This window comes from Polaribacter huanghezhanensis (assembly GCF_030444335.1).
Lineage (GTDB): Bacteria > Bacteroidota > Bacteroidia > Flavobacteriales > Flavobacteriaceae > Polaribacter > Polaribacter huanghezhanensis.
Map to the genome: position 1 here is coordinate 2214524 of NZ_CP128595.1, position 115343 is coordinate 2329866.

A 115343-nucleotide genomic window follows, 5' to 3' on the forward strand; every position below is an offset into this window, starting at 1 on the left:
TTTTCTAATTTAGTTGAAGCATTTTTTGGTTTGTAGTTGTTATAATCAACAAAACGAATTCCGTTTACAAAACGCTCATTGGTGGCTTCTCTAAACCGCATTCCGCCACCATTTTCATGAAACGAATAGGCTAAATAATCAACTTTAAAGTTTTTTTTATCAATCCAATAGATAAAGATATCATCAAAGTCCTCTCCACCTCCATCTTCAGCAAAACTAATTTGCACTTTATAATACGGCTTTTGATTGATGCTGGTTTCTTCTAAGAGTTTCTTTTGTACAGCAGCATCATTTAGTCCGTAAGGCAATACAGAAAAGTAATGGACAGAATTTACAGAACCTGTGTATTTTACCGCCATAGAATCTAAAACCGGAATCTTATGTCCGTTGAGTTCTCTTTGAAAACCATTATTGGTAATAATGTCTGAGATCGTTCCGTCACCTTCTTTTTGTTGATTTCTGATTAAAGAAAAAAAACCATTCTTTTTTCTAAGCGCTAAATATTCTTTATCTCTAAAAGTAAATTCAATTTGTGCGTTGGCTACTTTGTCTGCACCCGTTGCTATAAAAGATTTATCAATTATTTGTTGAGCAGTGAACGAAGTGTCTTTTTGTTTACACGAAGCAAACACAATTAATACTAAGAATAAAAATTTACGCATGGGTTTTGTTTTTCTAGGTCGATAAAAATTGAACATCTTTACAATTCAAAAATACACTTATTCTTCTGAATCAAAAATGTATCTTTGTAAATATTATTTTACTCTATTTATTACGGATTCATGCAAAAAAAAATAAACATACAGAATAAAAAAGCACGTTTTGAGTACGAGTTTTTAGATACTTATACAGCTGGAATTCAGTTAACAGGAACAGAAATAAAGTCTATTAGAGAAAGTAAAGCTCGAATTACTGAGAGTTTCTGTGAATTTAATGAACGTGGCGAATTGTTTGTGATTAATATGTTTATTGAAGAATATTCGCATGGTAATTTCTACAATCACAATCCGAAAAGCGAGCGAAGACTCCTTTTAAACAAACGTGAGCTAAAAAAATTAGAAAAAGAAGTTAAGAATACAGGACTGACCATTGTTCCACTTAAATTGTTTTTAACGGATAAAGGCTGGGCAAAACTTAACATTGCGTTGGCAAAAGGTAAAAAACTGCACGACAAAAGAGAAACGCTAAAAGACAGAGATAATAAACGCGATTTAGCGCGTATAAAAAAGGACTTTTAGAAATGGTTTCCTTCTTAAAACTAATACGATATAAAAACCTTTTGATGGTTTTATTAACGATGGTTTTAACCAAATATGCCATTATCAATTCTTTTACTTCAGCTGCTTCTTATATTCAATTCATTGTATTAGCAATTAGCACTCTCTTTATTACTGCTGGCGGATACATTATTAATGATGTTTTTGATGTAGCAGCCGATAAAATAAACAAACCAACTAAAGTCTTTATAGAAACTGCTATTTCAAAAAAGAATGCGCTATTGTTTTATATAATCTTAACAGTTTTAGGATTGATTCTTGGTGTGTATGCAGCGTATGCTAATGGAAATATCATCTATTCACTTTTCTTTATAGGCACTAGTACACTACTATACTGGTATTCTAAATCGTTGAAAAGAATTGCTATTATTGGAAATATTATCACCGCATTTTTAGTGGCACTCACCATATTTATCGTGTATATTTTTAATATAGATAACACCAAAACCGCTTCCAACTTATTAGAAGCCATTGCTAATTTCTTCACTTCAATATCAACAACTAGTGTTGTTTTTGTCTATATTATCTTCGCTTTTTTTATGACACTGATTCGAGAAATTATTAAAGATATTGAAGACATGAAAGGAGATTATGTTTTAAAAATGAGAACATTACCTATTCTTATTGGAATTCGCAGAACTAAGAATGTAGTACTCTTTATTTCTTCTTTTGTATTTCTATTTTTGCTGCTACTTTTAAAAGAAGAATTGTTGCATATCAAATTGCTGCTTTGGTACACCGTTCTTTTTATCATTCTTCCTTTTGTGTGGTTTTTATATGCATTATTCACTTCAAAAACCACCAAAGATTTTCATTTGATCAGTAAAGTTATTAAGGTGATTATCTTTTTTGGAATTCTATCAATGGCACTCATCAAATTTTAATCTATGCTTAAAGAAAAACTAGCGAACCACAACATTATATTGGCTTCTAAATCACCCAGAAGACAACAATTTTTAAAAGACTTAGACCTTCCGTTTACCATTGAATTAAAAGAAGTTGAAGAAATATATCCACCCAAATTACAAGGTGCAGAAATTACTGATTATTTGGCAGATTTAAAATCGAAGCCCTTTACCAACTTAAAAGAAAATGATGTGTTAATTACTTCGGATACCATTGTTTGGTTAAACGGTAAAGCATTGGGAAAGCCAAAAGATAAAGCAGGTGCTTTTAAAATGTTAAGAGCTTTATCAGGGAAAAAACACGAGGTAATTACATCGGTAAGTATTAAAGGAACCAACTTTCAAACCATTTTTAATGATACAACTGATGTGTATTTTAAAGAGTTAACGGATGCTGAGATCAATTACTACATAGATAACTACAATCCTTATGATAAAGCTGGAGCATATGGAATTCAAGAGTGGATCGGTTTTATTGCAATAGAGAGCATGAAAGGAAGCTATTTTAATGTGGCTGGTTTGCCTGTTCAAAAGTTATATAAAGAATTGATGAAATTGTAAGCATTTGCTACAATAATATTATTATTTTTGCTACAAACACACAACAAATACATTTTAATGAAAAAATACACTTTTACCGAGAAAAAAGATACCAGATCTGGATTTGGAGATGGTTTAACAGAGTTAGGGAGAACAAATCCTAACGTAGTTGCTTTATGTGCCGATTTAATTGGTTCTTTAAAAATGAATCAGTTTATTAAAGAAAATCCAGAACGGTTTTTTCAAATCGGAATTGCAGAAGCAAATATGATGGGAATTGCAGCAGGATTAACAATCGGTGGTAAAATTCCGTTTACAGGAACATTCGCTAACTTTTCTACAGGAAGAGTGTATGATCAAATTCGTCAATCGATTGCCTATTCTGATAAAAATGTAAAGATTTGTGCTTCACACGCAGGATTAACTTTGGGAGAAGATGGCGCAACGCATCAAATCTTAGAAGATATTGGATTGATGAAAATGTTGCCAGGAATGACAGTAATTAACACCTGTGATTACAATCAAACCAAAGCCGCAACTATTGCAATTGCTAACCATGAAGGTCCAGTTTATTTACGTTTTGGAAGACCAGTTGTGCCTATTTTTATGCCCGATTATAAAGAAGAAAAATTTGTAATTGGTAAAGCAATTCAATTAACCGAAGGAACCGATGTAACGATTGTTGCAACAGGCCATTTGGTTTGGGAAGCCCTACAAGCATCAGAACAATTAGAAGCAAAAGGAATTAGTGCAGAAGTGATAAACATTCATACTATTAAACCGCTGGATGAAGAAGCTATTTTAAAATCTGTAGCGAAAACAGGTTGTATTGTTACTGCAGAAGAGCATAATAAATACGGAGGGTTGGGAGAAAGTGTTGCAAGATGTTTGGCAACCAACAATCCTACTCCGCAAGAATTTATTGCTGTAAACGATAGTTTTGGAGAGTCTGGTACACCAGCACAATTAATGGAGAAATATGGATTAACAGACACATCTATTGTTGCTGCTGTAGAAAAAGTAATCGCAAGAAAATAACAATAAGGCGTTTTTAACGTTTATGTATTTAAATAAAATTATTCATATGAAAAAAATTCTTTTAATGATGTGCTTAATCTTTGGATTAAGTCAAACAGCAAGTGCACAATTCCAATTTGGAATTAAAGGTGGTGTAAATTATAATAACAATGGAGATGTCACTTTTTCTAGTGCAGGAAGTGATGTTGTAAATGGCGCAAAATCTAAATCTGGTTTTCATGCTGGACTTTGGTTTCGTGGAAAAATACCAATAATTGGATTGTATTTAAGACCTGAAATTGTATTTACTCAAGTAAAAAGTGAATACCTTTATAAAGGTACAAATACAAATTATGATTTTAAAAAAATAGATGTTCCTGTACTTATTGGAACAAAATTTTTAGGGTTTGCTAATGCGTTTATTGGTCCATCTTTTCAATATATTATCGATGATAATTTTACGTTCTCTAATTTATCTACAAATGATTTTAATAAGTTTTCTGTAGGAATGCAAATGGGATTTGGAGTTGAGTTGGGAGCTTTAGGTGTGGATGTTCGTTGGGAAAGAGGCTTGTCTAAAACTGAAGCAATTTTTGTTGACAATTCAACAAATGTTACTGTTGACAATAGAACTAATCAAATTATATTTGGTGTCTCAATTAGGTTGTAAATAAAATATAAGTGTATAAAAAAAACTCCAGAAATTCTGGAGTTTTTTTATGCTTAAATATTTTCTCTATTTGATTTTTGGATTCAAATAATCAGGTAATGTTGGGTTACTTGGATCGCTAAAATCGTTTCTTGGATCGCCGTCTTTGTTTGCATCTTCTTTTATTGTAGGCGTACCATCATTATCATCATCTGCATCTTTATAATTAGGAATGAAATCACCATCAGAATCTACTTTTGTGGGATTAGGTTCTACCACTGCGTCAACAATTTCTAAGTAAGAAGCTAACCCATCATTATCATGGTCTGTATTTTCAACAATATCTAATAATTCAATTCTAAAAACCAAACAGGTATTTCCATAAATAGTTCCATTCCCTCTATTTCTATAACCCAAACCAGAAGGAATAAATAAAAATCCTTTTCCAGTATCTTGATATGTAATAGCTCCATTCGTTGTGATATTTTTCCCTCCTTTAAAATGAGTAAAACCAGAAGACCACCCCTTAATAACAGCATCTAAAGTTAACCAAGTAGCAACTTTTTGGGTCTCAAAAACTTCTATAACTGTAGATGTTGTTAGTTGAGAACCTTGGTATTTTGTTAAAACAGAATCCATAACGGTTGGGTTTCCTTTTACTGGATCAGGAATACCTTGTTCTGTTAAATAATAATACAACTTATAATCTACATTATCAAAAACAATATCTTGAGTTTTTAATTTTGCATCATCTATTAAAGCTGTTTTACCAGTTACAATTGGCTTTATAGAGTCTATTGACACATCGTAATAATGGCTTGTTAAATACTTTACCAATGTATCATTATCTTTTAAAGCTTGAGCTCCATGATCAAATACTGGAAGAAATGGACTGTTACTACTACAAGCATATATTAAAATAGATGCTATTGCTACTATTAATATATTTTTTATTTTTATCATCTAACTACTAAATTTAAGGGCGCAATTTACGATTTTCATACCTTTGTAAAAAGAGAATAATGAAATTTTAACTTTTTATATGAGAATTGATAAATATTTGTGGTGTATTCGAGTTTTTAAAACAAGAAATATGGCTTCGGAAGCCTGTAAAAAGGGACATGTTAAAATAGATGATGCAAATTGCAAACCCTCAAAAGAAGTATACGGAAATGAGTTACTAGGTGTTAGAAAGAACCAAATTAATTATAAAATGAAGGTTTTAGACATTCCGGATGGTAGAGTTGGCGCAAAATTGGTTGATTTATACCGTAAAGATGTTACACCAAAAGAAGAATTTGAAAAAACAGATTTACTAAAATACTCTAAAGATTATTATCGAAAAAAAGGTGCAGGAAGACCAACAAAAAAAGACAGAAGAGATATTGATGGATATTATGATGATGCTTCTACTCCATCTGAAACTTAATTTTAATATCTTTGTTTTATAAAAAAACATAATGACTGCAGAAAAAAACATCTTTTTAACTTCTCAACAGATACAGCAAAAAACAAAAAGAATTGCATATCAAATTTTTGAAAGCAATAGCAATGAAAAAGAGATTGTTTTAGCAGGAATTACTACAAACGGTTTTTTGTTTGCTAAAGAAATAGAAAAAGAACTGTCCAAAATTTCTGACATTACAATTATTATGTGTGAAGTTGTTATTGATAAAAAAAAGCCTTTAAACCCTATTCAAACATCAATTTCTAGTGCAGTTTATAAAAACAAACCGTTGGTTTTGGTAGATGATGTTTTAAATTCTGGAGCTACTTTAATTTACGGAATTAAACATTTTTTAGAAGTTCCGTTAAAACGTTTTAAAACAGCAGTATTAGTAAATAGAAATCATAAAAAATATCCTGTAAAAGCAGACTTTAAAGGAATTTCACTTTCAACAACTTTACAAGAACATGTTGTGGTAGAATTTACTAAAAATAAGGCAATTGCTTATTTAATGTAATTGCACTGCAATATCACAATAAACTTCTTCGATCGTTTTATTATCTAACACCACTTTGTAATCAGACTGCTCATAAAAGGGAGCTCTTTCAAACATGTGCTTTCCAATATATTCTAGTAATTGTTCATTATTTAAATTAGCAATTAGAGGGCGATTCTTTTTACCAAATTCTAACCTGTTTACTAAAAAAGGAATGCTTGCTTTTAAATAAATACTAAAAGCATTGCTGTTCTTTATTTGCTCCATATTTGTTCCGTAGCAAGGTGTTCCTCCTCCTAAAGCTAATACATAGTCAGATTTTGACTCAAGGATTTCTTTTAAATAATGTCCTTCTTGTTTTCTAAAATAGATTTCTCCTTTTACAGCAAACAATTGAGAGATAGAGCTCTTTTCTTTCTCTTCAATGTAGACATCCAAATCTATAAATGTTTTATTTAATTTATGCGCCAAGTACCTAGCAACTGTAGTTTTCCCACTTCCCATATACCCTAATAAAACTATTTTCATCTTCAATATTTATACAATCACAAATATCGCTAAAATTATCTAAAAATTGTTTTATTTTTTAAACAATAGGTAGTATATTTGCACTCGCTTTTAATAAAGCAAGACCTGGTAGCTCAGTTGGTAGAGCATCTCCCTTTTAAGGAGAGGGTCCTGGGTTCGAGCCCCAGCCCGGTCACAATTTTTCTCTTATTGGCTAAAGAGAATTTAAAAAAACAGGCAAAAGCCACTTGGTTAAAAAGCGAGAAGTTTATACTGAGCGTAGCCGAAGTGAGCCCCAGCCCGGTCACAAAAAAAAGTTAAGCATCGCTTAGCTTTTTTTGTTTCAATACATTGCACATATGGCGGAATTGGTAGACGCGCAGGCTTGAGGGGCTTGTGTTCGTAAGAACGTGCAGGTTCGACTCCTGTTATGTGCACAAATTACTTCTTTATTTCACAGAAAATTAACTTCTTGAAAAACTTTAATTTGTAACTTCGCAGAATGCAGAAAAAAATACTACTTATCTTGTTTATCGGAATCTCTTTTTTAGGGTTTTCACAAACAAACACAGAATTAAAAGGTCAGATTGTAAACGCTGATGGTAACAAACCTTTAAGCGCCGCTCATATTTTAAACCTAAATTCTGTTGTTGGAACCATTACCGATGAAAAAGGCTTTTTTGAAATTAGCACCAAAGCAAACGATACCATCTTGGTTTCTTATTTAGGGTTTCAATCTATCAAATTAAAAGTAACCAACGATTTACTAAAAGGAAATGAATTGATCATTTCTTTATTAGAAAAAGCAAATGAAATTAAAGAAGTTGTAATTCGGTCTACAAAATTAATTGGAGTTTTAGAAATTGATGTAAAACAAGTACCTAAAGATCGTTTTACAAGAATACATATTAATGGATTGCCACAAACCTATGAAGTAGGTAAATCTGTTTCTCAAAACTTAAATTCTCCTGTTGCTGCATTATTTAAGCCGGTAGATTTTCTTTATAATTTATTTGGTAAAAAACCGAAACAGCTTAAAAAACTTCAGAAATTAAAGAAAGAAGACAATTTGCGAAAAATGCTTAGTGGAAAATTTGACAGAGAAGTAATGATGGAATATCTGCAAATGGACAAAGAGGAGTTAAGAAAATTGTTGGTAGACTGTAATTACTCTGACTATTTTATTAAAAAAGCAAGTGATTTGCAAATGATTGAAGCGGTGCTAGATTGTTATGAAAATTACAAAGCCATTAAGAAAGGTAAAATAGAACGAGACGTTTTACCTAAAAGAAAGAACTAAAATCAAAAAGGGTTGCAAATTTAAATTTGCAACCCTTTTATCAACTATTAAAAACTAACTAATATTCTAAAACTAAAATACAGATGTAATGTATTTATAGTTGTGTTTTCTTTTACTATTCCAAGAAACTCTTTTTGAATAAAAACTACTTACTTGGTTCTCTTTTTTTTCTTCTTTTAAATTATTTGTTGTTGTCATTTTTAATGTTTTTTGAATGTTTTACTTCAATTTACTTACACCTATATGACGACAGAAAACCAGATTAGTTACACTTAACTTATCTATTTAACACATATTTAAGAAATAAAAAAAATCAGCCTTAAAAGACTGATTTTTAATTTTTTAATATACTATAATTGAAATTGACAATTCAACACAAAAGTATTGATTGCGTTATCAACTTAGCAACTATTTATTGATTTCCTAATATAATTGGCAAACCGTTTTTTCCTGAACCAATTACAATAACTTTAGTATTTGGAGATTGTGATAGCTTAATAGTTGCTTCAATTCCTTTATCCTGTAAAATTTTATCGGTAATAGATGCACTTAAAATTTTATTTGCATCTGCTTTCCCTTTTGCTTCAATAATTTGCTTCTCTGCCTCTTTTTGAGCGGTAACTAACCTAAACTCATATTCTAAAGATTCTTGCTCTTGTTTTAATTTTCGCTCAATTGCTTGTTTAATTGTTGGTGGTAACGTTACATCTCTAACCAATACTGCATTTAATTGAATGTATTGTGGTCCAAGAATTTTTTTAGTTTCTTCAAAAATTTCTGTTTGAATTGCATCTCTTTTTGTAGAATATAATTGTTCTGGCGTGTATCTTCCTACCACACTTCTAGTCGCAGAACGAATTGCAGGAATAATTACACTTTGTAGGTAATTTTCTCCTCTAGTTTGGTGAAGTAAAGCAACTGTTTTTGTTGTAGCTTGGTATAAAACTGAAGCATCTAACTGAATTTCTAATCCATTAGAAGACAAAACCGCCATCTTTTTTTCAAATAACTCTTGTTGTCTTACATTGTATTTAAATACTTTATTCCATGGCATTACAAAGTTAAACCCCTCGTCTAAAGGTGGTTGATCGGTTACAACACCGCCAATCCATTTATACAAAACACCTCTTTCTCCAGAACCAATGGTTACTGCAGATTTAGAGATTAATATAATTGCTAAAACGGCAATTACTATAAAGAAAATTCCTCCTTTTGGAAATTTAATATCTAACGGTTGATTACTCATATCTTTAATTTTTAAGTTCTTTCAAATTTACAATAAAGCTAGCTAATTACAATCTTTATAAGCACAATCTTCTGAAATTGACTCTAGTTCTAAGGTTACATGTTCTAATTGAAAATTATCGTGTAATAGTTGCTTTATGTGTTTTTTTATTTCTTTTGATTCTTGCCAACTAAATTCTTTATTCTTTAGAATTATATGAATTGTTGCAATATGATATTCTCCATCTAAGGTCCAAATATGAAAATCGTGTACATCTTCTACTCCATCTATATTTAATATGATTTGCTCCTTTATTTCATCCGAAGAAATTTTATCAGGAACACCTTGTAAAATAATTTTAAACGCATCTTTAATATTTTTGTAAACATTAAATAACACATACCCTGCAATCCCTAAAGACAAAATTGTATCTAGTAAAGGCACATTCCAAAACTGCATTACAATACTTGCAATAAGTACTGCAACCCATCCTAAAACATCTTCTATAAAATGAAGAGAAACTACACGTTCATTAATAGAAGAACCTTTTTTTAATTTTAAAACTGCAGCTCCATTTACAATAATTCCTAAAATAGCAAACCACATCATTCCTGTTGCGTTAGCTTCTTCAGGGTTTTTAATTCTTGGTATCGCTTCTACAATAATAAAAATTGAACCAATTAATAACACTATAGAGTTGATGATTGCTCCTAGTAAAGAAAACCGTCCATACCCATACGAATATTTTTTATTCGCTTCTTTATTTGATAGTTTTTGGAAATACCAAGACATTCCTAAACTTAGGCTATCACCTAAATCGTGTACTGCATCTGACATAATTGCCAAACTATTTGTATAAAAACCTCCAATAATTTCAATAATTGTAAATGCAATGTTTAAGAAAAAAGCTGTTTTTATATTTTCTGTAGCATGATGATTCTCGTGATTGTGTGCCATATTTATAGTTTTCTAAGTAGACCTTAAAAATAATGAAAAGATGCAAAAAAAAATAAACTAAGAGCGATTAATAAATTAATCGCTCTTTAAAATTTTTAGTGTGCATCACCATCACTCCCTTCTGTCATTTGCAACCATTTCTCTTTTAAAAAATGAGCACCTTCGGTTACAATATGAACATTGAATTTATTTCCTTTAATCGTTTTAATTTCTGTGAAATTATTATCTGAATTTCCTGTAGTAACTTTAATTGGAATAAATTCCACATCACTTTTTGCTAAAAAAACAAATTGTTGTTCGTCAATTTCTATAATTGCATTTTCTGGAACCGCATATACTTCTTTACCTCCAACAAGTATTTGAGCATTGATAAACATTCCTGATTTTAAAATGCCTTTATCATCTTCAAAATGCCCATGAACGTTTACCGTTTTTGTTTTATTATCTACTTTTTGACTGATTAATTTAATATACCCTTGATAATTTACATCAACACCCGAAGTTTGAAAAAAGAAGTCATTTCCTTTTTTAATCTTAGTAATGTCTGCACCAAAAACATTTAATTCTGCATGCATATGATCCGTATCAATAATTTCCATCATTTCTGAATTTGTAGATAAGAATTTTCCTTGATTTAAATTAGTGCCAACAACATACCCTTCTATAGGTGTTTTTACATAAATGTATTGTTGAATACCGTTCTTTAAAACTATGTCAGCACTTAAACCAATCATTGCTAATTGAGAAGAATAACTTTCAACCAAACTTTTAGCTGATTTGTATGCTCCTTCAGCAATTTGAAAAGATTTTTTTGAGGTTATTTCACTTGCTAATAACATCTTTTTTCTATCGTAATCAGCTTTTGCAACTGCACTTTTATTAACAGCATTTAAAAAATCATATTGTAATTTAATAAAATTTGGATGCTTTAAAGTTGCAACTATTTGTCCTTTTTTTACTTTATCTCCAGGCAATAAATTTGTTTTAAATACAAACGCCTCCATGGGTGCGTAAATAGTAACCTTACTTTGCGGCGGCACCTCAATGGTTCCAGTAACAGTCACTCTATCTCTAATATTCATTTTTTGTATGTCTCCAACTTTAATTTTTGTTGTTGCCAATTGTACTTTCGTTAAATGAATTCTGTTTTTATTCTGTTGTTCTTGTACAACTTTTATATCTAATTTCGTTTCAGATTTTGGATTACAACTGATGATTGCAACAGCTAATAATAAGTATATATATTTTTTCATTGTTATTCTTTTGTATAAAATTCGTAAGCAATTACTGTTTGATTGTAATTGTTAATCAGTGATAAATAATTTTGCATTACTTGAAAATAAGCACTAAAACTTTGGCTATATTGATACGCATCAATTTCTCCAGATTGATATGCGATCTTTAGTTTGTTTAGAAATGTTGTAGCTATATTTTTAGTTTTTTCTACATTTTCTAGTTCCTCTTTTAAATATGTAACCTGTGTTCTTAAACTTTCAAAATTATTATGCAACGCTACTATTTTTGAAGTGTTTTCAAAAGCAACTTCTTCTTTAATGATTTGTTGCTTTTTAATTACAGCTCTTTTTGACCAAATTGAAATCGGAATATTTAATCCTATATTAAAGCCTGTAAAACCAGAAGTATTTCCTGTTTTTATGTTTACTAACCCAGCTGTTAATCCAGGAAAATAAAAAGATTTTGCCACCTCTATTTTTTTCTGAGCAACTTGATTGCTTTTATTAATTACTGATTTAAAAGAAGTAGAAATTACATTATCTTCTAGTGATACTTCTTTTCTTTTAGGCAATTTTGATATAGGCACAATACCATAATTAATTTGTAATAGTTCTTTTAACTCATTCTCAATGTTCAAAAATTGTTTATATATTTTACTTTTTTGAGATTGAACACCTAAAGATTCTAAAGCCGTTAAATCATTTTCTAAGCCCCCTATTTCACCAGATTTATATAACTTATTTGCTATATCACTTACCTGCTTTCTATTTAATTGTTCTTCTTCTAATAAAGAAATGAGTGCATATAAATAATGCCATTTTTGATATAAAATTTTGGCATTTCTTATCGTTTCTTTTAATGAAATCTTATTAGATGCTTTTGCAAAATCTCTTTTTACTTTAGCTAATTTTCTATTTTGAAGATGAGATAAAACAGATCCAAAATTTTGATGTACAGACCATTCTTTTTCTGAGACTCCATTTGCAACTCCAACATCTTGAAATTTAATTACCAAAGGAGCTAAATCAATTGATTCAGCAATACCAAATTCACTTTTAAGAATAGTTAAATTCGACTTTTTTAAAGTTACAGAACTTTTAATTGCCAAGTTAACCACTTCTTTTTCTGATAATTTTTTACTTGACTCCTGAGAATACATCAGAGTAGAACAAAATAGAAGCACAATAATAGTTGCTGTTTTAGAAATCATTATTTTTTTAGTTTTAATCGTTTCAAATATAGAATACAAAACAGGTAAAATTAACAAAGTTAAAAGCGTGGCAGAAACCAACCCTCCAATAACAACTGTTGCTAAAGGCTTTTGAACTTCTGCTCCTGCTGATCCTGAAAGAGCCATTGGTAAAAACCCTAAAGAAGCCACTAAAGCAGTTAATATCACTGGACGTAATCTTACAGAAGTTCCTCTTTTAATAATTTCTACACGATCTGTAACTCCCTCTTTTTTTAATCGATTAAATTCTGCGATTAATACAATTCCGTTTAAAACAGCCACACCAAACAAAGCAATAAAACCAATTCCCGCTGAAATCGAAAATGGCATATCTCTTAACCATAACGCAAAAATTCCACCAATTGCGGACATCGGAATCGCTGTAAAAATTAAGACACTTTGTTTTATTGATTTAAAGGTAATGTACAATAATAAAAAAATCAGCAATAATGCTACAGGGACAGCAATAGATAATCTAGTTCTTGCTTCTTCTAAATTCTTAAAAGTACCTCCATACGTAATATAATAACCAGCATCAAATTGAATATTTGCATCAACTTTTTGTTTCAATTCAGTTACAATACTAGCAACATCTCTACCTCTAACATTAAACCCTACCGTTATTCTACGTTTTGCATCATCTCTTTGAATTTGATTCGGTCCTGTTTTAAAACTTACGTCAGCGACATTTGTAAGCGGAATTTGTATTCCGTTTGGAGTTGTAATGTACAGATTACGTATGTCTTCTATACTTTCTCTGTTCTTGTTTGCCAATCTTACCACTAAATCAAACCGTTTTTCTCCTTCATAAACAGAACCAGCAATTTGACCAGCAAATGCAGCGTTTATGGTGGTGTTAACTGCTGAAACATTTAAACCATAAAATGCCAATTGACTACGCTTATAATCAATTACAATTTGTTTTAATCCCGTCATTTTCTCAACATACAAATCTTCTGCGCCATCAATATTAGGTATCAAAGTAGCTATTAGATTTCCATATTGTACTAGTTTATCTAGATCCTCTCCATAAACTTTCAAGACAACGTCTTGCCTTGCGCCTGTCATTAATTCATTAAAACGCATTTGAATGGGTTGTTGAAACCCAAAAGTTACACCAACCATCGTTTCATCTAATAGCTGTTGCATTTTTTCTGCTAATTGATCTTTAGTGTCTGCTTTTACCCATTGATCACTCTCTTTTAATATGATCATTAAATCGGCCGCTTCTATAGGCATTGGGTCTGTTGGTATTTCTGAAGAACCTATTTTTCCTACAATTTCTTTTATTTCGTTTGGGAACTCTTTTAAAAGAATTTTTGATGCTTTGTTTACAGACTCTATTGTATGAGAAAGAGAACTACCTGTTGAAACACGTGTTTCAACGGCAAAATCTCCTTCATCTAAAGACGGAATAAATTCAGAACCCATTGTTGAAAATGTAAACAAACTAAATCCAAAAATAATTAAAGAACCTATAATTACTTTTTTCTTGTTTACCAACACATAATCTAAAGCAGGAGAATATATATTCTGAATGGCGTCAATTATCTTATCAGAAATCGTCTTTTTATGTTTCATTTTTTTATTTAAAAACAATGCGCTCATCATTGGGACATAGGTTAAAGACAAAATAAAAGCTCCTAAAATTGCAAAACTTACTGCAATTGCCATTGGTCTAAACATCTTCCCTTCAACACCTACTAAAGCAAGTATTGGTAAATACACTATTAAAATGATAATTTCTCCGAAAGCTGCACTAGTTCTAATTTTTGATGCAGAAGTATATACTTCTTTATCCATTTGTTTTTGACTAAGCTTTATTCCAGATTTTTTTAATCCGAGATAATGCAAAGTTGCTTCTACAATAATTACAGAACCATCTACGATAATCCCAAAATCTATTGCTCCTAAGCTCATTAAATTTCCAGAAACACCAAATAGATTCATTAAACTTATTGCAAATAACATTGCCAACGGAATCACTGAAGCTACAATTAATCCTGCCCTTAAATTACCTAAGAACAATACCAATATAAAAATTACTATTAAAGCACCTTCTATTAAGTTTTTTGAAACTGTATGTATTGCTTTATCTACCAACTTTGTTCTGTCTAAAAAAGGCTTTATTATTACGCCTTTTGGTAAATTTTTTTCTATTTGTGCAATACGTTCTTTTACTTTTTGAATTACTTTAGAAGAATTTGCCCCTTTTAACATCATTACAATAGCTCCTACTACTTCTCTTTCCCCATTTCGAGTCATCGCCCCATAACGCACCGCACTTCCAAATTGAACAACACCAATATCTTTTATTAAAATTGGAGTTCCATTTAATGTGTTTTTTACAACAATGTTTTTTATATCATCTAACTTTTGTATCAATCCTTGACTACGAATAAAATAGGCTTTTGGGTTTTTATCAATATAAGCCCCACCAGTATTTTGATTGTTTTTTGTCAAAGCTTCAAATACCTCATTAATACTAACATTTAATGATTGTAATTTATCGGGTTCAATTGCTACTTCATATTGTTTTAAAAATCCCCCAAAGCTACTTACATCTGCAACACCTTCAATTCCTAATAATTGACGGTGTACTATCCAATCTTGAATTGAACGAAGTTCCATAGTAGAAAACTGACTTTCAAAACCTTTGTCTGCATATATTGTATATTGATAAATCTCCCCTAATCCTGAAGTTAAAGGAGCCATTGTTGGTGTTCCTACACCAGCTGGAATTTGATTTTTAGCTTCTACAAGGCGCTCGTTTATTTGTTGTCTTGCCCAATAAATATCTACGTTATCTTTAAAAACGATGGTAACAACACTTAATCCAAACCTAGAAAAAGAACGAACTTCTTCTATATTAGGAATACTTGCCATTGTCAATTCTATTGGAAATGTAACTAAACGTTCTATATCTTGCGCAGATTGTGATGGTGCTGATGTAATAATTTGCACCTGATTATTGGTGATATCTGGTACTGCGTCTATTGGTAGTTGTTGAACGGAGTATATTCCCCAACCAATTAATCCAACGATAAACACACCAATAATCAATTTATTTTTAATTGAAAATTTTATAATGCTATCTAACATTTTAATTTGTTTTTACGTGATACAATAATTATATGGCTCAAATGAAGCCATCATAATTCTCCCGATTTTTTAAAAAAATCAGGTTAACTTATTTCTGTTGTAACAAATTAAACTTGTGGAGGCTCTAGAAGTGTTTCTAAATAATTAGAGACTAAAGATTTTTGGTAATAATGATTTGGTTTTTTTACTTGTGTAATTCCTTTTAAATTACAACACGCATTAAAAGGCGTAATTATTGCACTAGAAAAACCTAATGAAGTACAATGATGATGGTGTTTTGAATTTTTATTATCTTCTGTATCATTTTTATGATGCTGAACTTCATGAGAATCTCCTAAAACATCTGCATGGTGATTTTCTACAGTATCAGTAAATATAACTGCATCTAAATGTGCTTGTACCGGTGGCACAAACATTAATAAAATTAATAAGAAGATACTTAATTCTTTCAATGCTTCATTCTATTTAAGAATACAAAAATAGTACTATTTTAAAGAAAATATTACTTATTTAATCTATTTTTTACATATTCTATTTTTGTTTTTCCGTGATTTAAAGGTTTGCCTTTTTCGTCTAAAGAAACCATTACAATTTTATCTATTTCAATAATAACTTTGTGCGTCAATTTATTTCTAACTGAACATTTTAAAGTGATGGATGAATTCCCAAATGCCAACACTTCAATACCAATTTCTATAATATCTCCTTGTTTTGCCGAACTTACAAAATCAATTTCTGACATAAATTTAGTTACCGTTCTTGGAATTTCTAATTGAATGATGGCATAAATTCCTAATTCTTCATCAATCCACTGTAATAAACGACCGCCAAACAACGTTCCGTTTGGATTTAAATCTTCTGGTTTTATCCATTTTCTAGTATGAAATCTCATAAATTATTCTTTTTTAAATGCTGTACAAATCTCGAGCTATTCCTTTGATAAAACTAATCTTTGCAATTGCTTTTATAAATTTTATAATAAGTATTTACAATGCTATTGTTCTATATCAATTGCTTCAAAACCTATTAATACTTCAGCTTCAAAATTTGCAGTGATTTGAATCGGATTGCAACACACTTCGCAATCTTCTACATAGGTTTGTTGCGTTATGCTGCTGTCTAAAAGCATTGAAATGTTTTCCCAACAATACGGACATTGAAAAAAATGTTCTATCATATCAATTAAATTTTACCAATGTATTTTCTGATAAACCATTCAACCGTAAAAAACAAAATACTCAACGCTAAAATCAATTTCCAGTCGATCAATTGTTGATGTATAATTGTACTTTTTTGAGTGGTTACATACCGTTTATCTGCAATTAAATCATTGATTATTTGCTGATTATTTCTAGGAAAATAACTTTTTCCTTCCGTATTATTTGCCAACAGTTTTAATTCCTTTTGATTGGCGCTCGTAAACTGTTCTTCAATTTGATACGTTGTAATTTTAAACTGTCCTGTTTTACGAACTGGTTGATTTTCCACCGTAACTTCAAAACGATAATCTCCAGAAGGCAACTCGTTTAAAACTGCTTCAAAGGAATTGTTTAACAAAGAAAAAGGAACATTTTGAGAAACGTTTGTTACAGTATTTGTGAGTTTTAGATTCAGTTTTGCTCTTGCATCAAACTGATAATTTTTATCCACATAAAAAGCATTTATTGCAATTGGAGTATTTGCTGGATGCAACGCATCATACTTTAAAGACAAGCGTTCTCGCTTTTTTGTCGATGCCAAATACTGAACCATATTTGCCAAAAATTTATCAAAATCTTGAAAAGAACCAGAGTTGATAAAACTTGCTGCTCTCCATTTCCAAATTCCTTCGCCAAACAACACCGCACTTTTTTGCGAATCATTTTCAAAAGTTGCCAATAAGGGCGTTTGTGTTTGAAAGCCTGCAATATTTTGAAACAATAAGGCATCAAATTTTGATGTCATATTAATGCTTCCAAAAGCATTATTTAAAGGCGGAAAAGATTCAAAACCAATTTCTTTTTGTCCGAACGTTAAAAATCCGTTGTTAAAAATAGCGCCAAATTCTTCTGACTGGTTGATCGCATTTTTATAGTAATTCGATTGCATTTCGTTCAAGAAATTCCAATTGGTATTTTCTCCCGTAATCACAAAATAATTTGCTTTTTCTTTTTCAATCGAATTAAAAACAGTTTCAAATTGCACTGTTGGTTGATACAACACAACCAATTGATACTCCGCTAATTTACCTTTAAAATCTTTGATGTTTTCAATCGTTACAGAACGTTGTTTGTTGGTTTCAATTGCTTTTTTAATCGCGCCAAGGTCTGGATGAATAAAAGAAGTCAGCAACAAGATTTTAGTTTGCTCATTTAAAACTTCTACAGAAAAGGTATTGGAATTGTTTTCTACATTTTCTTCGCTTTCAATCTTTGCAACAGAGGCTTTGTAATACTGAACGCCTTCTTCGGTTGATACAATGGTAGTAGAAATGGTTTCAACCGTTTTTGATGAAGAAAACGCTACGTTTTTTCTGTAAATAATTTTCCCTCTGTGTTGAATTGTAAACTGTGTTTTTACGTTTTTAATTCCATCGTATACAATTCTGGTTTCTACCGGAAAACGATTTTTTAAGTAACTGTATTTATTTACGTTTATTTGAGCAATTTTAACATCGCTTTTAGCAATTGTATCACCAATTATCAATGGAAAAATATTCTTTTTTGTGCTGATAAACGGATACGAATTTCCTGTAGTTTGGTTCCCATCTGAAATTAAAATTACTGGAGCAATCGTGTTTTTATGTAGTGCTTCTACCCTACTGATTGCTTTGTAAATATTGGTTTGATGGGCTGAAAAAGACAACGAATCTAAGACGCTAATTGCTTCTCCAAATTTAAAAAATTGTACCTCAAATTTTTTATTAATTTGTGAATTGTTCTTTATCTGGTTGACAAAATTGGTAGCTACTTTTTCGCTTTTAAAATGTTGTATGGATAAAGAATTATCAACCAAAACAGATAGCATTGGTTTTTTATTTGTTAATTCTTGTCGCGCTATTGACGGATTGATCAACAATAACAATAATAAAAAAATGCTTGTTGCTCTTAACGAAAACAAAAGATAATCTATTTTTTTTAATGCTTTTGATTTGTAAAAATACAGCAACCAAGAAAAGGCTACACTAAAAAGGATAGCAGCTAAAAGATATATGATTGTAGTTGTTTGCAAGAATAAAATTATGAAACGTAAAGCTAACAATTATCCTTTTAAAAAACTTGTTAAAAAAAGAAAACCTGCAACAATTTGTTACAGGTTTCATATTCTTTATGATACTCTCTTATTAGCTCATTCCGCCATCAACAGATAATGTTTGTCCGGTAATATAAGCACTCATATCTGAAGCTAAAAATACGCACGCATTTGCAATGTCGTCTGGGGTTCCACCACGTTTTAACGGAATGGCATCTCTCCAACCTTGCACCGTTGCTTCGTCTAATTTTCCTGTCATTTCTGTTTCAATAAAACCTGGCGCAATTACGTTAGATCTAATATTTCTAGAGCCCAATTCTAAAGCGACAGATTTAGAAAATCCAACTATTCCTGCTTTTGAAGCTGCATAATTTGCTTGTCCGGCATTTCCTTTTAAACCAACAACAGAACTCATATTGATAATTGAACCGTTACGTTGTTTCATCATCGGGCGAATTACCGCTTTGGTTAAATTGAAAACAGATTTTAAGTTTACTTCAATTACTTTATCAAAATCGGCTTCAGAAATGCGCATTAATAAATTGTCTTTTGTAATTCCTGCGTTGTTTACTAAAATATCGATGGTACCAAACTCTTTTAAAACATCAGCAGCCAATTCTTGAGCAGCATCAAAAATAGCAGCATTCGATTGGTATCCTTTTGCGTTTACACCTAATGCTTTTAGTTCGTTTTCTAATGCGTTTGCAGCATCAACTGAAGAACTGTATGTAAATGCCACATTTGCACCTTGTTGTGCAAACATCACTGCAATTCCTCTTCCAATTCCTCTTGTTGCTCCAGTAATTATGGCTGTTTTATTTTCTAGTAATTTCATTCTTTTAAATTGATTTTTCTAAATTCAAATATATAAAAAAGAAATGGAGCCAAATATCTAGTATCAAAATAAATTTTCCTTCCGTTTTTGATAATAAATACTGATTGTTCATTATTTTTACACCAATGAAAGCGAAAAAAACAAAATACCTTACTACTTGGTTGTATAGTGGTTTGGTTTTAATTGCCTTTATGGTAATTATTGGCGGCATAACTCGTTTAACGCAATCGGGTTTATCTATTGTAGAATGGAAACCTATTCATGGAGTAATTCCTCCTTTAAATGATGCTGAATGGCAAGAAGAATTTGCTAAATACCAGCAATTTCCAGAATATCAGAAGATTAATAAAGGCATGGAATTGTCTGAGTTTAAGATGATTTTCTTTTGGGAATATTTACACCGATTGTTAGGAAGGTTAATCGGATTGGTATTTATCTTTCCGTTTGTGTTTTTTTGGATGAAAAAATGGTTCAATCAGAAGCAGAAAAAACAATTGTTACTGCTCCTTTTTCTTGGCGGATTTCAAGGTTTTTTAGGATGGTTTATGGTAAAAAGTGGTTTGATTGATAGACCACATGTGAGTCATTTTAGATTGGCAATTCACTTACTCACTGCATTTGGCTTGATGTGCTATATTTATTGGTTGATAATGAGTTTTAATGCTGTACCCAAAAAAGAAAATACCAAAATACATAAATTAAGTAAATGGTTTATTGTTGTGTTGATTACACAAATTATTTACGGAGCATTTGTTGCTGGATTAAAAGCAGGCTATTTTTTAGATACTAATGACACTATTATCAAACAAATTGCTGGTTATAACTTTAGAAATACCAATGATTTCAGTTTGCTTTACAATGCGTTAGATATTCAAGCATTTCATAGAATTTTTGCTTGGGTCGTTTTTATTGTAGCACTAATTATCTATAAAAAATCTCGAAACACTAACTTAAAAGGAACTAGCACGCTTCTGCTTGGGTTGGTTTTAGTTCAAATATCTTTAGGAATCGCAACGTTGTTATTACGAGTTCATTTGCATACTGCTGTTACACATCAGTTGGTTGCAATTCTTGTATTACTTACAGGTGTTCGCCTCTTTTATCTATCAGGAAAATTAAAAGCATAAAAAAAGTCCGTAGTAAATTTACTTCGGACTTTTTTTATGTATTAAGTTTTAACTCTTATTTCAACACTTTAGCAATCATTTCTCCAATTTTTGCAGGAGATTCAACAACGTAAATTCCGTTTTCAGCTAAAATTTTCATTTTTGCTTGTGCCGTATCATCTTCTCCACCAACAATTGCACCAGCATGTCCCATTGTTCTTCCAGCAGGAGCAGTTTGTCCAGCAATGAAACCTACAACAGGTTTTCTATTTCCATCGGCTTTAATCCATTTTGCAGCATCTGCTTCTAATTGACCACCAATTTCACCAATCATTACAATTGCTTCTGTTTCATCATCATTCATTAATAATTCAACAGCTTCTTTGGTTGTTGTTCCAATAATTGGATCTCCACCAATTCCAATTGCAGTGGTAATTCCGTATCCTTGTTTCACCACTTGATCCGCTGCTTCATAGGTTAATGTTCCAGATTTAGAAACAATACCTACTCTTCCTTTTTTAAAGATAAAACCTGGCATAATACCAACTTTAGCTTCATCTGGAGTAATAACTCCTGGACAGTTTGGGCCAATTAATGTACATGCTTTATTTTCTAAATATGCTTTTACTTTTACCATATCTGCAGTAGGAATTCCTTCTGTAATACAAATAATTACTTTGATTCCTGCATCTGCAGCTTCCATAATTGCATCCGCAGCAAAAGCTGGCGGTACAAAAATAATTGAAGTATCTGCTGATGCTTTATCCACAGCATCTGCAACAGTATTAAAAACAGGTTTTCCTAAGTGCTCTTGACCACCTTTTCCTGGAGTAACTCCACCAACTACGTTTGTTCCGTAATCGATCATTTGACCAGCGTGAAAAGTTCCTTCGCTACCCGTAAAACCTTGTACTATAATTTTTGAATCTTTATTTACTAAAACGCTCATTTATTTATTGTTTAATCTAAATTTTATATCAATTAGAAACCACTTGGTTTAACACTACAAAAATAGTTCTTTGATTGTTATCAGAAAAAGATTTCTGTACTAAAATTATTTGTTTTTTTGTTCTTTTAAAAATTGTTTAATTCCAGCCATTTCTTTCAGTTTTTCTCTAGATTCTGAAATGGGAGTTCCAAAATAACTCTTTCCTCCTTCAACTGATTTTGTAACGCCTGTTTGTCCAAGAATTATTGCTCCTTTTCCAATTGTAATTCCGCTATTAGTACCAACTTGTCCCCAAATAGTAACTTCATCTTCAATAATAACGCAACCTGCAATTCCGGTTTGCGAAGCGATCAAACATTTTTTACCAATTACAGTATCGTGTCCAACATGAACTTGATTGTCAATTTTAGTTCCTTTTTTAATTGTTGTATCACCAGTAACTCCTTTATCAATTGTGCAAGATGCGCCTAAATCTACATCGTCTTCGATAACAACTCTACCACCAGAAATTAATTTATCAAAACCTGTTTCTCTATTTTTATAATAAAAAGCATCCGCGCCTAAAACGGTGTTTGCATGAATAGTTACATGGTTTCCAATAACGCAATTATCATAAATTGCAACGTTGGGGTGAATGACACAATTCTTGCCGATTTGCACATTGTTACCAATAAAAACATTCGGTTGAACTACCGTATTTTTTCCAATTATCGCCGATTCAGAAATGCTAACTTTTGATGCAATAAACGGATTAAAATATTTCGTAATTGTATTAAAATCTCGAAAAGGATCCTCAGAAATTAAGAGTGCTTTTCCTTCTGGGCAATCTACTTTTTTATTGATTAAAATTGTAGTTGCAGCAGATTTTAATGCTTTATCATAATATTTTGGATGATCTACAAAAACAATATCCCCTTTTTCTACAACGTGAATTTCATTAATTCCAAGAATTTCAAAATTTTTATCGCCCACAAAAGCAACTTTTAAAAGTGAAGCTATTTGTTGTAAAGTTTGCGGTTTATTGAATTTCATTTTTGGGGTTTGCCTGGTTTATTTAAACAAGATATATATCAAAAAGCTTAATGCTATTTTATTCCTTGATACGTTCTTGATAAGACCCTTTAGTCGTTTCTATCTTAATTTTATCTCCTTCATTGATAAATAATGGCACATTTACAGTTGCTCCCGTTTCTACAGTCGCAGGTTTTGTAGCATTGGTTGCAGTATTTCCTTTAACTCCAGGTTCTGTATGTTTTACTTCTAAAATTACACTTGCAGGCATTTCTACAGAAAGTGGCATATTATCTTCTGAGTTGATAATAATCGTAACGATCTCTCCTTCTTTCATTAACCCAGGATTATCTAACGCTGCTTCTAACAAACGAATTTGAGAATAATCTTGTTCATTCATAAAATGATAAAACTCGCCATCGTGATATAAAAACTGAAATTTATGTGTTTCTACACGAACGTCGTCTATTTTTCTTCCAGCAGGAAATGTATTATCAAGTGTTTTTCCGTTGGTGACACTTTTTAACTTTGTTCTTACAAACGCTGGTCCTTTTCCTGGTTTTACATGTAAAAATTCAATTATTTTATAAATATCATTATTGTATCTAATACACAATCCGTTTCTAATATCTGATGTTGTTGCCATTTACTTTTTTAAATTTTATATTATTTATCCTGCTGTATATCCTTTCATAATTCCTCTTTGAGAATTACGAATAAACAGCATTATTTCATCTCTTTCTGGTGTCGCCTCCATTTCAGCTTCAATAATTTCGATAGCTTGCGTGGTATTGTAATTTTTTTGATATAAGATTCTATAAATATCTTGAATTTCTTTTATTTTTGATGAAGGAAAACCTCTTCTTCTTAATCCAACAGAATTAATTCCAACGTAAGACAAAGGCTCTTTTGCTGCTTTTGTATATGGAGGAACATCTTTTCTAACCAATGAACCACCAGAAACCATTGCATGATCTCCAATTTGAATAAATTGATGTATTGCTGATAAACCGCCTAAAACTGCATATTCTCCAACAACAACATGTCCGCCCAATAAAACACCATTTACAATAATCGAGTTATTTCCAACAACACAATCATGTGCAATATGTGCCGCAGCCATAATTAAACAATTATCTCCAACAACAGTTTTTCCTCTATCATTTGTTCCTCTATTAATAGTAACACATTCTCTAATCGTAGTATTGTCTCCAATTACAGTAAGAGAATCTTCTCCTTCAAATTTTAAATCTTGCGGAATTGCAGAAATAACAGCTCCAGGAAAAATTCTACAATTTTTACCGATTCTAGCTCCTTCCATGATGGTTACATTAGATCCAATCCAAGTTCCTGAGCCAATTTCTACATCATTATTAATTGTTGTAAAAGGTTCTACAACTACATTTCTTGCAATTTTTGCTTGAGGATGTATGTATGCTAATGGTTGATTCATCTTCTTCTTATTTTTTTATTATTTGTGCCATTAACTCTGCTTCTACCACTAACTTTCCGTTTGCATACCCATAGGCTTGCATATGACAAATACCTCTTCTTATCGGCGAAATTAATTCAGCTTTAAATATTAATGTATCTCCAGGCAACACTTTTTGTTTGAACTTTACATTGTCCATTTTCATGAAATATGTCAAATAATTTTCTGGATCTGGAACCGTGCTTAACACCAAAACTCCACCACATTGCGCCATTGCTTCTACTTGCAAAACTCCTGGCATTACTGGTGCTCCAGGGAAATGTCCAACAAAGAAATTCTCATTCATTGTCACATTTTTCATTCCGATAACGTGTTTGTCAGAAAGTTCTATAATTCTATCAATCAATAAAAAAGGTGGTCTGTGCGGAAGAATATCCATTATTTGATGAATATCCATTAGTGGTGGTTGATTTAAATCAACCTGAGGAACGTTATTTCGTTTCTCCATTTTAATAATCTTAGACAGTTTTTTAGCAAATTGTGTGTTTACTAAATGCCCCGGTTTGTTTGCAATCACTTTTCCTCTAATTCGAATTCCGGTTAACGCCAAGTCTCCAATTACATCTAATAACTTATGCCTTGCTGCTTCATTTGCCCAATGCAAGTTTAAATTATCTAAAATACCGTTTGATTGTACAGCAATATCTTCTTTTTTAAACGCTTTCTTTAATCTACCCATTGTTGCTTCAGATAATTCTTTATCTACATACACAATAGCATTATTTAAATCGCCCCCTTTAATCAAATCATTTTCCAACAACATTTCAATTTCATGTAAAAAACTGAATGTTCTCGCTGCTGCAATTTCTTCTTTAAAGTCTGAAATATTTTGTAATGTGGCATTTTGAGTCCCTAAAATTTTAGTACCAAAATCTACCATAGTTGTAACTTCGTATTTATCTGAAGGCATTAAAATAATTTCGCTTCCAGTAACTTCATCTCTATAAGAAATAATGTCTTTTACAATGTATTCTTTAATTGCAGCATCTTGTTCTTGTATTCCTGCTTTTTCTAAAGCTTCTATAAAAAACTTTGAAGAACCATCCATAATTGGTGGTTCTGAAGCATCAATTTCAATTAATAAATTATCGATTCCTAAACCAACTGCAGCGGCTAATACGTGTTCTGAAGTTTGAATCTGAACACCATTTTTTTCGAGGTTTGTACCTCTTTGCGTATTTACTACATATTCTGCTTTAGCTGCAATTATTGGTTGACCTTCTAAATCGACACGCGTAAAAGCATAACCATGATCTATTGGTGCAGGTTTAAAAGTCATATTTACAGTGTTTCCCGTATGTAACCCTACACCAGAAAGACTGACTTCTCTTTTTATTGTTTGTTGTTTATTACTCATCATTATTCACTTTGAGTTTTATATTTTTTTTCTAAATTATTTATTGTTTTTACCAATTCTGGTAATTTTTTAAAATATACATACGATTTGTTAAAATCAGAAAAACCAAATGCTGGTGTACCATTAATAACTTGATTCTCTTTCACACTTTTTGTAACTCCTGATTGTGCACCAATTTTTACGTTATCTCCAATCTTAATATGTCCAGCAACACCAACTTGTCCGCCAATCATGCAATTTTTTCCTATTTTGGTAGAACCTGATACTCCTGTTTGAGCAGCAATAACGGTGTTTTCTCCCACTTCTACATTATGCGCAATCTGAATTTGATTGTCTAATTTCACTCCTTTTCTTATGATTGTAGCACCTAAAGTTGCTCTATCAATTGTGGTAGCAGAGCCAATATCAACATAATCTTCTATAATAACATTTCCGGTTTGTGGAACTTTACTATATGTACCTTCTTTATTTGGTGCAAAACCAAATCCATCAGAACCTAATATTACTCCAGAATGCAATACACAATTGTTGCCAATCTGAGTTTCAGAATATATTTTTACACCAGAAAAAAGTGTACAATTGTTTCCGATAACAACATTATCACCTACATATACATTTGGATAAATTTTTACATTTTCTCCAATCGTAACATGTTCTCCTATATACGCAAAAGCGCCAATATATTCATTAGTGCCTATTAATGCTGTTGATGAAATAAAATGAGGTTGTTCTCTACCTGTTTTATTATTTTTTACTTCATTGTAAAATTCCAATACTTTAGAAAAAGCGGCATACGCATCTTCTACTTTTATCAATGTAGTTTCTATTTCCTTTTCTGGAGTAAAACTTTTATTAACAATTGCTATTGATGCTTTTGTTGTATATAAATATGGATTGTATTTTGGATTGGACAAGAAAGTAAGACTTCCTGTTTCTCCTTCTTCAATTTTAGATAGCTTAGAGACTTCAACATTTGGGTTCCCAACGATGTCTCCTTCTAAAATTTCCGCTATTTGTTGCGCTGTAAAATTCATTATCTGCAAAAGTATGAAAATTCTTAGGATTTGGCTAATTACATTTTCTTTGGATAACACAAGTAAAACTTTTCTACCGGTTTTGTAAGTGCTTGTAAATTTAATTGATCAGAAGCCGTAGCAATATCAACAGTTTTACCATTTTTAGAGAGTATTTTTATTGGATTACTTGTGTTGTATGCTTGATTACTTACCGTTCCTTCAAAAACAAAATAATGTGCAAATTCAGGTTCAATATCAAATTTTGAAATTAATTTTTTGACTTGTTTTGCTACTTCTTCTTTTGTAAATTCTTGATCTTGAATATTGATTTTTAACAAATTACGATTCATAATCATGTTAGACAATTCGGATAAAATTGTGTCAGAATGATTTGTCCATTCTTTAATGGCAGACAACACATCGTAATCATCCAACTTAGAAAAAATGATTAAGGTTTCGTCTGTAAAATTTTCTTTGGTAATTTGATTGTATAAAAAATACTGCATTGTTTTTGTTGCTGGTAATGCAACATTTTGCGTTGCTAACTCTTTAGCGCGCTGTAAAATTTTAACCAACATGTTTTCTGCAACCAATCCTGTTTTGTGCAAATATACTTGCCAATACATCAATCGGCGCGCAATTAAAAAGTTTTCTACAGAGTAAATTCCTTTTTTTTCAATCACCAATTCGTTATCAAAAATATTCATCATGGCAATTAACCGATCAGAACTAATATTCCCTTCCGTAACACCAGTATAAAAACTATCTCTTTTTAAATAATCCAATCTATCAATGTCTAATTGACTTGATATTAATTGATTAAAAAAACCTCTTTCGTACTTTCCTTCAAAAATTTCGATTGCCAAATTTAATTTTCCGCCAAATTCTTCGTTGAGTTTTTTCATGAATTTTAACGAAATCTCTTCATGAGAAATTCCGTTTACAATACTGTTTTCTAACGCGTGCGAAAAAGCTCCGTGACCAATATCGTGCAACAAAATTGCGATGTACAACGCATTGGCTTCATCCTCAGAAATTTCTATTTCTTTAAAACGTAAAACTCTTACTGCTTTTTGCATTAAATGCATACAACCAATTGCGTGATGAAAGCGTGTGTGATTTGCGCCTGGATACACTAAATTAGAAAATCCCATTTGAGTTACACGTCTTAAACGCTGAAAGTAAGGATGTTCTATAATATCAAAAATTAAACTATTCGGAATTGTAATAAAACCGTAAATTGGGTCGTTCAATATTTTGAGTTTGTTGGTTTTTGAAGTTTTCAAGCTGTACAATTTTGTTCTGCAAATATACTATTGTTATTGATATTTAGTTGCAAGGAAATAAAATTCTAAAAAGCATTCACTTTTATTTAACAATGATATCAAAAAAAGAAGTACAAATTCAAGTATTTTAGCAATTACTTAAAACAAATCATATGAGAAAAATAGAAATTTTATGGGTTGATGATGAGATAGATTTATTAAAACCTCATATTCTATTTTTAGAAAATAAAAATTACAATGTAACCAAATGCACAAACGGCGCGGACGCAATTGATTTGGTTGATGAACAAAATTTTGATATTGTTTTTTTAGACGAAAATATGCCCGGAATTACTGGTTTAGAAACCTTGGCAGAAATCAAACAAAAGCAACAAAATATTCCTGTTGTAATGATTACAAAAAGTGAAGAAGAATATATTATGGAAGAAGCAATTGGCTCTAAAATTGCTGATTATTTGATAAAACCTGTCAATCCAAATCAGATTTTATTGAGTTTAAAAAAGAACTTAGATCATTCTAAATTAATTTCTGATAAAACCACTTCGAATTACCAACAAGAATTCAGGAAAATCTCAATGAATTTAGCGATGGTAAATTCGTACGAAGCATGGATTGATATTTATAAAAAGTTAGTGCATTGGGAATTAGAATTAGAAAATATTAACGATGCCGGAATGTTAGGCATTTTAGAAAGTCAGAAAAACGAAGCCAATTCTTTGTTTTTTAAATTCATCAAAAAAAATTACGAAGCTTTTTTAACGTCAGATGACAAACCTATTTTTTCGCATACTTTATTAAAAGAGGTGGTGTTTCCTGAATTAAAAACTTCAGAAAACGGAACCTTATTAGTAGTTATCGACAATCTGCGTTTAGATCAATTTAGAATTTTAGAACCGTACATCAATAATCATTTTAAAAAAGAAAAAGAACATTTGTTTTACAGCATTTTACCAACGGCAACACAGTATTCTAGAAATGCCATATTTTCAGGAATGATGCCATCTGAAATGGAAAAAATGTATCCAGAATTTTGGAAAAATGATACCGATGAAGGCGGAAAAAACTTGTACGAAAACGAGTTTTTATCAGCACAAATAAAACGTTTAAACCTACCAATACAACACGAATATTACAAAATTACCAATCTTAAAAACGGAAAAGAATTGGCTGACAATTACAACGCCACCAAGCAAAACGATTTAACCGTTGTTGTCTATAATTTTGTCGATATGATTTCGCATGCCAAAACAGAAATGGAAGTGATTAAAGAATTGGCTGGCGATGAAAAAGCGTACCGATCGTTAACAGAAAGTTGGTTCAGAAATTCACCTTTGTTAGAAATTATCCAGAAAGCACAAAAATTGGGACAAAAACTAATTATTACCACCGATCATGGAACAATTAATTGTAAAAATCCTACCAAAGTAATTGGCGATAAAAATGCAAGTTCTAATCTGCGTTACAAAACGGGTAGAAGTTTATCTTACAACGAAAAAGATGTCTATGCAGTTCGCAATCCGAAAGATATTTTTTTACCAACAACAGCAATGAATAGTTCGTTTATTTTTGCAAAAGAAGATTTGTTTTTAGCGTATCAGAACAACTATAATCATTATGTAAAGTATTTTAAAAACACCTACCAACATGGCGGAATCTCTTTAGAAGAAATGATTATTCCGTGTGCGGTTTATGAGGCGAAATAATTATTCTTCTTTTTATCTGATTAGAATAATTATCTAAAAAATTTCATTAACGTAGCAATGATCTATGATTTTTTTATTTTCAATCTTTACTATATAATGATCTACATAAAATTTATCCTTTTTATAAAGACTGATATAAATGTAATCAAAGCCTTTGTAATTAACTGATCTAAATATTTTCATATAGAAGTATTTAGGTTTTTTTCTTTTAGAAAAACGATAATTATTGATTTTAATTTTAACCTTATTATTTATATCTACTTTCTTAAAATCGTAAAAAAACTCTTTAAAATCTTCATCAAAACATTTTCCGAAAGAACCTGAAATATCCTTTTTAGACTCAGATAAACCATTAAAAAAAACAGATTTACTTGTAAACCCTTTATAATCTTTTGGAAATATTTTTTCCATAAAATAATCAAAAGCTAATTGCTCTTTTTCCTTTTGAGAAAAACAATTCTTAACTTGCAAAAGGAAGAAGAGTATAATTATAACATTTTTCAATTTCATATTGATTTTTTAATTGAGTTATTGTTGTTGAGTAATAAAAAAAAGACAAATGAAAAGATTAAATTATATCTCATAATTAATTTTTACCATAAAGTTAGTAATTTGTTTTTCAATGTATAATTATAAACGCACTTTTTAAGTATTTTTGTTACATGAACAAAATCTATTCAATTTCTGAGCTGAATGCACTTGCAAAAGAAATCATTGCAACATCAAAAAGTAAAACCATCCTTTTTTACGGAGAAATGGGCGCTGGAAAAACAACTTTAATCAAAGAAATTTGTAAAGAATTAGGCATTAAAGATATTGCTAGTTCTCCTACTTTCTCGTTGGTAAATGAATATCACACTGCAAATTCAGAGATTGTGTATCACTTTGATTTCTACAGAATAGAAGACGAAAACGAAGCTTATGACATCGGAATTGAAGATTATTTTTACTCCAATGCTTGGTGTTTGATTGAATGGCCGCAGAATATCGAAAATTTACTACCTTTAGAGTCTACCGAAATACATATTTCTGTTTTAGAAAATGGCTTTCGAAATATTCAATTAAAAAATAAGATATGAGCCAATATTCTCCGTTTAGCAAAGAAGAATTACTTCCACAAGAAGAAATGCTAGAAATTAAAAAGCAGAAAGGAGAATTGTTTATTGGTTTGCCAAAAGAAACGCATTTTGAAGAAAAACGCGTTTGTTTAACTCCGGATGCTGTTGCAGCGTTAACTGCACACGGACATCGAGTTGTTATAGAAACTGGCGCAGGAAATGCCGCCAACTTTAACGATAACGAATATTCTGAAGCTGGTGCAAAAATCGCTTATAACGTAGAAGAAGCTTTTGGTTGTAATATTGTCTTAAAAGTTGCTCCGCCATCACTACAAGAAATAGAATATATAAAACCACAAAGTGTTTTATTATCTGCATTGCAATTAAAAACGCAATCAAAAAAATATTTTGAAACACTTGCTAAAAAAAGAATTACCGCTTTTGCTTTTGATTATATAAAAGATGAACATGGATTTTATCCGATTGTAAAGTCGTTGAGTGAAATTGCAGGAACTGCTTCTATATTGATTGCTGCAGAATTATTGAGCAACAGCAATAACGGAAACGGATTGTTAGTCGGAAATATTGGCGGCGTTCCTCCTACTGATGTTGTTATTATTGGCGCTGGAACAGTTGGCGAATTTGCCGCACGTTCTGCTTTAGGATTAGGAGCTCGCGTAAAAGTTTTTGACAATTCTATTGCTAAATTAAGAAGATTGCAACATTGTTTAAATACACCGATTTATACATCAACCATTCAACCAAAAACCTTATCAAAAGCATTAATGCGATGCGATATTGCCATTGGTGCAATTCGCGGAAAAAATCGTTCGCCAATTATGGTGACAGAAGAAATGGTTGAGCAAATGAAAGACGGCGCTTTAATTGTTGATGTAAGTATTGATTGTGGTGGTTGTTTTGAAACATCAAAAGTAACAACGCATAGCGAACCAACTTTTGTAACACACGGAGTTACACATTATTGTGTACCTAATATTCCGTCTAGATATGCAAGAACTGCGTCGGTTTCTATCAGTAATATTTTTACGCCTTATTTGTTGAGTATTGCCGAAGAAGGCGGATTTGAAAATGCCGCTCGTTTTGATAAAAGTTTGCGAAACGGAATGTATTTTTACCACGGAATCTTAACCAGTAAAACTGTTGCTGATTGGTTTAATTTGCCTTTTAGAGATATCAACTTGTTAATTCTTTAATCCAACCTATTTTATGAACCTAAAGAAATACCTCCTTTTCTTTTTCTTTTTTAATATTTCTTTTCCATTTTTTGGACAATCAATTACGGTTGATGACACCAAAACTTCTAACGCTTTAGTGAATTTATTAATTGGAAATTCTTGTGCAGCAGTTTCTAATATTGACATTTCTTCCAATCAATCTGTTGCTTATTTTAATCAAAATGGTTCTACTTTTCCGATTTCTGAAGGAGTTTTAATAAGAAGCGGAATTGCAACGCACACACAAGGAAGCTATACTGGTACCAATTTAGACAGTCAAGTAAACACAAATTCAGATCCAGATTTACAACAAATTAGCAATCTTTCTGGCCAAAGTTCTACAATTACAGACGTTGCTTTTTTAGAGTTTGATTTTGTGCCACCATCAACCAATTTTAGTTTTAATTTTTTGTTCTCATCAAACGAATATGGCGAATGGCAATGCGGATTTAGCGATGTTTTTGCTTTCATTTTAACCGATTTAGTGACTGGAGAAAAAATCAATTTAGCCGTTGTACCAGCAACTGGAAATCCAATTTCTGTAAAAGAAATTAGAGACAATCAATACAATTCTTCGTGTAATTCTGTAAATCCACAGTTATTTGGAAATTACAATGTAACCAATCCTGCAACTTCTGTAATAAATATGCGAGGAAATACTGTTGTAATGAATGCTTCTGCAACGATTAAACCCAACAATCCGTATAAAATTAAATTGATAATTGGAGACTACAATGATTCAAAATACGATTCTGCTATTTTTATTGAAGCGGGTAGTTTTAATAATTTTTTAGATTTAGGCGATGACATTGCAATTTGTATTGGAGAAACGGTAACCTTAGATTCTAAGTTTACAGATACTGTCGATTACATTTATGAATGGAGTAAAGACAATGCTGTAATAGTTGGAGCAACGGATCCAACTTTAAATGCCAATGAAATTGGAACGTATCAATTGTTGATTACCAATAAAAACACAAATTGTGTCATTTCTGATAGCATAAAAATAACAGAATTGGTCATTAATAATCCGCCAGATTTAATTGAGTGTGATAATGGTACTGCAACTACTTTTGATTTAACCCTGAATGATATTTCTACGCTCGGTTTAGATCCAACAAAATATAGTTTACACTATTTTGCATCCTTAAATGATTTGAATAACAATATTCCGATTCCAAATAATCAATTAATAAATTATCAAAGTGCTGGAGGCATAACTATTTATGGAAGAGTTTCTAATACAAACTCAACACAATCTTGCACACAAACCATCAGTTTTCAGTTAAAAACAACTTCCGTTATTGCTACAAAACCTGCAGACTTTTCAGTTTGTAATGGTACTGCTATAGATTTGTTAACACAAATAAATACACAAATTTTAAATGGATTAAATCCCGCAAATCATACTATTTCTTATTATACAAGTTTACAAGATGCACAAAACAACACCAATGCAATTGTAAATACAAGTCAATATAATTTTCCGACCAACCTTACTTCGTTTCAAATTTGGGCAAGATTAACAGAAAATTCACCAACTTCTTGTTTTGATATTACCGATTTTACAGTTACAGTAAATCCGATTCCACAAGTATCAGATTTAGAAAATATTTTTGCTTGTAGCAGTTTTACTTTGGATGGATTATCAGCAGGGAATTATTTTACTGGACCAAATGGAACAGGAACCCAATTACATGCTGGAGATGTCATTTCTACGACCACTCAATTATATATTTATGCTGAAGAAAATGGGTGTTCTAATCAAACTCGATTTACAATTACCATTGTAGAAGAGTTTACAATGGACACAGAATATTGTGGCGAATTTGTTGTTCCAGTTTTAAAATATGGTTCTTTTTATACTGAGCTGAATGGCCCAAACGGAACGGGAGAATTAATCACTCCAGGAACTTCAATCACAACAGACCAAACCATTTATTATTATTCAATTTTTGATACGGTTCAATGTACAGATATTCCTTTTGCATTAATAATTCATCCTTTGCCATTAGTAGATGCACCAACAGACATAACAACTTGTTTATCGTACACCTTACCAAACTTAACAAATGGAAATTATTTTACAGGAACAAACGGAACAGGAACATCTTTAAATGCTGGTGATGTAATTTCATCAACACAAAAAATTTACATTTATAATGCGGATGCAAATTCCTGTACAAATGAAGCTTCTTTTACAGTAACTATTGTTGATACCAATTTATTTCAAAATACATCTGCTTGCGGAAGTTATACAATTCCGAATGAAACTATTGGCGGTTATTTTACACAAGCTGGCGGACAAGGAACAAAGTTAAATGTGGGTGATGTAATTACAAGCTCTCAAACCATTTATTTTTATGTGCCAACAAATAATGGTTGTGCAGATACCATTCCGATAGATATTACAATACACCCTTTGCCTCCAGTTGATTCTTTAAACGATTTTATTACTTGTGTAGACAATCCGATGAGCTTACCCGCATTAACAAATGGAAATTATTTTACGCAATCTGGTGGAAATGGAACACAATTACATACTGGCGATGTAATTACAACAACTCAAAAAATTTATATTTATAATTTTGATGGAAATTGTCCAAGCGAAACAAGTTTTACCGTAGAAGTTAGGCCATTGCCTCCAGTAAATAGTTTTACCGATATTTTTAGTTGTGATCCGTATACATTACCAACAATTACCAACGGTAAATACTTTACCGAATCTGGCGGAAATGGAACGCAGTTAAATGCTGGTGATATTATTTCAGCAACTCAACACATTTACATTTATAATGAATACGATGATTTAAAAGCATGTAACAAGGAAGCCTTTTATACCATTTATATTTTGGGTGTAAAAGTTGATGCACCTGCAGATGTTACTGCTTGTGATTCTTATACGCTTCCTGCATTAAAAAACGGAAATTATTATACACAAACTGGCGGGCAAGGAACACAATTAAATGCTGGTGATGCGATTACTACAACACAAACCTTATATATATATTTAGCAAATGGAAGTCGATTTTTCTGTAGTGATGAGCATCCATTTACCATTACAATTTCTACAACTCCACAATTGCCTGTGTATCCAAATATAGAAAGTTGCGGAACTTATACACTGCCTAATTTAACCTTGGCTGGAAATGTGATTAATTATTATCGACAACCCAATAAAGTTGATTTAATAAATCCATCAGAATATACAATTACCGATGTTGGCACACAAACAATTTATGTACATGCAAATGCCATTGATAATGAAAACTGTGCTGATGAAACACAATTTGATTTGACCATTTATCCTTTATTAGATTTGCATATCGATGGCGGAATTATTTGTGTTGATTCTAAAACAAAGCAAACACTTGATCCATTTTTACTACAATCTGGATTAGATCCCGCAATTTTTAGAGTGCATTGGTATTTTGACAATCAATTGGTTGGAACTGGACCCAATTATGCTGCTACAAAAGCAGGAACTTACACCGTTACCACAACAAAATTAACTCCTGATGTTGGCGCAGATTGCAATTACAATCCAACAAGCGTTGTTGTAAAAGCATCAATTCCAGAAGCAAAAGTGACCTTTTTAACGAGTTCCTTTGCTGCGCCAGCAAATATTAGAATCGATTTTATTGAAGAAGGTTTTGGAAATTATATTTACAGCCTAGATGATGGTTCGTATCAAACGAGTAATTTATTTCACGAATTGAATTACGGAACGCACACCATTTCTATAAAAGATACATCCGGAATTTGTAGTAATCCTTTTACAATTGATTTTAAGGTCATCAATCATTCATCCTTTTTTACACCAAATAATGATGGACAAAATGAAACTTGGAACATTTCTGATTTAAAAAATAATCCTGAAGCTTTGGTAAGTATTTATGATCGATTCGGAAAATTAGTGACTCAAATAAAACCAACTGGCGAAGGTTGGAACGGAAATTATAAAAACGGAACAAAAGCACCATCTTCAGATTATTGGTTTACGGTTACGTTTTTATATGAAGGAAAACCAACAACCTATTCTTCTCATTTTTCTTTAATAAGAAAAGAGTAATTCTTAGATAGATTCAGAAAATACTGCTAATTTTGCAATCGTTAAATACTGAATAATGAGTTTACCAAAACGTGTTTTATATTATTTATTAGGATTTTCTATCGGTGCAATTGTAGTGTACTTTATTTGGTCTGGAAAAGGGGTTTCTTTTGATTACGGAATGGATGCAAGAACGCTAAAACAAATACGAATTAGAGAAAAAGTATACACTCCAGAAGCACAAGCTGTTTTAACTAAGAATAACTTAGATTCTGTTGCAGTAAACACTATTCTTAAAAATGGTGATGTTAATTTTAGCGAAAGTAAACCAAGGATAAAACCATGTCCAGAATATTTAATTAGTGGAAATGGACGTTTTAAAAATATTCAACTGTATATTCAACGTTGTGATTCTATTGCGACAATTCAAAAAGTGATTATTAAGTAATTAGCCATTTTTGTATTTTTCGTGCAATCCTACATTCTTTAAAATCATCGGAATAATTTTTTCCAAACGATTTTGTTTGGTGCTTTCTTTTTTAGCTTCAGAAATATAATCGGCATATTCTCTTTTATAACTTAAAGAAAAGATTTCAAACTTCGATTTAAATTCCTTATCATTATCCAAAACATGTTGTAAAATTTCTGGAATAACCAATTCTTTTTTTGTTCTGTCAGACTTTATTTCCTTGTCTTCATCAACATTTTGCATTGCCTCTAAAACATATTTTTTAATAAGTTCAACATTCATTTCATCCAAAGAAAAAAAGCGCCATTGCAACATTGCTTTTGTTTTCCCTTCTTGCGCATTCATTAAAACTTTGTGCCTATCTTTTAACAAAGCACCTTGAAAAAACCACAAGCCACAATAATTTTTAAAAGCCGCTAACCCAACAATATTTTTATTTTTATACGCATAGGTTGGTGCTCCCCATTTTATAGTTTCTTCTAAACTTGCTAACAAAACTGCTCCTCTGAGTTTTTCCAACTCTAATTTCCAAGTTGTTTGTTTATCAAAATATGTTTCTATTGCATTCATAATTATAAGAGTATTGTTCTAGAGTTCATAAAATTACAAAAGCCTCATTTAATGAGGCTTTTGTAATCATAATTAATTTTTAATTCCAGGTAAGTTAACTGGTTTCTTTGTTTGCCAATGAAAATCTGGAGCTTTCTTTTTCTTTGGAGCTAATTCATCCAATGTGTTTGCATCATACAAAACGCCATTTTTTATTACATATTTAAGCGAGTTTGTATTTCTTAAATTATCTAACGGATTTTTATCCATAATTAAAAGATCCGCTAATTTACCTTCTTCTATACTTCCTAAATCTAAATCTAAACCTAATGCTTTTGCTCCTGAAATAGTCGCAACTTTTAAAGCATCTAAATTTTTCATTCCTCCGCTTGCCACAGACCAAAGTTCCCAATGGTACCCAAGTCCTTGTAATTGACCATGACTACCAATACCCGCTAATCCATTTGCTTCTACTAAATCTTTCATAAATTCTGCATGTTTTTGAAATACATGTTCTTCGTCCATAAACCATCCTGGTCTTCTTCTAGATTTACTTGCCAATTCTTCATATGGAGTAAAATATTGCATTTTTTTATCGTGATATGGGTTTTCTCTCGAGTAATAATAATTCTCTGCCCAAGGACCACCGTAAGAAACTAATAAGGTTGGCGTTACTGCAATTTGAGAAAATGATACACTTTTTATTACATCGTTATAAATCGGGTAAATTGGATACGAATGTTCATGTCCTGGATACCCATCTAATACTTCTGTCATATTCATTTTAAAGTCTAAAGAACCTTCTGTTGTTGGCATTAATTTTAATTCTTTAGCAGCCATTATCACCCATTGACGTTGTTGTCTATTACCAACAACATACATTTTGATGTACTTTGTATTGTAATACTGGCTGTATTGTTTTAAAACATTTTTAGCATGCTCTAAGCTTTTAATATTATACGCCCAATAACCAACTCCCGGTCCAGTACTATATACTCTTGGTCCGTGCATCATTCCTGCATCAACCATATCAGAATAGGTCAACACATCGGTTGTAGCAGTTTGTGGATCTCTCGTTGTTGTAACTCCATAGGCTAAGTTTGCAGAATAAATCCAAACTTGATTTTTATGAATCCCCCAATTTGGCCACATATGTGCATGGGTATCTACAAACCCTGGAGTAATTGTTTTTCCAGAAACATCAATTACTTGTGCACGATCTGGAATAGTAAAACTTCCTGATTTTCCTACTTTTTCAATTCGGTTATTTACAATTAAAACATCTCCATTTTCAATGACCTCAGTACCATTCATCGTAATAATTCTACCTCCTTTTAATAAAATTGTTCCTTTAGGTATTGCTTTTTTATATCCAACTTTTATTAAATATTCATCTGCTTTAAATTTTGGAGTCTCTTTTGGCTTTTTATCTTTTTCTTTGGCTTTTTTATCTGATTTTTTTTCTTTGGCTTTTTTCTTTTTCTCTGCTTCTAATTTTTTATAAAAAGCGATGCCTTTATCTAAATCGTATACAAAATGACTTGACCCTAAAGACCAATGCACTCTTTTACTATCAGAAGACCAAGCAGGAAACTCTCCTCCCATTATCGTTAATTGTTGAGCAGGAAAAGCGGCTTTATCAGCATTTGCTAGAGAAATTGATGGTGTTTTTCCTATTTTTGGAATCAGTACAGAATAAATATCATTATTTATTTTAGCCAATGCTTTTGTTCCGTCTGGTGAAATTTTTATTTCTTGGGGTTTAGAAGCTTTATTGTTTTCTCTCCAACCTTCAATTTCATTTGGTAAAATATTATGATCCTTACCAAAAATATCTGAAGAACCATAGGTTGTAATTCCGGTAAGTTTTAAATGGGCTTTTTCATCGGTTCCATCCCATCGAATAGAAATTAAGCCTTTACTTCCATGATTCATATAAATTCGATCATCAATTTTAGTAAAATGAATGGTCGACCTTCCTTTTGTTCTGTCTATTATAGTTATATCTCCTCCATTTGATGAAATCCAAGCGATTTCATTTACTGGATTTGAAGGCCCCATTGCATCTTCAAAACTTTGAGTACTTCCTTTTAAAAAAGCTATTCTATCAGAATTATAAGACCATGCAGGTTTGCTATAAAATCCAGATTCTTCGGTTAGTTTTTGAATTTTAGTTCTGCCTGAAACATTTACTTTATACAAATGCCCTTCTCCATATTTCCAAGTGGTAAAAACCAAATTTTCACTATCCGGAGACCAAGCTGGTTGCGCTTCTGTAAAATCATTTTTTGTCAAACGTTTTGGTTTTCCATTAGGAAAATCCATTACATACAACCTGTTTAATGCTGTAAACGCTAACATTTTTCCGTCTGGCGAAGGAACAGCATCTCTAATTTGAGTAACAAAAGCTTCATTGGCATCACTTATTGGATATTTAAAAGAAACCATCGGGCCTAACTCTATATCTACATCTACATTAAACGGAATTTCAGTGGCTTTGTTTGATGATAAAGAAATAGAATATATTTTTCCGCCATAAGAAGTGATTAAATTTTTACTATCTGGCGTAAAATCCATTCCTGGTAAAACACCCAATGTTGCCATTGATTCTTGATCGTCTCTTTGAATTGGATATGCCAACCATTTTTCTTCACCGCTTTTTAAATTACGAAGTATCAAACCTGTTTTATCTTCAAATCGACTTCCATACACTAACCAATTTCCATCTTTAGAAAGTGTGGGTGTAAAAGAAGAACCATATTTAGAAGTGATGGTTTCTGTAGAACCATCATTCCTGTCAAATGTCATAATCTGATATTGTGGCAACTGCGCATTGTAATTCCACGCTCCTCGTCTTGCCGAGAAATAAATCAATCTTCCGTCGGCACCAAAAGCAGGGTCAATCACTTTTAAATTAGTTGGTTCAGTAATTAATTTTGCTCCAGAACCACCCTCTTTGTGATACAAATAAGGCTTTATATTTCGTCTCCCTTTTACACCTAATATATAATCTCCGTCTGGACTCCAATCTGCAGAAAAATGCTTTTGATTGTTATCTTTAGTTAGCTGTGTTTCTTCATTTGTATTTAAATCTCGAATCCACAAGTTATCTGAACCACTTTTATCAGAAATAAAAACAATCGAATTTCCGTCTGGACTGTATCTTGGATGCACATCATACGCCATTCCTTTGGTAATTTTTGTTGCTTTTCCTCCAGAAATAGGAATTGTATAGATATCTCCCATCATATCGAACATAATTTCTTTTCCGTTGGGATGCACATCTAAAGACATCCAAGTTCCTTCTTGGGTATTGAATGATAATTTTCTTTCAGGTTCAAGCGGCAATTCTTTTGTTGCTACTTTGGTTGAATCTTTTTTCTGATCAACCTTTTCTTGTGCGACAAGTGTTGTTGCTAAAAACGTTAAAACAAGAAAGAGCTTGGTAAATAGTTTGGTTTTCATTTGGTGATTGGTTAAAGTTAAAATGGTCAATAAATATACATAAATTATTTTTTGTTCTTGTTTTAATTTAACAATCAAACATTTAAAACATTTTTTATAATTTAGAGCAAAATAATTTACAATGCACTACAAAGCCAACACAGTTGATGAATACATCAACCAATTACCAGAAGACTGTAAAGTCGTTTTAACAAAGCTAAGAAAAGTAATCAATCAAAATTTACCAAAAGGTTTTGTAGAGGAAATCAATTATAATATGCCCGGTTATGTAGTGCCGCATTCTTTATATCCAAAAGGATATCATTGTAATACAACGTTACCGTTACCTTTTTTAAACATTGCTTCTCAGAAAAATTTTGTGGTGTTGTATCATATGGGATTGTACGCAAATCCAGAAATATGCGCATGGTTTACTTCTGAATACCCAAAACATTGCAAGCGCAAATTAGATATGGGAAAAAGCTGTGTTCGTTTTAAGAAAATGGACGATATTCCGTATGAATTAATTGGCGAATTGGTGCGAAAAATGACACCGCAACAATGGATTGAAATGTATGAGTCAAAATTAAAAAATTGAAAGATTGGAAACTGATAATTGTCAACTGTTAATTGACAACTGATAACGTTCGGTGATTTTTTTAATACTTTTTATAGATTTTTGAATCCAATCAGCATACAAAGTTTCTTTTTCTTTTTCAGATAATTTCCAATCGATTTCTGATGCTCTCAATCTTGTAGTAACATCTTGTAAAATAATGGCTGCAGCAACAGAAATATTTAAACTTTCTGTAAAACCTACCATCGGAATTTTTAAAAATCCGTCTGCTTGATTCATTGTATGTTCAGAAACGCCTTCTTTTTCTACTCCAAAAACAAAAGCCGATTTTTTTGTGATGTCAAATTCGTGTAAAACACAAGAATCATTATGTGGCGTTGTTGCAATAATTTGATACCCATCACTCCGCAACGCATCCAAACAATCTTGTGTGTTTGTTGCAGATTGATTGTATTTTTTAATGTCCAACCATTTTTGTGATCCTTTAGCAACATGACGCGAAACTTTACTCGAATATTTATTCTGAATGATATGCACATCTTGTAGTCCGAAAATATCACAACTTCGAATAACCGCACTCGAATTATGTGGCTGAAAAATATCTTCTAAAACCACGGTAAAATGTCGTGTTCTATTTTCTAATACTTTACTAAATGTTTCTTTTCGTTTTTCACTTACAAAATCTTCTAGAAAGTGTAAAAACTTAGTATCAATCATATTTTAAAAATCCTTTTTACAAACATACTATAAAAATCCTGTCAGTTCGCATGAATTATATTCATAAAATGATAATGGTTTATTTGTATGTCCGTTCGAGCGGAGTCGAGAACTACTTTTTACCTCTCGACTCCGCTCGAGGAGACATTTTACTTATCATTCCTATAAGAAAGGAAAATTCAAACAAAATAATCAATGATTTTAAAAATCATATTTTAGCTTAAAATTTATGTTAGGTGAAAAATGTAGTGGTATTAACTGGCGCAGGAATTAGTGCAGAAAGCGGACTTAAAACCTTTAGAGATGCTGATGGTTTGTGGGAAGGACACGACATTATTGAAGTTGCTTCTCCGCAAGGTTTTTACAGCAATCCAGCATTGGTATTGGATTTTTACAATCAGCGCAGAAAACAATTACTTTCTGTACAACCCAACAAAGCACATTTAAATCTTAAAAAATTAGAACAAAATTTTAACGTAACTATCATCACTCAAAATGTAGATGATTTGCACGAACGAGCAAAAAGTACAAACATCATTCATTTACATGGCGAATTATTAAAAGTACGAAGTACTAAAAATCCAAATTTAATTTATAACTGGAATAACGATTTAGTTTTGGGTGATTTGTGTGAAGAAAAATCGCAATTAAGACCGCATATTGTTTGGTTTAGAGAAGAAGTTCCGTTCTTAGAAAAAGCAGCAGAAATCACTTTACAAGCAGATATTTTGGTAATTATCGGAACTTCAATGCAAGTATATCCAGCGGCAAGTTTAATCAATTATACAAAACCAAATATTCCTATTTATTTTATTGACCCAAAACCGTCAATATCAGAAAATCAATACAACAATCTTACTGTTATTAAAGATGTTGCGAGTTCTGGAACAGAAAAGTTGTTAAAATTACTTCGAGATTAACCGATTAAAGTATTCAAACAATTCGCCTTTAGCAATAGCACTTCCCTTTTCAATCAAATCAAAGATTTCTAAATTTCGTTCTGATGTGTATTTTTTTGTTCCGTTAAAATACTCAACAGCATCATCCGTTGGATTTGATAATAACCACTCAAATCCTTCTTGTTCTAAAAGATTGATGTCTTTATTTATTTTTACAAAAATTCTATGAATCTCGGTTGAATCACATTTAAACAAGTTAACGCTTTGCTTAGAAAAGTGTTCTAAATAGTTGGTCTTTGTTAACACATCGTCCCAAACTACATCAGAAAAAACATTCATTTCATCTTCTGCAACTTGTGGTTTTTCTTTTTTTAACTGATTCCATTCTTTTACATCGATACTTTGAGTTGCTAAAAAAAGTGCAAATTCTTCGTGTAAAGATTCAAATTGTTCTTTGGTAAGCTGTCTGTATTTCATTATACGTTTGAAAGTTTATTAGGTTTAGTATCTAGACTCCGTTCGATATGATATTAAAATAAAAAAACCTATCAAAGTAAATTGATAGGTTTTAAATATATTATAAAGATTGTTTACTCTGCAGCTATAACGTCAAAAGTAATATCAGCAATTACTGCTCTGTGTAATCTTACAGATGCTTCGTATTTACCTAATCTTTTCACTGATCCACCAACAACTTTGATAAACTTTCTGTCTATTTCAGTTCCTGCTTTTGCAATTGCTTCAGCAACATCTGCATTGTTTACAGAACCAAATAATTTGTCTCCAGAACCAACTTTAGATGTAATCTTAATTTCTAATCCTTTAATTGTATCTGCTATTTTAGTAGCATCTTCAATTATCTTAGCTTCTTTAAAAGCACGTTGCTTTACTGTTTCTGCTAATACTTTTTTTGCAGAAGAAGTCGCCAATATTGCATGTCCTTGTGGGATTAAAAAGTTTCTACCATAACCGTTCTTTACAGTTACAACATCATCTTTAAAACCTACATTTTCTACGTCTTGTTTTAATATTAATTCCATAATGCTTCTTCTTTTTTATTTTAACATATCTCCAACATACGGCATTAAAGCTAAATGACGAGAACGTTTGATAGCTTGTGCAACTTTACGCTGATATTTTAATGATGTTCCTGTTAAACGTCTAGGTAAAATTTTACCTTGCTCATTTACTAAATACATTAAGAAGTCTGCATCTTTATAATCGATGTACTTCATACCGTTTTTCTTAAAACGACAGTATTTAGCTTCTTTTTTAGTTTCAATGTCAAGCGGAGTTAAGTATCTTACTTCTCCCTGCTTATTTCCTTTTGCTTGTTGTTCTATAGATGACATATCTCTTATTTTTTAGCAGATTTTGCACGTGCACTTCTCTTTTCAGCCCAAGCCGCAGCATGTTTATCTAATTTAACAGTTAAATAACGCATAACGCTATCATCTCTTCTAAACTCAAGTTCGTATGAAGAAATTTCTTCTCCAGCCATTTTGAATTCTAATAAGTGGTAAAATCCACTTTTCTTTTTTTGAATTGGATACGCTAATTTTTTTAAGCCCCAATCTTCCTTTGAAATCATTTCGGCACCTTTAGAAACCAAATAGTCATTAAACTTTTGTACTGTTTCCTTTATCTGAGTATCAGATAAAACGGGATTCAAAATGAAAACAGTTTCGTAATGATTCATAAGTAATTGTTTTATAATTATTTTAAGGCTGCAAATGTAAGAATTTTTATTGAAAAATAACACACAATAAATGATTAAAAAATTGAAAGGTTTGAAAAGGCAAAAGGGAAAAGGCAAATGGTAATTGATAATTGATAATTGATAAAATTAAAGATGAACTACCAAATACTAACAACCAAACATTTTTCACTAAGTTTGTGTACATCAATTTAAAATATGCAAATCCCAGAGCTCCCTAATCTAATTCATTACGCAATTCCTGTTTTTATTGCCACCGTTATCATAGAAGTTATTTTAACTGTGAAGGTTAAAATGAAAGAATATGAATACAAAGATGCCGCTACTTCTATTGCAATGGGATTAGGAAATGTTGCCATTGGTTTGATTAGTAAAACCCTGATTTTGGCTATTTTTTATTTGGTGTATAACACCTTTCATCTTTTTGAGATTCCGTTTGTTTGGTGGTCTTGGATCTTGATTTTATTTGCTGAAGATTTAGTGTATTATTGGTTTCATAGAATTAGCCATGAAAATCGTTTTTTTTGGGCGAGTCATATTGTGCATCATTCTTCACAGAAATACAATTTAAGTACTGCTTTACGACAAACTTGGACAGGAAGTTTTACCTCTTTTATCTTTTGGATTCCGTTAGTTTTAGTTGGGTTTCATCCCGTAATGATTTTGGTGCAAATGTCGATTAGCTTGTTGTATCAATATTGGATTCACACAGAATTGATTGATAAATTACCAAAATGGGTTGAGTTTATTTTCAATACTCCGAGTCATCATAGAGTGCATCATGCTACAAATCCGCAGTATTTAGATAGAAATCATGCCGGAATTTTTATCATTTGGGATCGTATTTTTGGATCCTTTGAACCAGAAGTAGAAAAACCAGTTTATGGATTGACCACAAACATCCATACTTTTAATCCGCTTAAAGTTGCTTTTTTAGAATGGTTTGGCTTGTTTAAAGATGTATTTACTTCCAAAACATCCGTCTTTAACAAACTAAAATACTTCTTAAAACCTCCTGGCTGGAAACATGACGGAACAGGAATATTAGCTACTGACATGCGCAAAGAATGGGAAAAGAAACAGCGAAAATAAATGCCACGAATTCACGAACTCTTTTATAGAAACTAAATGTCACATCGAGCGGAGTCGAGATGCAATTATTAGTCAAACTTTTATGAGTTCTCGACTCCGCTCGAACGGACAAAAAAATTACAATTCGTGCATTCGTGGCAAAATTAATTAATTAAAATCAAAACGAACTCCCATCGAAATGTTTCTAACATCCGTATTTTTAAACAACGGATTCATATCATATTTTACATAAAAACCTGTGCTTTTATATGCTAAATACGCACTTACACCATAGTTGAAAATATTCATATTAAAGTTGTCCTTTTGCAACTCCTCTACTTTAGTTCCATTGATATCTGTATATTCAATATATTGGCGAGTTCCTAATTTGAATCCCGCAAAAGCACCAATTCCTAAGCGTACGGATTGATTGGTTCTGTCTCTTTTATGGCCATCAGAATATTCTCCATTTCTAGAAAAATCCCATTCAACGTGTACCGGAAAGTTCATTTGAACATGACGCAACCTATTTTCTGATAAGTTTTCTGGATGTACAACTAAATCGGTCATTTTACCATTTACAACATGATATTTATTGTCTTCTGCTCGTAGATTATTCCATAAAAAAGACAACCCATATTTTAAATACAATTTAGAAGCTTCTTTATCAAAACGCGTTTTCCACGTAAAACCTACTTCGTAAAAATGCGATTGCCAAAACTGATAATTTGAGGTTTCTAAAGAAGATAATTTATGATCTACCAGTACATTATTTACACCCATTGCAAATACAAACTGAGTTGTTGTACTTCTATTTCTTTTGCCTTTACTTTCCCATCTTGTTTTTCTTTCTCTCCAACGATTATTTCTTCTAGAGTAGTAATCTTCGTTGTCGTTTACACGAATTCTAAAGGTTTTGCTTCCTATGGTAAAAGTATCTTCGTCGTCATTAAAATCGGCGTCTTTTTGAGTGTCTTTAATTTTTCCGTTTGCTTTGTCTTGTACCAAGGTTTGTAGCTTTTTTTCTTCTATAGCAACTTTATCTGAAATCACTTTTGCATGAAAATCTGCAGCTTCTTTCTTTAGTTTTTGCGCTTGTTCTGATGTAATTTCTTTGTGCTCTAATTGCAGGTTTATTTTTTCTACTTTTTCTTTTAAAGCAGCTTTTTCTGTTTTGGTAATTAACTCAATTCTATCTGATATTTTTTTTACCTCGTCTTCAAAATTTTTCTCTTGAGAAAAAGCAATCGTTGTACAAAACAACACTAGCATGAATAGTATTTTTTTCATTTTATTATCTTTTTAAAGTATTCTATGTTTAATTATTTCTGTTAGCAATAGCTTCTGCTAATCCTGTTATTTTACCCTTTACAACTTGCATAAAACTCTTTTTAAAAGTTTCTTCATCAATCGTTTTTTCTACGCTTGTTAATAAAGTAGCAGCATCTATTTTTAAGTTTGTTTTATTCAATTCTTTCTGAATGTTTTTCAACACATCATTTCTATCAATATTGTGTTTTTTGTAATATTCGTTGATGTCTTTATCCGGATTTGTAACCGCATACAACAACGCATCACTATTGATTTTTATCGTACTTTTCTGAAGAAATTTCTTTGTTTCTGTCGGAATTGTAATTGTTGTTTCTGTAACTTTCGTTTCGGTTTGATCTACATATTTCAACAACGAATTGCTATCAATTATAATTCTCTTTTGTTTTTTTACATCAATCTTATTATCAGCAATTACAATCGGATTTTCTTCAATAATTTTAGCTTGTTTAATTTGAGTTTTTCTCTTTGTAACAATTGACTTTTTTGGTTGTAGCTTCCCTTCTACTTCATCCGTTTTTACAATTACAGTTTCTGTTTTAATTGTATTCTCAATGGTTGGTTTTACAAATTTTGTAGTATCAATAATGGGAGATGCAACTATAACGTTTGGCGTAATCGGTTTAACAACATCATCAGTATTCATAAAAAAAGCTACTGAAACTACTAGTAGAATTGACGCAGCGTAACCAGCATATAAAAACCAATTTTTACGTTTCTTTTCTTGCGCAAAATCTAATTGATTACTCAATCTTTCCCAAGAAGAATTTGATGGCTTAATTGTTCTCGATTTTAAAGAATCTCTAACAATTTTATCGATATTATTTGTCTCCATTTGCTGTTTTATTCATTCTAACATATTGTGCTTGCAACCATTTTCTCGCTTTAAATAACTGCGATTTTGAGGTGCTTTCAGTAATGTTTAATTCTTTGGCAATTTCGGCGTGTTTATACCCTTCAATTGCATATAAATTAAACACCATTTTATAACCTGTTGGCAATTCATCAATTAACTTCTGAATGTCTTGTAATTCTGTGGTTTCTAAACTATCTATAGCTTGTTTATGAAACACATATTCTTCATCCGATAATTGTACAGGATTCTTTTTTCGCAAATACGAAATACATGTATTTACCATAATTCTTCGAATCCATCCTTCAAAACTTCCTTCGTTTTTAAATTGAGGAAGATGTGTAAAAACTTTTAAAAATCCGGATAACATTAAATCCTCTGCATGATGCAAATCTTTTACATATTGTCTGCAAACACCCAACATTTTAGGAGAATACAACTCGAACAACTCTTGTTGTGCTTCCCTTTTTTGTTTGATGGCATCAGCAATTAACTGATTTGTTTGGTTATGCAATGGTATAATTTTCAATCCGGTTTGATGATTTTTAAACGCCTTACAAATATATAGACTACAGAAGTTCTAAAATGGTTGCTTGCGGTTATTAAAAAAAATGTTTTTTTGAATAAAACTATACTAAAGACGTTCTTAATCCTTATTTGTAACAATTAAAAAATCAATATAAAATAGTTCTCGACTCCACTCGAACTGACAACTGACAACTGTTCACTGATAATTATATCATGAGATTCCTCAATCGTGCCTCATTTCGGAATGACAACTGACAACTGTTCACTGTTCACTGTTCACTGATAATTGTTCACCAAAAAACAAATTCCAGTAAGTAGAACGTTCGATTCTGTAAAGCAAATTGTATCAATGGAATTTACTGAATAAAAATACTTTTCTTTAGCCGAAAGTTGTTCTGTAAAAAGAAGATGTAAGATTTCATATGAGTTAAAAATCAGTAAATCACACAAGATTTCTTTGTGATTCGTAAGCATTTCTGTTAACGTTGGAAAACCTAAGTTTTTATAAGCAATCAATTCCTCTAAATCCATAACGTCATCATCTTCAATTTCGGCTGCTCTAAACTCCTTAAAATAGGTTTCAATTGAAGTAATAAAAGAAGAAATCTCAATTTCTAATTGATACGTAATTTTTTCGTGGTTTTCCCATCTTTGAAACTGACCAAAATTCAAATCTGGAACTTGAAAAAGTTCTTTAGATATAGGTTTATTTTGAATTTTAATTTTCATCTTTTAAAAGATAATTGTTAACTGATTATTATATTATGAGATTCCTCAATCGTGCCTCATTTCGGAATGACAACTGATAACTGATACCTGTTCACTGATAACTGACAACTGTTCACTGTCATTTCGACGATAGGAGAAATCTCATGAAACAAGTGCTAAACATAAGATTCCTCAATCATGCCTCATTTCGGAATGACAACTGCTAACTAATAATTGATCACTGTTCACTGATCACTGTTCACTGCTAACTGTTCACTGATAACTGACAACTGTTCACTGTCATTTCGACGACAGGAGAAATCTCATGAAACAAGTACTAAACATGAGATTCCTCAATCATGCCTCATTTCGGAATGACAACTGTTCACTGTTCACTGTTCACTGATAACTGTTAACCGAATTACTGCGCATCCACATCTACAATAAACCGAATCGGTCTAAAGTCTTTTACCGATTGAAACGTATTTTTAATTTTATCTAACTGTTTCTTCGTTTCTGCTAAGTTTTGTTTTGGCGGAATCTTAATCGTTAAGTTTTTAATGTATTGATTCCGAACTCTAGAAACTACTGGTGCAGTTGGACCTAAAACATGTTCTCTAAATACATTTTGCAAGGCTTTTGCCAACCAATTAACTCCGCTGTCAACTTTGATATAATCTTTGTGTTTTAAGGTGATTTTTATCAATCTGTAATACGGCGAATACTGATATTGCCAGCGTTCTTGCAATTGTTCTTTATACATTTCTGCATAATTTGTGGTAGAAACTTGTTGCAATATTTGATGATATGGATTAAAGGTTTGTATCGCTACATTTCCTTGTTTTTTGGATCTTCCTGCGCGTCCAGAAACTTGAACCATCATATCGTAACTGCGTTCGTGCGCTCTAAAATCTGGAAAATTCAACATATTATCAGCATTTAAAATTCCGACTAATGACACGTTTTCAAAATCCAATCCTTTAGACAACATTTGCGTTCCTACTAAAACATCAATTTCTTGTGCTTCAAAAGCGCCAATTATTTTTTGATATCCGTGTTTTCCACGCGTGGTGTCTAAATCCATTCTTCCAATTTTATATGTCGGAAAAATTTCTTTCAATTCTAATTCAATTTGCTCTGTACCAAAACCTTTGGTATCTAATGTATTACTTCCACAAGCCGCACAATTGTTTGGCATGGCCCGTTGATAATTGCAATAATGACATTTTAATTCGTTTCTGTATTTGTGATATGTTAAACTCACATCACAATTTGGACATTGCGGTGCAATACCACAAGTGGTACATTCTACAACTGGCGAAAATCCACGTCGATTTTGGAATAAAATAACTTGTTCTTTATTTTCTAAAGCTTCAGTAATTAATGTGATTAAACGATCAGAAAAATGACCGTTCATTTGTTTTTTATGATGCTTTTCTTTGATGTTTATCAACTCTATTTTGGGCAATTGTACATTTCCAAATCTGCGATTTAATTCCACCAAACCATATTTTCCATTTTGCGTATTAAAATAACTTTCTAAAGACGGAGTTGCAGAACCCAATAAGATTTTCGCTTTGTGTTGATGCGCCAACACAACTGCTGTATCGCGTGCGTGATAACGTGGTGAAGGTTCAAATTGTTTATACGAAGTTTCGTGTTCTTCATCAACAATGATTAAACCTAAATTAGAAAATGGTAAAAAAACCGAAGATCGTGCGCCTAAAATAATTTGCGCTTTTTGTTTATTTTCCAACACATTATTCCACACTTCAACGCGTTCATTCATTGAATATTTTGAATGAAATACCGAAATTTGATTTCCGAAATAAGCTTCTAATCGCGTAATAATTTGAGTTGTCAAAGCAATTTCTGGCAACAAAAACAAAATCTGTTTTCCTGAGTTTAAATTGTCTTCAATCAGTTTTGTATAGACTTCTGTCTTACCAGAACTTGTAATTCCGTGCAACAAAACCACTTCTTTTTCTTCAAAAGCAGTTTTAATTTCTGACAAAGCATTTTCTTGAAATTCGTTTAGGTTTTTTAAATCGTTTGTAGCTCCTTTAAAATTGATTCTGTCAGTCTGAATTTCATACAATTCAAAAACACCTTTATCCGCCAAGGCTTTAATTATGGCTGCGGAAACTCCAATTTTTGTTTCTAACTCTTTGGCTTTTATTGGTTTTTTATCTGCGGATAATTGAAAGTATCCTAAGACCGCTTCTCGTTGTTTTTTTGCTCTGTTTAATTCTAGTAATAAATTTTGTAACGACTCATCAGAAGTATATTGCGAATGTAAACGAACATATTTTACCATTTTGGGTTTGTACTGTTCGTAAATTTCTTCTTGAATAGAAACCGCTTTTTTCTGAATCAATTCATTGATAATTGGCAATACTTTTTTCTTTCCTAAAATATCAGCAACTTGATGAATGGTTAATTGTGATTGATGTTGCAAGGCTTCAAAAATCAAAAATTCATCATCAGTCAATTCAGTTTCTTCAGTAAATGCATCGTTCTTTAAAACAATGGTTTCGCTTTCTAATAAAAATGCTGATGGCAGCGCAGCGCGATATACATCACCCAAAGAACACATATAATAACTAGCAATCCATTGCCAATTTTGCAATTGAATTTCGGTTACAATTGGTTTCTCATCCAAGATTTGCAAAATTTCAATCGCTTCATATAATGCTGGTTTATTTTCATGAATTTTTAAAACCAGCGCCGTGTACATTTTTGTGTTTCCGAAAGAAACCGCAACACGCATTCCTTTTTGCAGGAATTCAGCTTCTGCTTCCGTCACCGAATAGGTAAAGGTTTTCTGAATCGGAATTGGTAATATGACGTCTATGAAATTCGCGGTCACTTCGAGTGGTTTTACAATTGATAATGAGTAAAATTGTATCGAGAAGTCGTGTTTATAAAAGTTCTCGATACAATTCCGATAAAAAAATCGGAATCACTCGAACTGACAATCGTCAAAATTACTACAAATCAAAACTACGTAAATTTACCTACATAATAAATAGATTTCAAAAGAAGAATTTATCAAAAATAGATTCGTTTAATTTTTTTAAAAAGTGTTTATTTGTAAGATGAACCAAATTATTTCTAATTATGAACAAGAAATAGAAAGTACGGAATACAAAGTCTGTTCTTATAAAATCGATGGCATCAAAATCATTGAAAGAACTGCTTAAATTACTCCGAAAAAAATGGGTCAATTTGTAACTTGCTGGAAACGAAATTACAGAACCACACAAACATTCTGATGCGATTAACTAATGTTTACCCACAATCCGCTAGTTTTTTGATGTTGTGTATAGGTTTTTAGAGTCACGTTGTTTTCTGGTTTTGATAAAGTTGCATCATCCGTTAATAAATCGATGGCAGCATTTCTGGCAGTAACTAAAATGGATGTGTCTTTTACAATATCAGCAATTTTTAAATTCAACACACCACTTTGTTGTGTTCCCATAATATTTCCTGGTCCACGTAGTTTTAAATCAACTTCTGCAATTTTAAATCCGTCTGAAGTTTCTACCATGGTTTTTAAACGTGTTTTTGCATCCGCAGATAATTTAACATCCGATAGTAAAATACAATAACTTTGATCTGCTCCTCGCCCAACGCGTCCACGTAGTTGATGCAATTGACTCAATCCAAAACGCTCAGAACTTTCAACCACCATAACACTTGCATTTGGAACGTTTACGCCGACTTCAATTACAGTTGTTGCTACCATAATTTGCGTTTCTCCTTTTACAAAGCGTTGCATTTCGTATTCTTTATCAGCTGGTTTCATTTTTCCGTGTACAATACTAATTTGATATTGTGGCATTGGAAAATCTCTAGAAATACTTTCGTAACCGTCCATCAAATCTTTATAATCCATTGCTTCAGATTCCTGAATTAAAGGATATACAACATATACTTGTCTTCCTTTTGCAATTTCATCTTTTAAAAATTTAAAAACTGCCAATCTATTACTATCAAATCTGTGAACCGTTTTTACTTCTTTTCTTCCTGGTGGCATTTCATCAATTACAGAAATATCTAAATCACCATACACCGACATTGCCAGAGTTCTCGGAATTGGTGTTGCTGTCATTACCAAAACATGTGGCGGTAATTGGTTTTTTTTCCACATTTTAGAACGTTGTGCCACGCCAAAACGGTGTTGTTCATCAATAATGGCAATTCCTAAATTCTTAAAAATTACTTTATCTTCTAACAACGCGTGCGTCCCTATTAATATATCTAAAGTTTCGTCTTCTAATTGTTGATGGATTTCTCGGCGTTTTTTTGCTTTTACAGAACCTGTTAATAGTGCTACCTTTATAGTACTCTTTTTTAACAACTCAACGATTGCATTATAATGTTGTGTAGCTAATATTTCTGTTGGCGCCATTAAAGACGCTTGGAATCCGTTATCAATGGCCAACAACATGGTTAATAACGCAACAATTGTTTTTCCTGAGCCCACATCGCCTTGCAACAATCTGTTCATATGAATTCCCGTTGCCAAATCTTTACGGATTTCTTTCAACACACGTTTTTGCGCATTGGTTAAATCAAAGGGTAAATTGTTGTTGTAAAAATCAGTAAACTTTTCTCCGACGTTTTCAAAAACATACCCTTTTAATTTTGATTTTCTAATGATTTTCTTTCGGATGAGCTGTAATTGTATAAAAAACAACTCTTCAAACTTTAATCGATATTGTGCTTTTGCCAGGTTTTCTTGACTTTTAGGAAAATGAATATTTAACAATGCCTCTTTTTTAGACATCAAACCATATTGATGGATAAACGTTTCCGATACTGTTTCACTTATTTTTCCATCTAGCTGAATAAACAAATTTTGTATCAGTGTTCTAATTACTTTATTGCTAATGTTTTTATTCCCTAAAGTTTCGGTGGATGGATATACAGGTTGCATGGCGCTTTGTACTTTCTTTTTATGCTCAGAAAGCAATTCCATTTCTGGATGCGGCATCGAAAACGAATTGTTAAAACTGTTTAGTTTACCATAAATAACATACGGAACATTTACCTTTAAAGACTCTTTAATCCATTTTACCCCTTTAAACCACACCAATTCCATCGTTCCAGTTTCATCTATAAAAGTAGCAACTACTCTACTTCCACGTTTTTGTTGAATCGTTTTTACTTGAGTTATTTTTCCAATAATTTGCACATCTGCGCCACTATCTTGTAACTGATTGATTTTATAAAACTGTGTTTTGTCTATATATCTAAAAGGAAACAAATGCAATAAATCGCTACACGTTTTAACGTGTAACTCTCTATAAAGCAATGATGCTCTATTGGCTGTCATACCATTTATATAGCTAATTGGGTTATTTAAATTGATCAATTGTGAATGTTTTTTCCTTTAGAATAACGAAAGTACATAATTTGATTGAAATATATTTTAATAAGAAATTTGATGCTTGTAAATTTTATTTACCTTTTAAAATTATGTAGCTACCATGAATAACGGGATTTTAAATAATAAACTACATATTACTAGAAACAATATTTCGTTAAAGTTAAAAAGCACACAAAATGGCATTTATATCTCTTTTTATAGCATTAGAAAAACATAGAAAAGTAATTTTTACAGATTTCACCAAAAAGAAAAATTAATGTCATCTTTATTCTTACATTTGCAAGTCCTAAGAAACAACAATTTTTTAGTGATTAATATACTATAAATGAGACTACACAGAAATTTAACATATGCGGTAATCGATAGCTTACGCGATGTTTTTAATGAAGGAGAATATGCTGGTAAAGCAGTAGAAAAGGCATTAAAAAGAGACAAACGTTGGGGAAGCAGAGACCGTAAGTTTGTTGCAGAAACCATTTACGAAATTGTTAGATGGAAACGTTTATACGCAGAAATTGCAGAAGTAAAAGAACCTTTTGATAGACCAAATTTATGGAGGTTGTTTACCGTTTGGTGCGTTTTAAAAGGAATACCACTACCTGATTGGAATCAAATTGAAGAAACTCCAACTAGAAGAATCAAAGGAAAATTTGATGAACTTTCTAAAATAAGAAAATACAGAGAATCTATTCCAGATTGGATGGACGAAATCTGTGTAAAAGAATTAGGTGAAAAATTGTGGACCAAAGAAATGGCGGCACTTAACATACAAGCAGATGTTGTTTTAAGAGTAAATACCTTAAACATTACCAAAGAAAAACTGCAAAAAGAATTAGAACAAGAAAGTATTTTTACAGAAACACTTCCAAATCATCCAGATGCGTTAAAATTGGTAGAAAGAGCAAATGTTTTTAAAACCGATGCCTTTAAAAAAGGCTATTTCGAAGTACAAGACGCCTCTTCTCAATTAGTTGCTACCTATTTAGATGTACAACCAGGAATGAAAGTGATTGATACTTGTGCTGGCGCAGGCGGAAAAACATTGCATTTATCAGCATTAATGCAAAACAAAGGGCAAATTATTGCGATGGATATTTACGAAAGTAAATTGCGTAAATTAAAAGTAAGAGCAAAAAGAAATAAGGCACACAACATCGATTTAAAAGAAATAAACTCTACTAAAGTAATTAAGAAGTTACACAACAAAGCAGACAGAGTTTTAATTGATGCGCCGTGTTCTGGCTTAGGTGTTCTACGTAGAAATCCAGATTCTAAATGGAAATTACAACCAGAATTTATAGATAATATTAAAAAAACGCAACAAGAGGTTTTACAAAACTATTCTAAAATGGTAAAACCTGGCGGTAAGCTAGTGTATGCTACCTGTTCGGTGCTTCCATCTGAAAATCAAGATCAGGTAAAACAATTTTTAAAATCTGAAAACGGAAAAGAATTTACTTTTATTAAAGACCATAAAATTTTAGCGTCAGAATCTGGTTATGATGGATTTTATATGGCTTTGTTACAAAAAAATATGGTTTCATAATTTATTGCTAAATTTGAAACTTAATTGTTGAAAAAGAAAAACATGGAAAAAAAATTAATCTTTTTTTATTTCCTATTATTTATATCGTTCATCTCTTTTGCACAAGAGGGTTATTATAACGATGTAGATTTAACACTTACTGGAATTCAATTAAAGAATGCTTTAGCAACCAAAATTACTACTACACACACAAACAAACTGTCATATACTCCTGGAGTATGGGAGGCAAGTAAAATTACAGATGCAAATCCTAATAATAGTAGTGAAGTTATACTGATTTATGGTTGGGAAAATGGTACTGACGGAGACATTACCAATGATAGATTTAGAATTAACACATTACAAGATACTGGAAGTGGAACAGCATTTGTTTGGAATAGAGAACATGTTTTTCCAAAATCATTAGCAAATCCTTCATTGAGTACAAAAGACCCAGGTCCAGGAACAGATGCACACAATTTAAGACCAACAGATAGAGAAACCAACAGCGAAAGATCTAACAAAAAATTTGCTGTTGGTTCTGGAAATTCGGGTAATGTAACTGGTGGATGGTATCCAGGAGATGAATGGAAAGGAGATGTTGCCAGAATTATCATGTATATGTATGTACGTTATAATGGTAATGGGTCAAGTATTTCTCAAACTAATTGTTTACCAACAAATGTTGGAGTTGGTAGTAATACATCTACAGGTGATGATATGATTGATTTGTTTTTACTATGGAATGCTGAAGACCCAGTTTCTGATATTGAAAAAGTAAGAAATACATATCATGAAAACACTTCGAATCAATATGCGCAAGGAAATAGAAATCCATTTATAGATAACCCTTATTTAGCAACCAGAATTTGGGGAGGAACTCCTGCTGAAGATAGATGGAATTATTATACTTTAAGTGTAGAGAAAATTGACAATGGTTTGTTTAAATTATATCCAAACCCTTCAAACGGTTCTTACTTAAACATTGTAAATCCTTCTTCTGTTAAAATAAACAAAATAAAGATTTATACGATCAACGGAAAAGAAATAAAATCTATTTCAAATCCAACATCAACAATTAATCTAAACGGTATTTACAACGGTTTGTACGTTATCAAATTAATATCTGATAAAGGCACAAGCATACAGAAATTCATAAAAAACTAAATTTAAAAAAGAAGCGACTTTCGAGTCGCTTTTTTTTTGTTTAAAACATCGTGTATAACTCTTTAAATCAACATAATTTTTAAAGAAGAAATTCAAGGATTTGTATTAAATTTGCATTTTAAACAACATACAAACACACACTAAATGATTCATTTCTTTGGAAACCAAGACAGCAAGGTATTTGCCGTTCAAACAGCAAAAGAATTATCTGCCGAAAACACCAACAAATTAAATTGGCTTTTTGGCAATCAACCTAAAATAAACACGGCGTCTCTCGACGCTTTTTTTATTGGTCCTCGTGCCGCAATGATTACTCCTTGGAGTACCAATGCCGTTGAGATTACTCAAAATATGGGCATTGAAGGAATCATTAGAATTGAAGAGTTTATAGCTTCAACAAAAGAATTTTCTGATTTTGACCCCATGATTTCTCAAAAATTCGAAAGCTTGCATCAAGCCATTTTTACGGTTGATGTATCTCCAGAAAAAGTACTAGAGATTGACAATATTGCTGCTTATAATGCGCAAGAAGGTTTGGCATTGAATGATGAAGAAGTAGTGTATTTAGAAAGTTTAGCAAAAAAATTAAACCGAAAATTAACAGATTCTGAAGTATTCGGATTTAGTCAAGTAAATTCAGAACACTGTCGTCATAAAATATTTAACGGAACTTTTGTTATTGATGGTGATGAAAAACCTGTATCATTATTCAAAATGATTCGAAAAACTTCAGAAGCAAATCCAAATGATATTGTTTCTGCCTACAAAGACAACGTAGCTTTTGTAAAAGGTCCAAAAGTGGAACAGTTTGCGCCAAAAAGTGCAGACAAACCAGATTATTACGAAATCAAAACATACGAATCTGTCATTTCTATCAAAGCAGAAACGCATAACTTTCCAACAACTGTTGAACCGTTTAACGGAGCAGCAACAGGTTCTGGTGGAGAAATTAGAGACAGGCTTGCTGGCGGAAAAGGTTCGTTGCCTTTAGCGGGAACTGCGGTATATATGACTTCCTATTCTCGTTTAGAAAAAAATCGTCCTTGGGAACAAGCAATGACAGCACGTAAATGGTTGTATCAAACTCCGATGGATATTTTAATCAAAGCTTCTAACGGAGCGTCCGATTTTGGAAATAAATTCGGGCAACCTTTAATTACAGGTTCTGTATTAACTTTTGAACATGATGAATCTAACGATGTCATTTCGAGCTTGTCATCTCGAGCGGAGTCGAGAGACGAGAAATCTGCACGTAAACTTGGTTTCGATAAAGTAATCATGCAAGCAGGCGGAATCGGTTACGGAAAAGCAGATCAAGCATTAAAAGACGTTCCGCAAGAAGGAGATAAAATTGTCATTCTTGGTGGAGATAATTATAGAATCGGAATGGGTGGCGCAGCAGTTTCATCCGCAAATACTGGTGCTTTTGCTTCAGGAATCGAATTAAACGCCATTCAACGTTCTAATCCAGAAATGCAAAAGAGAGCGTCCAACGCTATTCGTGGAATGGTAGAAAGTGATGTAAATCCGATTGTTTCTATTCACGATCATGGTGCTGGCGGACATTTAAATTGTTTATCAGAATTGGTTGAAGAAACTGGTGGATTGATAGATTTAGATAAATTACCTGTTGGAGATCCAACGTTATCAGCAAAAGAAATTATCGGAAACGAATCTCAAGAACGCATGGGATTGGTTATCGGAAAAAAACATATTGACACGTTACAACGAATCGCAGAACGCGAGCGCTCGCCAATGTACACAGTTGGTGATGTTACCAACGATCATAAATTTACATTTAAATCTAAAACTACGGGAGAGAAACCAATGGATTTAGACTTGCATGATATGTTTGGAAGTTCTCCAAAAACCATCATGACGGATTCAACAATAGTTAGAAATTATCAAGAGCTACACTATTCTACAGAAAATTTTAAAACCTATTTAGAACAAGTGTTGCAATTAGAAGCGGTTGCTTGTAAAGATTGGTTGACCAATAAAGTAGATCGTTGTGTAGGCGGTAAAGTTGCCAAACAACAATGTGTGGGGCCGTTGCAAATTCCATTGAACAATGTTGGTGTGATGGCGTTAGATTATAAAGGAAAAGAAGGAATTGCAACTTCAATTGGCCACTCGCCTATTTCTGGATTGATTGATCCGGTTGCAGGAAGTAAAAATTCGATTGCAGAAGCATTGACAAATATTATTTGGGCGCCGCTTAAAGAAAATTTAAAATACGTTTCTTTATCTGCAAACTGGATGTGGCCTTGTAAAAATGAAGGAGAAGATGCGCGTTTGTTTAAAGCTGTAGAAGCAATATCCCAATTTGCAATCGACTTGGGAATCAATGTTCCGACAGGAAAAGATTCGTTGTCTATGAAACAGAAATATCCAAACGAAGAAGTTATTTCTCCAGGAACGGTCATTATTTCTGCTGCCGCAAATTGTATCGATATTACGAAAGTTGTAGAACCTGTATTACAACAGGATAAAGGAAGTATTTATTACATCAACTTATCTGAAGATGCTTATAAGTTAGGCGGAAGTTCTTTTGCACAAACTTTAAATAGAATCGGTACAGAAGCTCCATCAATAAAAAACAATCAAAATTTTAAAAACACTTTTAATACCATTCAAGAACTGATTAAAGCGGGTAAAGTTGTTGCCGGACATGATGTTGCTTCTGGTGGATTGATTACAACATTGTTAGAAATGTGTTTTGCTGATAACAATTTAGGCGCAGATTATGATTTGAGTTCTTTAAACGAAGTTGATGCAATCAAAGTGTTATTTGCTGAAAACTCAGGGATTGTTTTTCAAGCTACAGATACTTCGGTAGAAGCTATTTTAAAGGAAGCAAATGTTACTTATCACAAAATTGGAAACGTAACTACTTCTGGAAAAGTAAACATCAAAAATAATGCTGAATCATTTAGTTTAAATGTTTCAGAAATGAGAAAAATTTGGTACAACACTTCTTATTTACTAGATCAAAAGCAAACAGCAAACGGATTGGCGAAAGCAAGAATTGAAAACTTTGCAAATCAACCTTTACAATATACATTTCCAACTCATTTTACAGGACTTCTCGACTCCGCTCGAAGTGACAGTAAGTTGTCAGGTCGAGCGCAGTCGAGACCAAAATCAGCCATCCTTAGAGAAAAAGGATCTAACTCTGAACGTGAAATGGCAAACGCTATGTATTTAGCTGGATTTGATGTAAAAGATGTTCATATGACGGATTTGATTTCTGGTAGAGAAAACTTAGAAGACATTCAGTTTTTAGGAGCTGTTGGTGGATTCTCAAATTCTGATGTGTTGGGTTCTGCAAAAGGTTGGGCTGGCGCAATTAAATACAACGAAAAGGCACATACTGTTATCAATAATTTCTTTAAAAGAGAAGATACTTTATCGGTCGGAATTTGTAATGGTTGTCAGTTATTTATGGAATTAGAATTGATTTATCCAGAACATAATGTTCATGGAAAAATGCTACACAACAATTCTAAAAAACACGAAAGTGCGTTTACGTCTGTTAAAATTCAAGAAAATAACTCGGTGATGTTATCGAGTTTAGCAGGAAGTACTTTAGGAGTTTGGATATCTCACGGAGAAGGAAAATTTCATCTTCCAGAACCTGAAGAAAACTATAACATTGTTGCAAAATACGGATATTCAGAGTATCCATCAAATCCAAATGGATCTGATTTTAACACCGCAATGATGAGCGACAAAACAGGTCGTCATTTAGTAATGATGCCGCATATTGAGCGTTCTACTTTTCAATGGAATTGGGCACATTACCCTCAAGGAAGAAAAGACGAAGTTTCGCCTTGGTTAGAAGCATTTGTAAATGCTAAAAACTGGGTTGAGAATAGCAATCAATAAAACTTTAAAAAAAATCCCATTGAAATTCAGTTGGATTTTTTAGTTAAAACTGTAACGTTTTACTTTTTATGATGTCTTTACTACGAATATAAAAGAATCAATTATGAAAAATAATTTAAAACTAACAGGGGTTATTATCTGTTTCTTACTAACAGCAACAAGTATTGCACAAACCAGAATACATGCTTCAGATATTATGAAGGATATTAAAAGTGGTAAAGATATTACATACAAAAATGCAACAATTGTAGGTGTTTTAGATTTTACATTTATGGATGAGCAATTAGAAAAACTGCCAAAAAAAAGAAAAAGTAATTGGTGGCATAATAACAATTCTGACAATAAAGTAGAAAAACAAATTAGCAATAAAATTTCATTTGAAAACTGTACGTTTGAGGACAATGTTTTTGCATATATCCATGAAGAAGATACAAAATATACTTTTATAGCAAATTTTGATGATATCGCAATTTTTAAAAATTGTGTTTTTAAAGAAATGGCTCAATTTAAATATTCTCATTTTAAAACAAATGCAGATTTTTCTGATAGTAAATTTAATGGTGATACTACGTTTAAATATGCGAATTTTAAAAGTGATATTAGTTTCTCAAATACAATTTTTGGAGAAGCTTCAACTTTTAAATATACCGTTTTTAACAATAAAATAAGTTTTGCTAATGCTATTTTTAAAGAAACTGCGATGTTTAAATATACGAAGTTTAAAGATGGTGTTTCTTTTCATAAAACACGCTTTGAAGAAGATTTAAACATGAAATATACCAATGTAAAAGGTACATTTGATATTTCTGGAATGTACGTAGCATATGATGTTGATGCTAAATATGCTAGTATTAATGGCGAAAAATTTCGTTATCATTAAAAAACACGTATAAATACCTATTGACACGAAACAATGAACCGTTTATCTTGCAAGGGAAATTATGATCCCTGAAAAAGATATAATAGTTTAGTTTAAGTGAGATTTAGGGGCTGACTTATTCTTAAAATAGCTGGCTTTATTTTATAAAGCCAGCTTATTATAAACTTTTTTTTAATATATACAAAAAGCGTTGTCTACTTAGGTAACGCTTTTTTATTTATATTGCTACAATATTTTATACATGAGTAGCCCAAAAAGATTATTTGACTTTATTTACAACCAACAAGAAAAATTTCCTCAAGAAAAATGTTATGTCTATAAAAAAGATACTTATTGGGAATCAATATCTACGCAACAATTTTTAGAACAAGTAAATATTGCAAGTAGAGCATTGTTAAATTTAGGCATAAAACCAAATGATAAAATTGCTGTAATAAGTTCTAATAACAGACCTGAATGGCATGTTTTAGATATTGCTACATTACAAATTGGCGCACAAAATGTTCCTTTATATCCAACTTTATCAGAAAAAGATTACGAATATATCATCAATCATTCTGATGCTTTGTATTGCTTTGTTTCTGATAAAGAATTACTTAAAAAAGTAACAGCTGTAAAAGCTAAAACTCAGTTAAAAGGAGTTTTTACTTTTGATGAAATCAATGCAAAAACCAACTGGAGTTCTTTTTTAGAATTAGGAAAATCAGAAGACAATCAACCTTTGGTTGAAAAACTAAAAAAAGCTGTAAAACCAGATGATTTAGCAACAATTATTTATACTTCTGGCACAACAGGAACTCCAAAAGGCGTCATGTTATCGCACAGAAACATTGTAGAAAACACACTTGTAAGTGCAGATGCATTAGATTTAAAAGGCACTCATCATCGGGTTGTAAGTTATTTACCAATCAATCATATTTTTGAACGTTTTGCCTCGTATTATTATCATTTAATGGGATTTGAAGTTCATTTTGCAGAATCCATAGAAAAATTAGGCGATAATTTAAAAGAGATTCAGCCACATTTTATACCTGTTGTTCCAAGGTTGATAGAGAAAGTTTTTGATAAAATTGTCGCCAAAGGAAATGAGTTATCAGGAATTAAAAGAGTCTTATTTTTTTGGGCTTTAGCTTTGGCAGGAAAATACAAACCGTACCATCAAAATTCTTTATTTTATAATTTTAAATTAAAAATAGCTCGCAAACTAATTTTTAGCAAATGGCAAGCAGCTTTAGGCGGCGAATTGCACTTTATGGTTTCTGGAAGTGCACCTTTACAAGAACGTTTGATCACAATATTTACTGCAGCTGGAATTCCGATTTTTGAAGGTTATGGAATGACAGAAACTTCTCCTGGAGTTTCAATTAACGATTTAAGAAACGATGGATTTAAAGTGGGTACAGTTGGTAAAATCTTAAAAAATATTGAAGTTAAGATTGCTGATGACGGAGAAATTTTAGTCAAAGGTTCTAACATCATGTTAGGATATTACAAAAACGAAGAATTGACACACAAAACCATAATTGATGGTTATTTACACACTGGAGATATAGGAACGCTAGACAAAGATGGTTTTCTGAAAATTACAGATCGTAAAAAAGAAATGTTTAAAACTTCTGGCGGTAAATATATTGCTCCGGCTGTTTTAGAAAGTGTTTTAAAACAATCCCGTTTTATTGAGCAAGCAATGGTAATTGGAGAAAGTAAAAAAATGCCCGCAGCATTGATACAGATTAATTTTAATTTTGTAAAAGAATGGGCAAAAAGAAAGAACTACAACATCACAAATGTAGCAACAGATATAAATGTAATTTCTAGAATACAGAAAGAAATAGACAACTATAATACAAACTTTGGTCGTTGGGAACAAATTAAAAAGTTTGAAATTACCCCAGAAGAATGGACTATAGAAGACGATTTACTAACGCCAACTATGAAAATGAAACGAAAAAACATCAAAAAAAAATACAACTATTTGTTTCAAAAAATATATAATTCTTAAAATAGTAACTAGGTAAATTTCTCTTGTAAAATCGAGCTATTTTTTATACTTTGCACTACTTTCAAACAGTTACTTTATGCCATCAACAATTACACGATTATTCGATTTCCCATATTACCAGTTAGAAAAATACAAGCTAAATAAAGCATTTACTTCTTTTAAAGATAATAAATGGTATTCGATAACCACTAAAGAATATATAGACCAAGCAAATCAAATTAGTCGTGGTTTATTGCGTTTGGGAATAAAAAAAGATGATAAAATTGCTGTTATATCAACCACAAACAGAACGGAGTGGAATATTATGGATATTGGAATTCTACAATTAGGTGCTCAAAATGTCCCTATTTATCCAACCATTTGTAAAGAAGATTATGAATATGTATTGAATCATTCTGGTGCAACATATTGTTTTGTTTCAGATACCGCCGTTTTAGAAAAATTAAATCAAGTTAAAGAAAACACGCAATTAAAAGGCGTTTATACGTTTGATGACATTAAAAGTGAACATCATTGGAGCGATATTTTAGAACTTGGGAAAGACGAAAGCAATCAGCCTGAAGTTGAGGCATGCAAAAACTCAGTAAATCCAGATGATTTAGCAACCTTAATTTATACTTCTGGAACAACAGGTAAACCAAAAGGTGTGATGTTATCTCACGGAAATATTGTTTCTAATGTTTTAGCAAGCGAAAAAAGAGTTCCGTTAGTTAGTGGTAATAGTCAAGCGTTAAGTTTTTTACCTGTTTGTCATATTTTTGAAAGAATGATTTTATATCTATATCAATATTGTGGTGTAGAAATCTATTTTGCAGAATCTATTGAAAAAATGAGCGATAATTTAAAAGAAATTAAACCTCATGTAATGACTGCTGTTCCTAGATTGTATGAAAAAGTATTCGATAAAATTTATGGTCGTGGAGCAGATTTAAAAGGAATCAAACAAAAATTATTTTATTGGGCCATTGAAATTGGTTTACAATACGAACCTTATGGAGCAAATGGCTGGTGGTACGAAAGAAAATTAGGAGTAGCGCGTAAATTAATTTTTTCAAAAATAAAAGATGGTTTAGGAGGTCGATTAGATTTAATGGTTTCTGGAAGTGCAGCTTTACAACCAAGATTAACTCGGTTTTTTGCTGCCGTAGAAATGCCGATTATGGAGGGATATGGTTTGACAGAAACATCGCCTGTTATCTCTGTGAATGATCAACGAAATGGAGGTTTTAGAGTTGGAACAGTTGGTAGAATTATTGATTATGTAGAGGTTAAAATTGCTGAAGACGGAGAAATTTTAGTAAAAGGTCCCAACATTATGTTAGGTTATTACAAAGACCCAGAAAAAACTGCAGAAGTAATGACTGGTGATTATTTTCATACTGGAGATATTGGCGAAGTGTCTAAAGATGGATTTTTAAAAATTACAGATCGTAAAAAAGAAATGTTTAAAACTTCTGGCGGTAAATATGTTGCTCCAGCCTTATTAGAAGGTGTTTTAAAACAATCTCGATTTATTGAGCAAATTATGGTGGTGGGTGAAGGAGAAAAAATGCCAGCAGCTTTAATTCAACCAAATTTCGAATTTATTAAAGATTGGATTAAAAGAAAAGGACATGCAGTTGGAACTTCTAACGAAGAAATTGCAAATTCTGAAATTGTTCATAATAGAATTCAAATAGAAGTAGACAATTGCAATGCCAATTTTGGAAACTGGGAACAAATCAAAAAGTTTAAATTAACTCCGGATGAATGGTCCATAGATGGTGGACATTTAACACCAACGATGAAAATGAAACGAAAAATCATCAAAGAAATTTATAAAGATCTATACGAAGAAATTTATAGAGGTTAATTTACTCTAAGCAGAGGTTGACATAAGATCATTTATAATGAAACTAAAATTGTGGAAAATTTATAGAACTAATGTAACATCGCTTCTTTTTTCAATAATTCAGGAAACTTCTTTTTAAACCGATTTAATCTCGGTATTGAAACATTTTTCACATACGGATTGTTCGGATTCAGTTTTTCATAATTTTGATGATATGCTTCTGCTGGATAAAAGTGCTGCAACTTGGTAACTTCTGTAACAATTTTTCCGTTGTAATATGAATTGTTTAATTCTTTAATGTGCTTTTCAATAATCTCTTTTTCAGAAGCATTTGTGTAAAAAGCAATGGATCTGTATTGGGTTCCAAAATCTGGATATTGACCATTTTTTGTGGTTGGATCATGAGAACCAAAAAATACTTTTACCAATGTTTTAAAACTCACTTTTTTAGGATCATAATACACAGCAACCGACTCTGCATGCCCTGTTTTTCCTGTTCCAATTGATTGATACGTTGGATTTTTTGTAAATCCGCCAGCGTAACCAGAAACGACTTCTTCTACTCCATCAACACTTTCAAAGATTGCCTCAACACACCAAAAACATCCGCTTGCGAAATAAGCAATTTTTACTTCTTGATTTTGAAATTTGTGTATTGTTTGTTGTTCAGAAGAATTGGAAAAACTCATCAATAAGAAGAACAAAAAAGTAAAAATTACAGTGTAAAAAGGTTTTATAAATTTCATGATATCGATTTCTATTTTTCAACTTGGTCGTAAGATAAAAAGAAATCATACAATTGTTAAAAACTTTAGCAATCCAAATACAAGTTTAGTTGTAAAACACTCTCGAGTTACTTACATTTGTTTCTATAAAGAAATGATGATTTCATGGAACAATTTATAGTATCTGCACGTAAATATAGACCACAAGTTTTTGCTGATGTTGTTGGACAACAAGCAATTACTAATACGTTAGAAAATGCTATAAAAAACAATCACTTAGCACAAGCATTATTGTTTACAGGTCCGCGTGGAGTTGGAAAAACATCGTGTGCACGGATTTTAGCAAAACAAATAAATCAAGCAGGAACCATAACTACAGATGATGAAGATTTTGCTTTTAATATTTTTGAATTAGATGCTGCATCAAACAATTCCGTGGATGACATCAGAAATTTAACAGATCAAGTTCGCATTCCGCCACAAACAGGAAAGTATAAGGTTTATATTATTGATGAAGTTCACATGCTTTCTTCAAGTGCTTTTAATGCCTTCTTAAAAACATTAGAAGAACCGCCAGCACACGCAATTTTTATTTTAGCAACTACAGAAAAACATAAAATAATTCCGACGATTTTATCGCGTTGTCAAATTTTTGATTTTAAAAGAATTGGCGTTTTAGATGCAAAAAATTACTTAAAAGTGATTGCTGAAAAAGAAGGAATTACTGCGGATGATGATGCATTGCATATTATCGCTCAGAAAGCAGATGGAGCCATGAGAGATGCCTTGTCAATTTTTGATAGAGTCGTAAGTTTTTCTGGAGATAAACTAACAAGAGAAGCCGTTACGGAAAATTTAAACGTGTTAGATTACGATGTGTATTTTAACATTACAAATTTAATTTTAGAAAACAAGATTCCAGAAATTTTAGTAGCCTTTAACGAGGTATTATCAAAAGGTTTTGAAGGACATCATTTTATCAACGGCTTGGCTTCTCATTTTAGAGATTTATTAGTTGCCAAAGACAAAGCTACTATTGATTTATTAGAGGTTGGAGATGCTGCAAAAAAGAAATATTTAGAGCAGTCTACCAAAGCTAATGTACCTTTTTTAGTGGCTGCGATAAATAAAGCAAACGATTGCGATTTAAGTTATAGAGCTAGTAAAAATCAACGATTGTTGGTTGAATTAACGTTAATGCAAATTGCCTCTATCACTTTTGATGGAGAAAAAAAAAAATCAGCTAACTACATAATTCCGGCTACATTTTTCACCTCAATTTCTCCAGTTGCAAAAGCAATTACAGTTAAAAGTAAAAAAGTTATTGCTACAATTGAAGCACCTAAAACACCAATTCAGAAAGTTGTTTTACCACCAAAACCAGTTCTTAAAAATGTAACCAGAAGAACTTCTTCATTATCTTTAAAAAGTGTTCACTTAAAGAAAGAAGACAAAAAAGAAGTAATTATTGATGAGAATTTTGACAATCATCCAAAAGATGCTTTTACACAAAAAGAACTTGAAAAAGCGTGGAAATTATATCATACAAAATTAATTAAAAGCGGTCAAAAAAGCATTGCAGCCACTTTTAATGCGGACCTTCCTGTTTTAAACGAAAACTTTACAATTAGCCTAACATTACCAAATTCGTTAATGCAAAATCAAATTGAAAAAGAAAAACCAAAACTTATAAAACACCTAAGAAGTACTTTAAATAATTACGGAATTGAACTATTAATTATTGTAAATGAAACAGTTACCAAAAAATTTGCGTACACACCTCAAGAAAAATACGAGAAATTATTAGAGAAAAACCCTGTAATGGCAAAATTAAAAGATGTATTTAAATTAGACGTATAATTTGCGTAGCGTTGTTTAATTTATATCTTTAGCTGAATTAAATCAAGCCAATGCCAATAAAATCAGTACTTATCTTTTTAATCGGATTTATAATTGTTGCAATTGCGGCAAATCAAGTTGCTAAAGTTTTTCAAAAAATAAAATTTCCGCTGATTACTGGCTTAATTATTACAGGAATTATTGCGGGTTCTTCAGTGCTCAATTTTATTCCTACTGATGCCATAGATAAATTACATTTTTTAAACGAAATTGCGCTTGCTATCATTGCATTTTCTGCGGGCTCTGAATTGTATTTAAACGATTTAAGAAGCAGAATACAAAGTATAAAATGGATGACAATCGGTCAACTCATCATCACTTTTGTTGCCTCTTCAATTACCATCTATTTTGTAGCAGATTCAATTCCGTTTATGGCAGATTTATCAGCAAAATCTAAAGTTGCTATTGCTATTTTATTCGGAACTATTTTTGTGGCTCGCTCACCTTCATCAGCAATTGCAGTAATTAATGAAATGCGGGCAAATGGTCCTTTTACAAAAACGGTAATGGGCGTAACAGTTGTAAAAGATGTATTGGTTATTATTCTTTTTGCAGTTTGTTTTTCTATTGCAAAAGCATTTATAAATGAAGAAGAAATTGGTTTCTTCTTTTTAGTGATTTTGTCTTTAGAATTGCTTGCTTCATTTATCATTGGATATCTTTTAGGAAAATTATTACAAGTTCCTTTTGTTTATAAAATTCCGCATAGTTTAAAAGCCTTTTTAATTGTAGCCATAGGTTATGGAGTGTATATTTTTGCATATTATGTAAAATTAGAAACGTCTATTTATTTACATCATGAATTTGTTTTAGAGCCGCTTTTAATTTGTATTATTGGTAGTTTTACACTCACAAATTACAGCAAACACAGAATAGAATTTTCTGAGTTATTACACGAAATTAGTCCATTTATTTACATCATTTTCTTTACATTAACTGGTGCTTCTTTATCATTACAAGTTTTATATAGTGTGTTCGGAATTGCATTTGGCTTGTTCTTTTTACGATTAATTACTATGTTTTTTGGTGGATTATTTGGAGTTTATGCAGCTAAAGACAAGAAAGAATATCGGTTTATTGCTTGGATGCCTTATTTAACGCAAGCGGGTGTTGCATTGGGTTTAGCGACCATTGTTGCCAATGAATTTCCAACCTGGGGGCACGAGTTTGAAACCATCGTTATTGCCATTATTGTAATCAATCAATTGATTGGACCACCATTATTTAAATGGGCTTTAAACTTTGTAAAAGAAAGTCATACCAAAGCAAGTTTACAAAAATTTGACGGCACAAGAGATGCGGTGATCTTTGGAGTTGAGAGTCAATCTTTGGCGTTGGCAAATCAATTAGAAAAAAATAAATGGGAAACTAGAATTGTAGGATTTGATGCAACTGATTTTCATAAAGAAACAGAGTATGATTACATTCATTTAGAAGATATTTCGTTACAAAGTATTTTAACACTTCAATTAGAAAAAACAGAAGGAATTATTTTAATGTTAAGTGATGAAAAAAACTATCAACTGGCAGAAATCATTTACGAAAACATTGGCACAGCAAATGTGGTTGTTCGCTTAAATAAAAGAGAAAATTTTGATAAATTCCATAAACTAGGAGCTTTAATTATAGAACCAGCAACCGCATTGGTAAGTTTGTTAGATCATTTTGTGCGTTCTCCGAATGCTACTTCTCTCTTACTTGGCATGGACGAAGGTCAAGATTCTATGGATATTGAAATCAGAAATCAAGATATCCACGGAATGCGTTTACGTGATTTACGTTTGCCTTCAGACGTGTTGGTTTTATCGGTAAAAAGAAAAGGGCAATTGTTAGTTTCTCACGGTTATACCCGATTGCGTTTGGGTGATATTATGACCTTGGTAGGTTCTGAAACCAGCTTAGAAGAATTAAAATTTAAGTTTGATACTTAATAAATAAGATAAAAGACCGCTTTGCTTTTAGCAAAAAAGATGAATGACTAAATATATTGTTTTTATGAAAAAAATAATTACATATTGCATACTACTACTCTCTTTTGCCTGTTTCTCTCAACAAAAAAACACAAAAAAATATAGTTTGCGTAAATACGCACATGTAAAATCTTTTTACAAAGGAATGTCTAAAAAAGCTACTACATTATGCTTAGACAATAATATTCCGCCTGCAGCATTATTAGCTATTACAGGTTTAGAATCTGGTTGGGATAGCGGTTATATTGGGCAAATTACAGGAAACATTTTAAGTTTAGGAACCAGAAGAGGCGATACAGAATTGCCTGCTTTACGTTTGCCAAGGGCACTAAAAACAAAAAAGATTTTATTTGATTCTTTAGAGATTCTAAAGTATTCTAAAAAGGAATTAAAATGGGAAAATAGACCCGAAAGTTTAAAAAAAGATTACCGTCCAAAATCGATTGCTGGCACAAAATATAAATTGGGATATTTTAAACACAATCCAACAGCAAAAGCAAATGCTCATGTGGCAAATATTAAAGATTTTGTTACTGTATTTATCGGAAGAAAAAGCAGGATAAAAGCATATCGAGAAACTCGTAAAAAAATGGATGCTTTGGTTGCTAAACATGGCAAAAGCATTTTACTCAAAGAACAAACTGCTATTGATTTTATCAACGGAATTGGCGGAAAATTGAACTCGTATAATTATAGAAAAACGTGGCCTAAAAAAGTGATTTACATCATTAAAAATGCTGGATTAACATCACTTACAAAACAATTAAACAAAGGAGTTTCTTTTGATAAAAGTTGGAGCAATTAAAATTCTAATGTCTTTCCTAAATACATTAACATATTTCCTTTTTCTACATTCATTTTTTCTGAATACGAAGAAATAATATGTATCACACCATCGTTGCTTTTTACAAATACTGGAATCGAAGCAATTTCTGCATTTAACTTTCCAATTTTAGTAATATAATCTTCATTAGAAAGTATTTCTACTTCGTTAACTTTTGGATTCTCTCTTACAACTTCACTTAAATTAATAAAATCATCGGTATGAGAAAACAAGCCAATTTCAGGAGTTCCATCTGGGTTTTTCATTTCGTCTGATGAAATTAAACGAAACGCTCCTTGTTCGCCAAAATGTTTTTTATATTTTGATAAAGCATATTCATTTACAACAGAACTTCCGGTTAAAGACATTAAATAGCCAATATCATTTAGTTCTATGTTTTCCGATAAATCATCGTCATAAACACTTGCTTCAATTGCTTCTAAATGCATTGCTTCTGCTTTTTTAATATGATTTGGATTGCTATCAATCAACACTACTCTTCTATCGTTTTGCTTCAAATAAGAAGCAATTAAACGCGAAGCTGGCGAAGCACCAATAATTAAAATTCCGTCTGATGAAGTTAAAAATACACCAACAATTTTAGCAAAAACTCGTGCAGTTGTTGCGTTTAATAAAACGGTTCCGAGTACAATCATAAATACCAAAGGCGTAATGTATTCTGCGCCTTCAACTCCTTGTTTCAATAATTTACTTCCAAATAAAGATGCAATTCCTGCCGCTACAATTCCTCTTGGACCAACCCAACTGATAAATAATTTTTCATTAACTTTTAATTTCGAATTATGCGTACTTAAAAAAACTGCTAACGGTCTAATTACAAAAACGATAACTGCAAATAAAACACCCGTTTTCCAATTATACAACAGCATTAAATCTTTAATATCAATATTTGCTGCAAGCAAGATAAACAGAATAGAAACGAGTAAAAGACTTAGCGATTCTTTAAAATACAATAACTCTTTGATGTTTTTTAATTTTCCGTTTCCTAAAACCATTCCCATAACAACCACCGCTAATAAACCAGATTCGTGCGCAAAAACTTCTGACTCCACAAAAACCAATAATACGGTTGATAATGATACGACGTTTAATAAATAATGTGGAATTAATTTTTTATTGATGACGAATGCCAGCGCATGTGCAAAGGTAAATCCGAAGGATGTTCCGAATAATAATATTTTACCAAATTCCATAAAAGCAGTTTTTGTAAAACCGCTATCGCCACCAACGCTTATAAATTCAAAAACCAACACAGCAACTAAAGCTCCAATTGGATCAATTAAAATTCCTTCCCATTTTAACACGGCAGAAACATCTTTCTTTAATGGAATATTTCTTAGAATTGGTGTAATAACTGTAGGTCCTGTAACGATTATCAACCCAGAAAAAAGAAAGGAAATTTCCCAACTTAAATGAAAAAGATAATGTGCTAAAACTCCAGCTCCAAAAAAGGTGACTGCAGAGCCAATGGTAATTAATTTTGTAATTGAAGGTCCAACATTTTTAATTTCATCGCGTTTCAAGGTCAATCCGCCTTCAAAAAGGATTACACTAATTGCAAGAGAAACAAAATAATACAAACCATCTCCAGGAAATAATCCTTTTTTACCATTCCAAATAGGTTCAATCCATTTAGAACCGTCTTCGGTCAAGAATTCAGCTGCAATTGGCCCAACAAATAAACCAATTAATATTAATGGTAAAATTGCTGGAATTTTAAATTTCCACGCAACCCACTGTGCTAATATTCCTAAAATAATTATTCCTGCTAATTCTATCATAGTTCACAAATATAGAAACGGAAAGATAAAAAAAAAAGAAGTATCTCAAGACAATCTACCATTAAATAATCATTAGTTTTGTAATTCAATATTTCAACAATTTATGTTAGGATTACAGTTTGAAACCGAAACTTCTTGGGCAGAAATAGCCAAAGATAATTTACAGCAAATATTAACAGATCATGCATTCTTAGAACAAAAAGCGGCTTCAAATGCAGTTTCTTTGATTATCAATTATTCTGAGGAAACAAAATTGGTACAAGCAATGAGCAAAATTGCCATTGAAGAAATGGAGCATTTTAAAATGGTACACGATTTTATGGTAAAACGTGGAATGGTTTTAGGACGAGAACAAAAAAACGATTATGCTATTCAACTGATGAAATTCTTCAAAAAAACGGGTGACAGAAAAGAAGCATTAATTCAGCGTTTATTAATTGCTGCGTTGATTGAAGCGAGAAGTTGCGAACGATTTAAAGTGTTTTCTGAAAATATGGAAGACAAAGAGTTATCAAAATTCTATAAAGATTTAATGATTTCTGAAGCCAATCATTATACTGTGTTTTTAGGTTTTGCTCGCGAATATGAAGAAAGAAAAACTGTTGACAAACTATGGTGTTCTTTATTAAAGTTTGAAGCAGAAATGATGAGAAATCGTGGAACAGAAGCGAAAGTTCATGGGTAAAATCCCATCTTAATCTTCCCAAAGGGAAGAAATTTTCACTCTTGAATTTGAAACTAATAAAAATAAATGTTTAGTAAAGAAGAAGCTGCACAACTTAGAAAAGACTTTTGGATTGCTTTCGGAAAATCATTTCCTAGAAAATGGATCAAATACAATACACAAATTAAAGGTTTTTCTTTTAAGTTTGTTGCAGAACGCAAACAAGCAATGGTTGTGTTGGATATTGAACATCCTTATGAAATACAGAACGAATTGTTGTTTGAGCAACTCCATTCTTTAAAATCAATTTTAACTGAACAATATCTTTCTGAAGTGATTTTTGATAAGCAATACGAATTAGATTCTGGTAAAATTATTCATCGTGTTTATGTAAAATATCCAAATAAATTTAGCATTTACAATAAAAATTCTTGGCAAGAATGTTTTGAATTTTTTGTCAAAAGCATGGAACAGTTTGAGTTGTTCTTTTACGAATACGAAGAGTATATCAAACAAGCGATATAATATACATCTTTAGTTTTGTCATTCCTGCGGAAGCAGGAATCTAAACGACACAAAATAAAAGCTCCGAAACTTTCAATAAAACAAATTCTTCATAAATAAGCTTGCGTTAAGGATTGCAGTGGAAATCCTTTTTATGTCAGTTTGAGTATCACGCCAAAGCATGATGTATCGAGAACAAATAAAAAGATTGCAATGAAAAGCCTGACCTTACGTAGCTTTTGCGAAGTAAGGGAACGCCCAGCTTTTTATTATTATTTTATAAACTGAATGCTAAAAGGATAATTTGGCGCTTCGTTATTGTTTGCTCTGATGGCATTTATAACTGGAAAAATCAAGTAGAAAATTCCGATAATAATAAATCCAACAATTCCTAATCCTAAAAATAAAATTAAAGGAATACAGATTAAAATGTAAATAAACATTGAAATTCTAAAGTTTAAAATTGCTTTTCCGTGTGTATCCATTCCGTAAACTTCATCTTTCTTTACAATCCATAAAATTAATGGAACAATAAATCCACCAATCCTAGAAACAAAATCTAATAACTGGCTTAAATGTGTTAATACGAGTAATTGTTTGTTTTCTTTCATCTTGATAAATTTTAGTAGTTGATCTATTAATAAGACTACAAAAATTGTGTTTTGTTACAAAATTTGAGTTTTTCAAACTAATTTAACTACGTATATTTGTGCCATGATTCAAAACGATACTATTATTGCGTTGGCCACTCCATCTGGAGTTGGAGCTATTTCTGTGATTCGTCTTTCTGGCGAAAAATCGATTGAAATTGTGGATGCTTTTTTTCAATCTGTAAAAAAAGGAAAAATATTAGGCAATCAGAAATCGCACAGCATTCATTTAGGTCATATTATAAGTAATGACGTACTCTTAGATGAAGTATTAGTTTCCGTTTTTAAGAATCCAAATTCGTATACTGGCGAAAATATCATCGAAATTTCGTGTCACGGTTCTGTGTTTATTCAGCAAGAAATTATACAATTGTTTTTGAAAAATGGTTGTAGAATGGCAGATAATGGCGAGTTTACCATGCGTGCTTTCTTAAATGGAAAAATGGATTTATCGCAAGCAGAAGCTGTGGCGGATGTAATTGCTTCAAATTCGGCTGCAAGTCATCAAATGGCGATTCAGCAAATGCGTGGCGGAATTACCAATGAATTGAAAGAATTACGTACGCAATTGTTAGATTTTGCTGCTTTGATAGAATTAGAACTCGATTTTTCTGGTGAAGATGTTGAGTTTGCTGATAGAACAAAGTTTAAGGAATTGGTTGCACAAATTACTTCGGTCTTAAAACGTTTGATTGATTCGTTTGCTTTTGGAAACGCCATGAAAAACGGAATTCCAGTTGCCATTATTGGCGAGCCAAACGTTGGGAAATCAACCTTGTTAAACACACTTTTAAACGAAGAAAAAGCCATTGTTTCTGAAATTGCAGGAACCACTCGTGATGCTATAGAAGATGAACTCATTATTAATGGTGTTGCATTTCGCTTTATTGATACTGCCGGAATTAGAGAAACGGAAGATATTGTAGAAAGTATCGGAATTAAGAAAGCCTACGAAAAAGCAGAAAATGCGCAGTTGATTATCTTTATTATAGATCCGAGAGAAGAAAAAAGAAAAAAGAGAAAAGAAGAAATTTTATTGATTCAAAATCGCTTTCCAAATAAACGATTACTTGTTGTTGCCAATAAAATAGACTTAATCTCTTCTGAAGAAGCTGCTGTTTTAAAAAATGAGATTGAAAATTTAATTCCATTATCCGCAAAAAATAAAACAGGAATTGACATCTTAACCAACGAATTGACTTCATTAGTAAATACTGGCGCTTTAAGTAATAACGAAACCATTGTTTCTAATTCACGTCATTTTGAAGCTTTAAATAATGCTTTAGTAGCCATTACTTCTGTACAACAAGGTATTGATTTAGAAATTTCTACCGATTTATTTTCTATTGATATCCGTGAATGTTTGCGTCATCTTGGGAACATTACTGGAGAATATGATGTTGACAAGGACATTTTAGGACATATCTTTTCTAATTTTTGTATCGGAAAATAAAACAAAAGGTCTTTAATTATTAAATTTAAGAAAATTGCCTATTGCCACACAGGGTATTAGTAACCATCTTTGTAGTGTAGCATTTCAATACAAATAAATCCTACTGATTTACCCCCTAAACATTATATATAAAAAGCTAAACCGCCCCCGAGTTTAGCTTTTTTTTATGCGATATGTTTTTTTAGATTTAGAACACCTTTATTATCAACAACAAAAAACAATTATAAAAATTAAGAAAATTGCTTATCGATACATTCAGTAATATTAACTATTATTGTAGTGTACTAATTTACACAAACTAATTATTCACATAAACTCCCCCGTTATGAGAAAAATATTATTTGGTTGTTGCCTTATACTTACAATCTTTAGTTATGGTCAAAACAATATCGAAATATCTCTACAACAAGATTTAAGACTATTCTTAGTTGGAGATCAAAAAGGAAATGCTCCTTTAACCACAAACATTTTATCTAAAATTGAAGTTCCTATTTACAAGCTTCAAAAAAGCCACTTAGCAACTTATATATCTCTAGAGTATGCCGACCTCATCGGAAAAAACTTCAAAAGATATGCTATAGGTGCTGGATATGTTGTTAAAAGCTTTTATAGAAAAATTGGTGCTGGTATCTATTTAGATTATGGAAAAATTTACAGACAAGAAGAAAGTTTTTCTAGCTTTAGCCTAAGTGGAGAACTTAATTTTAGAATAAACGATAAACTAAAATTTATTTGTACACAACAACTTACAAAAAGAAAAGATTTAAAAGTTTTATACAACTCTAAAAATGAATATGTTATAAGCGGTTTTATAGGTCTAAAATATGGTCTATAAATCAAAATCAGTTCTTATTTTTATAAAAATTAAGAAGATTGCTTACAGGGTCTTTCTACAACATTAACTATTTTTGTAGTGTACTAAATGCAAATAAAAAAAATACACATATCCCTAGTGTTATATAAAAAAGCTAAACTGCCCCCAGGTTTAGCTTTTTTTTATGCGAAATATTTAGAGAAATTTATAATTTTTTTAGCCAGAAGAAAAAGCTTTTTAGTTTAGTGTTTTAAGAGTATCTATTAGATTGTCAAAGTCTTTAGACTTATCAAAAAAAGCAAAAGCACCATAACTAAAACAAATTTGTTTTAGTTCTATACACGTAGTAAAAACATGAACTTTTATTGTAATCTATTTTTCTTTAAGCCATTTTAATAGCTCTATACAATTTCCATCTGGTAAACTCAAATCAAGTACAACTAATTTAAATTTAATTGTATTAAAAGTTAAAATTGCTTCTTGTAAAAATTCGGTTAAAAAACGTCTTTTATGCCACTAACTTCTTAACTGCATTAACAATTTTTTTCCTATAAAAAGGTTGTTCTCTACAATTAGTAAGTTGTTTAGTTCTGATTCCATCTGATTTTTAATTATAGGGGAGAAAATAAATAAACTGAATCATGAAGATAGGTTATTTTTATAGAGTTTCATATTACTGAAACAGCTATTCTAAAAGGAAAGAAAAAAAAGATATAAGTTAAATGAGAATGATCTTTTAGTTTACAATGTAGTTAACCCTTCTTGAATAGCATATTTTGTTAATTCAGAAATGGTATATACATCTATCTTTTTCATTATATTATTTCTATGAACATCAATAGTTTTTGAACTTAAAAACAAGATTTCTCCTATTTCTTTAGAAGAATTACCTTCTGCAATTAATTGTAAGACCTCTTTCTCTCTAAAGCTCAATTGTTTTTTCTCTAGATTTTCACTTTTATTTAGCGAAGCAATAATTTCTTGATTGATATCCTTTGACAAGTATTTTCTATTTTGCATTACTGTAATAATGGCTGCAATTAATTCTTCTGAATCTCCATCTTTTAACAAATATCCTAAAGCACCTGCTTTAAACATGCTTTGAATAAACTGTCTACCGGAGTGCATAGAGGCACCTATTATTTTTATATCTGGATGGTTCTTATGAATTTGACTCGCAGCTTCTATACCATTTAAACCAGCCATTGCTACATCCATAATAACAACATTTGGCAGCAGTTTTGAACATTTTTGTATAGCTTCCCTACCGTTAGAAGCTTCTCCAATTACATGCATATTAGCTTTTTGCTCTATAATATTCCTCAAACCATCTCGAAGTAATTTATGATCGTCAACTAATAATATTTTAATTTCTTCCATAGCTTGTTATTTAGATAAAGTAACAATAATTTTAGCAGTCGTTCCTGCATTTATTTCTAATAATATAGAAAACTCTTCTTAGATATAGTTAAGAGAATTAACCTCCTTTTATCTATTTTTTTTTAATACTGTAGAACGTAATATACAAAAAAAAAAAACAACATCCACAATATCCAATATTTGCAATAGGTATAATCATTTTTTTGTATTTTTGCAATAACTAAACCAACTTAAAAGTTTATTTTGCAATATAAAATAGCGTGTAACTATTTTTAAAAAATGAAAATTTTATGAAACTAAGAATTAGTACTAAAACACTATTAACTACATTTCTGACCCTAATAGTGCTTTTTTTTAGTATTAAAGTTAGTGCTCAATCGATAGCTCCAACAAACGGAGAAAGTACTATTTGTGGAGAATGTGCTCCTCCTGGTTGGACATTTCCTTCTGGGGCTACACCAGATGTATCTAACAGAACACAAGCTGGCGGTAATTTTAAAGCTCCCAGAACTGGAGGGAATTTGGGTTATAATGCTTTTTGGTCATCAAATGGTGTTACAAAAATAATATTGCCATCGCCCCCTACAGGACACACAACTTTTATTTCATTAAGAGATGTTGGTCCACAGTACAGCGAAGAATCTGTGCAAACAGTAATTACAGGTTTGCTGCCTAATAAATTGTACAGATTAACTATGTACACGATTTCTCCAAGAACAGACAATACTGGGCCAGATGGTTACTATTATGCTGGCACAAAAATGAATCAATTTGATTATAGCATTACTGCACAAGGAAATGAACAAGCAAGGCAAAGTTTAACTATTTTATCTGCTACCCAATGGAATGCTACTCAATTTATATTTAGAACACCAACTGTCTTAGATGGTCTAGGTAACGATTCTGTAACCTTAACATTATATCCTAAAAGAGATGGTAATTATTATAGACCTAATTATAATGGAGATACTAGTTCTGCTGCCTTAGAAGTTGTAGCTATTTCTATTGGTGGTACTGTAAATCCAATTGGTCGGTTAGATACAGATGGAGATGGTATTTATGATGATGAAGATATAGATGATGATAATGATGGAATTTTAGATACAGCCGAATACTCAGTAACTTTAGATTTTACTGCAGACGAGGATAGTGATGGTGTACCAAATTATTTAGATGTTAATGATAATAATGGCGGAGGAAGTATAGGTACAGATTACGCTGATTTAAATGGTGATGGAATTCCAGATGCTTATGATTTTGACCGTGATGGAATCCCAAATCATATAGATTTAGATTCGGATAATGATGGAATTTTAGATGTAGTAGAAGCACAAACACATATAACCACAAATTATATTACTCCTACAGGTTCTGTAGGAACTAATGGGTATTATGATGTTTTTGAAGTAAGTGCAGATTCTGGAATACCCAAATTTACACCAGAAAACACAGACGGAGATGCTTTTTCTTTATTTAAACCTGATTTTTTAGATATTGATGCAGATAATGATGGAATTCCAGATATCGTTGAAGCGCATTCTACTTCAGATTATAAAAACAGTTTACCAATAGGTGTTTTTGGCACTAATGGTGTAGATTCGAGATACGAAAATGTAGATACTTTTTCACCAACAGGTATTACAATTGTAGATACAGATTTAGATGCCATTCCAGATTATAGAGATTTAGATTCGGATAATGACGGAACTTCAGATTTACTAGAAAGTGGTTTAGGGAATACCTTAAGTGGAAATGATTCTGACGGTGATGGTTTAGACAATAATCAAGATAACACAGATTCTGCATTTACAAATGGCGTTTCTAATTACGATGCTACAAACGGATTGACAAATACAGAAACACAATTAGCCGAAACAGAAACTCCAAATGACGTAACAACTGGTGGTAATGTAGATTTTAGAGATGATGTAAACGGAATAGATACAGATGGAGATAAAGTTCCAGATGCTATAGATTTAGATGATGATAATGACGGAATTTTAGATACAAATGAATGTGTAAATCAAAATATTCCAGAGACCTATGCAGATAATGTTGTACTAGATTCATCTGTTCGTAACCAAGATAACGCAATAGGTAACACACCTAATACATCTGCCGATTTTAATAGTATTAATGATGTACTTGGACTTAGATTAGGAACGAACCCAATTAGCTCTGGAACAACATTACTGCTTAGAATAAGTAAAAACAAGAAGAAGACTAAAATATTTAGAATACAACAAGCAGATGCAAATGGCAGTCCTTCAGGATCAGCTAATAATTCAAACGAGCTACTTATTACCGCAACAACAACACCAACCAATTACAATTACACTTTAAATGCTAATACTCAATATTTAAGAATAAGTATGCAAACAAAAGATGGTAAGGGGTATGCTCAATTTCATATGGTTACCATACCTGGTTCAACAGGTTGTCTTGATTTTGACACAGACGGAGATGGTATTGTTAATCGTTTAGATATTGATTCAGATAATGATGGTATTATAGACAACGTAGAAGCACAAACAACTGCGGGTTATATTGCACCTAATACTGATTCTTATGCAATTTATGCAGCTAACAATGGTATAAACTCTGCATATTTAACAGGATTAACTCCTGTAAACACAGATAAAGGAGCTTCTTTTACAAACAAAGATAACAAACCAGATTATTTAGACATCGATTCAGATAACGATGGTATTCCAGATAATATAGAAGCACAAACAACAACAGGTTATGTAAATTTTGTTGCAGTAACTGGTTCAGATAAAAATGGCTTAAGTAGTGCTTATGATTTTTCAGACAATTTTACAGCCGTTGGGTTATCAAATACATTAGTAAATATTGATGGTGATGTAGAGACAGATTATAGAGACCCAGATTCTGATGGTGATGGCACATTAGATAGTGCAGAAGGATTAAGTTCTATAACTACTGGTTCTTTTGGTACAGATACAGATGGTGATGGTTTAGATGATATTTACGAACATGGCTCTACAAATGATGGTTTTGTAGTAAATGACGGAATTACAAACCCAAAGGGATCAGGTTTAATAGATGCTGATGCTGATGCTCTTACTGGTGGAGATGTTGATTATAGGGATGCATTAGCAGGAACTGATACAGATGGTGACGGCATTATAGATTCTATAGATATTGACGATGACAATGATGGTATTTTAGATTCAGTGGAAGGTGCTGCTTGTGGAACGAGTAGTTCTCCAACTCTTTTTACTGGAGGGCTAGCGACTCAAAGCTCTACGGGGTATGGAGGAAATGCGACAAGAGCAAACGACGGAAACACAAGTGGTGTTTGGAATAATAATTCCGTTACCCATACAAATAGTGAAGCCAACCCATGGTGGTTGTTAGATATGGAATCTGAAAAATTAATTGATAATATTACTATTTGGAATAGAACAGATTGTTGTTCTGAACGTCTGAATAATTTTGTTTTAGAAATTTTAGATACTAATTTAACAGTTGTTAGCACCTACAATCATGTTGAAAGTGTAAATACCAGTGTTAATGTTTCTGGTATAAATGTAACTGGAAGATATGTTCGGGTCAGATTAGAAACTACTAATTTTTTAAGTCTTGCAGAAGTTCAAGTCTATACTTTATCAGCATCTAACTGTGACTTCGATGGTGACGGTATACCGAACTCAAAAGATTTAGATTCAGACGGTGATGGAATTTTAGACATTATAGAATCACAACCAGCAACAGGTGCAAAGACTTTATCGGGTAATGATGCTGATAATGACGGGTTAGATGATAATTTTGACGCTACACCAACACAAGGGGCTTCTGGTTCAAGCGGTACTACTCCAGTTGTTACAACAGCTACAGATACAACACCTGATTATTTAGATATTGATGCTGATGACGATGGAATTCCTGATAATATAGAAGCACAATCTACGCAAGGTTATATTGTACCAACAGGAAATGTCGGTTTAAATGGCGTAGATGCTGCCTATGAAAATAACGACACTTTTAATCCGACAGGATTAACAACTCCAAATACAGACACAACATTAAATAATAATCCAGATACCATTCCAGATTATAGAGATATAGATGCTGATGGTGACGGAACATTAGACAATGTCGAAGGATTAAACCCTATTCCGGCAGGAACTTTAGGAACAGATACAGATGGCGACGGTTTAGATGATCTATATGAAAATGGATCAAACAATGATGGCCCCATTGCAAACGACGGAATTACAAACCCTTCAACCACATTATTAGATGCAGATAATGACGGAGGCTCTACAGGAGATGTAGATTATAGAGACATTAGCGTTATTTTAGATAATGACAACGATGGCGTTATAGATTCTGTAGACTTAGATGATGATAATGATGGTATTTTAGATTCTGTTGAAGGAAATGGAGATACTGATGGAGATGGTATTAAAGATTCATTTGATATAGATTCAGATAATGATGGTATTCCAGACAATATAGAAGCACAATCAACTATAGGGTATATTGCACCTAATACAGATTTACCGGCAACATACACTACTAACAACGGTGTAAATTCAGCATATCTAGGTGGATTAACTCCTAGAAACACAGATGCAATCACTCAAAATGGCGCAACAGATAATTTACCTGATTATTTAGATACAGATTCAGATAATGATGGTAAACTGGACCGTTTAGAAGCGGGTTTTGGTTCGGCTGCAAGTGGAAATGATGCAGACAACGATGGGTTAGATGATCTTTTTGAACATGGTTCTACAACAGATGGCTTTGTAGTAAATGACGGAATAAATACACCTATTTCTAGTTTACCAGATGAAGATACAGATGCAGCAGTTGCAGGTTCAAATACTCCATCTGCTAATTATAACGATGTAGATTATAGAGATATTGATGATGACAGATCTGCTACAATAACTGCTGGTCATGTTTTATGGCTGCGTTCAGATCTAGGCTTAATTGGTACAACAAAAGTTACAAGCTGGAATGATCAAGCAGGAACTCCACAAAACGCAACCCCAAACAATGAACCAACAATAAAAACAAGTGGATTAAACTTTAATCCTACAGTAGTTTTAAATGGAGCCAATCAAAACTTACAAATTCCAACCGGAATTTTCGGAAACACAGCGACAAATGCCTATTCTTCTGTTTGGATTTATGGTGTAAGTAAAAGAACTACCAGTACACATGATGATGATGATGATGATGCATATCTTTTTTCTCATGATGTAGATGGTTCTAATGTAATGTCTCTAAGAGCACCAAGTAAAGCTTCTAACCTTAGTTTTAATCCAGGAACTGGAGGAAACACGTTAACTTCAGCTTGGGGTAGCACAAATAATACGTTTAATTTATGGAATGCAGGATTTGATAATGGTGCAACTCAACCTTCAGGAGCAAGAACTGTTATTTATAGAGATGGCCGTAGGTTAGCTACAAATACAACAACTGGCCGTTTTGGTGGAGATAATGGAATTGCATATATTGGTAGAAATGGCAATAATTATATGAATGGAGAAATTGCCGAGTTAATGGTATACACAAGTGTACCAACACCAGCAGAGCAACAACAAATACAGTCATATTTAGCTATTAAGTATGGAATTACGTTAGATAATATAATTGATACAGACGGAACCATAACAGAAGGTGATTACACATTGTTAGATGGCACAAAAGTTTGGAATAAAACAGTAAACAATACATATCATAACGATGTTGCTGGTATTGGTAGAGAAGACGGAATGTTATTATCTCAAAAACAATCTAAATCTATCAATAGCGATGGTGTTATTACTATTGGCATCAATAGTATTGCAGCAAGTAATAAGCTTAATACAGGGGTAATAGCGGCTAACAAATCCTTTTTAATGTGGGGTAATAACGATAGTCCATTAACAAATACAAATACAAGTACACTTCTTTGTTCTAATGAAAAACAATTAGATAGAGTTTGGAAAGTTGTTGAAACTGGTACTATTAGTAGTGTACAAATAGCAATTACAAGAGCAACTGTCGGTACTTTTAATTTTGATAATGTTTTAAACGCTATAAATACAATTAAGGTTTTAAAAGTCGCTGATGATGCTAACTTTACCATCAATGTAAAATACTTAAAATTAACGGCAGTAAATATTAATGGCACAGATCACTATGTAGCTAATTACGATTTTAATGGTACTAAATACTTTACCTATTCAGAAATAAATGGTATTTTCTGGAACGGTGATTCAAATGCTTGGACAGGTGGATCAAACCCATTAAATGCTGCTCCAAGTGAACTGTTAACAGATGCATCTAAAGTGTTAGTTATTGATGCAGAAACCACCGGTAGAAACGCAATTATGACAAATAGTGCTACAGTTGGCTGTGTGTGGGTAAAAGCAAATTCTAAATTGGTGGTTAACAATAATAAATTTTTGAAATTTGGCGGAAAACTAATTTTAGATGGAGAGATTCGATTAATCGGTGACGCACAACTTGTACAAACTCATACAGGTGTTTCTAATGTACAAGGAAACGGAAAATTATACAGAGATCAAAAATCGTATTTACCAAATGTATATCGTTATAACTATTGGACGTCTCCGGTAGTAAAAACATTAGGAAATATTAATTTTAAAGTTGGTGAAGTAATGTATGATGGAACTACTCCTACTTCAGAAAAATCAACAGCAAAAAATATTATATTTAAACCATACACACAGTTTAGTGATTTAAATGGAGAGAAAACTGATCCTATAAAAATTGCTAGTTATTGGATATACTCTTATTTTGATAGTAATGGAGACAGAGGTGGCTGGGTGCAAAAAGGGCACACCAATAATATAAATGTTGCTGAAGGATATATTATGAAAAGTACTGGTAGAGTGCCACAAAACTATACGTTTATTGGTACGCCAAATGATGGTACGTATACAAAAACTGTTGGAGCTGGTACAGCTTCTTTAGTTGGTAACCCATACCCAAGTGTTTTAGATAGTCAAAAGTTTATTCAAGATAATAGCGCTGTTATAGATGGAACTTTATATTTTTGGGAACACAAAGGAGAAAGTACAACTACTAGTCAGGTTGAAGGTCATGGTAAATATGGATATATAGGTGGGTACTCTCAACGTAATGAAATAATGGGAGTTGCTGCGAATTCCATAACAGCTGGTACTGCTGGTCTTGGAGAATACACCTATACCGCCCCTCTACAATATATTGCAGTTGGTCAAGGTTTCTTTATCTCTGCCCCTTCTAATAAAGGGGGGACTTTTAGTTTTAAAAATTCACAAAGAGCAGCTAGTGCTAATAATATCTTTTTTAAAGGACAGACCGAAAAACCACTTCCTAATTTTAAATTAGGATTTGAGTATACCAATACTACAAATACGCAAATACATAGGCAATTAGGAATAAATTTTAAAGCTGGAAATACATTTAGTTACGAAAGTGGATTTGATAGTCAAATATTTGATTTACAAAAGACTGATGTGTATTGGGATTTTCCAGAAACAGAAACCAATTTAATTATTGCTGGTGTAGGAGAATTAAGTGCGCAATTACAAGTCCCATTAGGAGTTGTAATTGATACTGATAAACCTGTTACTTTAATGGTTGATGAAAAAGAAAATATGACAGATTATACTATCTATTTGGTAGATTTATTAACTGGTCAAATCTTTAATTTAGACAATCCAAAAGTTTTAAATTTAGCAAAAGGTACTTATAACGATAGGTTTATTTTAATCTTTGGTGGTAAAGCTTTAGGAGTGGATGATCAAGCTCTTTTAAATAAAGTAACTGTTTATTCAGATAATGAAAACAAGGAGTTGGTAATTAAAAACAACAACAATCAAGGTATTCATAAAATTGAGTTGTATAATTTATTAGGTCAAAAAGTATCAGCTTGGAAAAATATTGAAACTAAATTTGAAAATAGATTTTCTACTAGAAATTTAGCGTCATCAATTTATATTGTAAAAGTATTTACAGACAAAGGGATTTCCTCTAAGAAAGTAAGTGTTACTAATTAAAAATTAAAAGAGCTCCTTAATTAAGGAGCTCTTTTAATTTTAAAACAGTTGTATCAATTTCTTTTTTTGTGTTGTTTTTACTAAACGAAAACCGAACAGATATCTTATCTGCTTCCGCTTCATCTAACAGTTCATCTAAAACATGAGAACCTTTATTGCTCCCACTTTGGCATGCGCTTCCGCCAGAAACTGCAATTCCGTTTAAATCTAAAGTAAACAACAACATGTCGTTTGCTATTGCAAAACGAACATTTAAAATGGTATAACTACTTTTATCAATGTATTCTGAATTTCCGTTAAAAGCAACATTTTTAAAGTTTCTTTTTAATTCAGAAATAAAATAACTCTTTAATTCTGATAAATAATTCGTGTCTTTATCAATAGTAGAAATGGCAATTGCTAATGCTTTTTCCATTCCTAAAATACTGTGTACATTTTCTGTGCTAGAACGTGCTCCTTTTTCTTGATCTCCACCGTGCAACATAGGCTGAATTCCAAATCCTTTTTTGAAGTACGCAAATCCAACACCTTTTGGCCCATGAAATTTATGCGCACTTGCAGCAATAAAATCTATCGGCGTTTTTTGTAAATCTATTTGATAATGTCCAATTGCCTGCACAGTATCGGAATGAAATAAAGCAGTGTGCTTTTTACAAATTTCAGAAACCTTGTTTAACGGTAATAAATTTCCGATTTCATTATTTACATACATTAAACTCACCAAACACTTATGGGTTTTGTTTAACTCTAAAAGTCTATCTAAATGTTCTAAATCTACAACACCTTTTTCATCAATATCTACATAAACAATTTCTGTTTGATGTGTCTTCTTTAAAAAATTACAGGTATGTAAAACGGCATGATGTTCTATTTTAGAAGTGATGATTACTTCTACACCTAAATTAACAACTGCATTTTGCAGAATTAAATTATCCGCTTCGGTTCCGCCAGCTGTAAAAATGATTTCGCTTGCGGTTACATTAAAATGCTTGGCAATATTTTTTCTGGCAGTTTCTACAGATGATTTTGCTTTACGTCCAAATTGATGTGTAGAAGATGGATTTCCGTTGTTATGCAGCATCGACTGAACCATAACATCAATCACTTCTTTATCTATTGGCGTTGTGGCCGCGTTATCTAAATAGATTTTGTTCATGCTACAAAAGTAGGAATTTAATTAGGTTTCTGAAAAATAGCTACTTCGGTGGCTCCTAAGCCATATTTTTGATACGAAGCATCGTAATATTCAACTGGATATTTTTTAAATAGATACACCAATTCTGCTTTTAAAACACCTTCTCCAACTCCGTGGATAAAAATAATTTTAGAAATTCTTTTTTGAATGGCGTATTCTAACTTTCTTTTCGCGGTTTCTAACTGAATCGTTAGCATATCGTAATTATCGAGTCCGTTTGTAGAATTTACCAATTGATTGATATGTAAATCAACTTCAAAAACGACTTCATTTTTTGCTTTTGAAAAGTTCAGAGTATTCTTTTTTTGTTTTTCAGCAATTTTATCTTGTAAAAACTGATTGTTGATGTCGCTATATGTTGTCATTTCGTGTTGATTTTCATCAAGCTTTACAAGTTCAGATGGCAAATAACTAAAGAGCATTCCAGTATCATCTTCAATAAAAACATTTAAACCATTAATACTTGTTATTGTGCCTTTAACAACATCATCTAGAACAGCAACAAAATCTCCAACAACAAAATTCATTTCTATAATTTTAAAAAAATCTATTTATTTTACTGCAAAAATAAATAGATCCTTTTGATTGGTGCTTAAAAAGTTGAAATATTACATTTAAACTTTAATATTCTTATCATAAGGAATTCTTTTTAGAATATAATTGATAGAATTAATTCTTGCTTCGGTTTTTTTATTTGCTCTTATAATTTTCCAAGGAGAAATTTCTCTGTTTGTTTTTTCGAACATGGCTTTTTTATAGGTTGTATAATCGTCCCATAACTCTTGTGCTTTTTCGTCTACAGGTGTCATTTTCCATTGTTTTAATGGATCGTTTTTTATTTCATTAAACCGTTTTGCTTGTTCTTTTTTAGAAATAGACATGTACAATTTTACCATATGAATTCCAGATTCTAAAATCATTTGCTCAAAACCATTTACCTGACTCATAAAAATTTCGTGTTCTTCTTGGGTGCAAAATCCATTTACAGGCTCTACTACTGCCCTATTGTACCAGCTTCTATCAAAAAAAACAATTTCTCCTGCTTTTGGAAATTGATTTACATAACGCTGAAAATACCATTGGGTTTTTTCTTCTTCAGTTGGTCTTGGCAAAGCAACTTTCTTTAAATGACGGGGATTTATTTTTTCTGTGATTCTTCTAATTGCACCACCTTTTCCTGCGGCATCTCTTCCTTCAAAAATAATAATTACGCGTTCGTTATTGTTAATTACCCAAGATTGTAATTTGACCAATTCTACTTGTAATTTTTTTAATTTTCGCTCGTAATCTATATATCTAACAGCTCTTTCTAAATTGATGGGATCTTTAGACAACATCGCTAGCAATCCTTTTTTAGAATTTAATTTGATTACGTCTTCTTCTGTTATTTCAGTTTTTTTTACATCCATCTTTAAAAATCTAATTGTTTTGATGATCTATAATAACGCATAATAATGTTTGGATCTGGAAATAACGTGGTCAATGCTTCCTCTTTTCCTGGATAATCAAACTGAGACAATACATAACGCATAGATTCTAATCGTGCCGTTTTTTTATCGTTTGCTTTTACAATAATCCAAGGACAATATGTTGTATGCGTTTTGCTAAACATTTGTTCTTTATAATAGGTGTAAGAATCCCACAATTCTTGCCCTTTTTCATCAACAGGACTAAATTTCCATCTTTTTAAAGGGTTTTTTAAACGAGCATTAAAACGCGCTTTTTGAACATCTTTAGAAATTGAATACCAAAACTTAATAATTATAATTCCATCTTCATATAACATGTGCTCAAAATCTGGCACTTGCAACATAAATCTATTGTATTGTTCTTTTGTGCAAAAACCCATAACAGGCTCTACTACTGCTCTATTATACCAACTTCTATCAAAGAAAACCATTTCTCCAGGATTAGAAAGTTCTTTGATATATCTTCTAAAATACCATTGTCCCTTTTCTATTTCTGTTGGTTTTGTTAAGGCCACTAAATTTGTAGAACGCGGACTTAAATGCTCTGTAAAGCGTCTAATATTCCCCCCTTTTCCTGCGGCGTCTCTTCCTTCAAATAAAATAATCAACCGTTTGTTTTCTTTAGAAATATAACGTTGTAATTTTACCAATTCTATTTGTAAATTCCGTAACTCTTCTTCATATAAAAATGTTTTTTCTATTTTTTGATAAGGAGTTTTTTTCTCTTTTATTTTATGTAATAATTCGTCTCTAGAACTTATGTTTTTTAGTTCTTCGAGAGTAAATAAATCGTTTTTACTCATACTTCTATTTCAAAATTAACCTAACCTAAACTTACAAAATTTTAATCCAAAATAAGAAATTATTTAAGAACAAATTTTATATTTGCTCACATGCGCATAATTGCTTTCCTTTTTTTTATCAGTCTTCCTTTTTTAAGTGCTGCACAGCATCAATTTTCAAATGAAATTAGCCTTATTTCTGACAATGATTTATACACATCTATATATAGAGATCGTTATTATACCAACGGCCTATTTTTAAATTATAGGACTGTTAAAAATGATTTGACAAAAGAGGCTCCAAAAAGAATTTACACATTTAAAGTTGGGCATATGATGTATACTGCTATAAGGTCTACTTTACAGTTTGCAAGTACACACGATAGACCTTTTGCTGGGTATTTATACGGTGGTTTTGGCATTGATAGGTTTTACAACTCAAATAATATATTTACTACGGATATAGAAATTGGCGTTGTAGGTCCAAATGCAAAAGGAGAAGAATTACAAACATTTATGCACAGTATTTATAATTATCCTAAGCCGTTAGGTTGGAAATATCAAATACACAATGCATTTGCATTAAATTTAAATGCAAGCTATGTGTATTATTTTCCTAAAATTAGTTCTAATTTTATAGATATTAGCAGTTATAATTCCTTAAAAGTTGGAACTATTTTTACAAATATTTCAACAGGGGTTTACGCTAGAGTTGGATTTAAAAAATTACAATCATTTTCTAATTCGGTTGCTTTTCATTCAAACTTAAATATAGCTTCTCAAAATAATAATGAATCTTTCGTTTTTATAAAGCCTCTGATCAATTATACTTTGTATGATGCTACCATACAAGGAAGTTTTTTAAACAAAACAAGTCCTGTTACTTTTGATGTAATGCCTTTTCACTTTTCGTTAGAATTAGGATATCGCTATTACCGAAAACGCTTTTTATATGGATATACATACATCTATCACACAAAAAAATTAAAAAGTTTAAGAGCTGCAAAAACCAATTCTTACGGAAGTATTTATATTGGATATCACTTTAACTAATTGGTGAAATAATCGTCTTTAAAACCTATTAAATAGAGTTTCTCTTCTGCTCGCGTGATGGCTGTATACAACCAACGGAGATAATCTTCATCAATTCCTTCTGGTAAATACGGTTGCTCTACAAAAACGGTCTTCCATTGTCCTCCTTGAGATTTATGACACGTCATGGCGTACGAAAACTTGACTTGTAAAGCATTAAAAAACTTGTTGCTTTTAACCGCTAATAATTGTTTGTATTTAGATTTTTCGTGGGCAAAATCCTCTCTAACTGCTTGATATAATTTATTAGATTCTTCATAGGTTAATGAAGGCGATTCACTAGAAAGTGTGTCTAATAATAAAACGGTTTCAAAGGGTTGTTGATTTGGATAATCTATCATTCTAATTGTTACTTCAGCAAAACGAAAACCATACAATTCTTTTACAGAGTTGATTCTTGTGATTTCGCAAATATCTCCGTTAGCAATAAAACCCGCTTCAGAAGAATCTTTTAACCAATAGTAATTGTTTTTTACAACCATTACATAATCGCCCGTAGAAATTTCATTTTCTTGTCCACGAATTTTTGTTCTAATTTGCTCGTTGTACTGATTGGCTCTTTTGTTAGAACGCACAATAAATGCAGTATCTTCTACTCCAATATTATCGTAAGCAGAAGTAATTGCATCTTCAATATCGTAACCATCTTCTAATCGAATAACATCTGGGAAATTTAAATCGAATTGAAAATCTGTAGCTTTATGATGTATGAGCATTCGTAAATGTGTTGCGTTGGCAAGAATTCCAGAATTTTCGTGCTGACGCATTACTTCATCCAATTCTATTTCTGTAACATCTTTATGGTAATCTAATTCTAAAGTTCTTGCTTCTAAAGCCGGACTTACATTTAATTTTACGGGTGGTAATTGCGCCGTATCACCAATAAAAATGATTTTACAATTTTTTCCAGAATACACATAATTGATTAAATCATCTAACAAAGAACCAGTTTCAAATAGTTTTGCGTTGCTTGGTTTATCTGGAATCATTGACGCTTCATCAATAATAAAAAGAGTGTTGGTATGTTTATTTGGTTGAATTACAAAATCTACAGAACCATTTTGTTGCTTTTTGGGGAAATATATTTTTTTATGAATTGTAAATGCTTGCTTTTTAGAATACCCAGAAATTACTTTTGCTGCTCGCCCCGTTGGGGCTAATAAAACTGCTTTTTTACCAACTTTCCACAGCGAATTAACAACCGTGCTAATGCTTGTTGTTTTACCAGTACCAGCGTATCCTTTTAATAAAAATAAGGCACGATTATTGTTGTCAAATATAAAATCTGACAATTCATCTAACAATTTTTGTTGTTTAATTGTTGGCTCAAAAGGAAACTTTTGAAGAAGTTCTTTATAAAAATCTGCTTTGGTTTTTATCATAAAATTTCAAATTTCAAATATAGGAATTGATTTATGCATAAAAATTTTTATCATTAAAAAAAAATTGTAGATTTGCGAATACTCATTTAAAAACTATACTAATGTTAATTACTATTATTGCCGCTATTATTGTTACTGGTGCTGTTGCATTTTTAATTGTAAAATACCTTCCATTAAAACTAAAACCTATAGTTTCTATAGTTTTGCTAGTGTTAGCAATCTTTATAACTTGGAAAATATATGATGGTATTATGAAACCAATTAATTTTCACAAAAACAAAAAAGTTGTTTACGCTAAGGTTATTGATCAATTAAAAATGATCCGAGATGCAGAAATTGCACACAAAGAAGTAACTGGTACATATTCTAAAAGTATTAGCGGTTTAATTCAGTTTATAGATACTGCTCAATTAGCATTGACAAATACAACAACTGTTGTAGAAATGGTAAACAAAGGAACTAAGTGGCAAAAAATAATGGTGCCTGTAGAAAAGAGAATAACTGATACTATTGGTTACGAACCTGTTTTAGATAGATTTACAGGTAGAGATTATAAAAACATGGCTAAAGTTCCAGGAACTGATAAAGAGTTTTCTGTAGAAACTGCAACAATAGAAAAATTTACGGGAATACAAGTAGATGTGTTTTTTGCTAAAGCAAACAAAATTGATGTTTTAAAAGGGATGGATCCTTCTTTAGTAAAACAAGAATTAGAAGCAAGAACTTCAGACGAAATTAAAGGTGAATTTATTTCTGTAGGTTCTTTAAACGAAGTAACAACTGGAGGTAACTGGCCACCATCTTATGATAAAAATGATCGTGCGACAAAAGACGATAAATAAAATTATAAAAGACAATTATAGAAAAGAAATATCCATCCAATTTAGTTTGGATGGATTTTCTTTTTGCATCTGTAATTCTACAACCAAGGAATTACAGCATTTTACTACGCATACTTTTGAAAATTCTGTTGCAACACCAGAGTTGCTATTGTCAAAAATTGAAAAATTATTTAACGATTATTCCGTTTTAAAACAAGAGTTTGAAACCGTTACCATCATTCATCAAAATAATTTATCTACACTTGTTCCTGCTGCATTGTTTAATGAAAATGAGTTGCAATTGTACTTAGATTACAACATAAAAACACTCACAAACGATTTTATAGCATTTGATAGTTTAACCCAACTTGACGTTAAAAACGTGTATGTTCCGTACATCAACATTAATAATTATTTCTTTCAGCAATTTGGCGAGTTTGATTACAAGCATCATGCAACAGTATTGATAGATAAATTAATTTTACATTCTAAAAACAATACAAAAAAGCAATTTTTTGTAAATGTTGCTACTACTAATTTTGATATTGTAGTGATTGAAAATTCAAAATTATTGTTCTACAATTCATTTTCTTTCAATACAAAAGAAGATTTTATTTACTACATTTTATTTACAGCTGAGCAATTAAAATTAAATCCAGAAACATTTTTATTATATTTTATTGGCGATGTAGAAAAGGATTCAGAAATTTATCACATTACATATCAATACATTAGAAATGCAGCTTTTATCAAACTAAATATTCCTTTCTTTGATGAAGAGGAAGACATTTCTAATCATTCACATTATACAACGCTCCCATAAATGAGAATTATCTCTGGAAAACACAAAGGAAAAAGATTGTCTGCTCCTAAAAACTTACCTGTAAGACCAACTACAGATATGGCAAAAGAATCTTTGTTTAATATCATTAACAACAATTATTACTTCGAAAATGTTGATGTCATTGATTTATTTGCCGGAACCGGAAATATTAGTTTCGAATTTGCCTCTAGAGGAACACAATCTATCTACAGTATAGATCAACACTTTGGTTGTGTAAAATACATCAATACCATTTCTAAAGAGCTCGATTTAAACATAAATACTTACAAAAGTGATGTCTATAAATTTTTAGAAAAAACACCTTTGAAAGCAGATATTTTTTTTGCTGATCCACCTTATGATTTTGAAAGGGAACAGTTTTTAAAAATCGCTGAAATTATTTTTGATAGAAAACTTTTAAATGACGATGGTTTGTTAATTATAGAACATTCGAAGCATACCGATATTTCTACACATCCAAATTTTAGTTATGCTAAAAAGTATGGCGGAAATGTATTTAGTTTTTTTGAGTATCTTGAGTAATCTTTTAAATCCTATCTTAGAATGAATTCTCAAAAGAAAATGCTACTTATTTTAATTGCTTTCCTTTTAACTCAAAATTTTAAAGCAAACGCTCAAACTACAGAAATTCCTAAAGAAGATCGATTGGCTTGGTTTAAAGATGCAAAACTCGGTATTTTTATTCATTGGGGAATTTACGCTGTGAACGGAATCGATGAATCTTGGTCTTTTTACAACAATTATATTTCATATACAGATTATATGAAACAGTTAAACGGATTTACAGCTAAAAATTATAATCCTACAAAATGGGCTAAACTTATTAAAGAAAGTGGCGCAAAATATACTGTTATTACCACAAAACATCATGATGGAGTTGCCCTTTGGGACACAAAACAAAACGATTTGAGTGTTGTGAAGAAAACACCCGCTAAACGAGATTTAATTACACCTTTTGTAAACGCCGCTCGAAAAGAAAACTTAAAAGTTGGCTTGTATTTTTCGTTGTTAGATTGGTCGCACCCTGATTATCCAAATTTTACAAGAACAAAAACGAAATATACCAAAGATGATAAAAAATGGAATTCGTTTACCAAATTTAATTTCGGGCAACTCTATGAATTGACAAAGTTCAATCCAGATTTGTATTGGTTTGATGGCGATTGGGAACAATCAGCAGATAAATGGAAAGCGAAAGAAATTAGACAATTATTATTAAAGAAAAACCCACATACATTTATCAATTCAAGATTGCAAGGTTACGGAGATTACGCAACGCCAGAACAAGGTATTCCGATTACAAAACCGTTGAATAGTTTTTGGGAATTGTGTATGACCATGAACAATTCTTGGGGCTATCAACCAAACGACACAAATTACAAAACAGCAAATCAACTTATTAGAATTTTAGTAGATTGTATCAGTATGGGCGGGAATTTATTATTAGACATCGCTCCAAAACCAGACGGAACAGTTCCAGAAAAACAAGTTGAGCTTTTAAAAGGAATTGGGCGTTGGACAAACAAACATAAAGAAGCTATTTACGAAACAAGAGCTGGAATTCCAAAAGAGCATTTTAATGGCTACACAGCATTGTCTAAAGACAAAACAACATTGTATTTGTATGTTGATAATAAACCAAACGGTCCCTTATTAATCAAAGGTTTAAAGAATAAAGTGAATAGAATCTGGGTTGTTGGCAATGGCACAAAATTATCTCATAAAGTTGTCGGAAAACAATATTGGAGTACAGTTCCTGGGTTGTTGTATATTGATTTACCAGAAAAAGTGCAAGATAAAGACGTTACTGTAATTGCGATTCTTTTACAAGGAAAAGTTGATTTGTACAGCGAAGAAGTTAAAGCGATAGAAAGTAATTAAATACCTTTAAGCAGCAGTGTTGTAAGTAAAAATGATACTACAAATACAATAATTGCAATGATATATAATTTCTTAGGTTTCATTATTTAAAGTAAAGAGGTAATTATTTTATCTATGGTAATTCCTTCTGCTTCTGCTTTGTAATTTTTCACAATTCTGTGTGATAAAATTGGAATTGCAACAGCTTTTACATCTTCAATATCTGGAGAAAATTTCCCGTTAATTGCGGCATGTGCTTTTGCTGCTAAAATTAAATTTTGTGAAGCTCTTGGTCCTGCTCCCCAATCTATATAGTTTTTTACAAAATCAGTTGCGCTGGCTTCTTTTGGTCTTGTTTTACTCACCAAAGAAACAGCATATTCAACCACATTATCTGCTACAGGAATTTTTCTAATTAATTGCTGAACATCTAAAATTTCTTGACTAGAAAATATTGAATTTACTTCATTTACTTTATTTGAAGTAGTATTTTTTACAACTGCTACTTCTTCTGCAAAAGAGGGGTATTCTAAATGAATAGAAAACATAAAACGATCTAATTGCGCTTCTGGCAACGGATAGGTTCCTTCTTGCTCAATTGGGTTTTGAGTAGCCAACACATAAAATGGCAATTCTAATTTATAATGATGACCTGCAACTGTAACTGAACGTTCTTGCATCGCTTCTAATAAAGCGGCTTGCGTTTTTGGCGGCGTTCTATTTATTTCATCAGCTAAAATAATATTGCTAAAAATGGGGCCTTTAATAAACGTAAATTTTCTGTTTTCATCTAAAATTTCGCTTCCTAAAATATCTGAAGGCATTAAATCTGGAGTAAATTGAATTCTTTTAAAATTCAATCCTAAAGTATCAGAAACTGTATGAACCAACAAGGTTTTTGCCAAGCCTGGAACACCAATTAACAACGAATGTCCACCACAAAAAACAGAAAGTAATACATAGTTAACTGCATCAGTTTGACCAACAATTACTTTTGAGATTTCTTTTTTTAGCAGCTTTGTTTTCTCTACTAATTGTTCAATTGCAGCTACATCAGACATTAATTACTCGTTTTCTTTTTTCCAATTTTTTTGAAACACACACTTATTATATTTATCGCTAATTTTAATATATGTGTCTTCTATTTTATTTTTAGCCCATTTGGTAATGTTCTCTTCTTTTTTCTTTTGTAATGCTAATTTTTGAACCTTAACATAATCATTTACTAAATCTGCTTTATGTGTAAGTGTTCTATCTTTCATCAAGATAATTTTATACATTTTTTCGCCCTGCTGAGTTTCGTCATAAAAAGGATCAGTAATTTCTCCTTTTTTAGTATTGATAACTCGCGCATACAATGAAGGGTCCATTCTTGTTAAGTCGAAGCGAGTTTCATTTGTATAAGGATTAACAATCATTCCTTCACTGTTTTTAGTGTCTTTGTCTTCAGAATATTTTAAGACAGCTTCTTCAAAAGTAATTTTTCCATCAATAATATCTTTTCTTATTTTTTCTATTTTTTCTTTTATTTCCTGAATTTTAGAATCTAAAATTTCTGGTTGAATTAAGATATGAGAGACAATTCTTGTTTTACCCTTTATTTCGTGAAGTTGAATAATATGATACCCAAATAGTGTTTTAAACGGCTCAGAAACTTGACCAACATCTAACGAAAAAGCAACTTCCTTAAACTCTTTAATAAACTGACTATCTTTTGTAACCGACATTTGTCCACCATTTTGGGCTGCAGAAGGATCGTCTGAATTTAAAACTGCCTTCAGTTTAAAACTTGCACCAGCTTCAATTTCTTTTTTAAGTTTAGATAGTTTTTTAATAACTCTATCTATTTCTTCTTTTGTTGGGGTTGCATAAAGAACAATTTGCGACAATTCTATCTCAGCCTGAAACTCTGGAAGCTCATTTTTGTTTTTTAAACCGTTGTAGTAAATTCTAACTTCTTCTGGTGTTACATCAATTCCTTCATTAATTTTTTGTTGCTCTTTTGCTACTAATGCATTTTCTTTTTCTATAGAAAAAAGTTCTGTTCTTAAATCTTTTAAATCGTTGAATCCATATTCTTTAACAACTTTTTCTATCGAACCAAACTGTTGTGTAAAATAAGCTAAGTTTCTATCTACAGCAGAGTTTACTTCAGTTTCTGTTACCAATACACTATCAATAACTGCATGGTGAGAAAGTAGTTTTTGTAACATTAATTGTTCTAACATTTCGCAGTCAGAAATTTTAATTTTTCCTTCACTACGTTGTTCTATATCTAATTTAAATTTTGCAATATCTGAGCTTAATACTACATTTTTTCCTACTACAACATCTACTCCATCTATTTTATTCATTTGTGCTTGTGCTGTTATTGTAAACAACACCATTATGAAAATAAATACTGGGCTATTAATACTCTTTAAAGTTTTTGTTCTGAATTGCATCGTTAAGTAACGTTTTTTCTATATCTCTAATTAATTCTAGTTTTCTTTTGTGTAAAATTAGTTGTTTTATGGTTGGGGTGATATAGTTTATAGGTGCAATATCGTTCCTTTTTAAAACATCTTTTACAGCCACCAAATATAACCCTAAAGAATCTTTTTTTTGTATGTATTTGGTTTTTTTTAACAAATATTCTCTTGGTTCTTCTTTAAATTTTGGAATTTTTAACAAAACATCTTCTAATTTAATCCAAGTAGAATCATTTAGGTTGATTGCTTTAAAGTTTAACTCTTGATTTTCTAAGGCAATTAAATCTTCTTCCTTATCCGATTTAAAGTGTTTTATGATTTCTTTCTGATCTAATAAATTATTTCCAAAATGAAGATATTTTATTTTAATAAGCTCTTCATTTAATCTAAAATTTACTTTGTTAGCATCGTAATATTCACCTATTTCATCTTCAGAAATTACAGTGTCTAATTGTTGTTGAATTAAGCGTTCTTTATACCCATTTATCAACAAACTTTCTTTGTAGTCTTGTACCAGTTTATTGTACGTTTCATTTTCTTGTAAGGTTAAATTTTCTTCTGCTTTTTGCTTTAGCAATTCTTGTACAGCCCAATTGTTTATAATGCTTTTAACAATTAAAATACTATCGTTTTTAGATATATTTTTAGGAATTAAAGACTCAATGTCTTTACTATATAAGTAATTGTTATTGATACTTGCAATTGGATTTTTTCGGGTATTTTCTTTCTTGCCGAAATCAAAAAATTGACAGGAAGAAAAAGCTGTTAACAAAAAAAAATAAACAAGTTTTTTATTCATGAGAAGCGTATTGTTTTATGAGTTTTTTTAAAGTTCTCTTCTTTATAATTACTGGATATCTTTTGCGTAAAGTTGCAATTAATTCTTTGTCTAAAAATTCTTGATAATCATTCATTACTTGTCCTTTATTATTAGACAATTCTTTAAAAGAATATTTCGATTTATTTTTATAAAAATAGTTTTTTAATCCTACACTATCTTTTGTTGATTTGTCCCAAACTTTTTGTTGCATAAAATCAAATACAATTAAACCATCTTGGTATTCCTGTAATGTGTTAGCAAACTCTGGTTCTGTAAATTTTAAATGCTCTTTAAAATAAGTAAGCACTTCTTCGTTCTTAAAATCATTAAAAAGAACAGCAATAGATTTGTGTCTTCTGTTCCTTATATAATCAAAAAATGCTGCTTGCTTAATCTTTTTGTTATTTATTGATAAAATTACTTGCTGTAAAGTGTCTTTATTAGAAGCTCTAATTCCTTCTGAATTAAAAACAGCTTTAGTTTTTTCAAATTCTACAATCTTATATTCGCTTTTTAACCTTTGTAAAACATGTAAATCAGACATTCTTGCGCCGCCGCTTGCTTTCACTTTTTTTGTCAATTCATTTTTCATTTTTTTAAATGATTTAACAGGATATTTTTTTAATAATTTAACAATGTGCCAACCGTATTGCGTTTTAAAAGGCATTGAAATATCGTTTGTGTTTTTCAACTTAAAAGATGCTACCTCAAATGGTTTTACCATTGTGCCAATACCAAATTTAGGTAGTTTTCCTTCGCTTAAAACAGTACTTTTGTCCTTAGAATATTTTAAAACTAATTGCTCAAAATTTGCACCATTTTTTAAACTTGTATAAATACTATCAACTAATATTTTTCCTTTCTTAGATTGATCTGTAATTAACAAATGTGCTACTTCTACTTCTCCATCAGACAATTGTAAATCATTTACTTTTAAAAAATGATATCCATAACTCGTTTTAAAAGGTTCAGAAATCTCACCAATTTTTGTTTTATATGCATTATTTTCAAAAGGATACACCATTCTAAAAGCAGTAAAATAACCTACATTTCCCAAATTATTTTTTACTGATTGATCATCAGAATACGCAAGCGCAACTTTATCAAAATCTTTCCCAGAAAGTACTTCTTTTCTTGCTTTCTGTATTTTATTATACGCTATTAAAGTATCTGCAGGAGTTGCATTTCTATCAACTTTTACTAAAACATGACTCACATTAACCTTGTATTTTGTTCTATAATAGGCATCTTTTACCAATGTAGACAAATACGTTGTGTCTTGTAAATATGGTGAAATTAACTGATTTTTATAGGTTTCTATTTCTCTTTTATACCTTTTCGTTTCATTTAATTTTAATCGATATGCTTCTTTTAATTTTAATTTAAAATTGATAAATAAATCTAAATTTTCTTTGATCTTTTTTTGATTTTCATCTTGAACAATATTTAAATTTTTCTCGTACACCTTTTTAAATTCTAATACAGATACTTTTGTGCCATCAACACGAAACAATTCATCAGTATTTTTCTGTGCAAAAGAAACAAAATAAGTTGCTATAAATAAGATTGTAATAATTTTAATCTTCATGTGTATTTTAATTTATAGAGAGATAATTCCTTCAATTTTTTCTGCTTTTCTATAATAAGATATTACTTCATCAGCAGAACTTAATTCAATTCTTATAGAAAGACTAACGTATTTACCATTTTTAGATTCTTTTGAAGCTATTTTAATTAGCTTATTTTTAAAAACATCTTCAACTTCCATAAAATGATTTCCTTTTGCAGGAACGATAAATTTATATAAATATTCTGATGGAAATTTAGTTGTTGCCTCTAAACTATCTTTTAGTTTTAAATAAAAATCTTCTTTTTTAGACATGTTGCTAATTTTATCTTTTTTATTATTACTGCAAAATTACACTATATTATTATTTTTATAATCAGATTCTTTTATTTTTGCTGAATGCAACAAAAAATAGTACTTATTGGCGGACCAGGAACAGGGAAATCTTCTGTTTTAAACGAATTAATTTCTAGAGGGTTCCATTGCAAACCAGAAATTTCTAGAGAAGTTACTTTAGAGGCTCAAAAAAAAGGAATCGATCAGTTATTTTTAACTGATCCGTTGTTGTTTAGCAATTTGTTGTTAGAAGGAAGAGAAAAACAATTTTTAGACGCCAACAAATCAACAGAAAAAGTTGTTTTTTTTGATCGTGGAATTCCAGATGTACACGCATATTTAGAATTTTTTAATACGGATTACCCACCACATTTTATCGAAAAAAGTACGACACATTTATACACAAAAGTATTTATGCTTCCGCCTTGGAAAGAGATTTATACTTCTGATAACGAACGATATGAAAGTTTTGAAGAAGCTGTTAAAATTTATCATCACTTAAAAAAAACATACCAACAAATTGGATATAAAATTAGTATTGTACCTTTTGGAACAATTCAAGAACGGACCAACTATATTTTAGATGCCATTAAAAATGATTTATGAATACTGCTTTAGAAATATTAAAAAAGTATTGGAATCATCATTCGTTTAGAGAACCACAAGATAAAATTATTAATGCCGTTCTAGAAAATAAGAATACAATCGTATTATTACCAACTGGCGGCGGAAAATCTATTTGTTTTCAAATTCCTGCTTTGGTAAAAGACGGAATTTGCATTGTTGTTTCTCCACTTATCGCTTTAATGCAAGATCAAGTTGATAGTTTAAATAACAAAGGGATTAAAGCCTTTACAATTGCTTCTGGCACTTCACAAGACGATTTAATTACTTTGTTTGATAATATTAGATTTGGGAATTATAAGTTTTTATATCTCTCACCAGAAAGATTGCAATCGCCATTTATTCAAGAAAAAATTAAGCAATTAGATATTAATTTAATTGCGGTTGATGAAGCACATTGTATTTCTGAATGGGGACACGATTTTAGACCATCGTACAGAAACATTAAAATTTTAAAAGAATTAAAACCCACAACTCCAGTTATTGCATTAACAGCAACTGCAACAAAAGAAGTCATTGATGATATTGCCAATAGTTTAGAAATTAAGGATGCAATTGTTTTTAAAAAATCTTTTTACAGAGATAACTTAGCCTATCAAATTTTTTCTTTGGAAGATAAATTAGGGCGCCTTTTACAAATCTGCACAAAAACAAAAGCGCCAATTATTGTGTATGTAAGTAGTAGAAATAAAACCAAAGAAATTGCAAGTTTTTTAAATGCAAATCATTTTAAAGCGAGTTTTTATCACGGCGGATTATCAGCTGCAAATAAACAAGAAGCTTTTGACAATTGGATTTCTGAAAAAACACCCATTATTGTAGCAACAAATGCATTTGGAATGGGAATCGATAAAGACAATGTAAAAGTTGTCATCCATTTAGAGTTGCCAAATAGCATCGAAAATTACATTCAGGAAGCTGGAAGAGCTGGCAGAAATGGTAAAAAAGCTTTTTCTGCTGTGCTCGTTAATAAGAATGATATTCGTATTTATAAAGAACGATTAGAAAATGCTTTTCCTACAATTGCAGAAATTAAACACATTTACAAAAGTATTTTTTCGCACTTTCAAATTGCAAATGGAGAAATTAATGAAGAAGTATTTGAGTTCAATCTTCTTAAATTTTCTGATAAATATAAAATACCCGCAAACAAAGTAGCAACAACTATTAATTTATTAGAAGCAAACGGAATACTTCAAATTTCTGACAGTTATGATAAAAAGTCTACGGTACAATTTTTAACAAGTAGCAATCGTGTTTTAAACTATTCGAAATCAGATTCTAATACCACAAAATTGATTCAGTTGTTGTTGAGAAGTTATGGTGGAATTTTTGAGCAAGAAACAAAAATCAATGAATTTTGGTTGGCAAAAAAAGCACATTTACTTTCTAGGCAAGTGGTTACCATTCTTACAAAATTAGAAACCGAGGAATTAATAACGTATAAAAAAGCAACTGAAAATGCTGAACTCTATTTTTTAGTTCCCAGAGAAGATGACAAAACCATCAATAGCATTTCTAAAAATATTCAGAAATACATCAAACAAAAAATAAGAAAAGCTACAGATTTAGTTGCCTTTATTGAAAATGATGCTGTTTGTAGAAGCATCCAGGTTTTAAAATATTTTAACGAGAAAGAATTCAATAAATGTGGTATTTGTGATGTTTGTTTAGCAAACAAGAATGTATATCAAGATGTATCAAAAGAAATTATGGCGTATTTATCATCAAACAAAACGGCAACTTCAAAAGAAATCTGCGAACAAATTTCAAGCAAAGAAGACATCATTTTAGTAAATTTGCAACAGCTTTTATCCGAAGAAAAAATAAGCATCAATAATTTTAATCAATATCACCTTAACGAATGAGAGATTTACGAATTGTATTTATGGGAACTCCAGATTTTGCAGTCACCATTTTAAAACATTTAGTAGAAAACAAGTACAGTGTTGTTGGTGTAATTACTGCTCCAGACAAACCAGCTGGAAGAGGACGAAAGTTGAACGAATCTGCCGTTAAAAAATATGCCGTTTCTCAAAACTTAACTGTTTTACAACCAACCAATCTTAAAAATCAAGATTTTATAGATGAATTAACTGCATTAAAAGCCAATTTACAAATTGTTGTTGCCTTTAGAATGTTGCCAAAAGTAGTTTGGCAAATGCCAGAATTTGGCACCTTTAATTTACACGCATCTTTATTACCAGAATATCGCGGAGCTGCACCAATTAATTGGGCTATTATTAATGGTGAAACAAAAACGGGTGTAACCACATTCTTTATTGATGATAAAATTGACACAGGAGAAATCATTCTTCAAAAAGAAATTGCTATAAAAGACGATGAAATTGTTGGCGAATTGCACGATCGATTAATGTATTTAGGAGCAGCTTTGGTTTTAGAAACGGTACAACTTATAAAGGAAGACAATGTTGCTCCAAAAAAACAACCAGAATTAGAAGAAAAAACGGCTTATAAATTGTTTCCTGATAACTGTAAAGTTTATTGGACAGATAGTTTAGAAAATATCTACAATAAAATACGCGGATTAAATCCGTATCCAGCAGCTTGGACAACTATTTATACGAATGATATAGAAACTACCGCAAAGCTGTATAAAGTTTCTAAGGAATTTGTAAAGCATACTGATGCAGTTGGTAACATAATAAGCACAAAAAAAACCTTAAAAGTTGCCGTTTTAAACGGATATTTAATTATTGATGAAATAAAACTGGCCGGAAAGAAGAAAATGGAGACTCAAAACCTGTTAAATGGCTTCCAATTTTCATCCAACTCAAAAATGGCTTAACCCTTTATTGATGCGGTTTCTGTTATTTTAGCCGTTTTTTTGCTTTGGTTATTAACAATTTCACCTCTTTTATTAACAAAAACAAGGTTTTTTAGGGTCATTTCTTGCACGAACCCTTATTCCTGCTATATTTGTTAAGCTTAGTTAAGCGAAAATATTAGATCAATTAATTTTTAAAAATTACAAATCATGAACAAATCAGATTTAATCGATGCAATGGCTGCTGACGCAGGAATTTCTAAAGCTGCAGCAAAAGCTGCCTTAGACTCATTAACTTCTAACGTTACTAAAGCTTTAAAAGGCGGAGAAAGAGTATCTTTAGTTGGATGGGGAACTTGGTCAGTATCTAACAGAGCTGCTAGAACTGGTAGAAACCCACAAACTGGAAAAACTATCCAAATTGCTGCTAAAAACGTAGTTAAGTTTAAAGCAGGTGCTGGATTAAGTAGTGCAGTAAACTAAGAATACAAAAAATTGTATTTAAAAACTCTCCTAATTTTTAGGAGAGTTTTTTTATTGCTTAAAAAGTTGCTATATTTAAAAACCTTAGAATTATTTTATGAATTCACTTTTACCAAAAAAAGGAAGATTGTTAATTGCAGAACCATCGATCTTAAATGACAACTCATTTAATAGATCGATAATTTTGTTGACGGAACACACCAAAAAGAATTCTATTGGTTTTATTTTAAACAAACCTTTAAGTTTTACCGTACACGATTTGGTTCCAGAAATAGACTGTGCTTTTCCTGTATATCAAGGCGGACCAGTAGAGCAAGACAATTTGTATTTTGTGCACCAAGTTCCTGAGTTAATTCCAGACTGCGTAGAAGTTGCAAATGGTATTTTTTGGGGTGGAAATTTTGATGCTTTAAAAGAGTTGTTAAACAATCAAGAATTAAAAACAAGTGATATTCGTTTTTTCTTAGGATATTCTGGTTGGGAAAGCAATCAATTAGTAGATGAATTGAAAACCGATTCTTGGTTTATTTCAGAAAATAACTACTCCAATATTTTTGCTACGGATAATACCACTATTTGGAAAAATAAATTACTAGAAAAAGGCGGTAAATATAAGATTTGGGCAAATGCACCAAGCGATATTCAATTAAACTAAGCTTTAGAAATAATTTGTTGCACTTTTAAAGTTGCCAACAACTTCTCTCCTATTTCTGTTTTAAATTCTTTTTTACGATACTTTGTAACTGGCTGAATTCCGATAATAGAATTTGTTAAAAAGATTTCGTCTGCTTTTTGCATTTCAAAAGGAGAAATTGAAGTTTCTACCAAGGTAAAATCTTTATTTTTTTGAAGTATTTCTATCACTTTTTTTCTGACAATTCCTTTGATACAACCTTCTGTTAATGCCGGAGTTTTAATTTCGTTTCCTTTAACAACAAAAATATTAGCATTTGTTGCTTCTACAATTCCTTTATTTTCGTTTAACAACACACAATTGTCTAATTCGTTTTCTTGCATGTAAATACTTGCCAAGGTATTTAACATTCTGTTGGTAGTTTTTATAGTAGAAAGTAATCCAGAGTAATTATAAAAATCTTTAAACAAATCTATTTGATAGGTGTTTTTTGTTTGATATAAATTTTCAGAAACTTCAATTACATAATCAACTTCATTCGTTTTTGGCGTGTACAATCCGCCATCTTTTCTATACACAGACAATCGAACACGAACCTTTTTATTTTCTAAATGATTCGGAATTGATTTTAAGATTTCTTGTTCAATAAATTCTAAGGTAAATTTTAACGGAATTTCCATACGCAACATCCGCATAGAAGCCATCAACCTAAAATAATGATCTTCCCAAAAAACTACCTTATTATTGATAATAGCAACGGTCTCAAAAATGGCATCTCCATATTTAAACGCTCTGTTGTTTGCAGAAACATAAAAATCATTTTTATCAATTAAATCGCCGTTATAATTCAACATACATATCCTCTTAAATTTGAAAAACAAAATTACATTAAAACCATTAAAATTTGGATTATAATTCCATAAAAAAACCAGTAAAAATAAATATACTGGTTTCATTTAATCTATTAAAGGTAGTCAACTTGTGTTTTAAGATGATTTCAATTTATTTATGCTCCGATAGTCTGTTTTAATTCATCAATTTGGTTTTCCCATAACATTTTAGACTCTTCCACTTCATCTTCGCCATCTGCAAAATCGGTAACCATTAAAGAAACATCTTTTGTTATTGGGTCAACTTGGATTCTAAATTCAAAATAAGTTTCATCTCCTTCGCTTTCTTCCCATTTATATTTCATCTTTTCACCATTTTTATTTGACAAAATAGCCGCTTTTTCTTCGTCACCATCCCAAACAAAAGTGACTAATTTACCTCTTGAATTTACTTTATCAGCGAACCATTCTTCTAATCCTGCGGGAGTTGCAAAATAAGTATATAACATACTTGGTGAAGCATGAATAGGAAATTCTAGTTCAAATTTAATTTTACTCATTATTCAATTTCTTTGAAAGCCAATATAGGTATTTATTCCTTTTTAAAAAAATTAAAAACTTAGCTTGTAAAAAAACAAAAATAGGTTATATTTGCAGCCGCATAATTATGGCGAGGTAGCTCAGTTGGTTAGAGCGTCGGATTCATAACCCGGAGGTCACGAGTTCAAATCTCGTTCTCGCTACAAAGAAAAAAACCCAAAACAAATTCGTTTTGGGTTTTTTCTTTTTTATACTGATTTCATTTTCTGAAAGTTAGCTTTTAGACGTATTTTTTTATTCATTTTTATGTAATATTCTATTGCAAAAAAGAAAAATGAACTTATATTTGCATCTCTTTACCACGCGAAAGTAGCTCAGTTGGTAGAGCGTCAGCCTTCCAAGCTGAATGTCGCCGGTTCGAACCCGGTCTTTCGCTCAAAAGACTTCATTTAATTATGGAGTCTTTTTTTTATTTATAATTCTTTCAGTTTCTTTCCAAAAAGTAATAATAGTACAATTGGTATTGCCAACAGACCAACCATTAAGGTGTTTTGCGAAATTAGATTTGGCATCATTACCAAAGCAATTACAAATCCACCGATGGTGCCTCCTAAATGTGCAGAATGACCAACATTTCCTAATTGTTTTTTCATTCCGTAAATTGAATACAATAAATATCCAACTCCAAAAATATACGCAGGAATTGGAATTGGTAACGGAAACATCATTAATGTCATGTCTGGATACAATAAAATTGCTGCATATAAAACTCCAGAAACCGCTCCAGATGCCCCAACAGCGCTGTAATATGGTTCGTTTTTATGATAATACATTGAATACATGTTTCCGGCTAATAAACTTCCAAAATAAACAATTAAAAAAGAAATATTCCCCATGATTCCAGCAACAATTCCGCCAAATAAATACAACGCATACATGTTAAACCCAAGATGCATCCAATCTACATGTAAAAACCCAGAAGTAAGCATCCTTATTTTTTCTCCGCCTACAATTTTTCCAACTTGGAATTTATATTTATCTAAAAAAGTATATTCATTAAATCCTTTAATTGACACTAAAACATTGACAATGATGATTCCTAATACAAATTGATTCATTCTATATAATATATTTATCTACAAACTTAACATAAAACTATCTAAAAGATTGGCTTCTTTATAATAAAATTAAATCCGATATTTGCAATACAAAAATACGCATGCACAAACTTGTTTTCTATTTATCGTATCCCATAATTTGGTTGTTTTCTAAACTCCCTTTCAGAGTATTATATATCATTTCTGACGGATTGTATTATTTGTTATTTTACGTAGTTGGCTATCGAAAAAAGGTTGTTTTAGACAATTTAAAATTGTCTTTCCCTACGAAATCAGATACCGAGTTAAAGTTGATTAGGAAACGTTTTTTTAAACATTTTACTGATGTGTTTATAGAAAGTATAAAAAGTTTTTCTATTAGTGAAGAAGAGTTAAAAAAGAGGTATCGCTTTATAAACCCAGAAGTGGCAAATGAAGTTGCTAAAGAGGGTAAAAGTATTATTTTATTAGGATCACATTATGCAAATTGGGAGTGGGTTATTTCTCTTCCATTTGTTTTAAATATTGAAATATTTGCAGCTTACACAAAACTTCAAAATAAATATTTTGAGAAAGCCATAAAGAAAAATAGAACAAAATATGGAATGATTGGCTTTAAAACATCTGAGTTTATTAAATACATGGTGAAAAATATTAAAAACAAAAGACAAGGTTTGTATATCTTATTAAGCGATCAATCTCCTCAAGTAGAAAAAACATATTATTGGAAAGAGTTTTTAGGTGTTAAAGTCCCTATACATACTGGAGCAGAAATGTTGGCTAAAAAATTTGATTGTGCTGTGATCAATTTTAGTTGTAGGAAAATAAAAAGAGGGTATTACGAAATTGATTTTAAAACAATTACAACAACTCCAAAAGAATTTGGAAATTATCAAATAATGGACGAGTATTTAAAAATTACCGAAAAATTAATTCGTGAAGAACCTGCATATTATTTATGGTCTCATAAACGTTTTAAACATAAAGATAAAGCACCCAACTAAAGTCTAGTTTAGTTAGCAAACCATTTTTCTACCAAGGCTTTTTCTATAGACAAATGCGTTTTATGCTTATAATCGTTATTTACTATGTCGTAATCATAATCATTTTTCCACACTTCTACATTTTCACAAACTGCTTTTAAAGCATCACAAATAAAATTAACTTCTGCATTTGTTATCGTTGGATGAATTGACAAACGAACCCAACCTGGTTTTTCTACAGAACAACCTTCAATAATTTGTTTTTTAATCGCATTTGATCGTTGTTGATCTACATTTAACAAGAAATGTCCATACGTTCCTGCACAAGAACAACCACCACGAGTTTGAATTCCAAAACGGTCGTTTAATAATTTTACAATTAAATTAAAATGAACATGATTTACATAAAATGAAAAAATGCCCAAACGTTTTTTATGAGTTGGCGCTAAAATATGTACATTCGGAATCGACTCTAAACAAGCAAATAATTTTGTATTGATTTCTTCTTCTCTCTCATGAATTTTATTGGTGCCCATTTTTTCTTTTAGCTGAATACATAAAGCAATTTTTATGGTTTGCATAAAAGCTGGTGTTCCACCATCTTCTCTCATTTCTACATCGTCAAAATAATCGTGTTCTCCCCAAGGATTTGTATAACTTACCGTTCCTCCTCCAGGATTATCTGGCACTAGATTTTTATACAATTTCTTATTAAAAATTAAAACTCCAGAAGTTCCTGGTCCGCCTAAAAATTTATGTGGAGAAAAGAAAATTGCGTCTAAAGATGCATCTTCATCTTCTGGATGCATATCAATATCTACATACGGCGCAGAACAAGCAAAATCTACAAAACACAACCCGTTATTTGCATGAATTATTTTTGCAACTTGATGATAATCTGTTTTTATTCCGGTTACATTAGAACAGGCTGTAATTGAAGCTATTTTAATAGGTCTACTTTCGTGTTCTTTTATCAATTTTTCAAAACTATCAAAACACAACAATCCTTCTTGGTTACACGGAATTACAACAACATCTGCAATGGTTTCTAGCCAAGAAGTCTGATTTGAATGATGCTCCATATGAGAAACAAAAACAATGGGTCTTAATTCATCTGGAACTGTTGTATGTTCTTTTAAGCTTTCACTAATTTTTAATCCTAATATACGTTGAAATTTATTTACAACGCCTGTCATTCCTGATCCTTCGGTAATTAACGCATCATCTTCTGATGCGTTTACATGACGCTTAATCATATTTCTAGCTTCGTGATATGCCAACGTCATCGCCGCTCCGCTAGTTGATGTTTCTGTATGTGTATTTGCCACAAAAGGACCAAAATCATTTAACAATTTTTCTTCAATCGGTCTGTATAACCTTCCGCTAGCAGTCCAATCTGTATACATTAAATGTTGTTCTCCATAAGGAGATTCAAATTTTTGATCCACTCCAACAATATGAGTTCTAAATTGGCTAAAATAGTGTTCTAATGATTTCATGCTATTAACTATTAAAATAATCTAAACCTTCCTCCAAGTAAGATGGTATTTTCTATAAAATAAAAACTTTGTGAAGCAGTATCTGATGCACTTTTTGTGGTTCTAATATCTGACATATTTATATATCCTGCTTTTACATCAGATTGTATAAAAAAATGTTTTAAAAAAGTAATATTTAATCCAACACTAGCTGAAACTCCCCAACCAGAAATATGAAAATCATCGTGTCTTTCTTTTCCTAATAATTTTGTATTTGTTTTCGGAAATAAAATTCCTGCTCCCAATCCTTCGGTTAAATTGATTTGAAAATTTTCAGAATTTAAGCCAATTAGGTAACTAAAATCATCAAACCGATTCACTGCTGCATTGATGTAGTTCAATCCATCTGTATGTTCAAAAGTTAAAAAATTCTCAACCAATTGAATGTTTTCATTGGTGTAGACTTTGTCATAAGAAGATCCAGTATTAATTGTTCCGTTAATGAGTACATTTTGATTTGCATTCATTACATATTTCATATGATCTACTCCAATAGAAATGGTGTAATTTTCTTTGAAAAAATATCCAATTCTATAATTTGTTTGCGGAATTGTTATTCTGTCTAATCTAAAATATGGATTTATTCCAAATTTTGTTGGTCTATCATTCGCTGTAACATCTGATAAAGTGAAATCATAATTCTCTCCTTTAAAACGAATATCAGAATTAGAGTACGTTCCTCGATTCCAGCCCCAATAGACATAAAACTTTCCTTTATTTGATACTTTCTGTTGGACTGGTTCTTGAGCAATCATTTTTCCACTGACAAGAAATACAATTAAAAGTGTGAAAATTTTTGTTGTTTTTTTATGCAATAACATCTTCTATTTCTTTTATAAATCGTTTTGCTAAAGCATCTGCATTTTCTTGTGAAGTGCTTTCTGTATAAATTCTAATAATTGGTTCTGTGTTCGATTTACGCAAATGAACCCATTCGTTTGCAAAATCTATTTTCACTCCGTCAATGGTATTTACATTTTCATGTTGGTAGTTAGAAGCCATAGCTTCTAGTACTTCATCAACATTTATTTGTGGCGTTAACTCAATTTTATTTTTACTCATAAAGTAACTTGGATACGAATCACGTAATTCTTTACAAGACATTTTTTTATTTGCTAAATGCGATAAAAACAACGCAACTCCAACTAAAGAATCTCTTCCGTAATGCGAAGCAGGATAAATAATTCCGCCATTTCCTTCTCCACCAATTACAGCATTTGTTTCTTTCATTTTTATCACCACATTTACTTCTCCAACTGCACTTGCAGTATAAATTCCACCGTATTTTTCGGTAACATCTCTTAATGCTCTTGATGATGATAAATTAGAAACGGTATTTCCGCCTCCTAATCTTCCTAACACATAATCTGCACAAGCAACCAATGTATATTCTTCGCCAAACATAGAACCGTCTTCTGATATCAAAGCTAATCTATCAACATCTGGATCAACCACAATTCCTAAATCAGCTTTTTCTTTAACAACTAATTCAGAAATATCGGTTAAGTGTTCTTTTAAAGGTTCTGGATTGTGTGGAAACTCTCCGTTTGGTTCGCAATACAATTCTACACATTCAACACTCAATTCTTTTAACAAAGCAGGAATAAAAATTCCGCCAGTAGAATTTACACCATCAACAACTACTTTAAATTTCGCTTTTTTGATTGCTTCAACATCTACCAATTCTAAGTTCAACACTTCTTGAATATGTTTTTGTAAGTAACTTTTATCTTTTGTGTAGCTTCCTAAATCATCAACGGCTGCAAAATCAAAATCATCATTTTCTGCTTTCTGTAAAATCAATTCTCCTTCTGCTCCGTTTAAAAATTCTCCTTTTTCATTTAGCAACTTTAAGGCATTCCATTGTTTTGGATTGTGAGAAGCCGTTAAGATAATTCCTCCATCCGCTTTTTCTAACGGAACAGCAACCTCAACAGTTGGAGTTGTAGACAAACCTAAATCGACCACATGAATTCCTAATCCGACCAACGTATTGGCAACCAAACTAGAAATCATTTTACCAGAAATACGCGCATCTCTTCCTAAAACTACAGTAATTTTTTTTTTATTTTTATTTCTTTCTAGAATAAAAGCCCCATAAGCAGCGGCGAATTTTACCGCATCAATGGGGGTTAAATTATCGGCAGTTTTTCCTCCGATAGTTCCTCGTATTCCTGAAATAGATTTTATTAATGTCATGTTCTTTTTATTTTACTGAACCAGATTCAGTATCTGCTGAACAAAGATAAATGAAAAGAAGGAAGTTATAAAGTTTAAAAGTTAAAAGTTGAAAGTTGAATGACCAGTAATAATCAAAGCAGCAAAGAGGCAAAGCTAACTTGTAAACTTTAGACTAAAATCTATATCTTTATAAAAATCAATTTGTTGTATCCGTGAAAAAATATAAGATTGATACAGCCAAAAGTTGAAAGACAAAAGGCAAATAGTGTCATTCCCAACTTGATTGGGAATCTACAAAATCGATTTAAGTCAGTCTGGATTCCTGCCTCCGCAGGAATGACAAAAAAAACTATTTCATAAAATAATACACAGATTTAGAAATCTTAGCTAATTGATCGGTGCTTTTATCAAAATCTTTTAAGTTTTTAGAAAGTAATATCAGTAAATAACTTTTACCGTTCGGTAAGTACACAATTGCAGCATCGTGATGAACACCTGTTATTGAACCTGTTTTATGTGCAATTTCAATATTTTTTGGTAAATATTTCGGAATCATATCATTCCATTTTTGATCTTTTAAAGTAGCAATCATTGCTTCGCAATCTTCTTTTGTTCCCGCTGTTCCAATTGCTATTGCTTTCATAATTACCAACAAATCATTTGCTGTGGTAGAATTGCTTAGACCTTTTTGATATGCCTTTATATCTTCAACTCCACGCAGCACTTCTATCTTACCAGCTCCTAAACTTCTCATAGTAGTCGTTGTCTTTTTTGCATCAACCAATTCTATCAACACATTGGTTGCTAAATTACTGCTTACGGTAATCATGCTATACATTAAATCGTATAGCTTTTGTTTTGTATCAATTTTACTGTAAATAACATCGTCGCTATCATCACCAATATCCATGCTATATAAACTTTGATCAACAATGCTTTTAAATTCGTTTTTAAGCAGGATAGAATCATTTAAATTTATTTCTCCCTCAGATTGTTGTTTGTACAATTCTATCATCACAGGAACTTTCATGGTACTTGCTGCATGAAATTTTTCATCAACATTTATAAACACGTGGTTTTTTTCATCAGACAAATCTAAAAATGCCACGGCTACTTCTCCTTCAATATTCGAGATTTGATTTTCGATTGTAGTTTTTAAAGCATCTAAAGACTTCGAATTGTCTGTACAAGAAATTACAACAAAAAAAAGTGAACTTAAAAATAGCTGTTTGATGTATTTTATCATAATTATTATTTTAATTTGAGAGCTAATTTAATAAAAAAACGCCATTGAAAAAATCAACGGCGTTTTATATATGAATTAAGAAAAGGTTTTATTTCCCTTCCATTTTCTTCTTTAAATCAGCTAAACCACTAATGTCTCCAAGAGTTGTTTTTTCTGCTTCGGCTGCTTTTTTAGAAGCTGCTTTTACATTTTTCTTCTCTTCTTCTTTAAAGATAGATGTATGAGAAACTACTACTCTTCTGTATTCTTTAGAAAATTCTAAAACTTTGAATTGTGCAGTATCTCCTTTTTCTAATTTTCCACCGTCTTCTTTATCTAAAAAGCGAGTTGGTGCAAAACCTTCTACTCCATCAGCAAATGTTACTGTAGCTCCTTTATCATTCTTTTCAGAAATTGTTCCTTCATGTAAAGAATCTATAGCGTACGTTGCTTCATGAGCATCCCAAGGATTGTCTTGAGTTTGTTTGTGTCCTAAATTTAATTTACGACCTTCTACATCTAATTCTAAAACTTGAACTTCTAATTGATCACCTACAGATGTAAAATCTGATGGATGCTTAATTTTCTTAGTCCAAGATAAATCAGAAATATAAACCAATCCATCAATTCCTTCTTCTAACTCTACAAACACACCAAAATTAGTGTAGTTTCTTACTGTACCAGTATGAGTTGAACCAACAGGATATTTCTTAGTAATATCTGTCCAAGGATCTGGATGTAATTGTTTAATACCTAAAGACATTTTACGGTCTTCTCTATCTAAGGTTAAAATTTGTGCTTCTACTTCGTCACCAATTTTTACGAAATCTTGTGCAGAACGTAAATGCGTTGACCAAGACATTTCTGAAACGTGAATTAATCCTTCAACACCTTCAGAAACTTCAATAAATGCTCCGTAATCAGCTAAAACAACAACTTTTCCTGTTATTTTATCACCAATTTTTAAATCAGCATTTAACGCTTCCCAAGGATGCGCAGATAATTGTTTCAATCCTAATTGGATTCTAGATTTGTTATCATCAAAGTCTAAAATTACAACGTTTAATTTTTGATCTAACTCAACAACCTCATTTGGATGATTGATTCTAGACCAAGATAAATCTGTAATGTGAACTAAACCATCAACACCACCTAAATCAACAAATACACCATAAGAAGTAATATTTTTAACAATACCTTCTAATACTTGTCCTTTTTCTAATTGACCAATGATTTCTTTCTTTTGGATTTCTAAATCCGCTTCGATTAATGCTTTATGAGAAACGACAACGTTTTTAA

General features: G+C 31.4%; 98 protein-coding genes and 4 tRNA genes (2 of these 102 running past the window's edge). 46 read left to right on the top strand and 56 right to left on the bottom strand.

Features of this window, described 5'->3' with window-relative positions:
• Positions 1–662: the 5' portion of a DUF6503 family protein gene (locus KCTC32516_RS10400; protein WP_301400365.1), read on the bottom strand. Its footprint begins 85 nt before the window's first position; 662 of the gene's 747 nt are visible here — the first part of the coding sequence; it begins with the start codon at positions 660–662; its stop codon lies off the left edge, out of view.
• Positions 663–782: 120 nt separating this feature from the next.
• Here KCTC32516_RS10400 and smpB point away from each other — a divergent pair, with 120 nt between their 5' ends.
• From smpB to KCTC32516_RS10425, 5 genes are read left to right on the top strand one after another with little or no spacing between them, the layout of a single operon-like run.
• Positions 783–1238: an SsrA-binding protein SmpB gene (smpB, locus tag KCTC32516_RS10405; protein WP_301400366.1), complete on the top strand. Its 456-nt coding sequence runs from the start codon at positions 783–785 to the stop codon at positions 1236–1238.
• A 44-nt stretch (positions 1239–1282) separates the two neighbouring features.
• Complete coding sequence (locus tag KCTC32516_RS10410) at positions 1283–2161, top strand: geranylgeranylglycerol-phosphate geranylgeranyltransferase (protein WP_301400367.1); 879 nt, start codon at positions 1283–1285, stop codon at positions 2159–2161.
• A 3-nt stretch (positions 2162–2164) separates the two neighbouring features.
• Entirely contained in the window at positions 2165–2743 is a 579-nt protein-coding gene (locus KCTC32516_RS10415) for a Maf family nucleotide pyrophosphatase (RefSeq protein ID WP_301400368.1), read from the top strand.
• 57 nt (positions 2744–2800) lie between these two features.
• Positions 2801–3760 (top strand): transketolase family protein, encoded by a 960-nt coding sequence (locus KCTC32516_RS10420; protein WP_301400369.1) that lies wholly within the window; start codon positions 2801–2803, stop codon positions 3758–3760.
• Between the two features lie 46 nt (positions 3761–3806).
• Positions 3807–4409: a porin family protein gene (locus KCTC32516_RS10425; RefSeq protein WP_301400370.1), complete on the top strand. Its 603-nt coding sequence runs from the start codon at positions 3807–3809 to the stop codon at positions 4407–4409.
• Positions 4410–4475: 66 nt separating this feature from the next.
• On the opposite strand, the gene KCTC32516_RS10430 is transcribed toward KCTC32516_RS10425, so the two are convergent.
• Entirely contained in the window at positions 4476–5351 is an 876-nt protein-coding gene (locus KCTC32516_RS10430; protein ID WP_301400371.1) for an FKBP-type peptidyl-prolyl cis-trans isomerase, read from the bottom strand.
• Between the two features lie 79 nt (positions 5352–5430).
• On the opposite strand from KCTC32516_RS10430, the gene KCTC32516_RS10435 reads away from it, so the two are divergent.
• Positions 5431–5817: an RNA-binding S4 domain-containing protein gene (locus KCTC32516_RS10435; protein WP_301400372.1), complete on the top strand. Its 387-nt coding sequence runs from the start codon at positions 5431–5433 to the stop codon at positions 5815–5817.
• A gap of 31 nt (positions 5818–5848) precedes the next feature.
• Positions 5849–6352, top strand: coding sequence for a phosphoribosyltransferase family protein (locus KCTC32516_RS10440; RefSeq protein ID WP_301400373.1), 504 nt, complete (start codon positions 5849–5851; stop codon positions 6350–6352).
• Here KCTC32516_RS10440 and KCTC32516_RS10445 read toward each other — a convergent pair.
• Positions 6344–6859 (bottom strand): shikimate kinase, encoded by a 516-nt coding sequence (locus KCTC32516_RS10445; protein ID WP_301400374.1) that lies wholly within the window; start codon positions 6857–6859, stop codon positions 6344–6346. The two genes, KCTC32516_RS10440 and KCTC32516_RS10445, sit on opposite strands and share 9 nt — an antisense overlap.
• Positions 6860–6961: 102 nt before the next feature.
• Between KCTC32516_RS10445 and KCTC32516_RS10450 the strand changes: the two genes are divergently transcribed.
• From KCTC32516_RS10450 to KCTC32516_RS10460, 3 genes are all read left to right on the top strand, one after another.
• A tRNA-Lys gene (locus tag KCTC32516_RS10450) sits at positions 6962–7034 on the top strand.
• A gap of 157 nt (positions 7035–7191) precedes the next feature.
• Positions 7192–7275: transfer RNA gene (locus KCTC32516_RS10455), tRNA-Leu, on the top strand.
• A gap of 65 nt (positions 7276–7340) precedes the next feature.
• A complete protein-coding gene (locus KCTC32516_RS10460) occupies positions 7341–8138 on the top strand; it encodes a carboxypeptidase-like regulatory domain-containing protein (protein ID WP_301400375.1) in 798 nt (265 codons plus the stop codon).
• Between the two features lie 72 nt (positions 8139–8210).
• Here KCTC32516_RS10460 and KCTC32516_RS10465 read toward each other — a convergent pair whose 3' ends face one another.
• From KCTC32516_RS10465 to fabG, 10 genes are all read right to left on the bottom strand, one after another.
• Positions 8211–8336, bottom strand: a complete 126-nt coding sequence (locus KCTC32516_RS10465) for a hypothetical protein (RefSeq protein ID WP_301400376.1) — start codon at positions 8334–8336, stop codon at positions 8211–8213.
• A gap of 214 nt (positions 8337–8550) precedes the next feature.
• Positions 8551–9384 (bottom strand): prohibitin family protein, encoded by an 834-nt coding sequence (locus KCTC32516_RS10470; protein ID WP_301400377.1) that lies wholly within the window; start codon positions 9382–9384, stop codon positions 8551–8553.
• A 42-nt stretch (positions 9385–9426) separates the two neighbouring features.
• Positions 9427–10320 (bottom strand): cation diffusion facilitator family transporter, encoded by an 894-nt coding sequence (locus tag KCTC32516_RS10475; protein ID WP_301400378.1) that lies wholly within the window; start codon positions 10318–10320, stop codon positions 9427–9429.
• A 95-nt stretch (positions 10321–10415) separates the two neighbouring features.
• On the bottom strand, positions 10416–11573 hold the full coding sequence (locus tag KCTC32516_RS10480) for an efflux RND transporter periplasmic adaptor subunit (RefSeq protein WP_301400379.1): 1158 nt from the start codon (positions 11571–11573) through the stop codon (positions 10416–10418).
• A 2-nt stretch (positions 11574–11575) separates the two neighbouring features.
• The gene (locus KCTC32516_RS10485; RefSeq protein WP_301400380.1) at positions 11576–15889 is read right to left on the bottom strand and encodes a CusA/CzcA family heavy metal efflux RND transporter; all 4314 of its coding nucleotides are present in this window, start codon (positions 15887–15889) and stop codon (positions 11576–11578) included.
• A 107-nt stretch (positions 15890–15996) separates the two neighbouring features.
• Positions 15997–16341, bottom strand: coding sequence for a hypothetical protein (locus KCTC32516_RS10490; protein WP_301400381.1), 345 nt, complete (start codon positions 16339–16341; stop codon positions 15997–15999).
• Between the two features lie 50 nt (positions 16342–16391).
• A complete protein-coding gene (locus KCTC32516_RS10495; RefSeq protein ID WP_301400382.1) occupies positions 16392–16781 on the bottom strand; it encodes an acyl-CoA thioesterase in 390 nt (129 codons plus the stop codon).
• A gap of 102 nt (positions 16782–16883) precedes the next feature.
• A complete protein-coding gene (locus KCTC32516_RS10500) occupies positions 16884–17066 on the bottom strand; it encodes a CPXCG motif-containing cysteine-rich protein (RefSeq protein ID WP_301400384.1) in 183 nt (60 codons plus the stop codon).
• Positions 17067–17071: 5 nt separating this feature from the next.
• Positions 17072–19099 carry a VWA domain-containing protein gene (locus KCTC32516_RS10505; protein ID WP_301400385.1) on the bottom strand — a complete coding sequence of 676 codons (2028 nt, stop codon included), beginning with the start codon at positions 19097–19099 and terminating at the stop codon, positions 17072–17074.
• 112 nt (positions 19100–19211) lie between these two features.
• A complete protein-coding gene (gene fabG / locus KCTC32516_RS10510; RefSeq protein WP_301400386.1) occupies positions 19212–19955 on the bottom strand; it encodes a 3-oxoacyl-[acyl-carrier-protein] reductase in 744 nt (247 codons plus the stop codon).
• 125 nt (positions 19956–20080) lie between these two features.
• On the opposite strand from fabG, the gene KCTC32516_RS10515 reads away from it, so the two are divergent.
• Positions 20081–21082 (top strand): COX15/CtaA family protein, encoded by a 1002-nt coding sequence (locus tag KCTC32516_RS10515; RefSeq protein WP_301400387.1) that lies wholly within the window; start codon positions 20081–20083, stop codon positions 21080–21082.
• Positions 21083–21137: 55 nt separating this feature from the next.
• Here the strand turns inward: KCTC32516_RS10515 and sucD are convergent, their stop codons facing one another.
• From sucD to KCTC32516_RS10550, 7 genes are all read right to left on the bottom strand, one after another.
• Positions 21138–22010 carry a succinate--CoA ligase subunit alpha gene (sucD, locus tag KCTC32516_RS10520; protein WP_301400388.1) on the bottom strand — a complete coding sequence of 291 codons (873 nt, stop codon included), beginning with the start codon at positions 22008–22010 and terminating at the stop codon, positions 21138–21140.
• Between the two features lie 105 nt (positions 22011–22115).
• On the bottom strand, positions 22116–23042 hold the full coding sequence (locus tag KCTC32516_RS10525) for a UDP-3-O-(3-hydroxymyristoyl)glucosamine N-acyltransferase (protein ID WP_301400390.1): 927 nt from the start codon (positions 23040–23042) through the stop codon (positions 22116–22118).
• 58 nt (positions 23043–23100) lie between these two features.
• Positions 23101–23667 (bottom strand): elongation factor P, encoded by a 567-nt coding sequence (efp, locus tag KCTC32516_RS10530; RefSeq protein WP_301400391.1) that lies wholly within the window; start codon positions 23665–23667, stop codon positions 23101–23103.
• A gap of 24 nt (positions 23668–23691) precedes the next feature.
• Complete coding sequence (gene lpxA / locus KCTC32516_RS10535; RefSeq protein WP_301400393.1) at positions 23692–24474, bottom strand: acyl-ACP--UDP-N-acetylglucosamine O-acyltransferase; 783 nt, start codon at positions 24472–24474, stop codon at positions 23692–23694.
• A gap of 7 nt (positions 24475–24481) precedes the next feature.
• The gene (locus tag KCTC32516_RS10540) at positions 24482–25870 is read right to left on the bottom strand and encodes a bifunctional UDP-3-O-[3-hydroxymyristoyl] N-acetylglucosamine deacetylase/3-hydroxyacyl-ACP dehydratase (protein WP_301400394.1); all 1389 of its coding nucleotides are present in this window, start codon (positions 25868–25870) and stop codon (positions 24482–24484) included.
• Between the two features lie 2 nt (positions 25871–25872).
• Entirely contained in the window at positions 25873–26904 is a 1032-nt protein-coding gene (gene lpxD, locus KCTC32516_RS10545; protein ID WP_301400395.1) for a UDP-3-O-(3-hydroxymyristoyl)glucosamine N-acyltransferase, read from the bottom strand.
• A 38-nt stretch (positions 26905–26942) separates the two neighbouring features.
• On the bottom strand, positions 26943–28172 hold the full coding sequence (locus tag KCTC32516_RS10550; protein WP_301400396.1) for an HD domain-containing protein: 1230 nt from the start codon (positions 28170–28172) through the stop codon (positions 26943–26945).
• Positions 28173–28324: 152 nt separating this feature from the next.
• Between KCTC32516_RS10550 and porX the strand changes: the two genes are divergently transcribed.
• Positions 28325–29875 (top strand): T9SS response regulator signal transducer PorX, encoded by a 1551-nt coding sequence (gene porX / locus KCTC32516_RS10555; protein WP_301400397.1) that lies wholly within the window; start codon positions 28325–28327, stop codon positions 29873–29875.
• A gap of 33 nt (positions 29876–29908) precedes the next feature.
• Here the strand turns inward: porX and KCTC32516_RS10560 are convergent, their stop codons facing one another.
• Positions 29909–30385, bottom strand: a complete 477-nt coding sequence (locus tag KCTC32516_RS10560) for a hypothetical protein (RefSeq protein ID WP_301400399.1) — start codon at positions 30383–30385, stop codon at positions 29909–29911.
• Positions 30386–30537: 152 nt separating this feature from the next.
• On the opposite strand from KCTC32516_RS10560, the gene tsaE reads away from it, so the two are divergent.
• From tsaE to KCTC32516_RS10580, 4 genes are read left to right on the top strand one after another with little or no spacing between them, the layout of a single operon-like run.
• Positions 30538–30954, top strand: a complete 417-nt coding sequence (tsaE, locus tag KCTC32516_RS10565; protein WP_301400400.1) for a tRNA (adenosine(37)-N6)-threonylcarbamoyltransferase complex ATPase subunit type 1 TsaE — start codon at positions 30538–30540, stop codon at positions 30952–30954.
• Entirely contained in the window at positions 30951–32147 is a 1197-nt protein-coding gene (locus KCTC32516_RS10570) for an alanine dehydrogenase (RefSeq protein ID WP_301400402.1), read from the top strand. Before tsaE ends, KCTC32516_RS10570 begins: the two co-directional genes overlap by 4 nt.
• Before the next feature lie 13 nt (positions 32148–32160).
• Positions 32161–36240: a T9SS type B sorting domain-containing protein gene (locus tag KCTC32516_RS10575; protein ID WP_301400404.1), complete on the top strand. Its 4080-nt coding sequence runs from the start codon at positions 32161–32163 to the stop codon at positions 36238–36240.
• 55 nt (positions 36241–36295) lie between these two features.
• Positions 36296–36667 carry a DUF4258 domain-containing protein gene (locus KCTC32516_RS10580; protein ID WP_301400407.1) on the top strand — a complete coding sequence of 124 codons (372 nt, stop codon included), beginning with the start codon at positions 36296–36298 and terminating at the stop codon, positions 36665–36667.
• Here KCTC32516_RS10580 and KCTC32516_RS10585 read toward each other — a convergent pair whose 3' ends face one another.
• Together KCTC32516_RS10585 and KCTC32516_RS10590 are read right to left on the bottom strand one after the other, a co-directional pair.
• The gene (locus tag KCTC32516_RS10585; protein ID WP_301400409.1) at positions 36668–37258 is read right to left on the bottom strand and encodes a YdeI/OmpD-associated family protein; all 591 of its coding nucleotides are present in this window, start codon (positions 37256–37258) and stop codon (positions 36668–36670) included.
• Between the two features lie 72 nt (positions 37259–37330).
• Entirely contained in the window at positions 37331–40702 is a 3372-nt protein-coding gene (locus KCTC32516_RS10590) for an amidohydrolase family protein (protein ID WP_301400411.1), read from the bottom strand.
• A 121-nt stretch (positions 40703–40823) separates the two neighbouring features.
• On the opposite strand from KCTC32516_RS10590, the gene KCTC32516_RS10595 reads away from it, so the two are divergent.
• The gene (locus KCTC32516_RS10595; RefSeq protein WP_301400413.1) at positions 40824–41279 is read left to right on the top strand and encodes a DUF1801 domain-containing protein; all 456 of its coding nucleotides are present in this window, start codon (positions 40824–40826) and stop codon (positions 41277–41279) included.
• Between the two features lie 21 nt (positions 41280–41300).
• On the opposite strand, the gene KCTC32516_RS10600 is transcribed toward KCTC32516_RS10595, so the two are convergent.
• Positions 41301–41975, bottom strand: a complete 675-nt coding sequence (locus KCTC32516_RS10600) for a TrmH family RNA methyltransferase (RefSeq protein ID WP_301400414.1) — start codon at positions 41973–41975, stop codon at positions 41301–41303.
• A 236-nt stretch (positions 41976–42211) separates the two neighbouring features.
• On the opposite strand from KCTC32516_RS10600, the gene KCTC32516_RS10605 reads away from it, so the two are divergent.
• The gene (locus KCTC32516_RS10605; protein ID WP_301400416.1) at positions 42212–42895 is read left to right on the top strand and encodes an SIR2 family NAD-dependent protein deacylase; all 684 of its coding nucleotides are present in this window, start codon (positions 42212–42214) and stop codon (positions 42893–42895) included.
• Here the strand turns inward: KCTC32516_RS10605 and KCTC32516_RS10610 are convergent.
• The 4 genes from KCTC32516_RS10610 to rpsF form a co-directional block, all read right to left on the bottom strand.
• Positions 42881–43351, bottom strand: a complete 471-nt coding sequence (locus tag KCTC32516_RS10610) for a DUF6495 family protein (RefSeq protein ID WP_301400417.1) — start codon at positions 43349–43351, stop codon at positions 42881–42883. The two genes, KCTC32516_RS10605 and KCTC32516_RS10610, sit on opposite strands and share 15 nt — an antisense overlap.
• Positions 43352–43464: 113 nt before the next feature.
• Positions 43465–43914 (bottom strand): 50S ribosomal protein L9, encoded by a 450-nt coding sequence (rplI, locus tag KCTC32516_RS10615; RefSeq protein WP_301400418.1) that lies wholly within the window; start codon positions 43912–43914, stop codon positions 43465–43467.
• A gap of 15 nt (positions 43915–43929) precedes the next feature.
• Positions 43930–44226, bottom strand: a complete 297-nt coding sequence (gene rpsR / locus KCTC32516_RS10620) for a 30S ribosomal protein S18 (protein WP_301400419.1) — start codon at positions 44224–44226, stop codon at positions 43930–43932.
• A gap of 5 nt (positions 44227–44231) precedes the next feature.
• Positions 44232–44573, bottom strand: coding sequence for a 30S ribosomal protein S6 (gene rpsF, locus KCTC32516_RS10625; RefSeq protein ID WP_301400420.1), 342 nt, complete (start codon positions 44571–44573; stop codon positions 44232–44234).
• Positions 44574–44789: 216 nt separating this feature from the next.
• Between rpsF and KCTC32516_RS10630 the strand changes: the two genes are divergently transcribed.
• Positions 44790–45683, top strand: coding sequence for a sterol desaturase family protein (locus KCTC32516_RS10630; protein WP_301400421.1), 894 nt, complete (start codon positions 44790–44792; stop codon positions 45681–45683).
• 147 nt (positions 45684–45830) lie between these two features.
• Here KCTC32516_RS10630 and KCTC32516_RS10635 read toward each other — a convergent pair whose 3' ends face one another.
• From KCTC32516_RS10635 to recG, 6 genes are all read right to left on the bottom strand, one after another.
• Positions 45831–46952, bottom strand: a complete 1122-nt coding sequence (locus tag KCTC32516_RS10635) for a hypothetical protein (RefSeq protein WP_301400422.1) — start codon at positions 46950–46952, stop codon at positions 45831–45833.
• 28 nt (positions 46953–46980) lie between these two features.
• Positions 46981–47826, bottom strand: coding sequence for a hypothetical protein (locus KCTC32516_RS10640; protein WP_301400423.1), 846 nt, complete (start codon positions 47824–47826; stop codon positions 46981–46983).
• Positions 47813–48373, bottom strand: coding sequence for an RNA polymerase sigma factor (locus KCTC32516_RS10645; protein WP_301400424.1), 561 nt, complete (start codon positions 48371–48373; stop codon positions 47813–47815). The genes KCTC32516_RS10640 and KCTC32516_RS10645 overlap by 14 nt, the downstream gene beginning before the upstream one ends.
• Positions 48374–48648: 275 nt before the next feature.
• Positions 48649–49101 carry a hypothetical protein gene (locus KCTC32516_RS10650; RefSeq protein ID WP_301400425.1) on the bottom strand — a complete coding sequence of 151 codons (453 nt, stop codon included), beginning with the start codon at positions 49099–49101 and terminating at the stop codon, positions 48649–48651.
• 400 nt (positions 49102–49501) lie between these two features.
• Positions 49502–51949 carry a replication restart helicase PriA gene (priA, locus tag KCTC32516_RS10655; RefSeq protein ID WP_301400426.1) on the bottom strand — a complete coding sequence of 816 codons (2448 nt, stop codon included), beginning with the start codon at positions 51947–51949 and terminating at the stop codon, positions 49502–49504.
• 411 nt (positions 51950–52360) lie between these two features.
• Positions 52361–54421, bottom strand: a complete 2061-nt coding sequence (gene recG, locus KCTC32516_RS10660; protein ID WP_301402760.1) for an ATP-dependent DNA helicase RecG — start codon at positions 54419–54421, stop codon at positions 52361–52363.
• Positions 54422–54800: 379 nt separating this feature from the next.
• Between recG and KCTC32516_RS10665 the strand changes: the two genes are divergently transcribed.
• From KCTC32516_RS10665 to KCTC32516_RS10690, 6 genes are all read left to right on the top strand, one after another.
• Positions 54801–56021 (top strand): RsmB/NOP family class I SAM-dependent RNA methyltransferase, encoded by a 1221-nt coding sequence (locus tag KCTC32516_RS10665; RefSeq protein ID WP_301400427.1) that lies wholly within the window; start codon positions 54801–54803, stop codon positions 56019–56021.
• Between the two features lie 42 nt (positions 56022–56063).
• Positions 56064–57167 carry an endonuclease gene (locus KCTC32516_RS10670; protein WP_301400428.1) on the top strand — a complete coding sequence of 368 codons (1104 nt, stop codon included), beginning with the start codon at positions 56064–56066 and terminating at the stop codon, positions 57165–57167.
• A gap of 144 nt (positions 57168–57311) precedes the next feature.
• The gene (gene purL, locus KCTC32516_RS10675) at positions 57312–61055 is read left to right on the top strand and encodes a phosphoribosylformylglycinamidine synthase (protein ID WP_301400429.1); all 3744 of its coding nucleotides are present in this window, start codon (positions 57312–57314) and stop codon (positions 61053–61055) included.
• Positions 61056–61158: 103 nt separating this feature from the next.
• A complete protein-coding gene (locus KCTC32516_RS10680; protein WP_301400430.1) occupies positions 61159–61935 on the top strand; it encodes a pentapeptide repeat-containing protein in 777 nt (258 codons plus the stop codon).
• Between the two features lie 241 nt (positions 61936–62176).
• Positions 62177–63937, top strand: a complete 1761-nt coding sequence (locus KCTC32516_RS10685; protein WP_301400431.1) for an AMP-dependent synthetase/ligase — start codon at positions 62177–62179, stop codon at positions 63935–63937.
• Between the two features lie 76 nt (positions 63938–64013).
• On the top strand, positions 64014–65789 hold the full coding sequence (locus tag KCTC32516_RS10690; protein ID WP_301400432.1) for an AMP-dependent synthetase/ligase: 1776 nt from the start codon (positions 64014–64016) through the stop codon (positions 65787–65789).
• A gap of 68 nt (positions 65790–65857) precedes the next feature.
• On the opposite strand, the gene msrA is transcribed toward KCTC32516_RS10690, so the two are convergent.
• Positions 65858–66514 carry a peptide-methionine (S)-S-oxide reductase MsrA gene (msrA, locus tag KCTC32516_RS10695; protein WP_301400433.1) on the bottom strand — a complete coding sequence of 219 codons (657 nt, stop codon included), beginning with the start codon at positions 66512–66514 and terminating at the stop codon, positions 65858–65860.
• Between the two features lie 144 nt (positions 66515–66658).
• On the opposite strand from msrA, the gene dnaX reads away from it, so the two are divergent.
• The 3 genes from dnaX to KCTC32516_RS10710 all read left to right on the top strand — a co-directional run bounded on the left by dnaX (position 66659) and on the right by KCTC32516_RS10710 (position 71167).
• Positions 66659–68353: a DNA polymerase III subunit gamma/tau gene (gene dnaX, locus KCTC32516_RS10700; RefSeq protein ID WP_301400434.1), complete on the top strand. Its 1695-nt coding sequence runs from the start codon at positions 66659–66661 to the stop codon at positions 68351–68353.
• Positions 68354–68403: 50 nt separating this feature from the next.
• Positions 68404–70323: a cation:proton antiporter domain-containing protein gene (locus tag KCTC32516_RS10705; RefSeq protein WP_301400435.1), complete on the top strand. Its 1920-nt coding sequence runs from the start codon at positions 68404–68406 to the stop codon at positions 70321–70323.
• Positions 70324–70387: 64 nt separating this feature from the next.
• Positions 70388–71167, top strand: a complete 780-nt coding sequence (locus KCTC32516_RS10710; RefSeq protein WP_301400436.1) for a hypothetical protein — start codon at positions 70388–70390, stop codon at positions 71165–71167.
• On the opposite strand, the gene KCTC32516_RS10715 is transcribed toward KCTC32516_RS10710, so the two are convergent.
• Positions 71164–72987: a cation:proton antiporter gene (locus KCTC32516_RS10715; RefSeq protein ID WP_301400437.1), complete on the bottom strand. Its 1824-nt coding sequence runs from the start codon at positions 72985–72987 to the stop codon at positions 71164–71166. The genes KCTC32516_RS10710 and KCTC32516_RS10715 overlap by 4 nt on opposite strands.
• A 103-nt stretch (positions 72988–73090) precedes the next feature.
• On the opposite strand from KCTC32516_RS10715, the gene KCTC32516_RS10720 reads away from it, so the two are divergent.
• Together KCTC32516_RS10720 and KCTC32516_RS10725 are read left to right on the top strand one after the other, a co-directional pair.
• Positions 73091–73672, top strand: coding sequence for a MiaE family protein (locus KCTC32516_RS10720; RefSeq protein ID WP_301400438.1), 582 nt, complete (start codon positions 73091–73093; stop codon positions 73670–73672).
• A gap of 66 nt (positions 73673–73738) precedes the next feature.
• A complete protein-coding gene (locus KCTC32516_RS10725; protein WP_301400439.1) occupies positions 73739–74176 on the top strand; it encodes a DUF4268 domain-containing protein in 438 nt (145 codons plus the stop codon).
• Between the two features lie 251 nt (positions 74177–74427).
• On the opposite strand, the gene KCTC32516_RS10730 is transcribed toward KCTC32516_RS10725, so the two are convergent.
• Entirely contained in the window at positions 74428–74766 is a 339-nt protein-coding gene (locus KCTC32516_RS10730) for a DUF4870 domain-containing protein (RefSeq protein WP_301400440.1), read from the bottom strand.
• A gap of 103 nt (positions 74767–74869) precedes the next feature.
• Between KCTC32516_RS10730 and mnmE the strand changes: the two genes are divergently transcribed.
• The gene (mnmE, locus tag KCTC32516_RS10735) at positions 74870–76258 is read left to right on the top strand and encodes a tRNA uridine-5-carboxymethylaminomethyl(34) synthesis GTPase MnmE (RefSeq protein ID WP_301400441.1); all 1389 of its coding nucleotides are present in this window, start codon (positions 74870–74872) and stop codon (positions 76256–76258) included.
• A 325-nt stretch (positions 76259–76583) separates the two neighbouring features.
• A complete protein-coding gene (locus KCTC32516_RS10740; RefSeq protein ID WP_301400442.1) occupies positions 76584–77093 on the top strand; it encodes a hypothetical protein in 510 nt (169 codons plus the stop codon).
• Between the two features lie 720 nt (positions 77094–77813).
• Here KCTC32516_RS10740 and KCTC32516_RS10745 read toward each other — a convergent pair.
• Positions 77814–78452 (bottom strand): response regulator, encoded by a 639-nt coding sequence (locus KCTC32516_RS10745; protein ID WP_301400443.1) that lies wholly within the window; start codon positions 78450–78452, stop codon positions 77814–77816.
• 290 nt (positions 78453–78742) lie between these two features.
• Between KCTC32516_RS10745 and KCTC32516_RS10750 the strand changes: the two genes are divergently transcribed.
• Positions 78743–86482 (top strand): DUF8202 domain-containing protein, encoded by a 7740-nt coding sequence (locus tag KCTC32516_RS10750; protein ID WP_301400444.1) that lies wholly within the window; start codon positions 78743–78745, stop codon positions 86480–86482.
• 16 nt (positions 86483–86498) lie between these two features.
• Here KCTC32516_RS10750 and KCTC32516_RS10755 read toward each other — a convergent pair whose 3' ends face one another.
• The 4 genes from KCTC32516_RS10755 to ppk2 (KCTC32516_RS10770) form a co-directional block, all read right to left on the bottom strand.
• Positions 86499–87638 (bottom strand): cysteine desulfurase family protein, encoded by a 1140-nt coding sequence (locus KCTC32516_RS10755; protein WP_301400446.1) that lies wholly within the window; start codon positions 87636–87638, stop codon positions 86499–86501.
• A 17-nt stretch (positions 87639–87655) separates the two neighbouring features.
• Positions 87656–88204, bottom strand: coding sequence for a DUF8465 domain-containing protein (locus KCTC32516_RS10760; protein ID WP_301400447.1), 549 nt, complete (start codon positions 88202–88204; stop codon positions 87656–87658).
• Positions 88205–88291: 87 nt separating this feature from the next.
• On the bottom strand, positions 88292–89086 hold the full coding sequence (ppk2, locus tag KCTC32516_RS10765) for a polyphosphate kinase 2 (RefSeq protein ID WP_301400448.1): 795 nt from the start codon (positions 89084–89086) through the stop codon (positions 88292–88294).
• A gap of 2 nt (positions 89087–89088) precedes the next feature.
• Complete coding sequence (ppk2, locus tag KCTC32516_RS10770) at positions 89089–89949, bottom strand: polyphosphate kinase 2 (RefSeq protein ID WP_301400449.1); 861 nt, start codon at positions 89947–89949, stop codon at positions 89089–89091.
• A gap of 90 nt (positions 89950–90039) precedes the next feature.
• Here ppk2 (KCTC32516_RS10770) and KCTC32516_RS10775 point away from each other — a divergent pair, with 90 nt between their 5' ends.
• The gene (locus tag KCTC32516_RS10775) at positions 90040–90981 is read left to right on the top strand and encodes a lipid A deacylase LpxR family protein (protein WP_301400450.1); all 942 of its coding nucleotides are present in this window, start codon (positions 90040–90042) and stop codon (positions 90979–90981) included.
• Here KCTC32516_RS10775 and KCTC32516_RS10780 read toward each other — a convergent pair.
• Positions 90978–92402, bottom strand: coding sequence for an ATP-dependent DNA helicase (locus KCTC32516_RS10780; RefSeq protein WP_301400451.1), 1425 nt, complete (start codon positions 92400–92402; stop codon positions 90978–90980). The genes KCTC32516_RS10775 and KCTC32516_RS10780 overlap by 4 nt on opposite strands.
• Before the next feature lie 101 nt (positions 92403–92503).
• On the opposite strand from KCTC32516_RS10780, the gene KCTC32516_RS10785 reads away from it, so the two are divergent.
• From KCTC32516_RS10785 to KCTC32516_RS10800, 4 genes are read left to right on the top strand one after another with little or no spacing between them, the layout of a single operon-like run.
• Positions 92504–93244 carry a hypothetical protein gene (locus KCTC32516_RS10785; RefSeq protein WP_301400452.1) on the top strand — a complete coding sequence of 247 codons (741 nt, stop codon included), beginning with the start codon at positions 92504–92506 and terminating at the stop codon, positions 93242–93244.
• Positions 93207–94046 (top strand): DUF3822 family protein, encoded by an 840-nt coding sequence (locus KCTC32516_RS10790; RefSeq protein ID WP_301400453.1) that lies wholly within the window; start codon positions 93207–93209, stop codon positions 94044–94046. Before KCTC32516_RS10785 ends, KCTC32516_RS10790 begins: the two co-directional genes overlap by 38 nt.
• The gene (locus KCTC32516_RS10795; RefSeq protein ID WP_301400454.1) at positions 94047–94589 is read left to right on the top strand and encodes an RsmD family RNA methyltransferase; all 543 of its coding nucleotides are present in this window, start codon (positions 94047–94049) and stop codon (positions 94587–94589) included.
• A gap of 21 nt (positions 94590–94610) precedes the next feature.
• Complete coding sequence (locus KCTC32516_RS10800; RefSeq protein ID WP_301400455.1) at positions 94611–95948, top strand: alpha-L-fucosidase; 1338 nt, start codon at positions 94611–94613, stop codon at positions 95946–95948.
• An 86-nt stretch (positions 95949–96034) separates the two neighbouring features.
• Here the strand turns inward: KCTC32516_RS10800 and KCTC32516_RS10805 are convergent, their stop codons facing one another.
• The 5 genes from KCTC32516_RS10805 to KCTC32516_RS10825 are packed head-to-tail and all read right to left on the bottom strand — an operon-like array spanning position 96035 to position 101100.
• Positions 96035–96988 (bottom strand): AAA family ATPase, encoded by a 954-nt coding sequence (locus tag KCTC32516_RS10805; protein ID WP_301400457.1) that lies wholly within the window; start codon positions 96986–96988, stop codon positions 96035–96037.
• A 3-nt stretch (positions 96989–96991) separates the two neighbouring features.
• Entirely contained in the window at positions 96992–98281 is a 1290-nt protein-coding gene (locus tag KCTC32516_RS10810) for a peptidylprolyl isomerase (RefSeq protein WP_301400458.1), read from the bottom strand.
• Between the two features lie 55 nt (positions 98282–98336).
• The gene (locus KCTC32516_RS10815; RefSeq protein ID WP_301400459.1) at positions 98337–99197 is read right to left on the bottom strand and encodes a hypothetical protein; all 861 of its coding nucleotides are present in this window, start codon (positions 99195–99197) and stop codon (positions 98337–98339) included.
• Positions 99190–100806 carry a peptidylprolyl isomerase gene (locus KCTC32516_RS10820; protein WP_301400460.1) on the bottom strand — a complete coding sequence of 539 codons (1617 nt, stop codon included), beginning with the start codon at positions 100804–100806 and terminating at the stop codon, positions 99190–99192. Before KCTC32516_RS10820 ends, KCTC32516_RS10815 begins: the two co-directional genes overlap by 8 nt.
• Positions 100807–100818: 12 nt before the next feature.
• Positions 100819–101100, bottom strand: a complete 282-nt coding sequence (locus KCTC32516_RS10825) for a DUF493 family protein (protein WP_301400462.1) — start codon at positions 101098–101100, stop codon at positions 100819–100821.
• An 84-nt stretch (positions 101101–101184) separates the two neighbouring features.
• Between KCTC32516_RS10825 and KCTC32516_RS10830 the strand changes: the two genes are divergently transcribed.
• From KCTC32516_RS10830 to KCTC32516_RS10850, 5 genes are all read left to right on the top strand, one after another.
• Positions 101185–101727, top strand: a complete 543-nt coding sequence (locus KCTC32516_RS10830; protein ID WP_301400464.1) for an AAA family ATPase — start codon at positions 101185–101187, stop codon at positions 101725–101727.
• Positions 101724–103613 (top strand): RecQ family ATP-dependent DNA helicase, encoded by a 1890-nt coding sequence (locus KCTC32516_RS10835; protein ID WP_301400465.1) that lies wholly within the window; start codon positions 101724–101726, stop codon positions 103611–103613. The genes KCTC32516_RS10830 and KCTC32516_RS10835 overlap by 4 nt, the downstream gene beginning before the upstream one ends.
• Positions 103610–104554, top strand: a complete 945-nt coding sequence (fmt, locus tag KCTC32516_RS10840; protein ID WP_301400467.1) for a methionyl-tRNA formyltransferase — start codon at positions 103610–103612, stop codon at positions 104552–104554. Before KCTC32516_RS10835 ends, fmt begins: the two co-directional genes overlap by 4 nt.
• 189 nt (positions 104555–104743) lie before the next feature.
• Positions 104744–105016, top strand: a complete 273-nt coding sequence (locus KCTC32516_RS10845) for an HU family DNA-binding protein (RefSeq protein ID WP_301400469.1) — start codon at positions 104744–104746, stop codon at positions 105014–105016.
• Between the two features lie 97 nt (positions 105017–105113).
• A complete protein-coding gene (locus KCTC32516_RS10850; protein ID WP_301400470.1) occupies positions 105114–105671 on the top strand; it encodes a YqgE/AlgH family protein in 558 nt (185 codons plus the stop codon).
• Here the strand turns inward: KCTC32516_RS10850 and KCTC32516_RS10855 are convergent.
• Both KCTC32516_RS10855 and KCTC32516_RS10860 read right to left on the bottom strand, forming a co-directional pair.
• Positions 105668–106504 (bottom strand): aminotransferase class IV, encoded by an 837-nt coding sequence (locus KCTC32516_RS10855; protein ID WP_301400471.1) that lies wholly within the window; start codon positions 106502–106504, stop codon positions 105668–105670. The two genes, KCTC32516_RS10850 and KCTC32516_RS10855, sit on opposite strands and share 4 nt — an antisense overlap.
• A 152-nt stretch (positions 106505–106656) precedes the next feature.
• Positions 106657–107040, bottom strand: a complete 384-nt coding sequence (locus KCTC32516_RS10860) for an START-like domain-containing protein (RefSeq protein ID WP_301400472.1) — start codon at positions 107038–107040, stop codon at positions 106657–106659.
• Positions 107041–107149: 109 nt separating this feature from the next.
• Here KCTC32516_RS10860 and KCTC32516_RS10865 point away from each other — a divergent pair.
• A tRNA-Met gene (locus KCTC32516_RS10865) sits at positions 107150–107223 on the top strand.
• A 160-nt stretch (positions 107224–107383) separates the two neighbouring features.
• Positions 107384–107456: transfer RNA gene (locus KCTC32516_RS10870), tRNA-Gly, on the top strand.
• Between the two features lie 37 nt (positions 107457–107493).
• Here the strand turns inward: KCTC32516_RS10870 and KCTC32516_RS10875 are convergent.
• Positions 107494–108138 (bottom strand): rhomboid family intramembrane serine protease, encoded by a 645-nt coding sequence (locus tag KCTC32516_RS10875; protein ID WP_301400473.1) that lies wholly within the window; start codon positions 108136–108138, stop codon positions 107494–107496.
• 101 nt (positions 108139–108239) lie between these two features.
• Here KCTC32516_RS10875 and KCTC32516_RS10880 point away from each other — a divergent pair, with 101 nt between their 5' ends.
• Positions 108240–109121 (top strand): lysophospholipid acyltransferase family protein, encoded by an 882-nt coding sequence (locus tag KCTC32516_RS10880; RefSeq protein WP_301400474.1) that lies wholly within the window; start codon positions 108240–108242, stop codon positions 109119–109121.
• 8 nt (positions 109122–109129) lie between these two features.
• On the opposite strand, the gene KCTC32516_RS10885 is transcribed toward KCTC32516_RS10880, so the two are convergent.
• The 5 genes from KCTC32516_RS10885 to rpsA all read right to left on the bottom strand — a co-directional run.
• Complete coding sequence (locus KCTC32516_RS10885; protein ID WP_301400478.1) at positions 109130–110599, bottom strand: aminotransferase class V-fold PLP-dependent enzyme; 1470 nt, start codon at positions 110597–110599, stop codon at positions 109130–109132.
• An 11-nt stretch (positions 110600–110610) separates the two neighbouring features.
• Complete coding sequence (locus tag KCTC32516_RS10890; protein ID WP_301400481.1) at positions 110611–111393, bottom strand: hypothetical protein; 783 nt, start codon at positions 111391–111393, stop codon at positions 110611–110613.
• A gap of 52 nt (positions 111394–111445) precedes the next feature.
• On the bottom strand, positions 111446–112837 hold the full coding sequence (glmM, locus tag KCTC32516_RS10895; RefSeq protein ID WP_301400482.1) for a phosphoglucosamine mutase: 1392 nt from the start codon (positions 112835–112837) through the stop codon (positions 111446–111448).
• A gap of 331 nt (positions 112838–113168) precedes the next feature.
• Complete coding sequence (locus KCTC32516_RS10900; RefSeq protein ID WP_301400483.1) at positions 113169–114065, bottom strand: serine hydrolase; 897 nt, start codon at positions 114063–114065, stop codon at positions 113169–113171.
• Between the two features lie 88 nt (positions 114066–114153).
• Positions 114154–115343: the 3' portion of a 30S ribosomal protein S1 gene (gene rpsA, locus KCTC32516_RS10905; RefSeq protein ID WP_301400484.1), read on the bottom strand. Its footprint extends 643 nt past the window's final position; the window shows 1190 of its 1833 coding nt (coding positions 644–1833); its start codon lies beyond the right edge, outside the window; the stop codon is at positions 114154–114156.

What these genes read in the sequence shown, in the direction of transcription:
- smpB (WP_301400366.1), top strand. Translation starts at nt 783, where the DNA reads ATGCAAAAAAAAATAAACATACAGAATAAAAAAGCACGTTTTGAGTAC.
- KCTC32516_RS10410 (WP_301400367.1), top strand. Translation starts at nt 1,283, where the DNA reads ATGGTTTTATTAACGATGGTTTTAACCAAATATGCCATTATCAATTCT.
- KCTC32516_RS10415 (WP_301400368.1), top strand. Translation starts at nt 2,165, where the DNA reads ATGCTTAAAGAAAAACTAGCGAACCACAACATTATATTGGCTTCTAAA.
- KCTC32516_RS10420 (WP_301400369.1), top strand. Translation starts at nt 2,801, where the DNA reads ATGAAAAAATACACTTTTACCGAGAAAAAAGATACCAGATCTGGATTT.
- KCTC32516_RS10425 (WP_301400370.1), top strand. Translation starts at nt 3,807, where the DNA reads ATGAAAAAAATTCTTTTAATGATGTGCTTAATCTTTGGATTAAGTCAA.
- KCTC32516_RS10430 (WP_301400371.1), bottom strand. Translation starts at nt 5,351, where the DNA reads ATGATAAAAATAAAAAATATATTAATAGTAGCAATAGCATCTATTTTA.
- KCTC32516_RS10435 (WP_301400372.1), top strand. Translation starts at nt 5,431, where the DNA reads ATGAGAATTGATAAATATTTGTGGTGTATTCGAGTTTTTAAAACAAGA.
- KCTC32516_RS10440 (WP_301400373.1), top strand. Translation starts at nt 5,849, where the DNA reads ATGACTGCAGAAAAAAACATCTTTTTAACTTCTCAACAGATACAGCAA.
- KCTC32516_RS10445 (WP_301400374.1), bottom strand. Translation starts at nt 6,859, where the DNA reads ATGAAAATAGTTTTATTAGGGTATATGGGAAGTGGGAAAACTACAGTT.
- KCTC32516_RS10460 (WP_301400375.1), top strand. Translation starts at nt 7,341, where the DNA reads ATGCAGAAAAAAATACTACTTATCTTGTTTATCGGAATCTCTTTTTTA.
- KCTC32516_RS10465 (WP_301400376.1), bottom strand. Translation starts at nt 8,336, where the DNA reads ATGACAACAACAAATAATTTAAAAGAAGAAAAAAAAGAGAACCAAGTA.
- KCTC32516_RS10470 (WP_301400377.1), bottom strand. Translation starts at nt 9,384, where the DNA reads ATGAGTAATCAACCGTTAGATATTAAATTTCCAAAAGGAGGAATTTTC.
- KCTC32516_RS10475 (WP_301400378.1), bottom strand. Translation starts at nt 10,320, where the DNA reads ATGGCACACAATCACGAGAATCATCATGCTACAGAAAATATAAAAACA.
- KCTC32516_RS10480 (WP_301400379.1), bottom strand. Translation starts at nt 11,573, where the DNA reads ATGAAAAAATATATATACTTATTATTAGCTGTTGCAATCATCAGTTGT.
- KCTC32516_RS10485 (WP_301400380.1), bottom strand. Translation starts at nt 15,889, where the DNA reads ATGTTAGATAGCATTATAAAATTTTCAATTAAAAATAAATTGATTATT.
- KCTC32516_RS10495 (WP_301400382.1), bottom strand. Translation starts at nt 16,781, where the DNA reads ATGAGATTTCATACTAGAAAATGGATAAAACCAGAAGATTTAAATCCA.
- KCTC32516_RS10500 (WP_301400384.1), bottom strand. Translation starts at nt 17,066, where the DNA reads ATGATAGAACATTTTTTTCAATGTCCGTATTGTTGGGAAAACATTTCA.
- fabG (WP_301400386.1), bottom strand. Translation starts at nt 19,955, where the DNA reads ATGAAATTACTAGAAAATAAAACAGCCATAATTACTGGAGCAACAAGA.
- KCTC32516_RS10515 (WP_301400387.1), top strand. Translation starts at nt 20,081, where the DNA reads ATGAAAGCGAAAAAAACAAAATACCTTACTACTTGGTTGTATAGTGGT.
- sucD (WP_301400388.1), bottom strand. Translation starts at nt 22,010, where the DNA reads ATGAGCGTTTTAGTAAATAAAGATTCAAAAATTATAGTACAAGGTTTT.
- KCTC32516_RS10525 (WP_301400390.1), bottom strand. Translation starts at nt 23,042, where the DNA reads ATGAAATTCAATAAACCGCAAACTTTACAACAAATAGCTTCACTTTTA.
- efp (WP_301400391.1), bottom strand. Translation starts at nt 23,667, where the DNA reads ATGGCAACAACATCAGATATTAGAAACGGATTGTGTATTAGATACAAT.
- lpxA (WP_301400393.1), bottom strand. Translation starts at nt 24,474, where the DNA reads ATGAATCAACCATTAGCATACATACATCCTCAAGCAAAAATTGCAAGA.
- KCTC32516_RS10540 (WP_301400394.1), bottom strand. Translation starts at nt 25,870, where the DNA reads ATGAGTAATAAACAACAAACAATAAAAAGAGAAGTCAGTCTTTCTGGT.
- lpxD (WP_301400395.1), bottom strand. Translation starts at nt 26,904, where the DNA reads ATGAATTTTACAGCGCAACAAATAGCGGAAATTTTAGAAGGAGACATC.
- porX (WP_301400397.1), top strand. Translation starts at nt 28,325, where the DNA reads ATGAGAAAAATAGAAATTTTATGGGTTGATGATGAGATAGATTTATTA.
- KCTC32516_RS10560 (WP_301400399.1), bottom strand. Translation starts at nt 30,385, where the DNA reads ATGAAATTGAAAAATGTTATAATTATACTCTTCTTCCTTTTGCAAGTT.
- tsaE (WP_301400400.1), top strand. Translation starts at nt 30,538, where the DNA reads ATGAACAAAATCTATTCAATTTCTGAGCTGAATGCACTTGCAAAAGAA.
- KCTC32516_RS10570 (WP_301400402.1), top strand. Translation starts at nt 30,951, where the DNA reads ATGAGCCAATATTCTCCGTTTAGCAAAGAAGAATTACTTCCACAAGAA.
- KCTC32516_RS10575 (WP_301400404.1), top strand. Translation starts at nt 32,161, where the DNA reads ATGAACCTAAAGAAATACCTCCTTTTCTTTTTCTTTTTTAATATTTCT.
- KCTC32516_RS10580 (WP_301400407.1), top strand. Translation starts at nt 36,296, where the DNA reads ATGAGTTTACCAAAACGTGTTTTATATTATTTATTAGGATTTTCTATC.
- KCTC32516_RS10585 (WP_301400409.1), bottom strand. Translation starts at nt 37,258, where the DNA reads ATGAATGCAATAGAAACATATTTTGATAAACAAACAACTTGGAAATTA.
- KCTC32516_RS10590 (WP_301400411.1), bottom strand. Translation starts at nt 40,702, where the DNA reads ATGAAAACCAAACTATTTACCAAGCTCTTTCTTGTTTTAACGTTTTTA.
- KCTC32516_RS10595 (WP_301400413.1), top strand. Translation starts at nt 40,824, where the DNA reads ATGCACTACAAAGCCAACACAGTTGATGAATACATCAACCAATTACCA.
- KCTC32516_RS10600 (WP_301400414.1), bottom strand. Translation starts at nt 41,975, where the DNA reads ATGATTGATACTAAGTTTTTACACTTTCTAGAAGATTTTGTAAGTGAA.
- KCTC32516_RS10610 (WP_301400417.1), bottom strand. Translation starts at nt 43,351, where the DNA reads ATGAAATACAGACAGCTTACCAAAGAACAATTTGAATCTTTACACGAA.
- rplI (WP_301400418.1), bottom strand. Translation starts at nt 43,914, where the DNA reads ATGGAATTAATATTAAAACAAGACGTAGAAAATGTAGGTTTTAAAGAT.
- rpsR (WP_301400419.1), bottom strand. Translation starts at nt 44,226, where the DNA reads ATGTCATCTATAGAACAACAAGCAAAAGGAAATAAGCAGGGAGAAGTA.
- rpsF (WP_301400420.1), bottom strand. Translation starts at nt 44,573, where the DNA reads ATGAATCATTACGAAACTGTTTTCATTTTGAATCCCGTTTTATCTGAT.
- KCTC32516_RS10630 (WP_301400421.1), top strand. Translation starts at nt 44,790, where the DNA reads ATGCAAATCCCAGAGCTCCCTAATCTAATTCATTACGCAATTCCTGTT.
- KCTC32516_RS10635 (WP_301400422.1), bottom strand. Translation starts at nt 46,952, where the DNA reads ATGAAAAAAATACTATTCATGCTAGTGTTGTTTTGTACAACGATTGCT.
- KCTC32516_RS10640 (WP_301400423.1), bottom strand. Translation starts at nt 47,826, where the DNA reads ATGGAGACAAATAATATCGATAAAATTGTTAGAGATTCTTTAAAATCG.
- KCTC32516_RS10650 (WP_301400425.1), bottom strand. Translation starts at nt 49,101, where the DNA reads ATGAAAATTAAAATTCAAAATAAACCTATATCTAAAGAACTTTTTCAA.
- recG (WP_301402760.1), bottom strand. Translation starts at nt 54,421, where the DNA reads ATGACAGCCAATAGAGCATCATTGCTTTATAGAGAGTTACACGTTAAA.
- KCTC32516_RS10665 (WP_301400427.1), top strand. Translation starts at nt 54,801, where the DNA reads ATGAGACTACACAGAAATTTAACATATGCGGTAATCGATAGCTTACGC.
- KCTC32516_RS10670 (WP_301400428.1), top strand. Translation starts at nt 56,064, where the DNA reads ATGGAAAAAAAATTAATCTTTTTTTATTTCCTATTATTTATATCGTTC.
- purL (WP_301400429.1), top strand. Translation starts at nt 57,312, where the DNA reads ATGATTCATTTCTTTGGAAACCAAGACAGCAAGGTATTTGCCGTTCAA.
- KCTC32516_RS10680 (WP_301400430.1), top strand. Translation starts at nt 61,159, where the DNA reads ATGAAAAATAATTTAAAACTAACAGGGGTTATTATCTGTTTCTTACTA.
- KCTC32516_RS10685 (WP_301400431.1), top strand. Translation starts at nt 62,177, where the DNA reads ATGAGTAGCCCAAAAAGATTATTTGACTTTATTTACAACCAACAAGAA.
- KCTC32516_RS10690 (WP_301400432.1), top strand. Translation starts at nt 64,014, where the DNA reads ATGCCATCAACAATTACACGATTATTCGATTTCCCATATTACCAGTTA.
- msrA (WP_301400433.1), bottom strand. Translation starts at nt 66,514, where the DNA reads ATGAAATTTATAAAACCTTTTTACACTGTAATTTTTACTTTTTTGTTC.
- dnaX (WP_301400434.1), top strand. Translation starts at nt 66,659, where the DNA reads ATGGAACAATTTATAGTATCTGCACGTAAATATAGACCACAAGTTTTT.
- KCTC32516_RS10705 (WP_301400435.1), top strand. Translation starts at nt 68,404, where the DNA reads ATGCCAATAAAATCAGTACTTATCTTTTTAATCGGATTTATAATTGTT.
- KCTC32516_RS10710 (WP_301400436.1), top strand. Translation starts at nt 70,388, where the DNA reads ATGAAAAAAATAATTACATATTGCATACTACTACTCTCTTTTGCCTGT.
- KCTC32516_RS10715 (WP_301400437.1), bottom strand. Translation starts at nt 72,987, where the DNA reads ATGATAGAATTAGCAGGAATAATTATTTTAGGAATATTAGCACAGTGG.
- KCTC32516_RS10720 (WP_301400438.1), top strand. Translation starts at nt 73,091, where the DNA reads ATGTTAGGATTACAGTTTGAAACCGAAACTTCTTGGGCAGAAATAGCC.
- KCTC32516_RS10725 (WP_301400439.1), top strand. Translation starts at nt 73,739, where the DNA reads ATGTTTAGTAAAGAAGAAGCTGCACAACTTAGAAAAGACTTTTGGATT.
- KCTC32516_RS10730 (WP_301400440.1), bottom strand. Translation starts at nt 74,766, where the DNA reads ATGAAAGAAAACAAACAATTACTCGTATTAACACATTTAAGCCAGTTA.
- mnmE (WP_301400441.1), top strand. Translation starts at nt 74,870, where the DNA reads ATGATTCAAAACGATACTATTATTGCGTTGGCCACTCCATCTGGAGTT.
- KCTC32516_RS10740 (WP_301400442.1), top strand. Translation starts at nt 76,584, where the DNA reads ATGAGAAAAATATTATTTGGTTGTTGCCTTATACTTACAATCTTTAGT.
- KCTC32516_RS10745 (WP_301400443.1), bottom strand. Translation starts at nt 78,452, where the DNA reads ATGGAAGAAATTAAAATATTATTAGTTGACGATCATAAATTACTTCGA.
- KCTC32516_RS10750 (WP_301400444.1), top strand. Translation starts at nt 78,743, where the DNA reads ATGAAACTAAGAATTAGTACTAAAACACTATTAACTACATTTCTGACC.
- KCTC32516_RS10755 (WP_301400446.1), bottom strand. Translation starts at nt 87,638, where the DNA reads ATGAACAAAATCTATTTAGATAACGCGGCCACAACGCCAATAGATAAA.
- KCTC32516_RS10760 (WP_301400447.1), bottom strand. Translation starts at nt 88,204, where the DNA reads ATGAATTTTGTTGTTGGAGATTTTGTTGCTGTTCTAGATGATGTTGTT.
- ppk2 (WP_301400448.1), bottom strand. Translation starts at nt 89,086, where the DNA reads ATGGATGTAAAAAAAACTGAAATAACAGAAGAAGACGTAATCAAATTA.
- ppk2 (WP_301400449.1), bottom strand. Translation starts at nt 89,949, where the DNA reads ATGAGTAAAAACGATTTATTTACTCTCGAAGAACTAAAAAACATAAGT.
- KCTC32516_RS10775 (WP_301400450.1), top strand. Translation starts at nt 90,040, where the DNA reads ATGCGCATAATTGCTTTCCTTTTTTTTATCAGTCTTCCTTTTTTAAGT.
- KCTC32516_RS10780 (WP_301400451.1), bottom strand. Translation starts at nt 92,402, where the DNA reads ATGATAAAAACCAAAGCAGATTTTTATAAAGAACTTCTTCAAAAGTTT.
- KCTC32516_RS10785 (WP_301400452.1), top strand. Translation starts at nt 92,504, where the DNA reads ATGTTAATTACTATTATTGCCGCTATTATTGTTACTGGTGCTGTTGCA.
- KCTC32516_RS10790 (WP_301400453.1), top strand. Translation starts at nt 93,207, where the DNA reads ATGATAAAAATGATCGTGCGACAAAAGACGATAAATAAAATTATAAAA.
- KCTC32516_RS10795 (WP_301400454.1), top strand. Translation starts at nt 94,047, where the DNA reads ATGAGAATTATCTCTGGAAAACACAAAGGAAAAAGATTGTCTGCTCCT.
- KCTC32516_RS10800 (WP_301400455.1), top strand. Translation starts at nt 94,611, where the DNA reads ATGAATTCTCAAAAGAAAATGCTACTTATTTTAATTGCTTTCCTTTTA.
- KCTC32516_RS10805 (WP_301400457.1), bottom strand. Translation starts at nt 96,988, where the DNA reads ATGTCTGATGTAGCTGCAATTGAACAATTAGTAGAGAAAACAAAGCTG.
- KCTC32516_RS10810 (WP_301400458.1), bottom strand. Translation starts at nt 98,281, where the DNA reads ATGAATAAAATAGATGGAGTAGATGTTGTAGTAGGAAAAAATGTAGTA.
- KCTC32516_RS10815 (WP_301400459.1), bottom strand. Translation starts at nt 99,197, where the DNA reads ATGAATAAAAAACTTGTTTATTTTTTTTTGTTAACAGCTTTTTCTTCC.
- KCTC32516_RS10820 (WP_301400460.1), bottom strand. Translation starts at nt 100,806, where the DNA reads ATGAAGATTAAAATTATTACAATCTTATTTATAGCAACTTATTTTGTT.
- KCTC32516_RS10825 (WP_301400462.1), bottom strand. Translation starts at nt 101,100, where the DNA reads ATGTCTAAAAAAGAAGATTTTTATTTAAAACTAAAAGATAGTTTAGAG.
- KCTC32516_RS10830 (WP_301400464.1), top strand. Translation starts at nt 101,185, where the DNA reads ATGCAACAAAAAATAGTACTTATTGGCGGACCAGGAACAGGGAAATCT.
- KCTC32516_RS10835 (WP_301400465.1), top strand. Translation starts at nt 101,724, where the DNA reads ATGAATACTGCTTTAGAAATATTAAAAAAGTATTGGAATCATCATTCG.
- fmt (WP_301400467.1), top strand. Translation starts at nt 103,610, where the DNA reads ATGAGAGATTTACGAATTGTATTTATGGGAACTCCAGATTTTGCAGTC.
- KCTC32516_RS10845 (WP_301400469.1), top strand. Translation starts at nt 104,744, where the DNA reads ATGAACAAATCAGATTTAATCGATGCAATGGCTGCTGACGCAGGAATT.
- KCTC32516_RS10850 (WP_301400470.1), top strand. Translation starts at nt 105,114, where the DNA reads ATGAATTCACTTTTACCAAAAAAAGGAAGATTGTTAATTGCAGAACCA.
- KCTC32516_RS10855 (WP_301400471.1), bottom strand. Translation starts at nt 106,504, where the DNA reads ATGTTGAATTATAACGGCGATTTAATTGATAAAAATGATTTTTATGTT.
- KCTC32516_RS10860 (WP_301400472.1), bottom strand. Translation starts at nt 107,040, where the DNA reads ATGAGTAAAATTAAATTTGAACTAGAATTTCCTATTCATGCTTCACCA.
- KCTC32516_RS10875 (WP_301400473.1), bottom strand. Translation starts at nt 108,138, where the DNA reads ATGAATCAATTTGTATTAGGAATCATCATTGTCAATGTTTTAGTGTCA.
- KCTC32516_RS10880 (WP_301400474.1), top strand. Translation starts at nt 108,240, where the DNA reads ATGCACAAACTTGTTTTCTATTTATCGTATCCCATAATTTGGTTGTTT.
- KCTC32516_RS10885 (WP_301400478.1), bottom strand. Translation starts at nt 110,599, where the DNA reads ATGAAATCATTAGAACACTATTTTAGCCAATTTAGAACTCATATTGTT.
- KCTC32516_RS10890 (WP_301400481.1), bottom strand. Translation starts at nt 111,393, where the DNA reads ATGATTGCTCAAGAACCAGTCCAACAGAAAGTATCAAATAAAGGAAAG.
- glmM (WP_301400482.1), bottom strand. Translation starts at nt 112,837, where the DNA reads ATGACATTAATAAAATCTATTTCAGGAATACGAGGAACTATCGGAGGA.
- KCTC32516_RS10900 (WP_301400483.1), bottom strand. Translation starts at nt 114,065, where the DNA reads ATGATAAAATACATCAAACAGCTATTTTTAAGTTCACTTTTTTTTGTT.